Below are 115037 nucleotides of genomic sequence, written 5' to 3'. Positions count from 1 at the left end.
AAACCCGGGGCGGCTGGCAGGACACCACAGCAGTATCGATCACCCATCGCTTCAACCACCGCGACAACGCCAGCCTGCGCGTATCGCGCAGCTCGGGATTCACCAAAGGCACCGGCATCGATGTCTCCTACGGTCGACGCGAGACTCTGTTCGGCAGGCACGATGTGAACTGGCGGGTCTCGGCCTACGACCGTCCCGGCAGCCGCTTCACCCATTATCGCCGGCAGCGCGGCGTCGACCTGACCGTCAGCGTGTCGCTGGGCAGCGAGCGCCGCAGTTACAGCGGCAGCCTGGGCAGCCGTACCGGCGAGGCCGGCCAGCGCGATACCTATGTCAGCGCTGCAGCCTCGCAGCGTGTGAATGGCAAGCTTGTGCAGAGCGTGAACGGAATGATCAGTGCCGAGCGCAGCGGTATCGGTGCCGGCGCGGGCGCCTATCTGCAAAGCCCATTGCTGGAAGGCGATGTGCAGCTGTACCGCGGCGCCGACGCCGGCCGCATCAGCGGCAGCGCCAACCTCGACAGCACCGTGGTGATCGGCGGCGGTCACGCTGCCGTGCTGGGCCAGGGGCGCAGTGGCAGCGTGGACACCGGCATCATCGTCGATGTGCGCAGCGACTATGCCGATGTCGCGCTGCGCGCGGATGACAGCCGTGGTGGCGGCGTGGACCTGAAGCCGGGGCGTAACTTCGTGCCGGTGACCGCCTACCGCGCGGGCCACGTGCAGTTCGACTTCCAGGGCCGGCATGCGCCGGCCGCCGCGCTGCAGCCTTCCACCGTCAGTTATCACCTCAACAAGGGCGGGGTGATGCACGCCACCGTGGATGTGCTGCGTACCTTCACAGTGATGGGCCAGGTGCTTGATGCCGATGGCAATGGCGTGCGCGGCGTGCAGGTGATCAACCATGCCGGGCGCAGCGTCAGCCAGGAGGAAGGGTTCTTCACGTTGGAACTGAGCGCGCGCGCGCCGGTGGTGGAGCTGCGTTACCCGAACCTGGTCAGCTGTTTACTGACGATGGAGGAGGGGCGCTATCCGCGCGAGGGCGATGTGTTGATGGTGGGGGGCGTTGGATGTACCAGCAGCAAGGAAGCAGCTATCCCGCACGCTGCAACGGCAGATGCCCGGCGCAATTCTGTATCAGGAGCATCGAATTGAAAGAGATCATTGAGCCGCGTCAGCGCTGGTCCAGGATGCTCGCGCTACTTGGAGTCTTCGCAGGAACCTGGCAAGTGCAGGCGCTGGATCTGAAGATAACTGGCGAATACAAACCCACGCCGCAGGAACCCGGCAACGGTCAGTTCAAGGACACAACGCCTCGCCACAACTACTGCACCCGACCAGGCTGCAGACCCAGCATCCGTCTGGATGATGTGGCCATTAACTATCCGGAAGGCTTTGAAGCCGGGGCTACAGGCCGGGAATCCCTCTATTTCCGCATGCCTTCCATCCTGCGGACGGTCGTGCTGACACACGAAGAAGATGGGAGCGCGGTGGAGGTGCGGTGGCGGGTCGATAGCTTTACGGGGAGTATTGAAGGGCGACCAAACTCGGTGCAGCCCACTGGGTACTACGCCCCCTCTCCTTGCACCCTGATTCATGGAAGAGGACAGAGTGCGTGGTTCGATTTCCAATGGCGGCTCGATGAACGGGGGCAGGCCTGCTCAAAGAGAACGCTGGCAGACATACCCCCTGGAAGATTCTTGTACTTCGGAATCAGCTATGAACTGCAATTTCCAAACGCGGTGAGTATGAAAAATGGCCGCTATGTCGGGGTTGTGCAGCTGACCATGGGTCCCGGAGGAGACATCGACTTTGGTGACCGTGCGGAGATATCCGATAGCGTACTGAATATCTTAATCGAGCTCGAGGTACAGCATCAATTCAGAGTGCGCTTCCCAGCGGAGATGCCCAGCGTGCAGCTCTTGCCTGAAGGTGGATGGTCGCAATGGCGGGATCATGGCATTCGGCCGAACCGCCTTCGCCAGGAGCTTCCATTTCTGCTGACAAGCTCAATGGATCTCAGCATGAATCTACGCTGCGAGCATGATATTGACGACCGGTGCGGCATTCGCAACCAGCGCGACGAGGTGGTGGTCCCGGTGGACGTTGACGTGACCATTCCCGGAATGAGCAATGTCCGCGATGGGCGTCCGGCGCAGGACGCTGTACTGACGCCGGACGATGCGCAGTCTCCTCGATTCACCCCGGACGGCTATTTGATTCAGCGGCGCTCGACGCTGCGATTTACCGCTGGCCGTGACGCGGTGACGGAGATGTTGAAGTTCCCCGGTTCGCATTGGCAAGGCAACATGACGGTGGTGTTTGATGCCAATCCGTGAAGAGGGGGCAGAGCTCCTGGGTAGAGTCGACTGTTAGTCGACTGCTCCTTGCAGGAAACCGAAATCCCGCGCTGCGCGCGCGAGTCGACTAACAGTCGACTCTACCGGGTAGGCATCAGTACCGGTCGGCGAACGCATCGGTGGCGCGCACCAGCGCATCCACCGTTGCCGGCTCGTTCGCGCTATGCCCCGAGGTCACCATCTCCAGCCTGGCTTCCGGCCAAGCCTTGGCCAGGTCCCAGGCGCTGCGCGGCGGGCAGATGATGTCGTAGCGGCCCTGCACGATCACGCACGGCAGGTGGCGGATGCGATCGACATCGCGCAGCAGCTGGTTCGGCTCCAGGAAGATGCCATTGCGGAAGTAGTGGGCCTCGATGCGGGCCTTGGCCAGGGTATCCAGCGGGTCATCCGTGGAAACCGCATCCACGTCGTGTTGCAGGGTGGCGGCGTTGTCTTCCCAGCCCAGCCAGGCCTGCGCCGCTGCGATGCGGGTGGCCTCATCGGCGCTGTCCATGCGCGTCCAGTAGGCCGCAATCATGTCACCTCGCTCGCCTTCTGGAATGTAGGCCTCGTAGCGATCCCAGCGTTCCGGGAAGATCCAGCGTGCACCGCCGTTGGCCTCGGCGAACCAGCGATTTTCCATCTCGCGGCCAAGGAACACGCCGCGCACGATCAGGCCGGTGGCACGTTCGGGATGCGCCTGTGCGTAGGCCAGCGACAGGGTCGAACCCCAGGATCCGCCGTAGACCAGCCAGCGCTCGATACCCAGATGCTCGCGCACCTTCTCGATGTCGGCCACCAGATCCTGCGTGGTGTTGTCGCGAAGCTCACCGAACGGAGTGGAGCGTCCGCTGCCACGCTGGTCGATCAGCACGATTCGGTAGCGTGCCGGGTCGAAGAAGCGGCGATGGGTGGGCGAGATGCCAGCACCCGGCCCGCCATGCAGGTACACCACCGGGATGCCCTCGGGCGTGCCGCACTCCTCGATATGCAGGGTGTGCAGATCGCTCACCGCCAGGGTGAACTCGCGGTAGGGCTCGATGGGGGGGTAGAGGGTGCGCATGACGGGGGTCTCACCAGCAGGGCCTGCCAGCATACCCCTGCCCACGGCATCGGGCAGCGCCTGCGGACTGCGCGGTGATGGAAATGTGCTTGCCGATGCGCATAAGCTTCGGCGATGCAGCAGACCATGGCAGGGAACCGTCCCTTCAATCCCGTCCTGAGCAGTGGCGCCCGCGAGCTGCTGAAGTGGCTCGCGCTCCTGACCATGACCGGCGATCACGTGGCCAAGGTGCTGTTCGGTGGATACCTGCCGGTAGTGAGCGAACTGGGGCGCATCGCGTTTCCGCTGTTCGCGCTGGTGATGGCCTGCAATCTTGCCCAGCCGGGCGCCGATCTCGGCAAGTCGATCCGCCGGCTGGCCGCATGGGGCCTTGTCGCGCAGCCTCTGCATGCATGGGCCTTCGGCTACTGGCTGCCGCTCAACATCCTGCTCACCTTCGCCTTGGCCGCGGTGGCGGTGCATGCGCTGGCCAACAATCGGCCACTGCTGTTGCTGCTGGCGGCGGGCATGGCGCCGATGCTGGTGGACTACCAATGGGCGGGGGTCGGCTTCGTGCTGCTGGGCTGGATCGCATTCCGGCATCGCGCGTGGTGGCTGCTGCTGGGCGGTCTTGGGGCGGTGTGCTGGGCCAACCACAACGGCTGGGCACTGCTGGCCATCCCGGTGGTGCTGGCAGCGGCGCGCGTGCCATGGCGGCTGCCGCGCTGGCGCTGGGCGTTCTATGGGTACTACGTGGGGCATCTGGCGGTGCTGGCGCTGTACGTGCATCTGCACGTCTGACGATGAGGATGGAACCGGCTGCGCTATCGTCGCTGTCCGATGGAAGGCGCGCCGGACGGTGAGCAGGATGAGCGTGTGACGGCAAGCGCTGTCACCCACTCAAACAATCCATCGGAGCATTCCATGAGCATTGAATCGATCCTGTACTCGGCCCAGGCCACCGCTGTCGGCGGCCGTGAAGGCCGCGCCACCTCGTCCGACAAGATCCTGGACATCGCCCTGTCCACCCCGGCCGAACTGGGCGGCACTGGTGGCACCGGCACCAACCCGGAGCAGCTGTTCGCCGCAGGCTACTCGGCATGCTTCCTCGGTGCCCTGAAGTACGTTGCCGGCCAGGACAACATCGCCATCGGTGACAGTGCAGCCGTGACCGGTCGCGTCGGCATCGGTGCGGTCAGCACCGGCTTCGCCATCGACGTGGCACTGACCATCTCGCTGCCGGGCGTGCCCACCGCGCAGGCCGAAGAGCTGGTGCGCAAGGCGCACATCGTCTGCCCGTACTCGCATGCCACCCGCAACAACATCAACGTGGCACTGGTCATCGCCTGATCGCCCTGGCCGCAGCGGGGTCTGCCCTGCTGCGGTCCTTGTCACCCCTACCGGTCCAGATCGCGCCAGTCGTGCGGGGCTGCCGCCAGGAAGGCATGTGCAGCGGAGTACAGCGCCGCAGCGCCGCCAGCGATGGACTCGGCACCGTACTCGCCCAGCACGTGCAGCGTGCCGGCGGTGCTGCCATCGCAACGATGTCCGAGCAGCAGCACCGGGACCTGCGCCAACCTGGCCAGGCGCAGCGGTGCAGGCTCTGTGGCCTTTCCTGTCTTCCGCCATGGGCAGGGGTCCAGTACGGCCAGTACCGTGGCACCGCGTCGCAGCTTCCGCCAGGCTTGGCCGCAGCGCGACGGTTGTCCGATGTCCAGGCGATGCCCCTGGCGCTGGAGGGCCAGCAATGTGCGGTGCATGGGTGAAGCTTCATGGTGAAGCGAATTGATGAAGTAGTGTGCGGGCGCACCTGGGCGGTCCAACAACGCGGCCATGGCCAGGTTGATATCACCGCTGGGCAACAGGCAGACCACCCGCCGCCGGCCTGCGGCCGAGGCCCATAGCGCTCCCGGGTCATGCCACGCCATCCCGCGCAGCAGGTGCTGCAGGGCTGGGAAGGGCAGCGACTGCAGATGGCGCGCGTGGGCTTTGCGAAGCCAGCGCCCGGCCAGGAAGCGGGCCGTGAGTGTCGTGGCCGATGCGGGCGCGTGGCCCAGCCGTTGCAGCGTGCCATAGGCGCGGCCATGCCGCTCTGTCAGCAGCAGCGGGCCAAGCACGGCAAAGGCACCTTCGGCCAATGTTAGCCGCGCGGGCGCGGGGAGCATCGGCAGCAACGCCGCAGCGATCCGCAGGCTTGCACGGTGGCAGGCATGGCGGGTCATCAGGCGGAGTGCCCACAGGCGCTCGCCGTTCAGTGCTGGCTTCATCGCGAGGTCCTCGTCAGCGGGGAGACGCATAGCGTCCCCAGCAAGGCGCGAGGCAGAAACAGGACAAGTCCGAAATGTGGACAGAACTGTCTGTGCAGTCAAATGCGTCATGCATCGACGCGTTTTTCGATCTTGTCCTACATCGACGACCGCACACGCCACGCATGCTGGCGCTCCATGTTCTTCACAACGAGCGCTTGCCGCCGCCCGATGCCATGCCGTCCGCCGCCCCTTCCATTGCCGATTCGCTGCGCCGCCTGCACTCCGGTGCCGGGCCGATGCCGTCCGGCGCGGGTGAACTGCAGGCGCTGAGGCAGTATCCGCGCAGGTTGATGCTGGCCTGCGGGGCGGTGCTCAGCCTGCTGTCATTGAGCGTGCTGATCACCCTCATCGTGGTCCAGGTCAACGGCTATGAGGCGCGCCGCATTGCCGAGTTCCGCCGCGCCCACACGGCGCTTCAGTTCCAGCTGGCGCGGCAGGATGCCAGCCATGCGCGGCTGGCGAACATGGCCGAATATGCCTGGGATCGTGACGTACAGCTGGGCGATGCCAGCGCCGAGGCCATGCGCCGTGACTACCTGCAGGGTGGCCAGCGCCTGGTGGTGGCAGCGGACGCTAGCAGCCGGCCGCAGATGGCGCTGGGCCTGGAGACCGCGCAGTGGCGCCCGCAGGAACTGCAGCGCTACCTGCAGCTCACTACTGCGGTCTCACTCATCCAGCGCCTGACCCGCACCGCCGATGAGGGGGAGCCGGACACCGCGTCCTACTTCTTCGATCCCAGCGGCCAATACCTGTCGCTGGACAAGGGCCTGACCGAACGCAGCCTGATCAGCGCGCTCGCGGCCAGCTCGCGCAGCGAGGTCTTCGAGCATCTGCGCGCGCCGGCGCAGCTGCTGGCGCCGGCCTCAAGCCACGATCAGGTGCCTCTGCTGGAAAGTGTCGAGCGCAGCGATGGCCCGCGCCGTACCTTCGGCCGCCACCCCATCAGCGGTGAGCCATCGCTGGTATCGGTGTTCCAGGCCAGCCTGGGCGCCACCCCCATCGCCACCTTCGTGGCCTATGAACCGATGGCACGCCTGCAGGCGCTGCTACGCCACAACAGCCAGGGCCATATCGCGCTGCTGGACCGCGATGGCCTGCGCGTGCTCACGTCTGATGGCATTGATACCAGGGCGGCCCTCGCAGGCGCCGATACCGACTGGGTGCTGCTGGGCGACGCCACCCGTGCACGCTTCCACAAGGGCCGATTCACCTTGGCGCTGGCAGTAGCGGGTACGCCCTGGACGCTGGTGGAGACCTACCGCTGGGCCGACATCCTGCGTGGCGTCGCACCGATGCTGCTCAGTGATGTCGCCTGCCTGCTCGTAGCGCTGGCGCTGCTCTGGTTCCTGCTGCTGTGGCTGCACCGGCGCATGTACACGCCTGCGTTCCGCCAGGTGAAAGCCATCTACGCCCGCGACCGCCGGTTGCGCCTGCTGCTGGAGCATGTGCCGGTGGGTGTGGCGCTGCTGGAAGCCAGCACTGGCCATGTGCAGGACTGGAATGGCCCGCTGCAGCGCATGGACCGCGCCGCCGGCGCGCGGCTGATGCCGCAGCTGCGTGAGGCGCTGATGCAGGCCGATACCCGCCATGGTGCGGTGAAGGTGGAGGGTGACATGCCCGCAGGCGATGTCGGCACCCGCATCATGGTCAAGTACATACGCACGGGCGATCTTCCCAGCGGTAGCAGAACGGCCAATGAGGAGAAGATCATGCAAGCGCGGCTGTATGACCGCGCTGGAACACTGTTCGCCGACGAGAATCTCTGGATCGGGTCGAATGTCTTGACGATCCGGAACAGGCCCAGTTGCAGAATGCGGGCACTGGAAGTGTCAATGGGCATCATTCCGATGTCGAGATTCAAGGGCGTGGGAACGCAGGCCGGGGAGCGTAACTACGAACTGGTAGTGGACTGCGATGCGGGCGTCGGCCAGGTGAATTATCAGGCGGTACCCACCACGGCAGTGATCAACAGTGACCACGGCCTGGCTGAGGTCAGCGGCGGCGCGCAGGGTGTGGCGTACCAGTTCCTGCAGAGCGACGGTTCGCCGATGCAGTTCTATGCCACGGATGAGTTTGGTCACGGATCATCCAGCGTAGAGGTGCTGAAGAAGACCTTTGGCGTACGCTATCAGCAGACCTTGCCCACCATTATGCCCGGGCCGGCCAATGGCGGACTGGTGTTCAGCCTTACCTTCCCCTGAGTGGTTTTTGCAGCATGGAGCGAGCCTGGCAATGAGAACATCCCGGTGCTGCCTTTCGTTGGTGCTGTCGCTGCTGTTCAGTGCCTCTGCCGCGGCCGAGGTGTCCGTTCAGGGCACGCGGGTGATCTATCCGGCTGCTCAACCGGAGGTGAGCGTTGCGCTGAAGAATGAAGGCGCGCGCGCTTCGCTTCTGCAAGCCTGGGTCGCCGATGGCGACATCGACCAGAAGCCTGAGGCTTCGCAGGCGCCGTTCATTCTCGACAAGCCGCTGTTCCGGCTCGATGCCGGGCAATCGCACCTGCTGCGGGTGCGCAGCCTGCCAACGCGGGCGCCCAAGGACGATCGCGAGCATCTGTACTGGTTGAACGTGGTGGACGTACCACCACGCGAAGCCGCTGCGGCAGAGAACGCCGTGCAGCTGGCAATCCGCTTCCGTATGAAGTTGCTCTATCGGCCTGAAGGAGTGGGGGTGCCCGTTGCGCCAGCAGCAAGAGTGGGCTTCACCCAGAAGACGGACGCACTGACGCTGCACAACGATTCACCGCATTACTTCAATGTTGCAGAGATGACGCTGGTGTCGGCTGCCGGTGAGCGTGCGCTTGGCAGTTTCTACCTGGCGCCGGGGCAAACGAAGAAGCTGCCCTATCCGGAAGGCTTCGCTGGCCCGCTGACGGCAGTGCGATACAGCTGGGTGGATGATGACGGCATCCTGCATCCGGAACGTCCCACCCTGCCGCCTTTGTAGTGTCGAGCCATGCATCGACTGATGCGGCTCGGCATTGTCCTGTTTGCATGTATTGAGGGTTGTCGGACATCGGCGACGCGCTCCATGCAGGCACGCGCTGCATGCGTTCCAAAGCGATGGCAGCGGGCGGTTTGTCATGACCGTGGCGGCGCGTTGTCGTGGCCGGCACGCCGTGTCGCCAGGATTCAACCAATCCGGGGAGGATGGGGGGGGGCTTCAGCCAGTGTGTTCTAGGACGGTTCGCCCCTGAAAACAAGGCGTATTCGCCGCTTCGGCAGTGTGCGACAATGCCGCCCGCTGCAAGACTCTCTCCGTCAGCACCCCTCGTGGCTTTGCATAAGTCGCACGGTTGTGTACATGATGGATTGCCGCCGAAAAAGGGCGGCCGGGCGTGGAAACCCGTTAGTTGTGTGTTGTTAACGCTTGTCAGCCGGCGTCGCCTTGTGCGGCGCCGGCTGGCAATCCGTTCGCGTTTTATGGCGGGCGGTACGTGGGGTGTGCGCAAGCACACCCGCCGGGTCGTGACACACAACTACCGGTTTCCACACACGTACCGTCCGCCACCATTGTTAAGTGTGGCGGTGCCGTATGTCTTGCACGGAGACCTGCCATGAACGCATCGGATATTCCCCCTCTGCGCGCCCAGTACGCCCCGGCCAATGCCGACGAGGGCGAGGTGGCAAAGCCCGATCCCAACACCCTGATCACCCTGTTGCACCAGATTGGCCGCGGCGCAGCGGCCGACGGCCAGCCCTGGCCGGAACGCCATCAACTGCCGGGCCGCTGCCTGGCGCTGGCCGACGCCGATGGGGCGTTGGCCGGGCTGCGCATCGTGAACGAGATCCTGCTGGCCGCCGAGCGCGCCCGGCAGAATGGCGGCCCGGAACACTACGTGGGCGACCGGGTAATGGAAGGGTTGAAGCTGGCCGCGTTGGCGTTGACCAACCAGGCCATTTATCGCCTGCATCCGGAATGAAGGATGGCGGAGGCCGGTAGATCCACGCCATGCGTGGATGCTTTCGGCGGGTCACCATGGCATCAGCCAGGCATGGCCTGGCTCTACTGATGCATTTCCAGTAGATCCATGCCATGCGTGGATGCCTTTCAGAAATCCATCGTGGCCGACAACAACACCGTCCTCGGTGCACCCAGTGCCAGGCTGGAAAGCAACGGCATGCCCCAGTACGCCTTGTTGGTCACGTTGTTCACGCTGGCGCGCAGGGCAAGCGGTCGCCCCGCCATCGTGGTGCTGTAACGCGCACCCACATCGAACAACGTGCGCCCCGGCACCGACAGGCGATTGTCGGCACTGATGTACTGCTTCGACATCGCCGTGGCATTGCCGGTCAGGGTCAAACCCTCCAGCGCCGGCACATCCCATTCCACGCCCAGCTTGGCCTGGCGTTGCGCAACGGCGGTAGCAATGCGGCCTTCATTCACACCACCCGCCGTACGGGTCAGCTTCGGCTGCACGTAGGCCACGCCGCCCAGCAGGCGCACGCCGTCCAGGGGCGCGCCGAAGAAGCCCCATTCCACGCCACGGTTACGCTGTTCGCCACCGAACGAGAAGATATTCGTGACCGGGTCGGTGTAGCTGCTCGGGCGCTTGATCTCGTACACGCTGAAGGTGTGCGCGAAGCTGCCCAGGTCCAGTTTCAGGCCCAGCTCCTTCTGCTTGGTGCGGAACGGTGCGAACACATCGCCGGCATTGGCGGCGGTCATCGGCGCGGTGGCACCCTGGCTGAGGCCTTCGATGTAGTTGGTGTAGACCGAAAGTGTATCGGTGGCCTTCACCAGCAGGGCGGCCGCCGGGGTGGTGGCGCTCTCGTCGTAGCGCGAGGTGCGCGCACCCGTGGCCACATTGAAGGTCTCGCTGACCACCTGCTGGCGACGCAGGCCAATGGTCAGCTGCACGCGGTCATCGGCGAAGGACAGGGTGTCGGCGAAGCCGAGGCTGTCCAGCCGCAGTTCGGTGTGCGAGATATGCGGCGCGATGAACGGCGCAGCCGGGCCCCACACCGGGTTGTAGAGGTTGGTGGTCCAGTCCCAGCCCGGCACGCTGCGGCGGCCGTAGTCGTTCTGAGTGTGCTGGTAGTGGGTCACGTTGGCGGCCCACTGATGGCTCACGCTGCCGGTACGGAAGCTGCCGCGCAGCCCGGCGTCACCGGACTGCTTCTTGATGTCGAACGCCAGCTGGCCCATCACCGTGGTGAAGTCACCGGCCGGGTTGAGGATCTGCGCACTGATCGAGCCGTTGTAACGGTAGTCGGTCTTGCTGGTGCCATAGGCCAGGTAGGCCATCAGGTGTTCGTTGATGTCCAGCTCGCCGCGCAGCATCGCGCCCTTGTCCTGGCTGTCCACGTAGGCCCAGTCCGGGTTGATCAGGGTGTCGCCACGCGGTGGCCGCGGAATCGCCACGCCCGGTGCCAGGCCGACGCCACGAGCCGGACCATCGACGCGGTCATCGGCGCTGTACAGATCGGCGGAGAGGCGGGCGCGCTCGCCGCGCCAGTCCAGTGCCAATGAACCCAGTTGCACTTTCTTGCTCTGCTTGCCGACAGCACCGTCGCCATCACGGTAGGCGCCGTTGAAACGGATGCCGAACTGCTTGTCGGCACCCAGCCGGCGGCCCACATCCACGTGGGTGCCAAACTGCGCATCGGAGGCGAAGTTGGCGCTGACCCGCAGCAGCGGTTGCTCACCGGCACGCTTGGGCACCAGGTTGACGCTGCCACCAACCGAGCCGCCCGGCGGCATGCCGTTGAGCAGGGCGGACGGGCCCTTCAAGACCTCGATGCGCTCGAACATTTCCGGCGAGGTGCGGTAGTACGGCGCCATGCCGCTGAGGCCGTTGAACGTGGTGTCGCTGGTGCTGGAGGAGAAGCCGCGGATGGCGTAGTTCTCGCTCCACGAACCGGTCACGCCGTTACTGAACACCGTGGGGTCGGTAGCGGCGATGACGTCGGTGAGGTCCTTGGCCTGGCGGTCGCGGATGAAGGCTTCGGTGTAGCTGACCGTGCTGAACGGCGTGTCCATGAAGTCCTTGTCGCCGAGCAGGCCAACCCGGCTACCGGAAGCCACCTGGCCGCCGGCATAGTCGCCGGTCACACGGCGCTGTTCCTGCACCTGCACCGAGGGCAGGGTGGACGGCGCGGATTCGGCCAGCGCGGCAAACGAGGCCAGCAGCCCCATTGCCAGGGCCGACACCCGGTAGCGCCGGGCCATAGGCGGATGCATCTGCACGCGGCTCGCGGCGGCCGCTGCGGGCTGCAGCGGAGAGGAAAGGTGGTACACGGTCATGCCAGGTTCCTGTGAATCGCAGGTGCGAACGCGCCTGGCGCGCTGCCGAGGGCAAGCACGGGGGAGGGCGCGGCGCAGGGTTGTCGGCTGGGTGGGGACCTGGCGGGAAGTGAGCCATGGGCTCGATCGCGGACGGCGGCGGGGTTGCGAACCACACGCATTCCGAATTAGTTGAGTAAATTAAACTAAACCATATGAAGCGGACAAGAGGGTCCCTTTGCTGGCACCCTCGCTACGGTATGAACATGCACCCTGAAACCCCGGCGTCGGCCCGTGGCCGTCCGCCCACCATCACCCCCGATCGCCTGGCCGACATCGGCATCAAGCTGGGCCTGCCGAACCTGACCATGGCCAACGTGGCCGCCGAACTGGCGGTGACCCAGGCCGCGCTCTACAAGCGCGTGGCCAACCTGGAGGCCTTGAAGCGGCTGGTGGCCGATACGGTGTTCCAGCGCTGGCAGATTCCACGTGCTTCGGTCGATGCGCCGGGTGGGCTGCAGGCCTACCTGCTGGCATTCGTGGAATCGCTGTGCGAGGTGGTGAAAGCGCACCCCGGACTACCGCCCTACCTGCTGCGCCGTTCGGTGGCGACCACGCCGATGCTGGACAAGATCGCCTCGCACCAGGCCCATGTGGCCGAGGTGTTCGGCCTGCCGCTGGACAAGGCGCGCTGGCTGCTGGCCACGATCGCGTTCTACTGCATTGCCGGTGCGGACACGGTCTACGGGATTGCCGACGACGAAGAGGGCCAGGTGATCACCGAGTTCAAGCAGGGCATGCGTGCGCTGGTAATCGGTTCGCTGGAGGTGTTGGAACTTCGGTAGATCCACGCCATGCGTGGATGCCGATGCGCGGCTCGCCACGGCCCCATCCACGCATGGCGTGGATCTACAATGCGGCCATGCCTGCCACGCCCACCCTCGATGATCTGCGCCGCCATGCGGTGGCGCGCACGCTGTTCAAGCCCACCACGTTGCTGACCGCGATCCGGCGCCTGGGCTTCGTGCAGGCCGACCCGATCCGCGCACCGGCACGCGCACAGGACCTGACCCTGCGCCATCGGGTGAAGGACTACCGTGCCGGTGATCTGGAGCGGCGTTATGCGCGCCTGCCAGTGGAAGAGGATTGCCTGGTGAACTACGGCTTCCTGCCGCGCGAGCATCTGGCGTTGATGCATCCGCGTGTGTCCAGGCGCGCATGGGATGCCGAGACGCAGCGCCGCGCGGCGGATGTACTGGCCTTCGTGCGCGAGCGTGGCAGCGTGCACCCACGCGAGGTTGACCAGGCGTTTGCGCATGGCCGGGTGACCAACTACTGGGGTGGCACCAGCAATGCCAGCACGCACCTGCTGGAGGGCATGCACTACCGCGGGCTGTTGCGGGTGAAGCGGCGCGACAGCGGCACCCGCATCTATGCCGTGGCTGAGCACGCGGAAGCCGATGCCAGCGCGCAGGCGCAGATCGAACGCGCGGCTGCTTTGATCGACCTGGTGGTACGCAAGTACGCGCCGCTGCCGTCGGCCAGCCTGACTTATCTGGTGCGCCTATTGGGCTACGGCGCACCGCATCTGGCCGAACAGACCCGGCAGGCGTTGATGCTGGCCAAGCAACAGCTGGCCAGCTGCACGCTGGAAGGCACCACCTGGTACTGGCCGGCAGACGAGAACCCGCGCTCGCGCCGGCATGCGCCGGACGAAGAGGTACGCCTGCTGGCGCCGTTCGACCCGGTGGTGTGGGACCGCCGCCGCTTCGAGCTGCTATGGGGCTGGGTCTACAAGTTCGAGGCCTACACGCCTGCGCCGAAGCGCCAGTACGGCTACTACGCACTGCCGGTGCTGTGGCATGACCAGGTGGTGGGCTGGGCCAATCTCAGTGTGCGCGACGGTGAACTGGCGTCCAGCGTGGGCTACGCCGGCAAGTCGCTGGCCCGCGACAAGGTGTTTCGTGGTGCGTTGGAAGACGAACTGCAGCGCATGGCGGAGTTCCTGTAGCGCCCAGCGGCGCATGGGTGCCTATCGCTCCCGGTGCCCACCAAGGTGGGCATCTACCAAAGCAACGCCGCGCAGGCCCGGTAGTCGCCAACCTTGGTTGGCGCTGGCTTCCATCGGTGCCCACCAAGGTGGGCAGCTACCAAAGCAACGCCGCTCAGGCCCGGTAGTCGCCAACCTTGGTTGGCGCCGCGATGCATCGGTGCCCACCAAGGTGGGCAGCTACCAAAGCAACAGCGCTCAGGCCCGGTAGTCGCCAACCTTGGTTGGCGTCGCTTTCATCAATGCCCACCAAGGTGGGCAGCTACCAAAGCAACGCTGCTCAGGCCTGGTAGTCGCCAACCTTGGTTGGCGCCGTGGTGTATGGGTGCCCACCAAGGTGGGCATCTACCGATTCCACCGCCCATGCACCACCATCGCCACCACCACCACACCTGCGGCAACGCTGGTGTGACCGGACAGCGCAGCCAGACCGAAACCCACGCCCAACCCGCGCATGGCAAACACGGTACTGAACACCAGCAGTGCCCAGCCAATCGCGCGCAGCTGCTGGGTTGCCTGCGCGCTCAGCACACGACGCAATACGTCCCGCTGATGGCGCTCCATCGCCAGTGCCAGGCAGGCGAACGCGGCCAGCGACAACACGAACAGAATGACGTGGATCATGCACTGGCCTCCGGTGCCGCAGTGCGTGGCGCGGCAAACGGCCGGGCGCGTTTCACCTTCGGCGCATGCCGCCAGGTGCGCCAGGCCAGCAGCGTGTGCAGGGCGGCCAATGCCAGTAGGGTCAGGTCGGTGCCAGCGAATGCCCAGTCGCCCGCGGCCAGCGTGCGCCACAGCGGATGCAGCGTGGTCACCGCAGTCAGCACCGGCAGCAGCGCCAGCAGCAACGCCGCCAGCAGGAACTGTTCGATCCATGCGCGCTTGGGTGTGCGCATCGTGGCGTGCACGAACATGGCCGCCCAGGCCAGGAAGAACGCATGCACCTCCCACGCCGCGCGCCCGTCCATGGTGACGGGCAGCAGGCGGTTCGCCCACAGGTAGGCCGCCATCGCCACCGACAGGCCGGCGACGGTGGCGATGTTGAGACGCTCGACCAGGCGGAAGCCGAAGTAGGGGCGCTGCGGATCAGGCAGCTGCGCGCGGCGCTTGACCGTCCACAGCACCAGCCCGGTGCCGACCATGGCGCTGCCGGCCAGGCTGACGATGAAGTACAGCCAGCGTAGGGCGGCATCGGCGAAGCGGCCCAGGTGCAGGCCATACAGCACGCCCTGGGTATCGGCGGCAACGCCCGAGTGTTCCTTGATCTGCAGCAGCTGCCCACCGCTGCCGTCGAACAGCAGATAGTTCGGGGTGGTCGAAACACGGCTGGACTGCGCACGCACCACGGCCACGCGTGCGTTCTCGTCGCCGGGATTCTGCACCTGCACGCTGCCCACCGCGCCGGCTCCCCAGCGCTGCTCGGCCTGCTGCACCAGTGCACCGACGTTGGTGAGCGGAGCAGGGTGGCCGGCGGCCTTCTGCGGTGGCAGGAACAGGCGCATCTCGCTGACGACCTCGGCCTGCTGGCGCTTGTCCGGCAGCTTGGCCAGGCCCCACGGCATGTACAGTACCGCCAGCATCACCAGGCCGCTCCAGGTGATCATGAAGTGGAACGGCAGGCCGAGTACCGACAGCGCCGCGTGTCCATCCAGCCAAGAGCGCTGGCCCTTGCCCCAGCGGAAAGTGAAGAAGTCGGCGAAGATCTTCTTGTGGGTGATTACGCCGCTGACGATGGCGACCAGCATGAACATCGCGCACAGGCCGACGATCCAGCGGCCCCACATCGCCGGCATGTAGTGCAGGTTGAAGTGGAAGGCATAGAAGAAGTCGCCGCCGCCGGTGTCACGTGCCTGCAGCGGTGCACCGGTGCTGGCGTCGAACAGGCCCGAGTCGAAGCCATGCCGGCCACGCCCGCCCGGGCTGGCCCACATCGCCGACACCCACGGCATGCGCGTGCTCGGCAGGCTGAGGTTGATCTGGCTGGCCGCAGGCGTGTCGGCCATGATTGCCGTGACGGTACGCTGCGCAACCACAGCGGCGTCCGGCAACACGGACGGTGTGGCGATTTCCGGGCGGGTGTAGCGCGAGAGCTCGTCGCGGAAGTAGCTGGCGGTGCCGGTGAGGAACATCGCGTACAGGATCCATCCGGCCAGCAGCCCCACCCAGATATGCAGGTCGGACATGGTCTGGCGGATGCCGCGTGGCTTCGGAGTGCGATCGACCTTGCTCATGCAGCGCCTCCGTTGCCGACCGTCTGTGCGATCAACCACAAGGGCAACGCGACGAGGAGCAGGCCCAGCCACGCGCGCCACGCCGAGCGCACCGCGAACACCCAGACCACGGCGCCGGCGTACAGCAGGAAGCTGGCCAGCATGCCAGTGAACACGGCCTGGCGACCATCAATGGGCAGCGCCAGTGCCGCGATGCTGCACAGTGCGGCCAGCACATAGCCGCCGAACAACGCGGCGATGATGCGTGAGACCAGGGGCAGCCAGGCCAGCACGGAGGCGGTACGGGAAACGGTCAAAGCACTTCTCCAGGGCACCACGCGCAATGGCGTGGCGCCCTTGAAACGAGGATCAGAAATCGATGGTGGCCGACAGCAGGGCGGTGCGTGGCGTGCCCAGCCCGGAGCCGAGGCTGCCTGCCCAGTACGCCTTGTTGGTCAGGTTCTGCACAGTGGCGCGCAGTACCAGCGGATGGCCGGCCGCTTGCGTGGCATAGCGGGCACCGAGATCGAACACGGTGCGGCCCGCCACCCACTGGCTGTTGTCAGCGGTGATGTAGCCCTTGGACAGGCTGACCGCGTTGCCGGTGAGGGTGAGGCCGGCCACGGCCGGCACGTCCCATTCCACGCCCAGCTTGCCCTGCCATTGCGGTGAGGCCGTCGCCAACCGACCTTCGTTGACGCCGCCCTGGGTACGGGTCAGCTTCGGCTGCAGCCAGCCGATGCCACCGAGCACGCGCAGCTGTTCGGTGGCCTGGCCGAACACGGTCCATTCCACGCCCCGGTTGCGTTGCTGGCCTCCGAACGAGAACACGTTGGTCGCCGGGTCGGTGTAGGAGCTGGGCTTTTCGATCTCGTACACGCTCAATGCGCTGGCCAAGCGGCCGAAGTCGAACTTGGCACCGACCTCGCGCTGGCGGGTCTTGAACGGCGGGAACACGTCGCCCGCGTTGGCGGCGGTGGCCGGGGCGGTGCTGCCCTGGCTCAGGCCTTCGATGTAGTTGGCATACAGTGACAGGCGGTCGCTGGCCTTGAACAGCAGTGCACCGGCCGGGGTGTTGGCGCTGGCGTCGTAGCGTGCGGTGCGCTTGCCTGTGCCGCCATCGAAGGTATCGCTGAGCACGGTCTGGTGACGGATGCCCAGGGTCAGCTGCACACGATCATCGATGAAGGACAGCGTATCGGCGATGCCGAAGCTGGTGGTGCGCACTTCCGCGGTCTTCGGCAGCGACGCATCACTGAAGCTGCGGTCGATGGCAGGGCCCCACTGCGGGTTGTAGATATTGGTTACCCAATCGCGGGCCAGCAGGTTGCGCTTGAAGCCGAACTTCTGGTCGTGCTGGTACCAGGCTGCACTGATGGCCAGCGCGTGATCGACCGCGCCGGTGCGGAAACGCGCCGACAATCCGGCTTCGGCGGTGTCCTTGCTGTAGATGAAGCGTTGGTGGGCGAAGTTGTTGCGGAAGTCGCCGGCGGTGTTGGTGATCAGCGTGGTGGCACTGGCGATGGAGTCGAAATCGGTATGGCCGTGGCCGTAGCTGGCATGCGCCTGCAGGTAGTCATTGATGTCGAACGACCAGCGCAGTGCGGCGGCCTGGTCCTTGACGGTGCTGAAGGTCCAGTCCGGTGCAAACAGGGTGCTGGCTTTCGGCGGGCGGGGCACGGCCAGGCCGGGCGCCAGCGAGACGCCACGGTTGAGGCCATCCACATGGTCGCGGCTGCTGAACAGGTCCAGCGACACCTGCGAGCGCTCACCACGCCAGTCCAGGCCGAGCGATGCGAGCTGCGTCTTGTGCTGCTGGTGGTCGGTGGCGGTGTCGCCGTCGCGATGCACGGCATTGAGGCGTACGCCGAACTGCTTGTCCGCGCCGAAGCGGCGGCCGACATCCAGGTGACCGCCCCACTGCGCGTCGCTGCCGTAGCTGGCGGTGAAGCGGGTCAGCGGCGTGTCGCCTGCACGCTTGGGTACCACGTTCACCGCACCGCCCACCGAGCCACCGGGCGGCATGCCGTTGAGCAGCGCGGACGGGCCCTTCAGCACTTCGATGCTCTCGGCCAGTTCGGGAGTGACGCGGTAGTAGGGGATCAGCCCGTACAGGCCACCAAAGCCGATATCCGACGAGGCGACACCGAAACCGCGGATGTTGAAGTAGTCGGTGATGCCACCACTGGAGCCACTGTTGTAGACGCTGGGGTCGGTCAGTGCGATGACCCGCACCAGGTCCGGCGCCTGGATGTTGTCGATGAATTCGGCGGTGTAGCGGGTGGTGTTGAACGGCGTGTCCATGAAGTCGAGCTCGCCGAGCAGGCCGACGCCGCTGCCGCGCGTGACCTGGCCGCCGGCGTAGGTATCGGTGGGTGCGGTCTTGTCGGCGCGCACGTTCACGGTGGGCAACTGGCGGGCGCCATCGGGTGCATCGTTGGCGTGTGCGGCGGTGGCGATCAGCAGGGTGGGCAGCAACGCCGCACGTGCGGCCAGGGACAGCGCCGAGCGGCGTGGGAGGGGCAGGGTTCGCAGGGGGAGGGACATGGCGGTTCTCGTGTGGTGGGTCGTGCGATCGGCCAGCACGGCGCCGTCTGTGACCTGCAGGGGCAGGACGACGCGGGCTGTGGAATGGCTGGCAGAGGGCACGGCACTGCCGGTGTGGCAGTGCTGCACGCGAGGTGCGTGGGCGATCTGTGGCTGGGTGGAACGAAGCGCGGGGCGCGGATACTGCTGGGTGGATCAGATATCGTCGGCGAGGTCGTCGAGGTCCTGCAGGCCACCGCCGCGTGCCAGCACGCGCTCGTAGTTGCGGCGGCGACGCTGGTCGGTCTCGGTGGTGGTCTCGCCACGTTTCCAGTAGCCGGCCGCGGCAACGTCGCTGCGTGGCAGGCCGACCGTTTCGATGAAGTGGCGGCGCAGGGCACGCATTTCCTCGCGCTCGCCAGCCGCCCAGACCGTGCTGCCGGGTTCCGGCCGCAGTTGGCGCGCCTGCTGCAGCAACGGCGCGTCACCGGTGGCGAGGCGGTGCACGCGGATACCTTCAATGGCGGGCAGTTCGTCTACCGGGAATGCATCATCCGAGGCGATCCAGGCCTCTGCGCGCAGGTCGGCCGGCCACTGCTGCAGCAATGCAAACAGGGCAGGGATGGCGCTTGGGTCGGCGAACAGGAGGGCGCAGGTGCCCTCGCGCTGCGGTACCTGCAGATGGGGGCGCGGTCCGGTCAGATCGAAGGCATCACCGGGGCGCAGCGCACGTACCCAGGCCAGCATCGGCCCCGGCGCCTCGTGCAGCACTACGTCCAGGGTGAACTGGCGGGTGTTGGGATCGAGGCTGCGCACGGTGTAGATCCGTGACACATCGCCGAACGTGGCGCCGAGCTGGATGCGCACGGCGGTGTTGGCACGCTGCCAGGGCGCGAGTTCTGCATGTTCCGGCAGCTGGACCACGAGGCGCAGCAGGCTGGCGCACGGCTGTGCAACCGCGACCACCTGGACCTGCAGCGCCTGCAGGCCGCGATCATGGTCGGCGCCGCGCAGCGGCCCGGCCGGGGTGATTGAAGTGGGGGACGCGGACATCGACAACGATCCTGGACACTGCAAATGCGAATTAGTTACATCATAGTAAACTAAATTGATCGTGCCGCAACCGGGGGCTGTCCACGGACCGCAGCGACGCGTTGACCGCGGCGTCGCTGCGGACCACCATGACAGCCCTTGCCCGCGCACCGCGCAGGAACCGTTACCGCATGGCTGCACCGAAAAAGACCGCTGCCCGTGGGCGGCCGCCCAGCATCACCCGCGAGCGCATCGCCGACGCCGGCATTGTCATGACGCTGCCGGGGCTGAGCTTCGTGGGCGTGGCGGCGGCGCTGGGGGTCAGCCACATCGCGCTGTACAAGCATGTGGCGAATCTGGCGGCACTGCGCGAGCTGGTGGCCGAGGCGATCTTCGAGCGTTGGCAGGCACCGGCACTGGATGCCGCTGGCCGGCGCAGCATCGAGGAGGATCTGCGTGCGTTCCAACGTTCACTGCGGACGCTGGTGGACGGGAATCCGGGCCTGGCGCCGTTCCTGGTCAGCCACGGCGCGAAGACACCGGAGATGCTGGCGCGCATCCAGCGCCACCATGCCGAATTCAGCCGCGTGCATGATCTGCCGCTCGAGCAGGCGGCGTGGCTGCTGTCGACCGTGGCTTATCACGCCGTGGCGTTGGCCGACACCGTGTATTCGCGGCATGCGGTGGTAGATACCACGCGACGCCCGTTGGATCGGAGGGCGCAGGAGGCCGAGTTCGACCGCAGCATGGAAGCGTTGATCATCGGTGCATTGGCGATGTGCGGGCGCACGGCAACGTAGTCGCCAACCTTGGTTGGCGCCGCGATACATCGTTGCCCACCAAGGTGGGCGTCTACCGGTCAAGCGGCGTCCTTGCGCTCAGCATCCTCCATGCCGGGGCTGACGCGGCGGCCGATGTCCTTCAGCGAGGTAATTGCCAATCCTGGTTGGCACCGTTGCCCCGGTAGTCGCCAACCTTGGTTGGCGCCGCGATGTATCGGTGCCCACCAAGGTGGGCATCTACCGGTCAAGCGGCATCCTTGTGCTCCGCATCTTCCATGCCCGGGCTGACGCGGCGGCCGATGTCCTTCCGCGAGGTAACCGCCAATCCTTGTTGGCACTGTTGCCTTGGTAGTCGCCAACCTTGGTTGGCGCCGCGATACATCGTTGCCCACCAAGGTGGGCATCTACCGGTCACGCGGCATCCTTGTGCTCCGCATCCTCCATGCCGGGGCTGACGCGGCGGCCGATGTCCTTCAGCGAGGTAATTGCCAATCCTGGTTGGCACCGTTGCCCGGTAGTCGCCAACCTTGGTTGGCGCCGCGATACGTCGTTGCCCACCAAGGTGGGCGTCTACCGGTCAAGCGGCGTCCTTGCGCTCCGCATCTTCCATGCCCGGGCTGACTCGCCGGCCGATGTCCTTCAACCGCGCCAGCTGATCCACCATCGACGGTGCATCGTCCAGGCTGCCGACGAACGTCCACAGATAGGTCATCACCGCGTACACATGACCCGGCGTCACACCGTCGGTGGTGGCGAGACGGCCGATCGTCAGCGCGAACAGCACCGCTGCCGCCGCGCCAACTACCACAAAGGCACCCGCTTCGCGATCGGAGAGCAGGATGCGCAGCCGCGACAGCGTGGTGTAGTGACGACGCAGCACCGAGGGACTGACCCGGTCGACCAGGCGGATTTCATGTTCCAGCCGGTTGTTCAGGCGCCCATGCAGCTGCTCGTTGCGGCGTGCGAACGACGGCATCAACAACACTGCGCCGAGCAAGGCGATCAGGCTCGCGGCACCCACCAGCGGTTCGATCACCAGCAGCATCACCGCCGCACCAAACATTGATACCAGCGCGGTGGCGATGATCGGTACGTGCTTTTCGAAGAAGTCGACGAACTCACGGGCCAGCACAACGCGTGCGGCCGAGGTGGAGGTGGCGTGGCCCAGCCTGCGCTGCGCCTGCACCACGTTCACCGCCAGGTCGGCATAGATGCGGGTGAAGGTACGGGTATCGACCGCACGGCGGGCAGCACCGACCAGCCAGAACAGCAGTACCACGCCGGCGTAGGAGATGGCGTGGCCGATGTTGCCGCGGATGATCGCATCCACCGCGAAGCCGGCAAACAGCGGATACGCCAGCAGCAGCGCATTTTCCAGCGCCACCAGCGAAAAGGTGCCGGTGAGCTGCCACGGATAGGTTCGCAGGATGGCCTTGAGAGTGGCGGCCGCGTTCTGCTGGCCGATGCTGCCGGCGGCGGCCGCCGGATCGTGTGGGGGTTTCATGGGGATGCCTGGGTGGGAAGGGGGTAGAGTCGACTGTTAGTCGACTGCTCTTTGCGAACTGTTGGAAGAACCCGCGCTTGCGCGCGCAAGTCGACTAACAGTCGACTCTACCCAGGCAGTTCCGGCATTTCGGGCTTTCCAGGGCAGCGATGGCCCTCAACGACGCGCATGCACCGGCCAGCGGATTTCGAAGGCACTGCCACCACGTTCGGTGGCCCGGCATAGCGCTGTTCCGTGATGGGCCACGGCAATCGCACGCACCACGGCCAGGCCAAGCCCGGAGCCACCACTCTGCCGCGAGCGGGAAACATCCGTGCGCTGGAAGGCTTCGAAGATGCTGTCGCGAAGGTCGTCCGGCACGCCGGGGCCGCCATCTTCCACCGTGACGGTGCAATGGCCTTCGGCCAGCGTCACGTACACCCGCAGCGGGCAGGGAATGGCATGGCGACGCGCGTTCTCCAGCAGTGCCAGTACTGCCTGGCGGATGCGTGCAGGATCGCAGTCGGCCAGCGAAGGTCGTGCGTCCAATGTCACCGAGAAACCACTCTCGGTCAGTGCCTCGGACATCGCTTCAACCACCGCGGCCACCTGCACACTGACATCGCTGCGCTGCAGGCGCAGATCCAGGTGGCCACTCTCGGCCAGGCTGACCACGCGCAGGTCCTCGATGATGCGGGTCAGGCCTTCCAGCTGGGTGAGCATGCTGTTGAACTGCTCAGGCCCCGGCTCGAACACGCCTTCGGCGATGCCCTGCAGGCGGCCGCGCAGGATGGTCATCGGCGTGCGCAGTTCATGCGCGATCGCCGCGTTCCAGAACACCCGGTTCTCGGACATCCGGCTCAGCCGTTCTGCCATGGAGTTGAAATCGCTGACCAGCGTGGCCGCTTCGGCCATCGTGGTATCACCACCGCGTGCACGTGCTTCCAGATCGCCACTGGCGACCCGGCGCAGGCTTTCGGCCACCGAGTTCAACGGCGTGATGATGCGCCGGGTCAGGCGCGAGGCGACCAGCGTGGCGAAGATGACGACCACGGTGGCGGTCAATCCGATCCACAGCCATTCCAGCCCGGACGGCATGATCGTTTCCGGCTCGTCGTACCAGCGCGGATAGAACACCTCCATGAGGTAATAGAACAGGTAGAAGCCGCTGATCGACAGCACCGTCGAGCACAGCGAGGCCACCGTGATGGACAGCGTGATCTGGCGGCCGATGCTCTTGCCTTTGGGGTTCATCATTCAGTCCAGGAAGCGGTAGCCGACGCCGCGGATGGTGGCGGGAATGCCGATCACACCGACATCCTCCAGCTTGCGCCGCAGTTTGCTGACATGGCTGTCGACGGTGCGTTCCTGCGCGTCGCCCTCGGGCAGGCAGGCATGCAGGAGATCGGCGCGCGCATGCACCTGCCGTGGCGCACGCGCCATGTGCACCAGCAGCCGGAACTCGGTGAGGGTGAAGTTCAGTTCGTGCACCTGCTCGCCATGGCGCACGGTCACCTCGTGGCTGCGCAGGTCGATCTCGAAGGGCCCTTGGCGGATCAGTCCGTTGGGCGCTTCGACCAGGGGCCGGGAACTCCGGCGCAGCACGGCCTGGATGCGGGCGACGATCTCGGCCGGATTGAACGGCTTGGCCACGTAGTCGTCGGCGCCCACGCGCAGGCCGGTCAGCTTGTCCACGTCCTGGTCGAGGGCAGTGAGCATGATGACCGGGGTGTTGCCGATCCGTCGCAGTTCGCTCAGCACCTGCCAGCCATCCAGTTTTGGCATCTGCACATCCAGCAGCACCAGGTCCGGACGCAGTTGGCGGTGGCTGGCGAGTGCCGCCTCACCGTCGGCGGCGCGGGCGCTGCGCAGGCCGGAACGGGCCAGGTAGGCACTGAGGATGTCGGCGATTTCGCCCTCATCTTCGGCAATCAGCACCAAGGGTGCCTGTCGGGTACGGAGATCGTGTTTCATTGCGTGCTGCGGGTTCGGGGCAAGGGTGGGCAAGGGCGGGATCTGGGGCAGGGTCATCGTCGGCACTGCATGTCCTGCGCCTCTTCGTTGGCAGCCCAGGCCAGGGTGGCCAGCACCAGCGTGCGCCGCAGACTCGGTTCCACTGCACCTGCGCCGCGCAGCTGCTGCAGCATCAGGGTGGACACCGCCGCCGGCAGCTTGCTCCAGCGCGATGCCATGGGAGTGGTATCTACTCGGGCCTGCAGCCGCAAGGCCATGCCCAGGATGGCGCGCAGGCGCAGTGCCAGCAGGGCGACGACCACGAGAGTGGCTAGGGCGAGCAGCAGATGCAGGGTGGCGTCGGCGACCGGGTGCGTTGCCGCCCAGACCGCCAGACCAATCAGCGCCAGCGACGCGAGTGCGCCGGAACGGCCAGTGCCACCGGGCCCATCGCTGCGGAACCCCACCAGGGCGGCCGCCCCGAAGCCCGCCAGCAGCGGGGGTAACGGATCCGGCGCGGCCAGCATCCAGCTGGTGGTCGATGCCAACACGACGGCGATCAACCACGGCGAAGGCGCACACCACGCCAGGTAGGCACGGCGCACATCGATGGGTGGCAGGTCTGGATGGGAAAGGGACACGGCAGGCGGGCAGTCGGCGAGGCCGACGAGGCTAGCGACCGTTGATGGAGACTCGGTCGAGATTGTGTCGAGATTGCGTGGACGCAGGCCGCAGCATTCAGGCGCGGGGCTGGTGCCTGAACGGCTGCCGCGCCTCCATGCAATCTCCACAGTGGCTCCAAACAACGTCCATCCGCGGCTTCCAGACTGCGGTTTCGGCGGTCGCACTGGGCGACTGCACGCAGCCGGGCGTTTCGATGAGCAACCGCAGGACCTGGATCATTGCCGCTACGGTGGCCACATTGGCCGCCGGCGCTGGATGGTGGGCGTTTGCCGGCGGCGATGATGCCGCGCTGATCACCGCACCGGCAAGGGTGGCGGATCTGGAGAAGACCGTACAGGCGGTCGGCCGGGTCCATCCCAAGGAGCTGGTGGCGGTGGGTGCGCAGGTGTCCGGCCAGGTCAAGCGCCTGCATGTGGTGCTGGGCCAGCGCGTACAGGCCGGTGACCTGATCGCCGAGGTCGATTCGCAGCCGCAGCGTATCGCGCTGCGCAGTGCCGAGGCGGCCACCAACACGCTGCGCGCCCAGCATGCCGCCAGCCAGGCCCGCTATGCGCAGGCCAGCCGTGCTTACCAGCGGCAGTCGCAGCTGGTGGCGTCGCGCCTGGTGTCACAGGAAGGTTTCGAAGCCGCACGCGTGGCGCGCGATGCGGCACGCTCAGAGGTGGCCGCGCTGCAGGCGCAGATCGAGCAGGCCGTGACCCAGGTCGAAACCGCACGGATCAACCTGGGCTATACCCGCATTGTTTCGCCCAGCGACGGTTACATCGTGGCCATCGTCACCAAGGCCGGGCAGACGTTGAACTCGATGCAGACCACGCCGACCATCGTGATGCTGGCGCAGATGGATACGATGACCGTGCGCGCCGAGATCGCCGAGGCCGACGTCGAGCTGGTGGCACCGGGGCAACCGTTGTGGTTCTCGACACTGGGGCCAAGCGGCCGCCGCTATGAATCCCACCTGCAGCAGCTGGAACCGGCGCCGTCCTCGATTGCCGACGTCGCCACCGGCAATGCGGGTGGCTCTGCGCAGACGCCGAAGGCGGTGTACTACGCCGGCCTGTTCGACGTGGCCAATCCCGGCCTGAAGCTGAAGCCCTCGATGACGGTGAAGGTGACCCTGCAGCTGGCGCGGGTTGCCAACGCGCTGCAGGTGCCATTGACGGCGCTGACCGATTCGGATGGCAAGGACGGCAGCCGTGGAACCGTGCGCGTGCTCGACACCAAGGGCCGCGCCCAGGAACGTGCGGTGACGACCGGCCTGCGCACCGCCACCGCCGTGCAGATCCTGTCCGGCCTGCGCGAGGGTGAGAACGTGGTGGTCGGCCAGGCGCCCAGCGGCGGCGAATCCGAACCGACCAGCCTGTTGGGGATGTGAGCATGGCCGACGCACTGCTGGAACTGCATGGCGTATCGCGCGCCTATCGCTCCGCCGCCGGCGAGGTGGTGGTGCTGAAGGACGTTTCGCTGCGCATCGATGCCGGCGAGTTCATCGCCATCATCGGCCCCTCGGGCTCGGGCAAGTCCACGCTGATGAACATCCTTGGCTGCCTGGACCGGCCGACCGACGGCAGCTATCGGGTGAACGGCGAGGCCACCGAGCAGATGGCGCCGGACATGCTGGCACGCCTGCGCCGCGAGCATTTCGGCTTCATCTTCCAGCGCTACAACCTGATGGAGAATCTGAGTGCCACCGAGAACGTGGCGCTGCCGGCAGTCTATGCCGGCGTGGAGGCGGACGTGCGCACTGCCCGTGCACGCACGCTGCTGGAAACGCTGGGGCTGGGCGAACGCATGGCGAACCGGCCGAGCCAGCTGTCCGGCGGCCAGCAGCAGCGCGTGTCCATTGCCCGTTCGCTGATGAACGGCGGCGCGATCGTGCTGGCCGATGAACCCACCGGCGCGCTCGATCACGCCAGTGGCCAGCAGGTGATGGCCGAGCTGAAGCGCCTGCATGCACAGGGCCACACGGTGATCCTGGTGACACACGATGCGGCGATTGCCGCCAACGCGGCGCGGGTGATCGAGATCGCCGACGGCCGGGTGGTGACCGACCGCGGCGAGCGGGGATCGCGTGCTGTGGCTGAAACACCCGGGACAGAACGCGGCGTGTCGCCGGTCACCGAGCGCCGCGCACGCATGGATGCGGTTCGCGAAGCCGCGCGGATGGCCGTGCGCTCGATGCTGGCCCATCGCCTGCGCACGCTGCTGACCATGCTTGGGATCATCATCGGCGTAGCGGCCGTGGTGACCGTGGTTGCGCTGGGCAAGGGTGCACAGGCGCAGGTTGAATCACAGATCAACGAACTGGGCGCCAGTACGCTGGAGATCTTCCCGGGCTCGGATTTCGGTGACCCGCGCTCGGCGGAGATCGAGACGCTGGTGGTGGGCGATGCGGACCATCTTGCGGCGTTGAGTTACGTGGACAGCGTAAGCCCGAACCTGAGCGGATCGGTGGCAGCGCTGCAGGGCAACTGGCGTGCCAACACCCAGGTGCTGGGCGTAGGCGCCGACATGCCGCGCGTGCGTGGGCTGCGGCTGAAGGCCGGCCGCTTCTTCACCGACGCCGAAGTGGATGCGCATCGCGCAGTGGGTGTGGTCGACCAGAAGGCCGCCAAAGCGCTGTTCAGCGGCAACCCGATTGGCAGCACGGTGCTGCTGGGCGGCATGCCGGTGGAGGTGATCGGTGTGGTCGGGGCCAATGCGTTCGCTGGCGGTGCAACCCCGACGGTCTACGTGCCGTATACCTCGGCGGCCTCGCGGCTGCTGGGCAGCGAGCGCCTGGAGAGCATCACGGTGCGTGTGCGCGACGACGTGCCCACCAACGCCGCCGAGGCCTCGCTGGGGGCCGAGCTGGAGCGGTTGCATGGCCGTCGTGACTTCTTCATCTACAACGCCGACCAGATCCGCAAGGCGGTGATGAAGTCCAGCCAGACCATGGCAGCGTTGGTTTCGGCCATCGCAGCAGTGGCGCTGGTGGTCGGCGGGGTGGGGGTGATGAACATCATGCTGGTCTCGGTGAAGGAGCGCGTGCGCGAGATCGGCGTGCGGCTGGCGGTGGGCGCGCGGCAGGGCGACATCCTGCGCCAGTTCCTGATCGAGGCCGTGCTGATCTGCCTGTTCGGTGGCGTGCTGGGGGTGCTGTTCGCGTTCGGCGTGGGTGCGCTGTCCAGCCTGCTGTCGCTGGGTGTGCCGTTCCTGTTCACGGCGGGCCCGGTGCTTGCCGCGCTGGCATGCTCGTCTGCGATCGGGCTTGGCTTCGGCTACTTCCCGGCGCGCAGCGCGGCACAACTGGATCCGATCCAGGCGCTGGCAGCGGAGTAGGCGCAGGCCCGGTGCGGGCATTTGTGGAGCCGAAGGCAACGGCAGGAGCCGTTGCCTTTGGCTCCACAGGAGCAGCCTCAGGATGAGGGGCGCGGATGCGTGCGCACGCGTGCACGCTCGCGATACAGACGGCTGTCGGCGCGCTGCAGGGTGTCGGCCACCGTCTCGCCGGGTGCATGATGGGTCGCGCCCAGCGAGAAGGGCGTGGGTGACTGCCCGGCATGCTGCGCATACCACTGCTCCAGCGCGGCCAGCCGTCCCGGTTCCGGTGCAGTCAGCACCACCATGAACTCGTCGCCACCCATACGCACTACGCTTTCCATTGACCCCAGTGGAGCGCGCAGGAAGGCGGCGAACTCGACCAGCACCGTGTCACCCCGTGCATGGCCCTGGGTGTCGTTGATCTGCTTGAAATGATCCAGATCGAACATCAGGCAGGCCCAAGGCTGGTCGATCAGTTCGTCCAGGCGGGGCAGGAAGCGGCGGTTGTAGCTCTGGGTGAGGGGATCCTTGAAGGACATCTCGCGCAACTGCTGTTCCTGCATCCGCAGTGCGGTGACGTCCTGCGCATGGCCGAGCACGTAGGGTGGGGTGGCCTCGTTGTCGAGCACGTTGTGATACGCCCAGAAATGCCGGGTACCATCGGCGGCGATCAGCTCGATGACGCCGGCATCGGTGTGGTTGACTGCGATGCGTTCCAGATACGCCTTGAACGCGGCCCGCTTCTCCGGCGGCATCAGGTCGCACAAGCTGCGCCCGATCATGTAGCTCTCATCGAAGCCCAGTGACTGCACGGCCGCTGGGTTCACCGAGGTCAGCACGCCCTCCAGCGTGTGGGTGCAGATCAGGCCAAGGCTGTAGTGGAACAGCCGCCGGTAGCGGGTTTCGCTGGCTTCCAGTGCATCCAGCGCGGCGCGCTCCTCGGTGATGTCCTGTATGGCCCCGACCAGCCGCGGCCGGCCATCGACCTGCTGCCGGCCTCCAACCACGCGGGTCCAGATGGCTCGTCCGTCGGCGGTGGTCATCGGCAGCTGCACCTCCCACGACGTGCCTTCATCGATGCAACGCTGCACCGCCGTGCGGATGATTTTTCGGCTGTCCTCGCGATAGAACGAGAGCGCAGTTTCGAGCGTCGGTTCGAAGTTGCTGCGCACGCCGTGGATCTGCTTGGTTTCGCGGGTCCAGCGGACCTCGTTGCTGACCAGGTCCATTTCCCAGCCACCCACCCGGGCCGCGCGGTTCGTGCGCTCCAGGAAGTCCTCGCTGCGCTTCAGCTCACGATGCAGGGCCTTGGCCTGGCCGACCTGGGCCATCAGCGTGCTGCGCTGCTCCAGCACCTGGGTGGTGACCCGGGCCAGATGCACCATCAATTCGCGCTGCGAGGGAGACAGAACGCCCGGCATCGGGTCGAGCAGGCACAGCGTTCCTATGCGCGCGCCATGCGCCGAGCCCAGCGAGATGCCCGCGTAGTGACGGATGCGCGGGCCGCCGGTCACCAGGGGATTGGTGGAGAAGCGAGGGTCCTGGCGCGCGTCCGGAATCTCGAACAGCGTGTCCTGCTGTATGGCATGGGTGCAGAATGAAATCTCGCGCGCGGTTTCGCTGACACCTTCCAGCCCGATGTTGGCCTTGAACCACTGGCGCTCGTCGGCAACAACTGAAATCAGAGCCATGGTCATGCCGGTTGCGGCACGCGCGGCGGCGACGATCGCATCGAAAACAGGCTCTGGTGGCGTGTCGAGCAGGTGCAGGCGGTCGAGTTCAAGCAGTCGTTCGGCTTCGTCCATGGTGCTTTTCAGGGCAGGGTGGCGAGGGCGGCTTCGGCGGCTGTCGGGCACTACGCTAGTGCGTACCACGTTATGTATCGCCAGCGTCGGGTGATGCCGGTGTGACGCGTTGGCATCAGCGTTTCGGTGGGCCGCACGTGGGTCGAGCCAAAACGTGACGGCGGTCGCGGACATACAGCGCGTGTCGAACGACGGGGTAACGACGGGGTAGTGCCGGCCGCTGGCCGGCAACCTCATGACATCCGGATCATTGCAGATGCCGGCCAGCGGCCGGCATTACCGGTCGATTGGCCGGCAGGCGACGCAACGCGCAACGCACGCATCACGGGGCGTTCCGCCAGCAGCCGCAATGGCGGGCCGCATAGGCTGGGTAGTGCCGGCCGCTGGCCGGCAACTTCGTGACGCCGGGGTACTGCAGATGCCGGCCAGCGGCCGGCACTACCCCATCACACGACCAATGGCATCGGCCAGCAGGGCGCGGACCCGTTCTGGCGGCAGGTCGGGGTCGCGCACGGCACGCATGGCCAGGCCTTCCACCAGCAAACGCAGCAGCAGGGTGCGTCCGGCGATGCCTTCCTCGTCGACGCGCCGGCCTAGATTGAGGTCACGCTGGCGCAGCCAGGCATGGATCGCGGCGCTGGTCTGCTTGTCGTGGGTGCGCAGCACCTCGGCCAGCACAGGGTCGCGGTGAGCCTCGGCGTTGATTTCCGCATACAGCGCCACGCTGGCAATGGCATTGCCGTGGATCGGCAGCACCTCGCCGCGTGCCCATTGCTGGTAGCACGCGAGCAGGCCATCGACCAGATCCGAGGCCGCCGGCATCTCGCTGATCGAGGCCTGGTCGTGACGCAGCTGGCGTTCGATCAGGGCCAGGATCAGGGCGCGCTTGTTGGCGAAATAGCGGTACATCAGCCCCTGGCTGATCTCGGCCTCGGCGGCGATATCGCCGATGGAGCCGGCATGGAAACCGCGGGTGATGAAGCACTTCTGGGCGGCGTCGAGGATGCGACGGCGCTGGGCTTCGGCATGGGCGGCGGCAGGGGCGGCGGCAGGGGCGTCAGCGGGTACGGCTACGGCGGTTTTCGGCGTCATTGCGTGAAGTCGGGGCGTCCAGAGGCGGGATAGTACGTCACAAAAGGTGTGAATGAACGGTCATTCATTTGTAATTCCCGCCTCCCAGACTGCGCCGGCCTTCTCCTTCCGCGAATGAGTCCGATGCGCCACGCCCTGCTGCACCGCCCGCTGCTCACCCTCGCCATTGCCGCCGCGCTGCCGGCACTGGCCCATGCCGAAGACAGTCCCAGTGCCGACGCCGAGGCATCAGCCGAGGCCGCGCGCACTGTCGTTGCCCTCGACCAGGTGATGGTGACCGCGCAGAAACGCGCCACCAACCTGCAGGAGACCCCGATCTCGGTATCGGTGGTCGATGCCGAAGCGCTGAAGGACCGCAGCGCGATTTCGCTGGGCAGTCTGTCCGATGGCTCCATCCCGTCGCTGCGGGTCACGCCGTTCGCTACCCGCAGTTCGGCGCTGAACATCGGCATCCGTGGCATCGGCGCCTCCGGCGACGCCAACCAGCCGGCCCGCGACGCCGGCGTCGGTATCTACGTCGACGGGGTGTTCATGGGCCGCGCACAGGGCCTGGGCAACATGCTCTACGACGTGGAGCGTATTGAAGTACTGAAGGGCCCGCAGGGCACGCTGTTCGGCCGCAATACCGAAGGCGGCGCAGTGAGCATCGTGACCAAGGCGCCCACCGGCGAATTCGGCGGCAGCGTCAGCGCCGGCGTGTCCAACTTCAGCGGCTACAACAGTGCGCTGCACCTGGACCTGCCCAAGGTGGGCGATGTCAGCTTCAAGATCGACGCCGTGCAGGCCAAGCGTGGCGGCACCACCGACAACCCGATGCGCGGCGAGCGCGACTTCAACAGCTACGACAAGCGCGGCGCACGCCTGAGTGCGCTGTGGCAGCCGAGCGACGACTTCTCGCTGCTGTACGCGTTCGATCGCTCCTACGACGCCACCACGCCGTACCACACCCAGGTGCTGGTGCCGGGCGCGTACCTCAGCCCGTTGCAGAAGGCCGGTGCCAGCCTGGATCGCCGCGACAGCGCGATTCTCGGTGGACCGCAGGAAGACAACATCGGGCGTACCAGCGGCCATCTGTTGAACCTGTCGTGGACGCTGAATGACAACCTGGAGCTGAAGTCGATCAGCTCATACCGTGAACTCACCCAGGGCCAGTTCGACATGGGCCTGGTCGATGCGATTTCCGCTTACGGTGGTGCAGGGACGCCGTTCGGTCGTTACAGCCTGGCGCAGGTCTACCAGCACCAGTACAGCCAGGAATTCCAGCTGATCGGCAATACCTCGCAGGTGCAGTTCCTCGGCGGAGCGTTCTACTACCACGAGACTGCCGGTGACAATGCGCAGACCCCGAACATGCTGGTCTGGGGGCCGGGTGGCAACAGCTACACCGTGAATCCGGCGACCAACCCGCTGGATCTCTCGCGGGTACGCATCGACCGCGCCAGCAAAGCGTGGACGGACAGCCTGGGCGTGTTCGGCCAGGCCACGTGGACGCCGGAAGCACTGCTGCGCCTGCACCTGACTGCCGGCGGTCGCTACACCCGTGACGACAAGAAGGGCAGTCTGTACACCGTCAACGGCGCGGCGACGAATCTCGCTTTCAAGGACCGCTGGAGCCGTTTCGACCCGATGGTCAACATCGCCTACGACCTCGGCGAGCACGCGATGGTCTACGCCAAGTACAGCACGGGCTTCAAGGCCGGTGGTGCCAATTCGCGCTCGACCAACTACACCGCGTTCGGTCCGGAAGAAGTGACCGCCTACGAGCTCGGCTTCAAGTCGCAGTTCTGGGACAACCGCGCCCGCCTGAACCTGGCGCTGTTCGATTCGACCATCGCGCACAAACAAATGGACTTCTCGCTGCCGTTCGACCCGAACAGCGGCGAAACCCGCACCACCATGGTCACCACCAATGCACTGAGCGATGGCAAGTCCCGGGGTGCGGAGCTGGAGTTCAACGTGATGCCGGTCGACAACCTCACGCTCGGCCTCAACTACGCCTACACGAAGATCGATGCGCAGACAGCAACCGACCCGTTCGGTGCGGGCGTGCAGGTGACCGTGCAGCCGCTGCTGGCGCCGAAGAACGCCGGCAGCCTGTCGGTCGACTATCTGGTCCCGTTCGCCAACTTCTCGGCGCTGAAATTCCATGTGGACGGCAACTGGTCCGATGGCTACTACACCAGCGAGTACGACCAGATGCTGACCGACAGCTCGTTCGTGGTGAATGCACGGGTGGCGCTGGTGGACGTTCCGGTCAGCAGCACCGGCACCACGATGTCGTTCTCGCTGTGGGCGCGCAATCTGCTGGATGAGCAGCACCTGTTCTACAAGCTCAACAGCCCGGCGCTGGGCCAGACCGGCATCTTCAATGACCCGCGCACCTTCGGTCTGGACGTGGCCGTCAACTTCTGATTCGAACGGAGAACTCCATGAAGCACCGCTCTACCGAACTTGTCCTGGCCCTGATGCTCAGCCTGCCGCTGGCCGTGACCGCCGTTGCTGCCGATGCACCGCAGGCCACCGCCGCAAAGCCGACGGTCGCTGCCAACGTGAAGCCGGTCGCTGCCGACGCGCAGCGGGTGATCCCGCTGCAGGGAGCCTGGAACGTGCGCACCTTCGCCGGCCTGCAGGGCCGCCATGGCCCGATTCCGGCCGATGCGTTCGTGCGCACCGCCGATCTCGGCCGCCTCACCGATGCCGACCGCGACGCCCTGGCCGCGGCCGGCGTGAAGCTGGACATCGACCTGCGCACCGCCGATGAGGAAGCGCAGTCACCGGACCTGCTGGCCAGGGATGATCGCTTCGATTACCAGCGCATCTCGCTGATGGGCACGGAGAAGATGGACCTGCAGAAGATGATGACCAGCTTCCCCGATTCGCTGGGCGAAGCCTATGTGCAGTGGCTGGGCCACAGCCAGCTGCAGTTCAAGCAGGTGTTCCAGCGCATCGCCGCGCAGCAGGATGGCGCCGTGCTGTTCCATTGCACGGCCGGCAAGGACCGTACCGGCATCATCGCTGGCCTGCTGCTGGACCTGGCGGGCGTGCCGAAGGCCGAGATCGTGCACAACTACGCGATCTCCGCGCACTATCTGGAAGGGCAGCCGAAGGACAGTGCGATGAACGCGCAGATCATGGCGCTGGTCAAGCAGAATCCCGAGATCGCCCGCAAGATGGCCGGTATGGCCGGTACCGCACCGGACAACATGGAGCAGTTCCTGGCGGCGTTGCACAGCCAGTACGGTGGTGCGGAAGGGTACCTGAAGTCGATCGGAGTGAGCGAGCAGGAGATCCAGCAGTTGAAGGTACGGCTGGGGCAGGCTGGCTGAAGACTGCCAGGCTGAAGGCAGGTGCCGGACAGCCCGGCACCTGCCGTGCGTCATCACGGCTGCGGCGGCGCTACCAGGATGGCGGCATCCAGTACCGGGAATGTCCGCGGTGCCTGGCCGGACGATGCAACCAGGCGGATCTCCAGCGTGGTCGTTCCCCCATCGGCGGCATTCAGCGCCTGCAGGGCCCCCAGTTTCTGCGGCAGCGGCACCGCGAACGTTGTTGGGTGGCTGTGATCCATCCCGGCCATGGTCGGCCCGAAGAACGATACGGTGCCGGCGTAGTACGGACTGTCGGCCGCCACGGAGGCGGTGCCCGCCGGTGCGTTGATCAGCACGTCGAACTCGCGCGTATTGTTCAAACCGCGTGGTCGCTCCAGGGTCACTTCGGCAATCAACTGGCGCGGGCCCGATGTGGTCAGGTGCGCGCGCACCGCCTCATTGGGGACAGCCACGCGGACGGCGCCATCGGAGCGTGTGCCGCGCACCAGCCGCACCGCGCCGGCAGCTGCTGGCAGCGTGACCGCCTCCAGCATGTCGTTGCGGCGCGCATAGACGTAGTCGTAGTCGAAGGCCGTGGTGGAGAAGAACGCGCTGGCCGGACGCTCGCCAACGGGCTTGCCCTGTGCATCGACGAAGAACCGGAACGGTTCGTTCATGAACTGGCGCCGCTGGTCGACATTGACGGGCATGATCGGCTTGCCGCGGGATTGCTGCAGCTGGTTCCACACATCCCACAGGCGGTCCATGTTGGCGTGGTGCAGGTAGAAGATCGGATCGAGTGGTGACAGGAAGTTGGTCATGTTGCCGTAGGGGCCGGGATCGACCGCGCCGACGCCACCGATGCAGTTGTGCACCTTGTTGTGCGGGAATCCTTCCAGTACCGAGAATTTCGTGGCGCCGTCAGGCTGCACCACGTGCGAGGCCGTACGCGAGCTGGTGAAGCTGCGGCTGACATCGTCGTTGTAGAACTCGACCGGCGACAGCCCCGCGTGGATGGTGTCGGGAGACACGGCCGAAGCGGTCTTTGCATCGAAGCCGGGATTCTCGCGCCAGAGGTAGCGGGCGCCGCAGGTGATCGCATAGGCCGCATTGCCCGAGATGCCGGTCTTTTCCGCGACGCTGTAGCCGGTTACATCGTTCCAGACATCGTCTGCAGTGAGGTAGCCGCGGAACTTGAGCTGGCCGCGTTGGCCTGCATCCAGCGTGTCCCAGTAGCGCTGCAACGCCGGGCGCATGAACCGGGTGAAGACCGCCAGGTTGCGGGTATACGGCGCATAGGCGCTGTCAGTGGGCGTCAATACGCCGTCGAACATCGCCGGGGGAATCCGTGGCAGCTCGGTCCAGTCCCAGTAGGGCATGGCGAACTGCGGATCACCGCTGAGCGTACGGATGGTCTGTTCGAAGTAGCCGACATAGCCCCGGTGCCAGACATAGAACCACCAGTTGCCGTGCGGGCAGTCCATCAGATGCACGAAGGCGTTGCGGAACCAGTTGCGTGGATCGTCTGCCGGCAGTGCCAACATGGCCTTGATGCCACGCGCGTAGCTGGCCAGCATGCGCTGGCCTTCGGGGCTGGTGACGTTGTAGCGGTGGTAGCGCGCCTGCGCGGCCTTTCCGGCCGGTGCGGCGCCGCTGGCCCAGGCCCCGGGCGCCACCAGTGACGCCAATGAAGCGCTGGCGGTGGTGGCAAGAAAATCACGACGTGTGTAGCGCATAGCCTTCCCCCTGGTGATTGGTTGAACCGCGTTGGGTTACAAATCACTGGCAGGGCCGGCGGCAGCGTGGCGGCCGACCCGACGGGGACATCCAGCCCCGCCGCTTCCACCGGCAGGTGCAACGATGGCCGGGGTGGAAGCGGCGGTAGTATAGGCATGGCAAACAAAGCTGATCTGCGAAGCAGGCCACAGTCGCAGGCGCGTACACATCTGCCCGGCTGAAGCTGTTCACCGTCGTCGTTGCGACGTTGTCGATCAGCCAGGCATGGCCTGGCTCTACTGGTCGGGTTTCACCCTTGCCACCCGTTTCCGGTACTCGTACACGTTGTCACCGCGTATGCGCTTTTCCTCGGTGCCGGTGACCCGGCCCACCTGCTGGTCTGAACCGGTCACGGGCTGCGCCTCGATTTCGGTCTCGTGCTCGAAGGAATGTGATTTGTCGGTGTTGCGGTAATAGCGGTACAACGCCCAGTACAGCGCGGTTGCGCCGGCCGGACCTGCCGCCAACAGCCAGAGGCCACTGTCGTCGCTCATGTCGATGCCACCAGGAAGGCAATTGCGAGGGCTTCAATGACGGTGCCGGTGGCAAGGGCCGCCAGCAGCATCTTCCATTGCTGCACGGGCACGCTGCCCATGGTTTCGCCGGTACGGCCGTTCACCGCGATGTAGTGCAGCATGCCGCCGTTCTTGCCAGGCTGATGGTACGAGTACAGCCAGACCGGCAGGTACATCGACACCCAGCGGGTGCCATGCACCTCCAGCTGTTCCTGCTCCCAGCGCACGCCGCGGTTGTAGCGCTTCACCGAGCCTTCCACCTGTGCGCGGGCAATCGACAGCAGCTGGTCTTCCAGCCGCGGCCGCAGCTTTTCCACATCCAGGTTGCGCTTCTCCGAAGTGAAGCCGGCCAGGTAGGAGGCGTTCCATTTCACCGCGTTCTTGGTATCGAACGGCAGGATGGTGTTGATGATGTTGTTGGTGTTGGCGCGGGTATCCAGGTTGCCGCGCTCGGCCGAGGATTCCAGCGGAAGATCGTCGACGGTGAAATCGACCTGGCGTTCGACCTGGTAGACATCGGCGTCGTAGAGGGTGCGCTTGTTCTTCTCGCTGCCGACCGTGTACTCACGGGTCTTGATCTCGCCTTTGCCGGCCACCGCAGCGCTGACATTGCTGTCGACGATCATGTAGGGCAGGAACACGCCCACCACGTTTTCAGGGGTGAACTGGTCCTTGAACGCCTTCAGCGCGAACATCCGGCGCTTGTCGACGAACTGGCGGATGCGCGCGACCGCATCGTCCTTCTTGATGTGGAAGGGCAGCACCGCATCGGGTACCGCGCCATTGGCAATCTGCTCGTTGACGCCGAAGACGTGGCGGCACCAGTGGCAGCGCGCCGTCATCGTGCTTTCGGTGTTGACCGTGACTTCTGCGCCACAGCCCGTGCACTTGAACGTCATCAACGCCGAGGTGTCGGCATCGATGTCGCGTGCGCCGGAGGCGATGACGGTGCCGCGCAGCTGGTCGATGGCCTCGCCCAGCCCAAACTCCTCCTCGACGCGTGCGCCATGCCATTCGTGACGGCAGTACAGGCAGACCAGGATATCGGTACCGGCCTTGGGCCGGATGTCGGTGGCGCCGCATTTGGGGCAGCGGTTGAGGCCGTCCTTCAGCTCGCTGGCCGAAGTATCGATGGCCACAGGATCGGGCGCTTCCACTTCATCGCGGATCGCCTGCGGCAGCTTCGAGGTGTCCAGCGGGAAGCTGCCGGGCAGGGGAGGGACGTCCTGCGGCGAACCGGGCCCATCCAACGACGCCGCCGGCAAGGGCGGCGGCGTCGCGGGCGCGGATCCGGGCAGCGGCGGTGGGCCGTTTCGGGGATCGGACATGTTCGTTGTGCGTCCTGCTGTTACAGGCCCAGTGCCTTGGCTTTCAGGGCGTCATAGTCGCTCTGGGTGATCAGGCCCAGGTCCAGCATTTCCTTGGCCTTCTTCAGCTTGGCGACCGGGTCATCCGCGGCCGGAGTGACCGGCTGCTGCATGCCACCGACACCGAACATGCCCGACGCCATGCCGACGCCGACCAGACCGGCCGCGCCGCCGTTCTCACCAGCCGACTGGATGCCCTGGGCGACACTGGCCTGCAGGTTGGAATTGCCGCGCGAGCCCGACAGGGCATCGGCGCGCTGCACGGTCTTCAGCAGTTCGCGGGTATTGGCGTCGTATTCAATCGAGACGATAGCGGTCTTGACGATGGCCAGGCCACGGTCGGACTTCCACTGGTAACCCTGTTCGACCGCAGCCGACAGGCTCTGCGCGAAGCCCAGCGAGTCCTGCTGCAGCTTGGTGATGCGGTTGCCCTTGCTGGGATCGTTCGTATACAGGCTGAAGGCCGGGGCCAGCGAACCGACCACTTCATTGAACAGCTGGCTGGCGGCGGCGTTGTCCAGGTCGGTGAAGTCGAACACCTGGCCCGGCTGCAGGTAGCTGGCCGGCACGAAGTTCTTCACGAACAGGATCGGGTCGACGATCTTCAGCGTGTACGAACCACGCGTGACCGCGCCGACCTGGGTATTGAGGAAGCCGTCGTCCCAGTAGATTTCCGATTGGGTGCCGAAGCGGTTATCCGGCAGTTCCTTCAGCGAGACAAAGTAGGCCGCCTGCTGCGAGCCCGGCTGGCCGCCGAACTTGAAGCGCTCCCAGCTCTGCTTGATGAAGGTGCTGACCAGGCCGTCACCGGCGAAGATCGACTGCGAGTTCAGATCGTCAGAGCGCCACTCGTAGCCGCCCGGTTCGGCGACGAACGCGGTGATCGCGCCGTCCTGGAACAGCAGCAGGCCATAGCCCTCCGGCACGATGATCTTCGAGCCGTTGGTGATGATGTTGGACGAGCCGCTGGTGTTGGAGCCGCGGCCGGCATTGGTGCCCTGCGGCACGGCCGCGAACAGCGCCGCCGTGGACGGCAGGCCCGCCGGCACGGTGTAGAAGTCCTTCCACTGGTCGGCCAGCACACCGCCAACCGCACCCTTCACCGCCTGTACCAGACCCATGACCAACTCCCTGTGATTCGAGGGCAGGCACCATGCCTGCCGAGCTGGACTGAATATAGCAGTGGCCGGGGGCGGCTGTGGTGCCGGTGGGTGAATCAGGGACTGTGTTGGCGCGGTCATCCCGCCAACGGGGCGTCAAGCACCGGCAAGCACTCGTCTGGCGGAATCCGCTACAGTCCGGCGGGAATCTTAGCTAATCTTCAAGGATGGAATGACATGAGTTCCGGTGCAGCCTTCACGGCCAAGAACATCGACGATCTTGTCTCCCGGGTACACAAGAAGCGAGGCAGAAGGGGGGAACTTCAACAGCTTGCGGCGTTGTTCTCGCCCGGATTCTGGAAACCGTTCGAGGCGCTGATCCGCAGCGATAGTAGTTTCTCCAGCAGCAATGGCATGAAAAGGACGGTCGAAGTCAGCCTCGGTTACATTGACAAAATCCCCATGGCCGGATTCACCAATGTTGTGAAGGACCATAGGGGCCAGGAGATAACCGAGCGGGTTGAGATTGGCGATGCGGCGGTCTTCTTCATCGACCGGCTTCAGATCCACTCTGGCACCTGCTTCGTGAGGGCTGCACGTGGCTTGATCCTGCAGGCCAAGGTGGTAGGAAACGCAAAAGGAAAAAAGCTGGTGACACCTGTCGTGTCGCTTCCTAGCAAGAAGAACGACTCGACATTGAAAGAGCTTGCTCTGCTTTCAGAGTGGCCCGCATTCGACCTCTACTTCGCTGCAGGGTCGAATGCGGCGCTACAGAACGGCTACCAAATTGGTGCCGGCAGTTACGTTCAATCCAAGCAAGCACCGCCGCACGCGTGGTACATCGGTGCTTCTTCTGATCCGAAGCGTCCTTTCAGTCCTCACTGGGTAGCAAGCGCTGCCAAACGGGGTGAGCCGTGCGACCAATCGCTTGGGACGTTGCTCGAAGCTCTGGTACGCACGGGCTCTCTGGCTTGCGGAAGAGAGGTGGGTGCGGATTTCACGTTTGACGCATCCCGGATCGCAGGCAGGAATGATTTCAAACTTGCATTCACCGCCTTACCGCCAGATTGGAGTGATCTTTGTCATCAGCTGATCCTGGCTTGCAACAAGTACGCTATGCCAAGCCATCTGCTGAACAAGGGAGAAGATGCCGGGCGCTTCAACACGGCCCATGCATGTTCAACGCCCTACCACCTGGTCTGGAATTGGCTGGTTGCGCGCTTTTCCCGAAAAAGAAGATTCCCTGTGGTTGTCATTTCGGTCAGTAGCCACGAAGGACGTTGATGAGGTCGCATGGCAGATGCAGCTACAACATGTACGGAATCTTGAACGCCAACGTGAAGTCCGGCGCATCCGGGGTCAACCCGATGCCCAGCAGCGTCACCAGCGTGGTGTGCTGGTTCAGCGCATAGGTCACGCCCAGGTTAAGTGATGCCGCATTGGCATCACTGCCGATTACCTTCATCCACTTGCCGCCCTGGAAGCGGGTGGAAGCGCGGGCGCTGATGCGGTCACTGAAGGACAGGCTCAGGCTGGTCCGCTCGTTGAATGCGAAGGCCACGCCTGCGCCGAAGTACACCGAGCCGCCCAGCTTCACATCGCCCGGGTTCACCGTGTCCGGATTACTGTCGATGTCGTCGAACCCGCGCGGGATGGAGTGCACGTAGCCGATGTTGGCAAACAGGATGGCCGGGTCGGCGGTCTTCACCATCGACAGGCCCAGGTTGGCCTGCCATACGCCATTGCCAGTGGGTTGCTCGCGCGGCACGGCGAAGCGGATGTAGTCGTCGTCATCGCGCTCGATCACCTTCCAGTCCAGGCCGTAGGGTGCGCGCCCGGTGGGGGCGGTGACGCCGGCGGTAAGCACGGTCTCAGGGCGCCAGCCGCGTTCGCCGAACAACCGGTAGTTCGCACTGAGCCCGATATCACCCAGGCCGTTGCCGTTGGTCTCTTCCTGTGCAATGGCGGCCGCTGCTCCGCCGGCGCCGCCCTTCTGGTATACGGTGCGCCGGGCCAGGTAAGGCACGTCCAGGTTGAGCGTCAGGTTCGGGCTGACACCCCAGCGGGCCGCCACGTTGTAGGTCAGCGAGTCGGACTCCACGTTCTCGATGGCGATATTGCCGAGGAAAATGGCGTCCAGCGCGAGGAAGCCGTTGAGGGTGAGCTGCTTGCGGTCGTAGCGGGCGTAGGTGAGGCTGTTCTCGATGGTGAAGCGGCGGGAGAACAGGGCCGATTGCTGTTGCTTCACGTCGTCCACGCTGCGCCGCGACTCCTGCTTGGCCTGTTGCGCCTCGGCGGCGGTACTGGCGTAGCCCTCGCTGCTCGGTGGGACCGCGGCGGCGGCCGCCTGCGCCAATGGCGCGGCCGGTGGGGCTGTGACCGGGCCAACCCGCCCGCTCAAGCGCGCCTGCATGGCCTGGACCTGCATGTCCAGTTCGCGTAACCGCCGCACTTCCTGTGCGTAGTTGGCCTTCAGCTGTTCCAGCTGGTTGGCCAGGGCCTGCACGTCAGCGCCATCGTCGGACGTCGGCGGTGCGGCAAGGGCGGTGCCCGTCAGCGCCGCCAGCGCCAACGGGGTGATCCTTATCAGGGTGTGCATGTTGGTGTCCTGCGTTGTGGAGCGTTTCCCCCAATGCCAGGCCCTGTTACTGGCCTGGCCCCATGCCGCGGTTCAACGCAATCGCCTGGGCCACGTTCTGGCTCAACGGCAGGTTGCTGCCCACGGCGTTGCGCACCAGCTCCAGCCGCAGCTGGTTACTGGCGATCTGGCCGTCACCGGCGAGGGCGATACCCTGGCCGACGCTGCCATTGCGGATCCACTGCTGCACCAGCCCCTGGCCATCCACCTGCAGCAGCAGGCGTGCCTGGTTGCCTTCCAGCATGGCGGTCGCGCTGGCGCCGGCCTGCTGCGCGGTGACGTTGCCTGCGCCATCAGAGAGAACGGCTGGCACGCCACCCTCGCGGACGGTCAGCGTGGTGACGTTGCGCGCGACATTGCCATCGCCGGCCACCTGCACGCTCTGCACCAGGCCGCTGGCGTTGGCCAGACCGCTGCTGTCGATGCTGCGTCCGTGGGTATCGGGCAGCGGCGCATCGGCTGCCGTGACATGCACGCTGGGCTGGAAACTCAGCTTCGGCACGCCACCACCACGGAAGTCCATGCCCAGGGTGAGGCTGCCCTGCAGCGTCGCGCCGTTGCTGGCCTGCCACTGCGACACCATGGTGACCCCGAACCAGGCAACGTTGTTGCCACCCACCGTGTAGCGCCCCCGCATCAGGCTCAGTTCCGGGTCCGGAATTTCCTTCAGGCCGCGACCGGGAGCGCCCTCTGCCGCCTGCAGGGGCAGGGCAGGGAAGGCCAGCAGCAGAGCCATCATCATCGGTTGGCGGAACATGGTCGAACCTCCTTCAGAACAGGTCGGCGTGGCTGAAGCCGAAGTCGACCAGTTCGGCATCGGTGATCGGCCCTTGCCGCGCGTAGAGCGCGCGGGCGCTTGGCCGTTCGCTGGGTTGCAGAAGAGCGGTGTTGCGATCGAAGTCGCTGCCGATCACCACGAAGACCGCGCGCGATGGCCAGGCGGCCAGGAACTCCGGAAGGGCCAGGCTGCGGTTGCCCAGGATCGGGTCGGCCACTTCCACGATGCCGTTGCGCACCTGCTTGAGCACCACGAAATGGCGGAAACCGCGCACGTCCATCAACACCAGCCCTGGCACGCGAAGGGTGCGCAGTCGTGTTTCATCGATGCGGTAGCCCCGACCGCGCATGCCCAGCGATTCCACGTAGCGCTTGATGTCGAGCAGCGAGAAGCCGCGCTCGGCTACCAGAGCGGGATCGGAGACCCCCATCATTCCCTCGATCACCGTCGCCTCGTCGGTATCAAGGTGGTAGGCGTGGCGCAGGATGGTGGCCAGCGCGGCGGCCCCGCAGCTGTAATCGGTGTGCTGCCGCACCACGTTGCGGTAGCGCCGCTCCTGCATGCTCTCCACCTTCTGCTGCAGCAACGCGCCATTGGGCAATACGCCGCTGAAGCGCACCTCGCCCGCCCACGCGGAGGCGGTACCCAGCAGCAACAGCATCGCCAGCAGGCGCAACGAGAGGCGGCAACGGATCATCACGTTCTCCGGCAGCAGGGGGGAGCCCCTGTCCCAAGGGGGAGGAGGAACAGGGGCTCCCGGGAACCCGGCCATTGGCGGACGGCCGGGGTGTTGCGCTTACTCGCCGCTGCCGCCACCGCCGCCGGTGCTGGGCTGGGCGACGGCCAGGGCCAGGCTGTTGGCCTGCAGGTTGCCGGTGCCCGCAGCAACGTTCACGCCGATGTTGCCGGAGGCGCCGGAGAAGGCACTGCCGGACAACGCCGAGGTGTTGGTGGCGTTGACGTTCACCCAGCGCGTGGTGCTGACCGTGCCGCTGAGGCTGGCGTACAGATCGGCCACGCCCAGTTCGACGAACTGGCTGGTGCCACTCTCACGCGTATCGAAGCCCAGGCCGCCCACTCCCGGCCGGTTGGGGTTCATCGTGGCGTTCTGGATCTCGTTGTCCAGGTCGATGTGGCCGGTGCTGTTGCCACCCGGATGTGGAAGCTCGCCATTCCATGTATCCAGATAGTAGTTGGCCATCTGGTAGGCGTTGCCGGTGCCGCGGTAGGTGCCCGCGCCATAGGCCAGGGTCAGGCCGCTGACGCCGCCACGCATGCCGACCTGCACGGTATCCGTGTAGGACTGCACGAAGCCGGCATTGCTGACCGTGTTGCCGGTGGAGACCTGGTTGGAGCTGATGCTCGACTGCGCCACCGCGGTGGTCGCTACCGAGGCCGCGAGCGCGTTCTTCTGCTCGTTGTTGTTGCCCGAGGCGATGTTCACGCCGATGTTGCCCGAAGCACCACCGAAGGCGTTGCCGCCGAGACCTGCGGCGTTGGTGACGCCGGAGTTCATGGTGGCGTTGCCGAAGCCGGCCTGGTTGACGAACACCTCGGCGTCGGCCATGCCGAAGCTGAAGGACGCGTCGGCAGCGGACAGCGACGCGGCATTGTCCTGCGCGTTGTTGTCGCCGGACACCACGTTGAAGCCGAGATTGCCCGAGGCGCCGGCACCCACGCTGTCACCGATGGAAGCACTGTTGGTGACCAGGCTGTTGCTGGTGGCGTTGTTGCTGATCGACTGGCGGTTGTCGATCACGGCAATGGCCGCCGAGTCGAGGTCGATGTCGCCGGTGATGTTCGGGTCACCGGAGAAATTGATGTCGGTGCTCAGCCGCAGGTCCTTCTCCAGGTTCACGTCGACGCCGTGGTTGTTCTTTTCCTTGCGTTCGTCGGCCTGGATGTTGCTGTGTTTCTGCACATTGACGTTGACGGTGCGGTTGCGTACGTCGTTGTCGGTGTGGTTGTGGGTGTCGTTGCGGGTCTCGCTGACGGTGTGGTTGTGATTGATGTTCGCGTTGGCGTTCTGGTTGTCCCAGCCATTGGCCGCAGCGGCGGTCGAGGCAGTGGCAATCGCCATGGCGAGCATGGTCTGTTTGACGGTCGCTTTCATGGTGCCCTCTCTCTCATCAGGTGGTGCATCGGTTGGGTGGTTGTCACGGGCGGTCCTGCACGACCAGGCCCAATACGTTGGCCGTGTCGTTGCCGTTGCCCGCGATCTGATTGAGTTGCAGGACCCCGTCGAATCCCCGCAGTGCGGTGCTGGCTACACCTGCGCTGCGGGTGCCCGTCGCGACGCCGTGACCGGTGTCGTCCCGCCCCCCTGCCAACGCGGAACCCTCGGCGGCCAAGGCCGTATCGTCGGTTTCGCGTATGCCCTGTCGGGCCAGCGTCGCGCTGACGACGTTGAGCGTCGTGTTGGCGATGCCGCTGGCCTGGTTGATGGATGCGATGCCACTGGCACCGGCCAGTGCGTCACCGCCAATGAATGCAGTGGCCTGCAGCGGCCCGGACAGCACGCGGTTGCCCTGCTGCAGCTGCCGCGCATTGATCGCGACGTCGGCGCGATCACCCTTGGCGATACCCCGTAGGTTGGCCTGCACGTTGAGGTCGCCGGCGGCCTGGTTCACGGCGATGGCGCCATTCGTTCCGGCAAGTGCGTGGCCGTCGATGCGGGCCACGTCGAGATAGGCGAGCATGCCGCTGTAGTCATCGGCCCGGGTCGCCCAGGGCGCGGCAGCGAGCAGCAGAAGCAACCCGTGCAGCGCCTTCATTTTCCACCTGCCGGGGCCGTGCCCTGCAGCGGGAACTGGGCCAGTGCGCCGCGCACGGTATCGGCGATACCGCGGGTGCTGCTGCCCACAGCACCGAGCGGTCCACTCATGGCACCCCCCAGATTGCTGCCGACCATGCCGTCGCCACTGCGGCCCAGCGTGCCGCCCAGGGCCTGCTGGGTGACCCGTTCAACAGTGGTGCCACCCGGCGCCGTGATGGACGCGGCCTGGCCGGCGCCCATGCCGGCATAGTCCTCATCGCTCAACTCGTCCATGCCGGTTGTTGTGCCGCCGGCACCCAATGCGGTGGCGATCTCGCGCTGCGGCTTCGGGTCGGCAATCAGCGCCATGCCCGGCGGTGCCATGCGGTATGCCGGGCGCGCGGATACATCCCGCAGCAGGACGATCTCGCCCGGTTGTGCCTTCACGCCTTGGCGGGCGCCGGATGCGGATGCGCCCGCGCCAACCGACAGCAGGGCCACTGCCAGTGCTGCGGCCAGGCCGCGAATCAGGGTGGAGCCGTCCATGCCGATCTCCCGCGATGGGTGCGGCGGAACCACGCATCAACCGTGCCAACTCCGAAGTGCCCACCGGCCAATGTCGGCACCGTGCCGCACCTGACCGGGCTGCTGCCACGCTGTTACAGGCACGTCGTGGAATTGTTGGGATTTCGAAGCCCCAGGCACCGCAGGGCAAGGGCGGCGGGCGACTGTCGCATCCGTGTTACAGGTGGCGTCGCGGTCTGCAACGGTGCCGCTTCAGCCAGGAATTTCTTGACGCACTGCTCATTGCGCCGCCGTTTAGGGAAGCGCTAGGATCCGCCCAACAAAGGCCGCCCCGGTGGCCGTAGAGGTCCCGGCGGGGGGCGGCACGCCGGTGATTGCCTGACAGTCCGCCGACGGTGTCCGGATGCTGGGGGAAGCATGGCAGCGGTCCCGGAGGCTTCAACGTCACGTTGCGTGCTCTGGTTTGGCGAGCCGTTGGCGAACGAGCGCAGTGCGCTGGCGGCAGCAGGCTGGTATGTGCGCAGCATCCGTCCCGATCCCGCCATGGCGATTGGCCTGCGCGGGCGCGATCGCTTGCTCGCCGTGCTCGATCTGCGCCACCTCGATGCGGTCGCGCTGCAGCTGCTGGTACCGTGGATCGAGCAGCACCAGCATCTACCCTGGCTGGCGGTACTGCCACCGGGTGCCGGACCTGCTTCAGCGGCCTGGCTGCCGTTGCTGCAGCGATGCCGTGCCCGCTTCACGCTGCCGTTCGGCCTGCAGGATCTGGTCTGCGCAATGCGCCAGCAGTTCGACGCAGATGATCCGCCTGTCGACGCAACCTGCAGCGGGCAGGGACCGCACGCATTGATTGGTGAAAGCGCTGCGCTGCATGCGGTGCGCACGGTGCTGCACAAGTTCGCGCCGGTGGAGCTGCCGGTGCTGGTCACCGGCGAAACCGGTACAGGCAAGGAACTGGCCGCACATGCGCTGCATGCGTTGTCGGGGCGTGCTGGCAGGCCTTTCATTGCGGTGAACTGTGGTGCGATTCCGGCCAACCTGGTGCAGTCGGAGCTGTTCGGCCACGAACGTGGCTCGTTCACCGGTGCCGACAAGCGGCAGATCGGCGTGTTCGAATCCGCGCACGGCGGCACGGTGTTTCTGGACGAAGTCGGTGACCTGCCGTCGGAGGCACAGACCAGCCTGTTGCGTGTACTGCAGGAAGGCACCTTCGAGCGCGTCGGCAGCAGCCAGCCGTTGCGGGCGGATGTGAGAGTGCTGGCTGCCACCCACGTGGAACTGGAACACGCGGTGGCGCAGGGCCGGTTCCGCAGCGATCTCTACTACCGTCTGAACGTGCTGCGCCTGCTCATGCCACCATTGCGTGAGCGCGGTGCCGATGTGCAGCTGCTGGCCGAACACTTCCTGCGCTGTTTCCGGCAGCGCCACAGCGTGCGTGCACGCGGCTTTGCGCCGGCCGCACTGCAGGCCATGCGGCGTTTCGAATGGCCCGGCAACGTACGCGAACTGCTCAATCGCGTGCAGCGTGCGGCGATCATGGCCGAGGGCGAGCTGATCAGCGAGCGTGACCTGGAGCTGGGCGCATCGGTGGCGGTCCTGCCTGGGGCGATGCTGCACGATGCGCGGGGCCAGGCCGAGCGCGATGTGCTGCTGCAGACCCTGCGCCAGACCGGCTACAACGTTTCCGAGTGCGCGCGGCAGATGCAGATCTCGCGGGTGACGGTGTATCGCCTATGCCGCAAGCACCGGTTGGAGCTGCCTGCGCAGCGCTGATCAGCCGGCCGCCAGGTGCTTGAACAGGCGCAACGGCTTGCCCGTGACGCGCTCGATCACGCCCTTGGCTTCCAGGTCCAGCTGCACGGCCTTCAACCACCAGCCGGCGGTGGCGCCTGCCGGGAACAGGGCGGCGGGCAGGTGCGGCAGCAGCGCCTGCTTGGCCTGCGCAACGGTCAGGCCTGGAGGTTGCGCAGGCAGGGCCTGCAGCAAGGCATGGCGCATGGCGAGATACTTGGCACGATCCACGCGCTGGATGTGCCCGGGCGTGGTGATGCTCTCGATCTCGATCCGCTCGGGCTCAGACATGGCTATCTCCCGCGACTTCGATGCGTGGGCTGCGGAAGCCCATGGCGATCCACGCCTTCATCAACCGTGCATGGAACCGCAGCGACCGGGTCTGCAGGTTCGGCACATCGTCCGGAAGGACAGACGCATCAGGAAGATCACTGACCATCGTCCGCATCTCCACGGCGGGTCTTGCCGATGCGGGCCACAGCAGGCCATACAGGCTCAGCCAATGGCCGCCACTGAACTCCAGGAACAGCGGCGTATTGCAGCAGCCCGCCAGGACGCGGCGGCTGCCGCCCCTGCTGGACAAGCGCAACGCACGCAGCATGGAATGTCCGGCATCGATGCTGACGCGATCCTTGCGGTGCATTACGAAAAGCGTCTGGCCATGCGGGCCCAGTACTTCGGGTGCTCGGGGCAGCGACTGCAGCATGGCGCCGGCCTTGCGGCAGCTGTCGCAGCAGCATTCGACGGTGGCAATGGGTTGGCCCGTGGCGGTCAGGCGGACCTGGCCGCAGGCGCAGGCAAGGGACTGATGGGAGGGCATCTGCATTTTCTCCTGGGGTATTCATCCTCTCGACGAACCGGGGTGCCGGGAATCGACAACATCCGCCTTCAAGGGCGCTTCATCCGGTAGCGGATGCGGTACAGGTCCAACCCTGCACCGTCCGCACGCCGGGCCGAATAGGTCAACGTGCCGGGTTGCGAGCCATCCAGCATCGCGCCGTAGCTGTCGCCGGAGGTTTCGTTCAAGGGCGAGGGCAATGCATGGCCCGCGTCATAACGGCCTCCACGTTCGTAGGCAATGAACTGGCGCACCGGTGCGCTGCCGAAGTCGAGAGCGCGGGCAAAGACCACAGTACGGCCATCCCCGAGGAAGGTGGCATCGAACTCCTGCGCCGAGGTATTGAGGTCTCCGGGCAGTGGCCGCGCGGGCTGCGCCTCACCACGGACCATCGCTGCGACGTAGAGGTCATGGCCACCCGCACCGCCTGCGCGATCGCTGGAGAACAGCAGCGTGGCTGCGTCTGGCGAGAGCATTGGCGCGAACTCATCGGCCGCGCTGTTCACTGCGGGGCCAAGATTGACCGGCTCCCCGAATCGACCGTCGCTCCCCACGCTGACCCGATACAGATCGTCGCCGCCTTGGCCGCCTGCTCGATCCGAGCAGAAATACACCGCGCGGCCATCGGCGGAAAAGGCGGGATCGAAGTCACGTCCCGGCGTGTTGAACGGCACCGGCTTCGCCGGCCGCCAGCGCTGCCCATCGTTACGGGAGACCCAGATGTCATACCCGCCCGGACCGCCGGGCCGGTTGCGGCTGAACCACAGTGCGGTCTTTCCGTCCGGGCTCAAGGTCAGTCGAATCTCGTCGTACTGCGTGGATGCAATACCCGGAGCAAAGCGCTCGGCCGGGCCGACGATCTGCAGCACCCTGGATGGAGACGCGCAAGGCGACGCAGACACCAGCAGCATCACGGCCAGCAGCGCCTTCATGCCTGCCGCTCGAAGTCGCTGACCCAGTTGGTTTCCCAGCTGCGTCCACCATCGGTCGAGGCCGCCTGTTCCCAGCGCGCCGAACGCGGGGTAATGCGTGACCAGATCACCCGCGTCCGGATCGCTCGTCCGTCGTGCTGGTCTTCGCCGAAGAAGCGACCGACACCGGCCTCGAAACGGCCGAGCAGTGGCGCGCCGATCCGGGTCGGTTCCCGGCCATCCAGCCACCAACTCAGCCAGTGCCGCTCAGCCGCATTCCAGGCGCGGATGCCCATGCCGCGCAGCGGGGCTCCTGGCACGTCCATCAGATTGTCACCTGCGTTGCCGAATCCTCCCAGTACCGGCCAGTTGTGCAGGGTGCCGTTGAACGCGTCCCACGCATCGCTGCCTGCCAGTCGGGCGCGCAGGCGACGATGGCGCACGTTCCAATGGCCCACCAGGAAATCAAAATCGCCCGGTGCATCCGGCAGCTTCGGAAGCGGCGAGGGGGCCGCAGCCGTGCGGCGGAACCAGTTGCGCCAGTTCACCTCCCAGTGCGCACCGGCGTCGTCGGAGAATGCCTGTTCCCACCACGGCTCCTCGCCATGGATGGCGTGCCACCGGAACCACACGTCGATGGGGCGTCCGTCGATCCGGTCGGTGCCGCGGAAGCTGCCGGCATCGCCCTTGAAACCGCCGCGTACGGGGGCTTCGATATGGGCAGGATTGCGGCCATCGATCCACCAGATCGACCACGTGGAAGACACCGGATCAAAGGCACGCACGCCCAGGCCCCTGTAGGGACCCGAAGGCAGTGCCATGACGTTGTCATCGATGGTGCCGAGCCCGCCCAGGGTGAGCCAGACCGCGCTGGCGCCGGTGAAGGCTTCCCAGCGGGTATCGCCCACCAGCCGCTCCTTCAGGCGTTGGTGCCGGACCTGCCAGGTGCCCTGCAACCATTTCCAGTCATCGCTGTGACTGGCCAGGGCCCACCCGGCGGGCAGGGCGGTGGACGCGGCCGTGGCGGCCAGGGTGACCAGGAACTGCCGTCGATCCATATGCGTGATCCCCTACCGAAGGTGCCCCCATCGTTGCGGGTACGAAGGGGATTGACCACGCAGATATCGGGGCTCAGGCTAAGCCACACTTATGGTCACCCAACGCCAGCTGCCATCGCTTGCCGCCATCCGCGCCTTCGAGGCGGCGGCGCGGCTGGGCAGCTTCGCGCGTGCCGCAGAGGAGCTCGACACCACTGCGGCATCGGTGAGCTATCACGTGCGGCGGCTGGAGGCCCAGACCGGTACCTGCCTGTTCCTGCGCCACGCACAGCACGTGGAACTGACGGTGGTGGGTGCCAGCGTCGCGCAGGAAGCCACCCGGGCATTCGACGCACTACGCGCCAGCTTCATGCGCGCCGCTGGCATGGATGCGGCGCGACTGCGCCTGTCCGTACTGCCAACGCTGGGCACCAGTTGGTTGACGCCGCGGCTGGGTACGTTCCGCGCCCGCCATCGGCAGCTCCTGCTGGAACTGGATCTGTCGGCAGAGCCGCAGGATCTTGCCGCCGGCCACTTCGATGCCGCCATCCGCAACGGGCATGGCGAGTGGCCTGGGCTGCAGGCCACACCCTTGTTCCCCAGCGTTTTCATGCCGTTGTGTGCGCCGGCGCTGCTGCCGTCGGCCCGTGGGCTGGGCAGCACCACGCTGGAGATTCCCCTGCTCGGTCGGCCGGACTGGTGGGCCCTGTGGTTCGCCGCGCACGGGCACCTTCCACCGCCGGCACCAGGGAGTCTGGTCACGCCCTTCGCCGTCGAGCATCTGGATGTCGGTGCCGCGATCGCAGGGCAGGGCATCGCCATCGGTTCGCCGATCCTGTTCCAGGCCGAGCTGGAGAGCGGGCGCCTGGTGCAGGCGCATCCGGGTGTCGCCAGCGACGGTCGCAGCTTCTGGTTCGTGGCGCCCTCGGCGCGGAGTGGGAGCGCCAAGGTCATCGCATTCCGTGACTGGTTGGTCGAACAGGCCGCCGAGGCACGGCACGCAGCACGCCATCATCTGGCCCAAGCGGTGACGCTGTGAACCAGAGCCCCGAACTGCTGCGACGCCTGCTGCGTGCCAAGGACCGGATGGACCGGGCCAGCCATGAGGAATGGCCAGTCACACGCCTGGCCGAGGTCAGTGCGGTGTCGCCGGCGCACTTCGCCCGCTCGTTCAAGCAGGCATTCGGGTTGCCGCCGCACCGGTATCTTCTCAGCCGCCGCATCGAACGGGCCGTGGCGATGTTGCGTGACACCGACATGCCGGTCACCGAAATCGCCGTGCAGACCGGGTGGAGCAGCCTGGGCACCTTTGGCCGCATCTTCCGTGACATCACCGGTGACAGCCCGGGCAATGTGCGTGAGCGTGAGCGTGCAGGCCAGGCGGCGTCGGCCAGCGTGCCGGAATGCCACGCACGTGCCGCACAGCGACCGGACCTTAAGATCGCAGTTTTGGAGAAGCGTCGCCGCGAGGCGGTTGCTAATGTGGACCCCACCTGAGGGAGGTCCCATGACGAACACTGTGAACACGGTCGGCCTGTATGTGCGCGACCAGGATGAGGCGCTCGCGTTCTATGTCGGCAAGCTCGGCTTCGAGGTGCATACCGATGTACGCAACGGCAGCTACCGCTGGCTGACGGTACGCAGCCCGGGCCAGGACGGTTTCCAGCTGGGCCTGTTCGTGCCTGGCCCGCCCACCCACGATGCGGCCACCGCGCTTTCGCTGCAGCAGCTGGTGGCCAAGGGCGCAATGCCGCCGCTGGTGCTGGCCGTGGATGACTGCCAGGCGCGCTACACGCAATGGCTGGCGCTGGGCGTGGAATTCACCCAGGAGCCGATCGAGCGCTATGGCGCCGTGGACGCCGGATTCCGCGATCCATCAGGCAATGGCTGGAAGATGATCGAAGCCCGCTCCGAGACGAGGCGCCGGCAATGAGCCGCGGTGGCTGGGCACGGCCCGTGCACCGTTGGACCTCGATCGTGTTCACCCTGGCGGTGATCGCCAACTTCGTAGTGCGCGCGATGGGACAGGGCGAGCCTGTGGCGTGGCTCACCTACTCACCGTTGCCACCCCTGTTCCTGCAACTGTTCACCGGCCTTTACCTGTTCGTGCTGCACTACGCCGGAAGGCGCCGCAGCGCCGCACTCGGCGCTGCGGGCTGAGGCAAGGTCAGGCGACCGCGTCGACCGCATGGGCGGCAAGCAGGGCGGGCAGGTCTTCCATGCGCTGGAAGATCACCTGTGCACCCGCCGCACGCAGGGCCTCCGGCGTACTGTGGTGCGGACCGCCTTCACTGAAGCCGAACACGGTTGCGCCAGCGGCCACACCGGCCGTTGCACCGGTAACAGTGTCCTCGATCACCGCGCAACGCTTCGGGTCCACGCCCAGCGCAGCGGCGGCGGCCAGATAGACATCCGGATGCGGCTTGGTGTGCGGCATGTCCTGGCCGCTGAACACGTGGGCCCCGAAGGCATCAAGGATGCCGACCTTGCCCAGCTGCAGCTTCACCTTGTGCAGATCGGCGCCGGACGCGCATGCAATCCGGCCGTCGGTGAGCACCGCGATCGCACGCACCGCCTCGGGCGCACCCTGGATCGCAACCAGGTCACGTTCCAACGCGCGGTTGCGCTGCTGGCGGAACTCTTCCAGCCATTCCTCGGTGAACGGCTTGCCGGTGCGTTCTTCGATCAGGCCGGCCAGATGGGCCACGGACTGGCCCAGGAACACCTCACCGGCCTGCGCCGGGGTCAGCGGCCAGCCGCGCTCGGTCAGCATTTCCGAAAGCACGCGGGCGACCAGCGGCTCGGAATCAACGAGTACGCCATCGCAGTCGAACAGCACGGCATCGAAGGGGAAACGGGACATCTACAGCTCCTTGAAACAACAGCCATGGGGGCGATCAGCGGGTATTTTCCCACGGTGGAGACGGAACGAACGCCTCGACCAGCGCATCCACTGCGGCACGCACCTTGGGAGCAAGGTCGCGGGTGGTAGGCCAGAGCGCATGCAGGGGCGCGCCCGCGCTACCCGTGGCAGGGAATACGGCCACCAGTGCGCCGCTGCGCAGCGCGTCCCCCACCAGCCAGGTGGTCGCTTCTGCAATGCCCAGCCCGGCCAGCAATGCGCTACGCAGCGCATCGCCGTCACTGATGCGGTGGCGCCCTTCAATGCGGTGCTGGACAAGCCCGCCGGAGCCGTCCGGCACCGTCCAGGGCAGCGCGTGCCCCTGCCGGCCGAAGGTGATGCAGTCGTGTCCGGCAAGATCCTCGGCGCGCACCGGGACGCCACGTGCCGCCAGGTATCCGGGTGCAGCGCATATCACGGCATGCTGGCGGCCGAGCGCCCGGGCAGAGAGCGAGCTGCTGTCGTCAAGCGGCCCCAGGCGGACGGCCAGATCGACGTTTTCCTCGAGCAGATCAACCCTGCGGTCGGTGAAGCTGACATCGAGCTGCAGCCGCGAATGGCGTTGCGCCAGTCCGATCAGTACCGGCATCACCCAGCGCTGGCCGAACGCTACCGGCAGGCTGACCCGCAACAGGCCGGAAACCTCCTGCCGCCGCGACGCTGCGTTGGATTCGGCTTCGTCCAGTTCGGCCAGGATGCGCCGGCAGACCTGGTAGAACTCGGCGCCCTCGACAGTGAGCGCCAGCCTGCGCGTGGTGCGATCCAGCAACCGGGTGCCCAGTCGCCGCTCCAGCGTGGCCACACTCTTGCCAACGGCCGATTTGCTCAGCCCCATGCGCAGACCGGCTGCGGTGAAGCTGCCGGCGTCCACGGCCTGGACGAACACACTGATGCCCTGCAGGCGCGCCGCACTGTAGCTGGTCATATGCGTCAATTGGGGAGTTAATGGATTCAGTGTATCGACAATATCCCGTCACTGAACACCTCCATGCGTCAATAGACTTTCCTGGCGCACTTCCGCGCGCCAATGAGTGATTTCCCATGTCTGTTTCGACCATGAAGGTCTGGGAGCTCGATGCCCCGGGCCCTGCTCACCTGCGCTGCGTACGGCGCCCCATTCCCAGGCCAGGCCCTGGTGAGGTACTGGTCAAGGTCGGTGCCGTGTCGCTCAACTACCGCGATCGCCTGGTGATCGACGGCGGACTGTTGTCCGGTCCGCTGCCACACCCGTTTGTTCCCGCTTCGGACATGGCCGGCGTCATTGTCGAAACCGGAAGCCCAGCGCGACGCTTCAGCGTTGGCCAGCGGGTGATGGGCAATTTCTGGACGCAGTGGCTCGATGGCGCGCCTCCGCCCGAGATGCTGCAGCACGGACTGTCCCTGGGCGGTCCGCTGCCGGGCGTGCTGGCGGAGTATGTGGTGCTGCCGGAGGACGTGGCAGTCGCTACGCCCCCCTCGTTGTCTGACCTGCAGGCCAGCACGTTGCCGGTGGCGGCGCTGACGGCCTGGTTTGCACTGGTCGAGGCCGGCCAACTCGCTCCTGGTCAGACCGTGCTTGTGCAGGGTACCGGTGGTGTTTCCTTGTTCGGGCTGCAGTTCGCCCAGCGGCTGGGAGCACGGGTAATCGTGACTTCACGCAGTGACAGCAAGCTTGCCCTTGCAGAACGGCTGGGTGCATGGGCGTCGATCAACACGCGGCAGCATCCTGCATGGGGCGCGCGAGCGATGGAGCTGAGCGGAGGGCAGGGCGTCGATCATGTGCTTGAGCTGCTCGGAGGCGGCAACCTCGCCCAGAGCGTGGAGGCGCTCGCAGTGGGCGGGCACATCCTGCAGATCGGCTTCCTCGAGGATCCCGACCTGCACATGCCGGCGGTTCCTCTCATGCTGCGCCGCGCGACCCTGAAGGGGGTTTCGGTTGGCCATCGCCGGGCCTTCGAGGGGATGAACGGCTTCATCGAACGCGAGCGCCTGCAGCCTGTCATCGACAGCGTGCATTCGTTCGCCGGCCTGCCTGCGGCACTGGCAGCACTGCAGCAGGGGCCGTTCGGCAAAGTGGTGGTGCAGGTGGCAGAGCACTGAATCCAACTGCGCCGTGCCTGTCCAGGCGAAGTGCGCCTGTGCGGCCGGAATCGCGACCGCACGGGCGTCCTGGCAGCTCAGCTCAGATCACAGCCCGCCGGCTGCGGCCAGGTGGTGGCCGGCAGCATGTTCTTCAGCGAAGCGGGCGCGTTGATCGCCACATAGCTGGCGCCCAGCAGCTCCTCGAGGTCGGCGATGGTCACCAGGTAGCTGTCCAGGGTGCCCAGGTTCGCTTCGTTCGGGATGATCCAGCTGATCGCCTTGGCGGTGCCGGTGTTCGGGTCGCGGGTGATGATCGTCTTCCAGAAGAACTCCGGCGTGGGAATGCCGTGGCTGGCAAGGAAGTAATCGTTGGACGCGTCGCCATAGACAACGCCGCCGTAGACATCCACCGGCGCGATGTCGCGGTAGCACTCGGCCACGTTTTCGGCCTTCACCCAGACGCCCTGATTGAAGCTGGAAACCTGCGGAACGATGTTGGTCATGTAGTTGGCGCGACGGATGTAGGTCGCGTTGTAGTCCATGTGGTTGGAGGTCACCAGATGGCCGCGGTCATAGCCGCTGCGGATGCTGGCATACGACGCGGTGCTGTTCTGGCCGAGGCAGCCGGCCGGCAGGTCCGGGTCTTTGTAGAAGCTGGACGGGCGCGCGGCGGAGCCGGTGTCGGCGGTGAGCGTGTATTCGTAGCGGGTGGCGCTGTGGATGCTGCAGTCGTAGGTGAGCACGAAGCCGCCCTTGTTGAGGGTGACGACCTGGGCCTGGGCGGCACCGGCGAAGGTACTGAGGACGAACGCGAAGAAGAAACCTGCAAGGCGCATTGCGATTCTCCAGCAGAGGATTCAGGACGCAGCCGCCCGCCACGACCGGGCCGGAGCGAGGTCATGTGAGGACACTGCGGAGTCGGGTAGTGCGGAATGCGTGGGACGTGACCGCGATGACAGGGCCGCGGAGGCCGTGCGGTGTCGTAAGCGTCACAAGCTGTCGTCTTTCGGTCAATGGCGAAACGACGAAGCTGTGACAGCGCGCAAGCACTGGAGATGTGTCAGATCATGCGGCGCGTGGATGAAACGCAGGCGTGCTAGGACATCGCGCTGCCTGTAGCGATGGTCAGGGGTTCGTCTTCAACACGTAGTCGCCCTTGCGTGTTCCCGGCAGCAGCGACCATCCCGGCTTCAGGCTCAGCGACCACCCCGGCCCCTCCAGTGGCGGTTCAGCACTTGCCGGGGCCTGCACGAATACGACCTTCCAGTCGCTCTGCAGCAACGCACCGTCGGTGACATCCAGGCTGCCCCAGATGTCGGACAGCCGCATTGCTGGATACACCATGCCTTGGCCTGGCAACGGCTGCATGGTGTTGGGATCGAACTGGATGCGCATGTTGCGCAGATCCAGGCGCACGACCGGGCCTGTCACGAAGCGCGCACGGTTGTGTTCCAGCTGCGCAAGGCGCTGCTGCTCGCGCAGCGTTTCGGCTTCGTGCAGCTCCGGCCCGTCATAGCGCGCGGCAGCCGCTCCCAGCGTGGTCGCGTCCAGCTGCAATGGGGCCTGCGTCACTTCGGCCAGACGCGTGCCGAGATCGCGAGCCTGGTGGGCGAGGTCGCCGCGCCAGCCAGGTGCCGCCTGGTCCAGCAGCAGGCCATAGGCCGGGCCGGTGGCATAGGCGAAAGAGCGGACGAAGCTGCGATCACCCACGTGTGCGCGAAGGTCATGCAGTGCCGCCTGGATACGTGTCGACGGCGTCGGATTGCCGACGAACACGCCGGTGTACTCGGCCAGGCCCTCGTTCAATTCCAGCGCCGCTTCTTCCTGCGCGGCCGCAGGGAACCGGCGGTAGCGCTCGGCGCGGAATGCGAGTGCGTCCGTCATCGCAGTGTGCTGCGCTACTGCATCGGTGGATTCGAGTGCGTCCGCAAGCGCGCGCCATTCCAGTTGCAGCCAGTAGCGTCCTTCAAGCGAATCGAGGTGTTCGTTTCCACCTGCCGCCGGTGCGATGATGGGCAGCGCCGGCTGCAGGCGATGGAACATTTCGTGAGCCAGCAGCGTGCTGCGTCGGGACGCGTCCTGCGGCAATGGCCAGAGCAGCTGCGTCCAGCGTGTGCCGGACCAGTCCACGGCGGTGTTGGCGACGATCGCATCAGACGGAAGCTGGCCTGTGAACACATCGCCGCGCTCCTTCAGCGCACCATGTGCGTCTGCCTGCGAGGCGATGACCTGCCGGCTCTTTGGATCCACCAGCATCATCGGCCCGCACAGGGATTGACCCCACAATCGACCCCGGTCTCCGTTGCAGAGCTGTTCGGCGCGCCGGAAGACCTCGCGGGCCGCCGCATCGGAGAACGCCTGCTCGTTGGCCATCACGGTTCGTTGCGCACATAGCGCCAGTACAGCGAAGAGCAGGAAGCGTGACCTCATGACGTCCATTCATCCTTGGGGCCCAGCTCTCATAGCATCGATCCCATAGGCCGGCAATGCAGCAAACGTCATGTTGCGTCGCAAGGTGCCACCCACCATTCGCACTGGTACGGTCCAACCCGTTGCACCACCACCGACGGGGACAGACGACGATGCGCAAGGTATTGCTGCTGTTGATCCTGCTGACCGGACTGGCGCCCACCGCCTGGGCCGCTACGGTCAAGACCACCCACCGGACCATTCCCAGCTGGGATGGAACGCCTCTCGGGGCCTTCGTCATCGAACCGCAGGACGCGGGCAGCGGGCGCTATCCACTGCTGGTGATGCCCAGCAGCTGGGCGGTACCCAGCGTGGAGTATGTGGGGGTGGCGCAGTCGCTGGCGCGGCGCGGCTATGTGGTGATCAGCTACAGCTCGCGGGGTTTCTGGGAGTCCGGCGGCAGCATCGACATCGCAGGGCCAGCCACGGTCGAAGATGTCAGCGCCCTGATTGATTGGGCGCTGGACAACACCCGCGCCGATCCGGCCCGGATCGGCGTTTCGGGCATCTCCTACGGCGCAGGCACCAGCCTGCTGGCGGCGGCGCGCGATCCACGCATCAAGGCCGTGGCGGCGCTGAGTGGCTGGGCCGATCTGCAGGCCTCGCTGTACAGCAACGACACCCCCAGCGCGCAGGGCATCGCCTTGCTGGTGGCAGCCGGCCTGGCCACCGGCCGCCCGGGACCGGAACTGACGACCATCAATCGCAATGTACTGGTCGGCAACTACCAGGGCGCGGTGGATTCGCTGTTGCCGGTGGCGGCGCAGCGCAGCCCCGGGTCCAGCATCGATGAGATCAACGCCAACCAGCCAGCGGTGTTCCTCGCCAACGCCTTCAACGACAGCCTGTTCCCGCCGGGCCAGCTGGTCGATTTCTTCACCCGGTTGAAAGGCCCCAAGCAGTTGCAGTTGCGCCACGGCGATCATGCGCTCAACGAAGCCTTTGGCGCTCTGGGTGTTCCCAACGAGGTCTACGATTCGGTGGGCGACTGGTTCGACCATTACCTCAAGGGTGAAGCCAATGGCATCGACCGCCAGCCTGCAGTACAGCTGAAATCGCAGAAGGGCAGCTGGAGTACCTATCCGAACTGGGAGGCGACCAATGCCGGCGCTGTCAGCTATGCGCTGAGCGCACCCAAAGGACTTCTGCTGCCCACGGGCGGCCTCGTCGCGAGCGGCAGCAGCACCGGCTGGAGTTACCGGATCGGCAGCGGGCTGCTGACCGCCGCCAATTCCGGCGTGGCGATGGCCTCCGGTGCATTGCAGATGATCAACCTGCCGCCCGGTGCCTATGTGCCCTTCGTGGGCCGCAACGCCGCAGGTGTCTGGCAGGGGCCGATCCAGTGGAGTGCGCAGCGCCTGGATGGAACGCCGGAGGTACGCTTGACCGTCACGCCCAGCCGCGCCAACACCACGCTGTACGCCTACCTGTACGCCGAGGATGTGCTGGGCAACGGCCAGCTGATCAGCCACAAGCCCTATACGCTGCGTGGTGCCACGCCGGGGCACGCGAAGACCATCGACCTGCGGTTGGAAGCCAGCAGCTGGAACCTTCCGGCCGGCAGCCGCCTGACCCTGGTGGTGGACACCGTGGACCTGCGGTATGCGGGCATCAGCCAGCTGGGTGGCACGGTGACTTTCAGTTCGCCGGCCAATGCGCCTTCGGTGTTGAAGGTGCCGCTGCATTGATGGAAGGCCGCGCCCGTTGCGGCGGGCGCGGTACGCCAGGCAGTAGAACTGCGAGACTGGCGTTTGTTCCGGGGACGGGAAGAATCCATGGTCATTGCTTGGCTGTTGCTCGGTGCAGCGCTTGCGGCACCTAACGCGCAAGGCGCGCCGATCGACTGGTCGGATACGCTGTTGAAGGATCTGGACGCTGCCGACGCCGCCATGCGCGGCAGCCATCCGGGCGCCGTGGACCTGCGCAATCCTGGTTTCGGCGCACAGCTGGACGATGCCCTGGCGCTTGCACGCTCGCGCGCCGAACGGGTCGCCAGCTACCCGGGCTACTGGTGGGCGATGAAGGGCTATGCGGCCTCCTTCAACGATGGGCATGTCAGCCTCAACGCGCTTGCCGATGCTCCCGATCTTCCAACGCAGTGGCCGGGCTTCCTGACCGGCTTCGACGGCGATGCGCAGGTGGTCATGACCGTGGATGGTGGTCCGGGCCATCCGCCGCTAGGCGCGCAATTGCTGTCGTGTGACGGCATTGATGCGCAGACGCTGGCTGTACGCCGGGTGGGTGACTTCAGCGGTCGCTGGAACCTGCAGGCCAGCCGTATCCAGGGTGGTGGTGAAGTGCTGCTAGAACAGGGCAATCCATACGTGCCTGCATTGCGTACCTGCGTTTTCCAGGTGGGCGGACGCGAGACATCCTATGCACTGCGGTGGCAGCCGCTGCAGGCAGCACAGCGCAAGGAGCGCTTGGTTGATACCCGGCGCAGCTTCCGTCCCCCCAACGGCTGGCACGCGATGCCCGATGGCAGTTACTGGATCACCACCAGCAGCTTCAATGCCGACCCTGCGGAGCAGAACTTCAAGGAACTGACCGCGCTGCTTGAGCAGCTTGAACCGCAAGCCGAAGGGCTGCAGCAGGCACCGACGGTGGTGCTGGACGTGCGTGGCAACACTGGCGGTGCTTCGCAATGGAGCATCGAACTGGCGCGATTGATCTGGGGCCGGGCCGCTGTCGATGCGCTGCCCGACCGCAGCTGGGTAGAGTGGCGGACCTCGGAGGGCAACATCGCCCAGCTTCACGGCTTCCTGCAGAAGCTGGAACAGGCGCCCGACGCGTCGCCCGAGCTGCGTCGCATGCTGGAATCGGTGACGGCAGGCATGGCGCAGGCTCGCGGCCGGGGTGAGGCTTTGTGGCGCGAGCCATCCGAGGCCAGCGCAGATCCAGCATCCGCCGCAAGCCAGGCCGGACCTGTGCGCAAGGGCAGGGTCCTGGTTGTGGCCGATGCTTCCTGTGGCTCGGCCTGCCTGGATGCATTGGACCTGTGGAAGCGGCTGGGCGCGGTTCAGGTGGGCGTCGAGACCTCGGCCGACAGTCTGTACATGGACGTGCGGCCGGAGCGGTTGCCCAGCGGGCTGGCCAGGATCTCGGTGCCGATGAAGGTGTTCCGTGGGCGGGTACGTGGTTCGAATGAACCGCACGTGCCCGATCATCGCTATACGGGCGACATGCGCGACACCCGGGCGCTTGAAGCGTGGCTGCTGACGCTGTAGGTGCGCGCAGGACCTCGTGCAGGGCTGAATTCCGCAGGAGAGGATCGCATGAACATCCCGCCACCCAGCGCTGCCAGGCCGCCATCGCGGGCAGGAGCCTTCCGTCGTTGAATGCTGACGCCCGGTGCATTGCTCGGCATGGCGCTGCTGAAGTACATGGTCGGCGTACGTGTGCCGCTGGCCAGGCCGAGCGGCATGTACGGCGGAGCGAGATCAGCGCCGGACGTCGAACTGGTCACTCTCCAGCAGCGCCCAGACATCGGCCTCGCGCACGGGACTGAAGTCTCCGGGAATGGAGTGCTTCAGCGCACCTGCCGCCAGACCGAAGCGCACGGTGCTCTCTGCATCGAACCCGGACGCCAGCCCGTGCAGGATGCCTGCCGCGAACGCATCGCCGCCGCCGATGCGATCAACGATACCGGGCAATGGCCGCGAGGGGGCCTGCGCACGGGTACCGTCGCGTCCCAACAGCAGCGCGCCCAGGATGTGATGGTCTGCACTCACCACGTCGCGCTGGGTGCAGGCCAGCCACTGCAGGTGCGGGAGCGCCGCGAACGCGGCCGCTGCAGCCGCCTCGGTCCGCGCGATGGGGCTGTCCTCGGCGAAGCGCAGTCCCAGCACCAGTTCGATATCGCGATGGTCGGCAAAGACGATATCCGCCTCTGCGAACAGTTCCCGCAGGATGGCGGCGGCGTTGCCGCCCCAACGCTGCCAGAGCGAAGGTCGGTAGTTGCCGTCGAAGGACACACGCACGCCTGACCTGCGTGCGGCCCGTGCAGCGCTCAAGACGGATTCGGCCACATTGGCGCCCAGCGCCGGACTGACGCCGGAAAGGTGCAGCCACTGCGCATCACGCAACAGCGTTGGCCAGTCATGGTCGGCAAGTGCAGTGTTGGCGAATGCCGAACCTGCCCGGTCATACACCACTTCACTGGCGCGCTGCAGCGCGCCGGTGGCCAGGAAATACAGGCCCATGCGGTCGCGGTCGACTTCACGCACACCTGCCACGCCCACACCATGCCGCCGCAGCTCGGCCACGGCATGCCGGCCCAGCGCGTTGCCGGGCACCGTACTGACCATCTGCACATCGTGGCCGAAACAGGCCAGTGAGACCGCCACATTGGCCTCGGCGCCCCCCACGTGGACCTGCAGCTGCGGTGTCTGCAGCAGCAGTTCACGACCGGGTGCGCCCAGGCGCAGCAGCAGTTCACCGAAACAAACGACGCGGCTCATCGGTTCTCTCTCATTCGGTGGGGGTGCAGCCCAGCATGCGCAGATCGATGGCATCGGCCATGCGCCGATAGCCTTCGTCATTGGGGTGCAGGTGGTCGCGGGTGATGTCGTTGGGCAACGATTCCACGGCCTTCGGGTCACGCAGCGCGGCATCGAAATCGATGATGCCATCGAACCCGGTCTTCCCACCGCGTGCCCACTGGTTGATCGAGGTGCGGGTCGCTGCGGACACGGGCTCGTAGCGCTCGGAACCACCGAATGGGGTCAACGTACCCAGCCAGGCGCGGATGCCGTGCGCATGCAGTCGCGCTGCAACCTGCTGATAGCCCAGCAGCATGTCCGCCGCACTGCGTCCAGGCAGCGGCTGCGTGCCACCACCGTGGCGGATGTCATTGATGCCCTCGAACAGGATGACCTGATCGGCATCGGCCACCGCGATCACATCGCGATCCAATCGTGACAGGGCGCTGTGGCTGCGGCCATGGTCAAGCAGCTTGTTGCCGCTGATGCCCTGATTGAGTACCACGAACCGGTTCGGGCAGGCTTGCTGCAGGCGCTGCGCCAATCGCTCCGGCCACTGGTTGAAGGTTCCGCGACGGGCGGTGGCACCTTCCGTGATGGAATCGCCGAGTGCCACGATCACCTGGGGACGATCAGCGCGCTGCACCATCACGGCCGAGAACACGTTCTGCTGGTAGCTCAGCCGCACGCTGTCGGCAACCGATGTCTGCCTGCCGTCCGCTACCCGCACTTCGGTGCGGCGCACCGCCGGGCGGGTCGGCTGCGGAAAATAGGCCGTCACGCTGATCTCCTGCAGCGGCGTCACCGGCATCGGTACCGGGTCGCTCAGCAGCGCGGCACCCACCGGCACCTCGATGACCGCGCGGCCATCCACCGTTACCGGCAGAGGGGCGGACGTGCCGTTTTTCACTCCTGCGCGCAGGTCCTCGACCCGTAACGGCGCCGTGCCGAGTTCGTTGCTGATGCGCAGCCGCAACGCATCGCCACGGCTGCCGATGCGCATGTCCTGGCGCACGGTCTGCGCGGCGAACTGTACGGGGGCCTCGGCGATGCCATCCTTGCGGTCCGGTGCCGGCGAGGCGGTCCACGCGGTGACCCAGACCGGTGCGGCCAACGCGCCAGGCGCGGCCGCGGCGGAACAGATCGTCAATGAAAGCAGGAGCGTCCAGCGCTGCATGGTCAGGATTCCAGTCAGGAGAAGTAGGTGCCGCCGTTGACGTCCAGATTCGCACCGGTGATGAACGCCGCCGCATCCGAGGCCAGGAATACCGCAGCGTCGGCGGCTTCGTCCGGTGTCCCTTGGCGGCGCAGCGGGGTAGCGCCGGCAACGGCCGTGCGCACTTCCGGCTTGGTGAACTCATCATGGAAGCGAGTGGCGATCATGCCGCAGCACAGTGCATTCACGCGGATGCCCTTCGGCCCCAGCTCCTTGGCCATGGCACGGGTGAAGGTCATCACTGCCGCCTTGGCGGTGGCGTAGATCGATGCCCCCGGGCCGCCGCCATCACGACCTGCCTGCGAGGCGAAGTTGACGATGGCCGCGCCGTCACGCATGTGCGGCACCACCGCGTGCGTGGTCAGGTAGGTCGAGGTCAGATTCAGGTCCATCACGGTGTGGAAGAACGCCGGGTCGATGTCAGCCAGCGGCCGACGCTGCACCATGCCACCGGCCACGTTCACCAGCAGGTCGATACGCTCGCCGAACGCGGCCTGTACCGCAGCGACCAGGCCGGCCACGGCGGCGGCATCGGTGACGTCGGCGCGATGCACGATGGCCTGGCCACCGGCCGCCTGGATCTGTGCCAGCGTTTCCTGGGCACTGGCTTCATCATGGGCGTAGTTGATGCAGACGCGTGCACCGGCGGCAGCCAGTTTGATCGAAACGGCGCGGCCGATATCGCGGCCACCACCGGTGACAATGGCCACCTTGTCCTGGAACGACATGCGGAAAACTCCTTGGTTTGCGGGGGAATGGAAGTACTTGGAAAAGAAGGAGACCCAGGCTCAGCCGCCGCGACGGTCGAGCTTCTGGATAGGTCCGGTCCACCACCACAGCGCAGCCAGCGACAGCGGCACCAGCGCGGCAACGAGGATGAAGATCGGGGCGTAGGAATGGCGGGTCAGTACCGGCACCAGCCAAGTGGTGATCAAGGTGCCGGCGACCGCCGCCAGGCCGCCCAGGCCTGCCAGCGTGCCCACCGAACGGCCGTCGAACAGGTCGCCGGGCAGGGTCTGGATGTTGCCGATGGCTACCTGGAAGCCGAACAGCACCGCAGCGATTGCCAGCACTGCCAGCAGCGGCTGGTTGGCCAGCACAGCACCCAGCAGGGCTGGGGCCATGATCACGCACCCCAGGGTGATGGCCAGCTTGCGGGCGCGGTCCACGCTGTGTCCGGCGCGGATCATGCGACCCGACAGCCAGCCGCCACTGAGGCTGCCCAGCATCGCGCCGACGAAGGGTACCCAGGCGAACAGGCCGATCTGCTTGATGTCGAAGCCGAAGGTTTCAGCGAGATAGATCGGCAGCCAGGACACGAACAGCCACCAGATAGGATCCAGCAGGAAGCGGCAGGCGAGCATGCCCCAGCTCTGGCGATGGGCCAGCAGCTCGCGCACGCTGGCTTTGGGCGCCGCCTCTGTCTGTTGCCCGGCCTGGTCTTGCTGGATCAGCCGGCGCTCGGCATCGCTCACCCACGGATGCTTGTCCGGCCCGGCGCGGTAGACAAACAGCCACGGCAGCAGCCACAGGAAGCCGATCGCACCGACCAGCACGAAGGTGCCGCGCCAGCCCAGCCACAGATAGAGGCCGGCGATGGCGGGTGCGGAGACGATCGCGCCGATCGACGCACCCGCGTTGAACACGCCCTGCGCCAACGCGCGTTCGCGCGCAGGGAACCACTCGGCATTGGCCTTGACCGCGCCGGGCCACGCACCCGCTTCGCTGATGCCGAGCATCGCCCTTACCAGGCTGAAGGAGAGCATCGAATGGGTGATCGAGTGCAGCGCGATCGAGATCGACCACACGCTGATCGACAGGGCGAACCCCAGGCGCGTGCCGATCATGTCGAACAGGCGGCCGAACAGGAACTGGCCGACGGCGTAGAACAGCATGAACACCGTTACCAGCAGGGCATAGTCGTCCTTGGTCGCGCCTACTTCCCTGGCGATTTCCGGCCACATCACCGCCAGTGCATTGCGGTCGATGTAGTTGATGACCGTAGCGACGGCGATCAGGCCCACGATCAACCAGCGCACTGCTGAACGCACCGGCACCTTGCGCAGGTTGGCCACCACGGCAGGGCCGTTCATTTTCCGTCACCCTTGCTGCGGTCCATGCGTGCATGGCTGCCGCTCCAGCGGTAGGCATGGTCGTCCACGGTCACGCTGTGCTCGCCCTTGGCGCTGCTGTCGTCGGCCACGCCGAGGGCGATGCGTGCACCGCTGGCCAGGCGCAGTTCGATCACCTCTGCATCGCTGCCCCGGCTGCGCATGATGTCCTTGATGCGGCTGTCCGCGCCGTGCACGTACTCGGCGGTGCCGTTGTACTCGCCATGCGGCTCCAGCACGCTGAAGAAGGTCACGTCCTTCTGGCCTTCCACGCGCTGCAGCAGGGCCGGTTCACGGCGCAGGTTGAACTCGGGATCGTTGGCACCACTTTCCACCAGCAGCGCCTGTGCCGGCGCACTGCTGCCGAAGCGGTAGGTGTAGAAGCGCCCATCCAGCAGCCACGCCAGGGAACGCGATTCGCTGCCGGGCGTGCTGCGTGCATCCAGCCACAGGTGCTGGTAGCCGTTGTCCTTGCCCAGCACCGGGCGCTGGGTGGGAAAGTGTTCTGCCTCGAAGCCGGTGGTGACGATGTGGCCGTTGAAGTGCAGCGGCAGGTCGTAGCGCGCGGCCTTGTCGCCGTGCACCTGCAGCAGGTCCAGCACCACCGGCAGGCCCAGGTCGGGGTGGCGCAGCAGCGCCTGGGTGCGGGTGAACACCACGCCGGGGTAGGCATCGCGCATGGTCGCCGAGGCAACCTGGGTATCGGCATCGGCCTGGAAGAAGCGCACCTGCGGGGCATGCTCCTCGCCGCGCTTCCAGTCGCCCTTGAAGTGGCTCTGTTCGTCCACCACCAGGGTGTTGTGGGCCACGGTCTGTTTGGCCCAGCTGCGGTTCTCGGCCAGGTAGATGCCACCCCGCTTGGCTTCCACGTTGAGGAAGCGGGCGGCGCCGTAGTCGGTCACCACCGGATTGCCGTTGTCGTAGAACAGCCAGTTGAGTTTGTCGAAGTGGCCATGGCCCATGCCCTGCATCGTGTCCTTCTGCACCAGCGCCTGGCCGCGTTCGCCGTTCATGCGCAGGATCGCCAGGCCACCGCGGTCGCCGTCCGGGCCATCGCGCAGCAGCATTGGACGGTAATCGAAGGGCTTGGCCTTGTTGGCGGCCAGTGCTTGCGCCACCTGTAGTCCCTCGGGGGACAACAGCAGGCGTTTCTGCTGCTGGGCCACCGACAACAGGCGGTCGTCACCGGTGCGCGCATAGGCGATGCCGATACCGGCCACCAGTTCCTCGGTATCGATGCCCTTGTCCAGGATGGCATCGTTGATCGGGAAGAACAGGCCGTCATAGCTGGACTGCACCAGCACATCCACCGCCTTCAGCAGCACGCCGTCGCGGCGCGCGAAGATCCTGCGCTGCGGCTCGTTGCGTTCGATGGCGTTGGCGAACAGCAGGAACGGTGCCAGTGCGTAGCGCTGGTAGTACGGGCCTTCCTCGTAATAGCCATCGGGCGAGAACAGCAGGTCGATCTGGCGAAGGAAGCCGAACTGATCGTTCTTCTGGCTGCCGCGCAACGATTTCTCCACCAGCTCAGGGTCGCGCAGCACGTAGCCGGTCATGCCAGTGGCGGCCACCGCCCAGGTGGCATGGTTGTGGATCTGGTCGTAGTTCTTCGGCTCGCTGACGAGGAACTCAGCCATCGGCCGGAACACCTTCGATTCGATGGTGTCGCGGTCCTCGGCGGACAGCGCGTCGCGGATCGCGTCGTAGCCCTGGATGGCGTTGACCAGCCACACCGAATCGTTGAGCACCTGCCAGAACACGCGGCCTGGAATCTGTCCGCGGCCTTCGGGGTGCGGGCCCAGGGTGGGGTAGAGCCTGGCGTACTGCAGCAGCATGTCGCGCGCGTAGTCGACATAGACCTTGTCGCCGGTCAGCCGGTACAGGGTGCCGGCCGCCATCAGGGCCTGGTAGTTGCGCTTGTGCTGTTCATGGGTGCGGCCGCCGCCCTTGTCCTTCGGTACCGGCACGTCGATGCCGGCCTTCATCATCTTCTTCAGCGATTTTTCCGTGCGCGCCTGTTCCTTGGCGAACCACGGGTAGCGGCCGCCTTCGCTGGCCATCCGCTGCCACTGCGCTGCGGTCACCAGCACCGGCGCGGTGTCGGCCTGCCTCGATGCGGCAGCGGGGGCTGCGAACAGCGGCGCGGCCGGCAGCAGGGCAAAGGGGGTGGCCAGGGCCAGGGAGACGAACAGCGGCTGCAACCTCATCGATCAACTCCATTGCGGGTGCGTGACAGGGCAACTTCGCCCACCTTGGGATACCAGTCGACGCCGGTCGCCTCGCGCGCGGTCATCGCCAGGGCAGGATCGGCGCCCACGGCGGGCAGGGCGGGCGCGGCCACCCACAATCCGCTGTCAGCCTGCTGCAGGCTGATGCCACGCCCCTCTACGCCGCCCGGGAATACGGTGCTGGCTGCCGGTGACTGCACGTTGCCACTGAAGTCGAGGCCGGCCAGCGAACTGGCGGCATTCGGCGGGTTCCTGCTGGTGCGGTTGACGATCAGGTTGGCGCTGAAGCGGCTGTTGCTGGCGGCGACCACGATGCCCTTGGCTTCATCATGGCCGACGCCGAAACTGATCTTCGCCACGTCCACGAAAGTATTGCGGCTGATCGTGGCATTCACCACCGGCGCATAGCCGGACAGCGGCGGATCGGCCTGCGCGTCCATCACCGCCAGCGCGGAACGGTTGCTGGAGCCGGCCAGTCGTTCGAAGTAATTGTTGCTGACGGTCTGGTCGGCATTGATGATGCGCACGCCGCCGGTGCCGGCCTTGTCGTCGCCCAGGAACACGTTGTCGATCACCCGGTTGCCGTTGCCATGGCGTAGCGTGAGCGCGCCGGCCGAACGGTAGAACACGTTGCCGCGGTAGGTATTGCCGCCGGACTTGTTGCTGATGATCTCGGTCTCGCCGTCGCAGCCTTCGAACCAGTTGTTCTCCACCGTACTGTTGGAATCGCTCAACGAAGTGTCGCTGGTGCCGACGCGGAGGGTTTCGCCGCCGTTGACGCCCAGCGCCGGGCGCGGTCCGAACCAGTTGTGGTCGATGCGGTGCTGGTTGTCCAGGCCCTGGGTGGCATCGCGCACCACCACTACCGTGGGCCCGGCGTTGGTCTTACCGCGCAGCTGGCTGTGATCCAACCGGTTGTTGCTGCCATACAGCGATACCCAGTAGTCCTGGTCGCTGGCATCGGGGTTGGTGTAGTCATCGATCACCAGGCCGGTCACCCGGCTGTGGCGGGCCACCGCCTTGCTGGATTCGCGGAACGCCACCACCGCATCACCCGGCGTATAGCCGTTGCGGAACACCAGGTTGGACACCTGCAGGTAGCTGCCCGCCAGGCGCAGGTCCGAACGTCCGCTGAGGACGACCTTGCCGGCGGTCTGCGCGCGCAACACGATCGGCGCGGCTGCCGTGCCCTGGCCTTTCAGCAGCAACCGCGCGTCGGTCCAGGTGCCGTCAGCCAACACGATCTCATCGCCGGGCTGCAGCGCCGAGGCGGCGGTAGTGAACTCAGCGACATCGTGGACGAGCCAGCTGGCTGCACTTGCCGCTGAAGTGGTCAGGCACATTGCCAGACCAGTGGTCAGGCAAAACAGTGAAGGATTGTTGAGCGGATGTCGAGCAAGCGGACGAATGCGCATGAAATCCTTCCAGAGACGGCCGGGCCGTCGTTTCAGGGTGGGTCTGCATACCACTTCCGGGTCCGTTGTAAGCCAGCTTTCGCGCAAAGTCATGCTGCATGAGCACATTAAATTGCATTCAACTGGTATGGATGAAAGGCATTTGAACATTCGCATACCAATTGGTTGACATTTTCATGTCGCCGTGCCGAAGCTGCGTCCCACGCCTGGCATGCAGGCGATCCTTTGGGAGGAGGAAACCATGCGGCGACCCGCCGGAGCAGTGCACAGCATCTCGTTGTCCCCCACACCCCTGATCGTGGCGCTGCTTGCCGTGCTGGCGGGCATGCCCGCGGCCCAGGCGCAGTCCAGCAAGGACGCGTCAGGGCAGGATCCCACCACGCTGGACCAGGTGCAGGTCACCGGCATCCGCGAATCAATGCAGAGTTCGATCAACAAGAAGCGCGACGACACGGTCATCGCCGACGTGCTCTCGGCCGATGACATCGGCGACCTGCCGGCACCGTCGCTGGCCGATGCGATCGAGACCTTGACCGGCGCCGCTTCGACCCGCGACAAGACCGGCGCCTCGGAGATCTCCATCCGGGGCCTGGGCGCCTTCCTCAGCAGCACCAACTTCAATGGCCGCGAGATCACCAACGGCAGCGGCGACCGCTCGGTGAACTTCAACATGTTCCCGGCCGAGCTGATCAACACGGTGGCCATCTACAAGACCCAGCGCGCCGACATCATCGAAGGCGGCGTGGCCGGCACCATCGGCCTGGAAACAGTGCGCCCACTGGAGTACGGCAAGCGTGCAGTGCAGCTGGACCTGCGCGGCAGCTGGGCGGAGTACGACAGCAAGTACCGTGACAAGGACGGCATCGGCTATCGCGGCACCGCCAGCTACATCGATCAGTTCGAGTTCGGCAACGGGCAGAAGCTGGGCATCTCGCTGGGCTTCCAGCGCCTGGACGGCACCGATCCGGAAGAGAGCATTACCAGCGGTTCCACCTGGTATGCCTGCGATGGCACGCAGAACGTGGGCAATGCCAACTGCAACGAAGTGTCCGCGCAGGCCATCGCCAACGGCGCGCCGTACTACCTGGTGCCGAGCAGCCGCATCTACCGGCTCAAGCAGGAGCGCAACGACCGGCAGAGCGAGTTCGCCGCGCTGCAGTGGCGGCCCAATGACGTGGTCGAGCTGAATGTCGACTTCGAGCACACCGAGCGCAACTGGTATGAGAACCGCAGCGATCTGAGCCTGTCCAACGCACGACGCGGCATCACCCAGCGCGAGGTTGACGAAGACGGTATCGTGCGCCACCTGCACGGCAGCACCTCGATTGATTCCACCTCCAACCGCTACTGGCGTGGCGAGGAATACACCGGGGGTGGCCTGAACCTGATCCTGCGCCCGACCCCGGCCTGGGAGCTGTCTACCGATCTTTCCTACTCGCACACCAATCGCCTCGACAGCGAGCGCATGACCCGCCTGCGCGCCAACCAGCGCGACGTCAACAATGCCGTCGTGCCCGGTATCAGCAGTGGTGCCACCGGCTACGTGGACTATGACTGGGACTGGCACGGCGAAGTGCCCAGTGTTGCCCTGGCGCCGAACTTCGACCCCAACAACTGGGACGCCTATACGGGGGCGGCGCGGGTGACCTCCAGCGCCACCGAGAATGACCACAGGATCAAGGCCGGCCGCTTCGATGCCAGCTTCATGCCGGAGTCCGGTTTCTTCACCCGCATCAAGGGCGGCGTGCGCGCCAGCCAGGCCGACTACCGCCTGCGCGACAACACCCTGGTAACCGACTACGACCAGCGCGTGGCGGCCGACAAAGCGAAGATCATCGCCGCCAACCAGGCCTGCCGTGCACCCTTCCCGCAGGATGACTTCATGGATGCCGCCAGCGGCAACACGATCTCCTCGTGGGCGTACTTCGATCCGAACTGCCTGTACCAGTCGTTCCGCGGCAGCCTCGACAGCGGGCTGGATCCGGGTTTCCAGGATCCGAACAATGTCGATATCACCGAGAAGACACGCGCGCTCTATCTGATGGGTGAGTTCAGCAGCACCCTGTTCGGCTTGCCGGTGACCGGCAACCTCGGCCTGCGCTGGGTCAAGACCGATGTTCGTTCTGAAGGCGTGCGTACCGGGCTGCGCATCGAGGACAACGGTGACGGGACGATCCGCCTGCAACCCACCGGCGAGTACAGCACGCAGGTGTTCAAGGCGGGCAACGACAAGCTGCTGCCCAGCCTCAACGCGGCCTTCGAGCTGCGCCCGGACGTGTTGCTGCGGGTCGGTGCATATCGCGCGATGTCACGGCCGGACATTGCCGCGCTGGGTGCCGGGCGCACCATCAACGTGAGCAGTGATGCCACCTACGGCAACCTGGCCGACGCGCTGGATGACATCAGCGCCAGCGGCAACCCCGCCGCGCAGCCGCTGATGTCCTGGAACGGCGACCTTTCCCTGGAGTGGTACCCGAACCCGGACACGATGCTGGCCGGCGCGGTGTACTGGAAGCAGTTCAACGGCGGCACCGCCACTGCGCTGGTGCCGGAGACCTACACCATCGACGGCCAGAGCGTGACCGTACCGGTGCGGCAACAGGTAACCACCGACGAGAACAGCACGCTGACCGGCTTCGAGCTGACCGCCACCCATCGACTGTCGTACCTGCCCAAGCCGTTCGACGGGCTGGGTTTCAAGCTGAGCTACAACTACGCCGATGCCGACTATCAGACCCAGGACTCGCGACTGGGCGAGCAGCTGGCCAGCGATGGCACGATCATTCCGGCCATCGTGCCACCGGCTGGCCTGAGTGGTTTCTCGCGGCACGTGCTGTCCGGCTCGATCTACTGGGACGTCGGGCGCTTCAACATCCAGGCCATCGGCAAGTTCCGCTCGCACTACTACCAGGACTTCACCGGCAACACCGCGCAGCAGAACCGCTACTACGATGACAACACCAGCGTGGACCTGCGCCTGCGCTACCGGGTGAACAAGCAGTTGTCGCTGTCGCTGGAGCTGATGAACCTGACCAACGAGCCGCGCGTGGCCTACCAGCCGCTTTATGGGAACTTCCGCGAAGTGGTGACCTACGGGCGGCGTGCGTATTTCGGTGTACGATACAAGTTCTGAACAGGGCGGCGCGGCCAGTGGTCGCGCCGTCGCTCCAACCGGACCCTTGCCGGCCGCGGTGGCAGGGCAGGGACCCGGAAGGAATCGCCAAGGGTCAGCCGCATGTCCGCCAACCGCCTTTACCAGACCATCGCTGCCAAGCTCCGCAAGCTGATCGAGGACGGCGAATTTCCGCCGGGCTCGCGGCTGCCGGGCGAGCGTGAGCTGGCCGAACGGTTCGGTGTCAGCCGGGTCACCATCCGCGAAGCCGAGATCGCACTGGAAGCGCAGGGCTGGATCGCCATCCGCATCGGCTCGGGCGTGCATGTGAAACCGCGCCCGACGCAGGCGTCCGGCGGGCTGCCGGATGTCAGCGCCTTCGACCTCACCGCCGCCCGCGCGGTATTCGAGGCCGAGGCCGCCGCTCTGGCTGCCAGCAATCTGGATGATGCCGGCATTGCCGAGCTGCAGGCGTTGGCCGAAGCGCTGTGCCGTCGCGACCTGAGTGACGCGGAAGCCGGCGAGTACGACCGCCGTTTCCACCTGGCCATCGCACGGCTTTCCGGCAACCCGGTGGTGGAATTCTTCGTGCAGCAGATCTGGCGCATGCGCAGCGAACTGCCGCGGGTGACCGAGGTCTATGCCCGGGTCTGCCATGATGATGGCGCCAGCCGTGCGGACGAGCACATGGCGATCTTCGAAGCCCTGCGCGCGCGTGATCCGGTGGCCGCGCGCAATGCGATGCGCCTTCACTTCCAGCGCCTGTTCGAAGCCATGCTGCAGGCGACCGAAAGCCAGGCGCTGGAGGAGATCCGCCGCCGTACGCAGCAGGACCGCGAACGTTTCATGGCAACGACGCGGATCTGAGCGCCGCGTTCAACACAATCGGCGCTGCGACCTTCAGCAAGGCAGCTCGCGCTCGAAGCCTGATGGATATGAGAAATGGGCATGACTGCGCCGATGCCCAGCCTGTCCGCAATGCCTACACTGCCCGCGGGTCATAGACGGCCCGTTGAGAAAGCTGCATACACACAAGGAGCAGGGTATGAAGTTCTCGCTGTTGGGCGCGGCGCTGCCATTGGTGCTGGCACTGAGTGGAGTCCCCGGTGGAAGCGTCAATGCAGGACCGATCGCGGGCACCGCGACCGCCACTGTAGTTGCGAAGGCCACGTACGCGTCGGATTCGCTGGAAGCCGGCTACATCGTCGATTGGATCAAACGGAATTCGCCCGCCTACGCGCCGGCGTTGCAGACGGGCGAACTGGCCATCTCGCACAGCTATCAGTCTGCTGGCAGCCTGAAGCCGGCCGGTGCGGCGGGCCCGCCTGTTCCATTGCCTGCACGCGGTGTGGAGGGCGAGGTCATCTCGATCTCCAATACCTTGCCGAGCGGTGCTTCCGAGTCGTGGACATACCGATGGTCGAGTGGGTCGTGGAAGCTGATCAAGTACAGCTTTGATGCATGCCAGGGCCCGGCCAGCATCGGTGCGAAGGGATCCGGCTCGGAGATCGCTGCGAAGGGACCCTGCATCGACTGAGGGTGACCGGTCCTGGCAGAACTGAACCAGGTCTGCTGCAGTACAGTGGTACCTCGGGAGATCATGGTTCCGGGGTGCCGCTCCATACCTCGCCGTGCGAACACTGACCTCGGCGATCAAGCGGAGATCACCCACGGCCCGAGCCAGTCGCTGGGTCATGCAACCCACGCAGCTTCTTCTTGTTGATCTTGCCCACGCTGGTCCGCTCGATCGATTCCACGAAACTGACCCGTTCCGGAATCGCATACCGTGAGATGTCCCCCGAGCGGCTTCGCGCAGCGACCAGTTCGATGATCTCCGCTTCGGTCACCTCACTGCCATGCTGCCTGACCACCAGCGGCAACGGCCGCTCGCCCCATTTCGTGTCGGCGATGCCGATCACCGCGACTTCGCTGACCGCCGGATGCAGGGCGATGATGTCCTCCAGGGCGAGCGAGGAGATCCACTCACCGCCGGTCTTGATCACATCCTTGATCCGGTCGGTCACCCTCAGGTAGCCGCTTTCATCGATGTTGCCGATATCCCCGGTATGCAGATAACCTCCTGCCCACAGTGCTGCAGATGCATCCGGATCGTGCAGGTAGCCCTGGGTGAGCCAGGGTGCGCGCACGACGACCTCTCCGGTGGCGATGCCGTCGTGGGCGACATCCTTCATGTCCGGATCGACGATGCGCAGGTCCACCAGCGGTACCGGTATGCCGGCCTTGGTGCGCAGCGACAGCACCTCATCGGCATCGGTCACGCTGTCCACGTCGATCTGGGCGATGGTGAGCAGAGGGCAGGTCTCGGACATGCCATAGCCGCCGAAGATGTCGATGCCCCGCGTCAGTGCACGCTGCGCCAGCGCACGCGGCAGGGCGGCACCGCCGATGATCACCTTCCAGCCCTCCAGGTCGGTCTGCGCCGCGTCCGGATGCTCCAGCAGCATGTGCAGGATGGTTGGCACGCAGTGCGAGAAGGTCACCTTCTCACGCGCGATCAATGCCAGCAGCGTCGCAGGCAGGTAGCGCCCCGGATAGACCTGCCTGATGCCCATCGCCGTTGCCACGTAGGGCAGGCCCCACGCGTGCACATGGAACATCGGGGTCATGGGCATGTAGACATCGTCACGATGCAGGCGGCCTTGACGGGGTGCACCGCCAAGCGCGGCCATCGCCGCCAGCGAATGCAATACCAGCTGCCGGTGGCTGAAATACACGCCCTTGGGCAACCCGGTGGTTCCGGTGGTGTAGAACACCGTGGCACGGGCGTTCTCGTCGAAGTCCGGGAAGCGGACGATCGGCGTGGCATCGCGCAACCCCGCTTCGTACTCGGTGGCGAAGCCTGGCGGCAGCGGACCGCCTGCATCGTCCAGCAGGATGCGCGTGCGCAGGTCCGGCAGCTGCTCGTCGATGGCGTCCAGCAGCGGCAGGAACTCGCGGTTGGCCAGGATCACCCGCGCCCCGCTGTGGTTCAGCGTGTAGGCGATCTGCTCTGGGGCCAGGCGCACGTTCACCATCATCAGCACCGCACCGATCATCGGCACGGCGAAGTAGGCCTCCAGGTAGCGGTTGCTGTCCCAGTCCATCACCGCCACCGTGTCGCCGTGGCCGACTCCCAGCGAGGTCAACAGGCCGGCCAGCTGGCCGATGCGCGCCTGCAGGGTGCGGTAGTCGAATCGGACCTGGTCGCCGTAGACGATCTCCTGTTCAGGGCTCACCGCCAGCGGCATCAGCAGCAGCTGCTTGATCAGCAGTGGATAGGCATTGGCATCGGGAGTGGGGGCAGATGACATGGCATTTCCTCGTGGGCGGCGTTGCGGTCGCCGGCCTTCTCCGCACCACACTAGCAAGCCCTTCCTGCTGCACCAGCGTACCTAGGTACCTGTTCGCGCGCGCACCCGATTTGATAATCTCGCCAGGACATGCCCACCCTGCTCATCGCCGACGATCACCCCTTGTTCCGCGCGGCACTGCATCGCGCGGCGGAAGAGGCGGTCGCCGATCTGCAGATCAGCGAAGCTGATTCGCTGGACAGCGTGCTGGAGGTGATCGAGAACCAGTCGATCGATCTGATGCTGCTGGACCTGCACATGCCGGGCAACCACGGACTGGCCGGGCTGGCCACGATCCGTGCGTTGCAGCCGGGCCTGGCGATCATCATCGTCTCCGCCAACGAGGAGCCGCAGGTCATCCGGCGTGCCATCGACCTTGGCGCCGCGGGCTATCTGCCCAAGAGCTCGGGTTTGAACGAGCTGCAGTCCGCGCTGCAGTCCGTGCTGGAGGGCGAGCGCTGGATCCCGGCGCTGCTGCGCGAACCGGTGGCACGGGTGGCGACGTTCAGCAGGGATGCCGACCTGGCCGCACGCCTGGCCAGCCTGTCGGCACATCAGTACAAGGTGCTGGGCCTGGTGGCCGAGGGCCTGCTCAACAAGCAGATTGCCGACCGGCTGGGCGTACAGCTGCGCACGGTCAAGGCGCACATGACACGCATCATGGAGCGGCTGGGCGTGCGCAACCGCGCGCAGGCCATCCGCGTGCTGCACGAAATGGGATTGGCCGATCCGTCCCGGCAGATCGAAGAACTGCCTGAGCCCTGACCGGTCAGGGCGTGGTACTGGCCGCCAGCAGGTGGTTGATCGCCCAGCGCAGCGCCAACGGTTTGAACGGCTTGTTGAGCAGGGACAGCCCAACGCCGCGCACCGCCTCGCGCGTATCGCTGCCGGCATCCGCACTGAGGATCACCGTCGGACGCGGCCCATGCATGCCTACCAGCCGCTTCCACAGCGCAACACCGGTATCGCCATCATCCAGGTGATAGTCGAACAACCACAGCGCCGCCTCGTGCGCTGACGGTCCGATGTCATCGGCTTGGCCTGCCGCGATGACATCGCAACCCCAGGAAAGCAGCAGCTGCCGCATCGCCTCCAATGCGTCCGGGTCGTTGTCGACCACCAGCACGCGGACTCCCTTGAGCGCGCTGCTGCCGGCTGCCGGCGGCGAGCTGCGCGGGGTCGCAGGGGGTGCTGCGCGTTGCACGCTGATCGAGAAGGCCGAGCCGTGCTCGGGCACGCTGCGCAGGTGCAGGGGTGCGTGCAGCAGGTCGGCGATGCGGTGTGCGATGGTCAAGCCCAGGCCCAGTCCTTGGCCGTTGCTGCGATCGACCCGGTGGAATTCCTCAAACACCACCGCCTGCTGCTCCGGAGCAATGCCGGGGCCGGTGTCATGCACACCGATCAGCAGTGCCTGTCCCTGGCGGCGCACACCGAGCAACACACCGCCATGGCGGGTGTAACGAATGGCATTGGCCAGGAAGTTCTGCAGCACCCGGCGCAGCAGCAGGGGGTCGCTATGGACCCAGGCCTGGCTCCGCACATGGCGGAACTGCAGGCCGCGCGCCGCCGCCAGTACCGCGAACTCCTGCGCGAGCGGATCCAGGACGGTCGACAGCGCGAAGGGGCGCGGATCGGCGACCAGCCCGCCCGCCTCAAGACGGGAGATATCCAGCAGCCCGGACAGCAGGTCGTCGGTGGAGTCCAGCGCACCACGGATCTGGCGCAGGAAACTGTCGAGGAACTCCGATTCGATGTGCTGCGACATCGCATCGGTCAGCAGCTGCGCCGCATGCAGTGGCTGGATCAGGTCGTGGCCGACCGCCGTCAGGAAGCGTGTCTTGGCAACGTTCGCGCGCTCGGCTTCGTGCACTGCCTGTTCCAGCCGTGCGGTGCGGTCCTGCACGCGGCGCTCGAGGGTTTCGTTGCTGCGCTTGAGCGCTTCCTCGGCACGCCGGAAGGCGGTGACGTCGGTGAAGGTGGCTACGTAGCCACCGCCGGGCATTGGATTGCCACGGATCTCGACGATGGTGTTGTCGGGGAAGATCCGTTCGGACAGATGCGGCGTGCCACGCCGCATGTGTGCGGCGCGACGCTGCAGGGCCTTGTCGCGAGAGTCACCAGGGCCGTCGCCGATCTTCAGTTCGGCCAGCGCCCACGCTGTCAGATTGACCACCGGCTGCCCGACCTGCAGCAACTCGGGCGGAAACTTGAACAACGCGGCGTAGCGGCTGTTCCAGGCTACCAGCTGCAGCTGCGCGTCGACCACGCTGATGCCCTGGCTCATGTTTTCCAGCGCCGCTTCCAGCAGGCGCTGGTTGAAGCGCAGCGCCTGGGTGGCTTCGCCTACAGCACGGGTTACCGCATCCAAGGGCGCGGCACCGCCATCGCGAGCGGCCTCCACCAGCAGGCGCGCCATGCCCGCGCCGACCACGGCGCTCAGTTCGCGTTCGATGGTGATGACCCGGTCGTCGTCCAGCAGCTGCCCGGCATGCCCATCCATCAGTTGCCGGGCCCGCTCCTGGCCGAGGAAGCGTCCGGCCGTCCTGCGCAGCGAGGCTGCTGCCACCGCATCCCGTCGTCGCGGCAACGAGGGACGCACCGCGCGCGACACCAGCGCAACCGTCAGCAGGTTGACCGCCAGACTGGCGCCCATGCTGATGGCGATATGGCCCGACTGCAGGCGCAGCGAGACCACGGACAGCCAGTGCAGGTCATCGGGGCCCGAGGCTGGGGGCGTGGCAGGGATCACCATCGGCAGCAGCACCAGCCACAGCCAGGCCAACGACCCCAGCACGATGCCGGCGATGATGGCCGGAGAAGGCGTGCGCGGGCGATACACCGCCAGCAGGACCGCCGGCGCCAGCTGCGAGAGGGCGGTGAAGGACATCAGGCCGAAATCGCTGAGTGCCTCGGTGTCGCTCATCGCCCGGCTGTACAGCCACGACATCAGGAACACGGCGAGGATGCCGGCACGGCGGAAGGCCAGCACGCGTGGACGCAGGTCGGCCGCCGCGGCACCGCCGGCAATACCGTCCAGCAACCGTGAGCCGAAGCCATGGTTGCCGAGCATGATCGACAGGGTCAGCCCCGAAAGGATCATCATGCCGGTGGCGGCGCTCAGGCTGCCCAGATAGGCCAGCAAGGCCAGCAGGTGGTGGCCGCCGGCCTGCGGCAGCGCCAGCACGTACAGGTCAGGCGACACCGATGCGGGCAGCTGCGCGGCACCGGCCAGCGCCATCGGCACCGACGGCAGCCCGATCAGCAGCAGGTAGACCGGGAACAACCAGCGTGCCGTCCTCAGGTCCGAGGTCTGGCGCAGCTCGACCACGCCGACATGGAACTGGTGCGGCAGGGTGAACGCGGAGATCGCGCCCAGCGCGACCATGGTCAGATAGTCCGGCATGATGGCCGGTGGCGGCAGCTGCGCCATCTTTTCCAGCAGCGGCGTGCCCGCCTGGCGCACCGACAGCGCCGCATAGAGGCCAATGGCGAGCAGCGCCACCAGCTTCAATACCGACTCCAGCCCCAGTGCGACCACGATGCCACGATTGGGCTCGGTAGCCGATGCTTTGCGTGCACCGAACAGCAGGGTGAACGCGGCCATCGTCAGGGCGAACCAGAACGACATGTCCAGCTGCGCGGCAGCAGGCGCGAAACGATCGCCCAGCAAGGCGCCCAGGCCCTGACTGACGGCTTTCAGCTGCAGGGCGATGTAAGGAATGATGCCGAACAGTGCCACCAGGGTGATGGTGAAGCCGAGACCGCGATCGGCACGCAGTCGTGCGACGACCAGATCAGCGATGGTGGCACTGTTGTGCTGCTTGGCCAGCCGCCCCAGGCGGAGCAGGAACGGCAGGCCGAAGGCAAAGATCAACGCCATGCCGGCCAGGGTGGGTGGAATGGGGAAGCCCCATTGCAGTCCCTGCGAGGCCGCGCCGTAGTAGGTCCACGCGGTGCAGTGCACGGCCAGCGACAGCGCATAGATGAGCGGCCATGCCTTCGAAAGCCGGTGCCCCCGGCGCTCACCCCACAGCGCCACGCCAAACAGCAGTGCGGTCCATGCAATGCAGGCGAAGAGGACGATGGAGGGCGTCAACATCGCTCCAGTGTAGGGAGAGAACCGGGCAGGGGGGTGCTAGGGGACGACCACGATCAGTGACAGCTGCTCAGCGACCAGTGCCAGCTCGCCATCGACAACCCGCTCGACGGCCTTGCGCTGGGTCAGCAGCCACTGGCCGGGCTGGCGCGCCTCCAGTGACACCAGCTGCGAGCGTACCCGCACCCCGGACCCGCTGGGTACCGGCGCCAGGAAGCGGATCTTGTTGAGGCCGTAGTTGAGCACATGGGCGATGCCGGGGAAGCCGGTGAGGGCGGCCACATCGTCCTGCACGGTGAGCGAGAGCAGCAGGAAACCGTGCGCGATGGTCTGCCCGCCCGGCAGCTGCGTCTGCGCGCGGCCTGAATCGACGTGGATCCAGTTGTGGTCGCCGGTGGCGTCGGCAAAGGCATCGATGCGCGCCTGGTCCACGTGGGTCACGCCACTCACCCGCTCGCTGGCCGCCCACTGCTGCAACCCCTGCAGCGCGGGAGGCAGGTTGCTGTCTGCACTCACGCCACACGCTCCAGCAAGGTCAGGATCGCGTCACGTGCCTCTGGCTCGGACAGCATCGGAGCGTGTCCCACATCCGGCACTTCCACCAGGCGGGCACTTTCCGAGGTGGCCGCCATCTGCCGCGCGACATCGACCGGCAGGATGTCGGACAGCGCACCGCGCACCACCAGTACCGGCACCCGTGCGGTCAGCCCACGAACCGCACGCCACAGCACCGGCCGCAGCAACCACAGCAGCCAGGGACGTGTCGTTCGGATCACGGCCGGATCGTAATCCAGCTCCAGCAGCCCATCGCTGCGCGGGCGGAAGGTGCGCACCGCCATCTGCCGCCAGTCGTCGGTACTGAAGCGAGGGAACGCGGCCTTGCCGATGGATTCCACGTAAGCGGTGGCCTGCACCAGGTCCATCGGCGGCACCGGCTTGCCGGCGTACTTGCCGATCCGTGCCAGCGCCTCACGCGGCACCTTGGGGCCGGCATCGTTGAGCACCGCGCCCGCGATCCGCTCGGGCGCGCGCGAGGCGAGGGTGATGGTCACCAGCACGCCCAGCGAGGTGCCGACGAATACCGCCTTGGCGATGTTCTGCGAGCGCAGCAGCGCAACCATGTCATCCGCATAGGCACGCGGGTTGTAGCTGGACGGGTCATATGCGCGTTCCGACCCTGCGCGACCGCGCAGGTCGACCGCGATCACGCGCCAGCCCTCGGCGGTAAGCACATCGGCAAGCGCATCGAAATCAGCGCCATTGCGGGTCAGCCCGGGAATGCAGACCACCGTGCCACGCGCTGCCTGCCCCGCATCGGGTGCATGGTCGCGCGCGTGCAGGCGCAACCCATCATTGCTGTTCCAGTACAGGTCGTCGTAAGACTGCGTCATGCAGAAGCTTCCTGGAGATCGTAACGGATGCGCTAGAAATCGTAACGGACGCTGAGGCTATATTGGCGTGGCGGACCATAGAAGCCAATCAGCGTGCCGACCGCCGGGATGTTGTAGCCGGTGGTGCGGTATTCCTTGTCGGCCAGGTTGGTGCCCTGCAGCGAGAAGGTCCACGCATCATCCAGGCGCCAGATGACGCCGGCATTGACCAGCCCGTAGCCCTGCTGGCGGATCACCGGGCTCAGGTCGGTGGTCGGCCACACCTCGCTCTGGTAGCTGTAACTCACCCGTGCCGACAGGTTGCTGCCGTTGGCCAGCTCGGTGCGGTACTCCACGTTGAACGCGCCCGAGAACTCCGGCGCGTTGGTGAACTTCATCTGCCTGGCCACATTGACGCCACGATCCATGTACTCGTCGTACTTGGTGTCCAGCCAGGCCAGGTTGCCGGAGATCAGCCAGTGCTGGCTGGGCAGGTACTGGTACTCGACCTCCAGGCCCTTGACGGTACCCGCGCCGGCATTGGTGAAATCGCCGAAGAAGGAATCGTCGATGCCATCACCATTGGTATCCAGGCCGGTGAAGACCGATAGCTGGATGTCCTTGTACTTGTTGTAGAAGGCCGACAGATTGAGGAACAGGCGCTGGTCGAGGAAGGCCATCTTGCTGCCGACCTCGTAGCTGTCCACGGTCTCGTCATCGAACGGTTCGGCCGAGCGCGGCACGGCCACAGCGTTGGCGCGGATGTTGTAGCCACCGGACTTGAAGCCACGCGTGGCCAGGCCGTAGACCATGATGTCCGGAGTGATCTGGTAGTCCAGCGAGACCTTGGGCGAGACGTTCTTGAAGTTGGTCTTCTTGTCGAAGTCCGCGGTCACCGCTACCGGGCGGCTGAAGGCCGGGTCGGCGTACAGGCGGTTCAGCACGATCGCGCGCTTGTCCTCGTCGGTGTAACGGGCGCCTACATCCAGCTTGAGTTTGCTGGTCAGGTCGAAGGTCCAGTCCGCGTACAGCGCGATGCTGTCGGTCAACACCTTGCCCTGGTTGTCGGCGAACTGCGCACTGAAGTAGTTGTTCTGGATCTGGCCGCCCGCCTCGCCACTGAACTGGTACAGGCCGACCACACCGCGCACCCGGCCGCCGGCATCGTAGTTCAATTGCACTTCGTTGCTGACCTGGTCGTCGTGATAGGTGCCACCCACGTCGGCCAGCTTGACCGGCGCGGTATCGAAGTCGATGTTGGCCTCGCTGTCCGATTCACGCTTGGCGACCACGTACTTCAGTGCAATGTCGTCGTTCGGCCGCCAGTTCACCGTGGCCGAGGCACCCTTGCTCTCCACGTTGTTGAGGTTGCGCATGCCCGAGCGGATGTCATAGCGGCTGTCCATCGGCGGGTATGCGCGCAGGAACGGATTGGGCGCCAGCATCTTCGAACCGCGCATGCCGGACTGGTCATCGATCCAGTCCAGTGCGAACTGCACGTCGAAGTCATCGCCCGCGTACGCGCCGACGTTCAGTCGTGCGGCATTGATCTGCTTGTCGCTGACCGGCTGGCCGTTGAAGGTGTTCTCGCCAAACCCGTCGTGGTTCATGCTGGCCACCGCCACGCGGGCGCGCAGGCCACTGTCGGCGCCACCAATCGGGCCGCCGATGGCCGCCTTCGCATCCAGCTGGCTGTAGTTGCCCACGGTGATCTGGGCGAAGCCCTCGGTCTGGGTGGGCAGGCCGCGCGAGATGTACTTGATCGCGCCGCCGATGGTGTTCTTGCCGTAGAGCGTGCCCTGCGGGCCGCGCAGCACCTCGATGCGCGAGACATCGAACACATCCAGCAGCGCACCCTGCGGGCGCGCGATGTAGACGTCATCCAGGTAGATGCCTACGCCCGGATCGGCGCCCCAGGTGGGATCGGACTGGCCGATGCCGCGGATGTAGGCGGTGACCGTGCTGCTGGCGCCGCGCGCCGCGTAGATGGTCAGGTTGGGCACCTGCGCGTCCAGGTCGCTGATGTCCTGGACATTCATCTTGTCCAGCGCCTCGGAGGTAAAGGCGGTGACTGCGACCGGCACCTCCTGCAGGGTTTCCTCACGCTTGCGCGCGGTGACCTTGATGCTGTCCAGGTTGGTCGGCGAAGCGGATCTGCCTGCCGTCGGTGATTCCTGTGCCAGTACCGGCCCCGTGGCCAGCAGCGCGCCGATCATGAGACTCAAACAATTCCGTTTCATTCGGTCCTCCCCCAGGCATGAGCGTGCGGATGGCCCATTGCCACCCCTGCAGCCAAGGCTAGCGGTGTCATCGGCCAGCAGCGAGTGGACCTAGGTCCAGTCGGCAGCGGCCGGTGGATGCGGATACTGGGCGCGTCCCCAGCCGGAAGCGGTCCCCGGTACTCCTTCATCCACGACTCACGCACGAGGATCTGGCCAAGAAATCCGGAATCGATTCGATCAAGGCGGTACTGCTGGTGTTGTGCAGCTGGCTGGCGATGGCGGGCAGCGCGCTTGCCGCTGGCCCGGCCGGGCATTGGGATATCGGCCTGTACGGCAATCTGTTCGGCGCCCGCGAGTACCAGGTCTGGGTGCCGGCCGGCTATGACGACAGCCGGCCGCTGCCGCTGCTGCTGGTGCTGCATGGCTGTGTGACCGGGCCGAACCTGATGGGCGAGGCGTCAGGCTTCAATGATGTGGCCGACACTGAGGGGTTCATCGTGGTCTACCCCCGGCAGAACGTCACCTCCAACCCGGCCCGCTGCTGGAACTGGCAGCTGCCGATCAACCAGGCGCGCGACAGCGGCGAGGCCTCGATCCTGGCTGGCATCGTGGACAAGGTGAAGTCCGGTTACAGCGTCGATCCACATCGGGTCTACGTCACTGGCATTTCCGCGGGCGGTGCGATGACTTCGATCATGCTGGCCTGCTACTCGGATGTGTTCGCCGCCGGCGCCATCCATTCCGGCGGCATGTTCAAGGGTGCGACCACGATTTCCGGTAGCGCCTATGCGTTGCTGGCCGGCAGCATCTATTCGCCGGACAGCAATGGCCGGCTGGCCTGGCAGTGTTCGGGCTCGCCGTCACCGCGTCCGATCCCGGTGCTGGTGTTCCATGGCAGCGCCGATCTCACCGTCAATCCGGTGAACGGGCAGCAGGCCGTGCGCCAGTTCCTGCAGACCAATGACCTGGCCGACGATGGCCTGGACAACGATTCGGTGAAGTACCTGCCGACCAGCACCTACCAGGGGCAGGTGCCGGGTGGGCGCGCTTACACCGTGGACACCTATGCCTATGGTGGCAGGACGCTGGTGCAGCACTACGTGGTGCAGGGCATGGGGCATGCCTGGAGCGGCAGCCAGTCCGGCCTGCCGTTCACCGACCCGAAGGGACCGGATGCCACGCTGATCACGTGGTTGTTCCTGAAGGACTACCAGCGCTGAGGGGAAGGGCAATCCTTGCCGGTGCGGGAGCCACGCGCTCCCACATCGGTCAACGTGGCTCCTGCGGCCGCTGATCGTCGGCGTCCGATACTGGCTGCCGAGTGCCTCGTTCCGCGAGGAAGCGCTTGGGTGGTGCACCCACGGTCTTGCGGAACATGGTCACGAACGCTCCGGCACTGTCATAGCCCAGGTGGTCCGCAACGGCCTGTACTGTCCTGCCTTTGGCCAGCAGCGGCAGCGCGACCACCACATGCAGCTGCCTGCGCCAGCGCCTTACGCTTAAACCGGTTTCTCCAGAGAACAGGCGCGACATGTTGCGCTCGCTCATTCCAATCCGGCTCGCCCAGACTTCAAGCGTTGCCCGTTCGGCTGGCGTGTCCAGCATTGCGTTGGCCAGCCGGCGCAACCTTGCATCGGATGGCATGGGCAGATGGAGCCACTCCGGTGGCGCGGCGATCAGCTCATCCAGGAACACGGCCATCAGGCGGTCCTGCGCACTGCCGGGCTCGTAGTGCCCGGGAAGGGCGGACGCCCGCTCCAGCAGGGCCTGCATGAACGGGGTGATCGCCATTGCAGCGCAGTGCGTCGGCAGCCCCGGCACGACACCGGGTTCCACGAACACCACGAACCCATGCGGCCGCCCACTGCTGCTGGCCCGATGGGACAGGCCACCGGGAATCCAGATCGCGCCCTGCGGGGGAACCACCCACAGGCCGGCTGCGGTCTCCAGCATGATCAAGCCGCGCGTGGCAACCAGCAGCTGTGCCTTCCGGTGCGCATGGAAGGGCATCTGCCAGGCATCTGGAATGGGGTCCAGCCCAAGCACCATCACCGGAAGATCGACACGGTCCGGGTAGTCGGGCCCAATCTCGCTCAGCCCTGCAATCGAAATCTCCACGGCGGCGCCTAGGTCCGAGAGGGACGCCGCACAGCACGGTGGCGCTCACTGGTCATCGTGTGCCGACCCCGGTTGGCGCCGGTGCCAGACACAGATCAGTCCCATCAGGACATGGACGATCGGCGTGTCCTTTCCTGCGGGCTCGGTGGTCCGTGGCTGTTCAATCACGCTGACATCCTCTCTTGTTGAGGATGGGAAGCGTATGCGGCAAGCCCGCAGGCGTCATTCGACAGTTCCGCCAGGTGATTCACCAATCCGGCCATCTCTGTCGACGTGGCCCCAGGGAAGGGAGGGCTCGGCCCAGGATTACATCGCCGGAACCGTGATCCTCTGCAGGTCGAGCTTGGCCCTCAGAGCGTAGTGCTTGCGGGTGACCGGTACCACGCAGGTCAGGCGCGGGTCGACATAATCCTTGAACAGCGGCGGCCGCGGCGAAGACAGGTAGAACCCGCGATCCTGCTTGACCGCCGCCGGCAGCAGAACCTCGCTGAGGTCGCTGTCGGAGGCATCGGTGACGAGGCAGGGCGCATGGCGGAACCCGAGCCGGCGCAGCAGGTACAGGCGATGGGAGCCATTGGTCAGCACCATGCGCCTGCCGAACCGGGTGGCGCTGATCAGGTTGTCACTGAAACCCAGATAGATGACGACGGCGTGGCTGGCTGCGCCGAACGGCTCGTAGTCGGCGATGGCAGCCGGATCGAGGGTCGCCACATCGAGGAAGCGCAGGTCGCTCGAGGTGGACGCGAAGGTGTAGCTGCCATCGGACTGGGTGAAGCGCACTTCCGGATGTGCATGGCTGCCGCTGCGCGCGACAAGCTGCATGACCTCCTGCGCGCTGGGCGAGGCGGTCAGGGATGCCGCCAACTGGTCGATGTGACGCAGGTTGATGCACTCCTGGAAGATCACCAGTCGATCGATCTCGACCATCTGCCAACTGCGTGGCAGAACACTCGTCATCCGGTGCATCGAGGGTTGCCGCAGCGCCTGCTCAGCCAGCGGCAGCATCTCATCCGGTAACGCATGGACATTGATGGCGTCGGCCTCACCGGCTTCCTCCTGCTGCAGCCTCAGCACCTCGGCACGTGCCGTCCGCCATTCCTCCACCAGCGCAGCCTCGTCGAAGCGTCCCGGTGGGCAACGCTCCCGTACGAAACGGATGAACTTCGGCAAGGGAAACATCCCTTTCAGCAGAAGCGTGGGATCCAGGCCGTCGTCTCTGATCTCGCTGCTCATCCCTCTCGCCTCTCGTAGGTCATATCGACAACGGGCCACTGGCGTCATTCGTCACGCCAAAATAATATGTTATATCGTAACATTCAGGTGCCTTGGCGGCAATCGCCCTGCAATGTCGCGGCGATGGTGGCTTGGCTGCTCCGTATCCAATGCAACGCGATCCAACGCAATGCGCGGGTACATCCACTGACGATAGGAGATGTTCATGAACGAGCTGATTGAGCTGGGTGTAGTGGCAGGACAGCAGAACCCTGAGGATCAGGGCATGGGTGGCGAACTGATCGAGCTGGGCTCGGTGGTTTCGGAAACGAAGGCGCACAACCACGGCACGTTGTGGGATGGCGTGTTCCCGACCACGTCGCCCTGATCTACCGCGCAATGCCGCATCTGCGGTGCATGCCCTGCATGCACCGCTTCTCCGGTTCCGGCGCAGGAGCGCATGATGGAGCAGGCTGCCGCCCCGTATTTCCTGTCAAAGCACGCCCACGTCTGTGTCACCGGCGATGCGATGGTGATTCTGGACCAGGCCACGGGAAAGTATCTTTCCCTTGAAAAACGCGGCGCCGCAGGCCTTGGCAAGCTCGTTCTCGATTGGCCCCTGCAGTCCGATGACGCAAGCACGCCAAGGCTTCTGCAGGCCTTGATCGACCGCCGCCTGATCACCGCGGATCCGCAGCAGGGGAAATCCGCTGCCAGCCCTGCCATTGCGCTGCCTCGGTACTGGGCGCGCGAAGGCGCGCCGCGAGGCCGTCCGCCCATCATGGCGCGCGACCTGCGTCGATTCATCGCCTCGTGCGCGTATGCCGCCTGCAGCAGAACGTTCCTTCCTTTCAGTTCCACGGTGTCGGCCGTGCGCCGTCGGGCGGATCGCGGCCACAGCCGGCCGGTAAGCGCTGAAGAACTGGCCCTGCGGGTGCGGGTGTTCGACTGGCTTCGGCCCCTGGCCTTCAGGAAAACCGATGAGTGCTTTCTCTACTGCCTGGCGATGCGCGGATTCCTGTCGAACTACGGCATCGTTCCGGCCTGGGTGTTCGCCGTCAGAACCCAGCCGTTCGCCGCGCATTGCTGGCTGCAGCACGGCGATCAGGTGTTGACCGACATTCCCTTCAACCTGCGCCGGATGGTTCCCATCCTGGTGCTGTAACGAAACCTGCCATGTACCGATACATCGCCGTGCTCTGGAACACCCACTCGGAATCCGCGACGGCGCAGGCGGAACGCATCGTGGAAAGGATCGGCGCCAGGCTGCCCGGCATCGCCTGCGTGTTGAACGACAATGGCGCGGCGATCCATGTGCAGAGCGACAACCACGGCTATTTCGAATGCAATCGCTCGAACTCGCTGGTGGTACTGGGCAAGCTGTTTCACAAAACGTTCGGCGAAGGCAAAGTGCCTTGCTGCGTGAACCTGGATCCCGCCACAGCGGACGCCGCCTGCAGCAGCCAGGGCCGCAGCATCGTAGAACACTACTGGGGCCGCTACGTGGCGTTCGGCTTCCAGCAGGAAACGTCGAGCTGGTTCGTCCTGCGCGATCCCACTGCGGAGATCCCGTGCTATATGACCACGGTGGGCCAGTTGACGCTGGTCTTCTCCAACATGGAAGACTGCCTGATGCTGGGTCTGCGCGAATTCAGTGTTGACTGGTCCTTCCTGTCGTACTCGCTGCTGTACCCGTTTCGTGATGGCCTGCAGACCGGCTTCCAGGAGGTCACTGCGGTCGAAGCGGGTGAAGCGGTTTCAATCCGCGATGGAGAGCCGGTGGGCCGGCACTGCCAGTGGGACGTGGTGCGGCTGGCCCGCGACGCGCCGATCGAAGATCTTCAGCAAGCCGTGTCGCTGGCGCGTTCCACGCTGCTGGGCTGCATCGGTGCACTGGCCAGCCCGCACCGGCGCATCCAGCTGCAGCTGTCAGGCGGGCTGGATTCCTCGATCATCCTGGCCGGCCTGTTGCAGGCGCCGTCGGCACCGGAGGTGACGTGTGTCCACCACTACGATGAGGGCATCGGTGCCGACGAACGGCTGTTCGCGCGGATGGCAGTGCAAGGGGCCAGTGATTCCTCGGGCAGGCGTTGCGAATACATCGAGTATCGAAGGCAACCTCACTGCGCGCTGGAAGAGATCATGACCTTCCCGCGTACAGCCCGGCCGGCGCATTGTTCCGGCTATCTTCTCCATCGCCGTGACGTGGCCTTCGACGGTGACACCGTGCAGTTCACCGGTGTTGGCGGTGATGCGGTGTTCCTGCGTTTCAAGGGCAATGCCGCTGCGATCGACTACGCCTGGCGGCGCGGCATCGACCGGGATTTCTTCCGCGTCGCATTCGAAACCGCGCAGTCCGGCGATTCACTGTACGGGGTGCTGAAGGATGCGATGGTCCATGGTCTGCTCAAGCGGCCAGGCCGCATCAATGGCCGTTGGGGCAAACCCTGCCCATGGGTGCGGGTGGACCGCGCCGAACAGGATGGCATGCAGCCGGCCTGGTTGCGGCACGCGCAGGCGCAGGGGCATCGCGTATCACCCTACAAGCTGGCCCATATTGGCCGCATGGTGTTTCCGACCAGCGTCCTTGATCCCTTCGAAGGTGCAGGCCACTGGCATGGCGTATCGCCGATCAGTGCGCAGCCGCTTGTCGAACTGTTCGCGCGCATTCCGCTGCACCTGCTCATCGCGGACGCGGAAGACCGCACCATCGCGCGGCGTGCAATGAAAGGCCTGTTGCCGGAGGTGCTGCTGTCGCGGAAGGTGAAATCCTATCTGGATGATCACTCCGTGGCGGTCACCCAGGGGCACCAGCAGTTCATCAGGAATCTGCTGGTTGACGGTATGCTGGCCAGGCGCGGCTATCTCGACAGCGCGCTGGCCGATGCCGGCATCCAGCAGGTCGGCCCGGACCACTCTTCGCAGGTGCTCGGCATCTTCGGCCCGCAGATCAACATCGAAGCGTGGCTGCGGCGCTGGTCCGGCCAGCGTGGCGCGCAGGCGGCCGCCGTGGCCTAGGCGCTGCGGCTCATTTCTTCCAGGTACAGGCTCTCAAGATCGTTCGCGGTGATCGTGCTGGCATCAAGCGTCCTGCGCAGGCGGCCGGCCCGCATCAGGCCGATCGTGGTCGCCACTTCCCGGGCGCGGAACAGATCGTGGGTGGCCATCAGGATCGCCGTGCCGCGATCGCGTTCCCGCACGATCAACTCATGGAATTCGGCTGACGCCGTTGGGTCCAGGCCCGAGGTGGGTTCATCCAGCAACAGGGCGCTGGCTTCCTTGACGATGGCCAGTGCGATGCCGACCTTCTGCCGCATGCCCTTGGAATAGAGACCCACGCGTCGCCCGAATGCGTCGCTCGCCAGGCCGGCGGACCTGAGTGCGTCCTTCAACCGCGCTGGCGAGCGTTCCTCGACACCGGCCAGGCGGGCGAAGTAGTCCAGATTCTCGTAGCCGGTCAGCTCGTCGTACAGCGCGACGGTCTCGGGGATGTACAGCAGCCGCCGGCGTACCTCCTGCGGCTGCTGGTGCGCACTGAGACCGTCCACTTCGGCCGCACCGGAGGTGGGTTTCAGAAAGCCAAGGAACAGCTTGATGGTGGTCGACTTGCCGGCGCCGTTGGCGCCCAGCAGGCAGAAGATCTCGCCGGGCTTCACCTCGAAGCTGACGTCATCCAGCGCCCGATGTGCACCGTGTTCCATGACCAGGCTTTTTGCAGACAGCATGTGGACGTCTCCTCAGGGCGTTGCCAGCCGGCTGCGCAATGCACCGGCTGCAAGCAGGACAAGCAGGGTGGCAATGATCAGTGCGGCGAGATCGGCGAGGACACCACGTTGGGCGACGCCGGCTGTTTCGTGGAACTGGAAGCGGGGCAGGGTGTCGTACTCTTCGAAGGTCTGCGGCGCGTCACGATCCAGATAGGCCTTGTGCAACAGCCGCCGCGCCTGCCAGAAGGAGTGGACCTGCCCCTGGAAGTCGAGCGCGCGGTCGGCATCCGAGCCTGCGATGCGGTCGAGCGTGTCCTGTGTCGCGACGGCCGGCAGCAGCAGCCGCACCTTGTCCAGAACCTGGCGATGTGCGGCCTCGGCCTGCGCATGCGAGGCGATCAGGCGTTCCAGTTCCCGGTCAGCTGCAACCCGATCGGCGTAGGCCTGGCGCACAGTGTCGGAGATGACGGGGGACGGCGAATTCACTGGCGCCGACGTCGCATGCTCGCGCCGCTGGCGCGTGGCGATGTCGGACTGCATCGCCTTTACTTCGGTGGCGAACTGCATCTGTGACGGCGGCGGCGCGATCAGATTCACCGTGGCCAGCGCCAGCGACGGCGCCATGACCACGATCAGCAGCCACAGCGCGCCGGCGGCGATGGCCGCCTCGGTGGTGCGCCGGGTAAGGCAGCCGATCAGCAGTGCAAGGGCCAGCCAGAACGCGCCGTACAGGAGGACGGTCAGGGCCAGCATGGCCAGGCCCGCAGGACTGCGCGCGCCGGCCCCGATCGTCACCGCCAGGAGGATGGCCAGTGCGGGCAGCAGCACCATCAGGCCACGGGCCAGCACCTTGACCATCAGCAGGCGCGTTGCCGACACCGGCTGTGACAGCACCAGCGCCGCGATGCCGCGCTCGCGCTCACGGGACCACAGATCGTGGGTGGCCACGAGAATGACCAACGGCAGCAGGAAGACGATGACGAAGGCGAGGTCGGACCGTCCCGCAGCCCGTGCCGCTGGATTGCCGATGTCGGCCCAAACGTGCTTGAGCAGCTGGGTCGGATCGCCCAGCGCGACCACATCGGCGGTGTAGGGGTAGGCGTCTGCCTGGCCGATCGACAGCGGTGCCATGGCGGCAGGCGCAAGCACCGGCTGGGCGCGGGGCAGCACCGAGGGCGCCTTGCCGACGAATGCCCGGCTGCGTTCCTTCGTCTGTTGTTCTTCCTGCTTGATCAGGGCGATGGCCGCCTCCCGCTGGTCCACCCATGCGCGGCCGTTCCACGCGGCGTAGGCACCCAGCCCGAGCAGCAGGACAAGCAGCACCGGCAGCGCTCGATCGCGCAGCAATCGGCGGATCTCATAGCGGGCAATCGATACAACGTTCATGGCGATCTCCCCAGCTTCCGAGCGGAGATGAGCACCACCACGCAACCCAGCATCAGCCAGACCAGCAGAATGACGAGATTTCCGCGCTGCGCGGTAGCGGTACCGGCCAGGGTCTGTTGCGGTGGCCGGTAGTGCACTGAACGGGTGATGCCGGCGATGTCGGCCACGTGCTTCCCGCCTTGTGGTGCCTTGTGCAGTTTCACTTCCTGGTTGAGTGCCTGGATCAACCGATAGCGGTAGTCCTCCACGCCGCGCAGGAACGCCAGATGCGCCGGGAAATCCGTGCCGGCGAAGGCGCGCGACCAGGACTGCAGCGCCAGCGTTGGCGAGGCAAGACCAAACAGGCGCTGGGTGGCGTCCTGCTGCTGGTAGGTGGCATGCAGGCGATCGAAATGGCGGTTGTAGACGCGCGTCGAGTTGGCCTCGGCAAACTCCAGCGCCACACCGCGGAAGTTCAGCGGCAGGTCGTCAACGCTGTCGACCCGGTAGCGCGCCATCAACGCCGTGCGCAGGGCATCAAGGCGTTTGTCGGCCGGGTCATGGCCATCCGCGCCGTTCTCCGCTTCTTCGGTCACGCCGGTCCTGAACGCCGGTGCCGAAGGGGTCGGGTACAGGGATTCGGCAACCGCAGGCGCCACCCTCGGCAGCAGCAGTGTGGACACCACCCAGAAGCCGAGCAGCGCGACCAGTGACGTCCGTGCCGAGCCGGCAAGTGCCGACACCCCCACGGTAAGTGCACAGAACACCAGCAGATAGAGCAGGTAGGCGGCCGCCAGTGCGAGCAGGGCGGCAAGATCCGTGGCGTCGCCGTACTGGATGGACAGCCCCGGAAGACTGATCAGCAGCATGGCCATCACCAGCAGCAGCGAGGCGGCCGCCAGGGCAATCAAGCGTCCACAGATCAGCACGCCGGCCGAGGCGCCGGTGCCGAGTTCCTGGCGCAGCGTCTCGCGGGCCACATCGCCGGACAGTGTGGCGAACCCGGCCAGGATGATCAGCAGCGGCGCCACCACCTGCAGCGCCCACGCCGCAGAGAAACCCTCGAAACGGCTGAGTGCGGTGCCACCATCCACGGCACGGTGCCGGGCCGGGTTCTGCGCGTGGCCCTCGATGAACACCGAGGTTCCGAGGTAGTCCGTCAGCCCCGGGTCCAGTGCAGCCAGTGGCCGCACAGGGGCAGCAATGGCACGCCCCACATGTGCGGCGCTATGCGGGTCGATTGTGCCCTGGCTGTCCCAGAGCCGCGCCTCTTCCTCGCTCATTGCCTGGCGCTCCTGCGCCTGCAGGGTCAGGCGTGCAGCACCACTGAGCACCGATGCTCCCGCAATCAGCAACAGGGCAAGGGCGAGCCACAGCACGCGCCGCTCGCGCCACATCAACGTGAGCTGGGTTGCCGCAACAGCAAACGCCTGCTGGATGGCCATGACGGACCGGGACAAGGCAGGGGCTTCGGCGCGCATGGCGGCTTACCAGCGGTGGGTCAGCGACATGGACAGGAAGCGGCCCAGCGCTGTCGCATTGGTGGGGTCGTAGCCGGTGTTGATGCTGTTGACGATGAACGGCGGATCCCGGTCGAACAGGTTCTGCACGTTGAACGCAAGCGATGTGCCACGCTGCGGGTCCGCCGATGCACCGAAGTGGTAGGCGAGGTTCAGATCTACGGTCGTCCAGGAGCTGACGTGGGGCCGGGCGACATTGGCGGGGTCGCGATAACTGTCCACGTAGTTCACGAAGATCCCCGCCGCGGCCTGCTGCCGGCTGAGCGTGATGCCGCCGCGCATCTTGAGGTCCACCGGGTAGTACACCGAATTCACCGCATCCACCTCGGGCGACGTACTGGTCACGCGCCGCTTCGACTCGATGATGTACTGCCCGGCCAGGTTCAGCCCGATGTGGGTCTGGCCGGCATCGAAGCCATAGGATCCGCTGAAGTCGACACCACGCTGCCGGGTGAAGGCGTTGTTGCGGAAGCGGTTGTCGAGGATCACCTGGCTGTTGGTTTCGTCCATGCCTGGCGGCAACGCATACGGCCCCACGCGCGAGACGAACAGGCCCAGCCCCGATACGCCCAGCTGGCGTGCCTGCTGGATCTGCTGCTGCGTGGGATTGGTGGTCAGGATGTCTGCGTAAGGTGCGGTGGACTGCAGGAACAGCGACGGGAAGCTGCCGCCGAAGCCGCTGCCGATACGGTCGGCGTATTCGATGTGGTAGTAGTTCGCATCGATCTTGAGCCCCGGCAGCGACGGCGGCGCGAACGAGAAACCGCCGGTCCAGGTCTTGGCCCGTTCGGGGCCCAGATCGGGATTGCCATTGGAGAGCATCATCAGGATGGTGTTGCCATTGGCTGCACTCGGGTTGGGCACGTTCGCCACCACCACGGTGTTGTTCAACTGCATGTCCTGGTACACCGGCGCCCGGTAGGAGCGGCCGTAGCTGGTGCGGAACGAAAGCCCCTGGGTCGCCTCCCACAGCAGGCCGAACTTGGGGTTCAGCGTGGAACCGAAATCGCTGTAATCGTCATAGCGCGCTGCCGCAGTGAAGGACAGGCTGCGCACGCCCGGCATGTCCTTCAGCAGCGGGATGTTGAGCTCGCCGAAGACGGACCTGATCGTTCGATGCAGATCGAGTGGCTTTTCCAGGCCGCGGTGATCGATCAGTTCATAGCCATCGCGGCGGTAGCCCGCGCCGAATGCCGCGCGAACCCCACCGGCGGGCAGGCTGAACAGCTCACCGTCGGCGACCAGGTCCAGGTAACGCGATTCGGAGTTGGTATTGGTGGGCGGCGCGGTACTGGCCGAGCTGCCGGTGATGGTGGTGCGCTGATAGGACACATCGCTCCTGCCGAACCCCGAATCCAGGCGCGCCTGCCACTGACGCGGAAGGTCCAGTGTCAGGCCGGCGAACAGGTCGAACTGGCGCGTGTGCGGGAACAACCGGGTTTCGTCGGCCGTGCCGGAAATGGTGGTGTCCATCTCGCGCTTGGCGAACGAGCCGGTCACGTTCAGGGTCAGCACATCGCTGAGCTGCTGCACGCCGTCCACGTACAGGCTGTGGCGCTTCGAACCGGGGTAGAGGTCGTACGGCTTGACCCGCACGTTCTTCGAGAAATCCTTGTCCACCGCCGGCAGGTTGCTCTGCTTCAGGAACTCGTAGCTGGCCAGCACATGGCCACCATCCCACGACCAGCCTGCCGACTGCGAGGCCTGGTATTCCTCCATGCCGCCGGTGGTCACTGCGCCGTAACGCACAGCGGTCTCATACCCGGTGAAGTCGCGGCGCAGGATGATGTTGACTACACCGCCGACCGCATCGGTGCCATAGATGGCCGAGGCACCATCGGTGAGGATCTCCACGCGTTCCACCGCACTCAGCGGTATCAGCGAGACATCCACGTACTGGTAGCGGTTCGACGAGGTCACGCGGTGGCCGTTGATCAGGGTCAACGTGGTGCCGGTTCCCAGGCCGCGCAGGTTGATGGCGGTGCCCTGGCCGAAGTTGTTGCCGGTATCGCGGTCGACGCCAAGGTTGGCGACGTTGGCACCATTGGCGCCACCGCCGAAGTTCTGCGGCAGTTTCTCGAACAGCTGCTGCACGGTGGCCACGCCGGTGCGGTCGATGGCCTCCTTGTCGATCACGATCACCGGCGAGGCGCCTCCGCCAATGGCATCGCGGATGTTGCTGCCGACCACCAGCACCTTGTCCAGGGTGGCGGTCGGCGCCTCGGGCGCTGCGCCTGCGGCCCGCGAGCGCCGGGCATCGCCGGGGTTCTGGGCGATCGCAGGCACGCTGGCCAACAGTGCAGCGGCAATGCTGAGGGCCATGAGCGCGCGTGGCATGGCAGCGGATACGTTCGTCATTCCCCGGTCCATCGATCCCATCCGAAAGTGGCCTGCGACGTGGCTACGTCGCTCCTGAATAGATATGTTATAGCATATCATTCTGGGGTTGAGTCCACGCCGGAACCAGGCCGATGAAGAAGACTGCTGTTCCGCCGCCCGTCGCTGAAATCCTGGGCACGTACTGGAAGGCTGACCGCAGGCTGCTGCTGCTCATCGCCGGCAGTGTCGTGCTGTCCAGCCTGGCCAATGTTGCGGCGCCCTATCTTTTCTCACGCCTGATCGACCGTCTGCCCATCGACGGGGTCGGCGCTCTCGCGAGCGGCTTCCTGCTGTATGCGGTCATGCTTGGCGCTGGCAGCGCCCTGCAGAACACCGTGCAGTACCTGTCGTTCCTCAGCGGCGAGAATCTTGGCTTCATCACCAGTACCCGCTACTTCGCCCGTCTGCTGAAGAAGACCAACAGCTTCTTCCTGGAGTACAACGCCGCCGAGCTGCAGGTTGCAGGGGAGAAAGGCCGTGGCGCGCTGAAGATCGTGGTGCAGCTGGGGCTGGTGGCCTTCATTCCCAGCGCGCTGCAGATCCTGCTGACGCTGATAACGCTGGGTGCGTTGATCAACCTGCAGGTGGTGGCCATCGTGCTGGCCTACGGCACGGTAGCCGTCACGCTTTCCGCCATCGCTACCCGGCGCGCACGCATCCATCGCGAAGCTGCGGTCGAGGCCGGCCAGCAGAACGCGCGCTTCGTCGGCAATGCCATGAATGCCATGGAGACGCTGCGCCAGTTCGGCGGCAGCGCCTGGATGGTGCAGCGCTTCGAGCAGAAGGCCCAGGAGGTGCGCGACAGCTGGCGCGCCTACGTACTACAGCGGATCGGCTTCATTGCGCTGCTGGGCATCGGCCTGGCGGTCGAGTTCATCGTTACCTTCCATCTGTTGCTGCCGCGCTACCAGAGCGGCGGTCTGAGCGTCGGCGACATCGTCCTGTTCAATCTGCTGCTGCTCCAGCTCAACATGCCGTTCGAGATGATCGCCCGTTCGATCGATGACGTCGCGCGCTCGTGGAGCATGCTGGCTCCGCTTTCCACCTTGTGGGCGGCGCCCGAGGAGCAGCAGGTGGCCGATGCCCAGCGCTTTGCGGGTGAAAACGGCCGGCTGGCGTTCGAGCGGGTCAGCCACCGCTATGGCAACGGTCGCGGGGTAAGCGATGTGTCCTTCGAGGCCGAACGTGGCGGCATCAATTTCCTGATCGGGCCGACCGGGGCAGGGAAGTCGACGCTGTTCAAGCTCGCCCTGAAATCGATCGATCCCCAGCGTGGCCGGATCCTGGTCGATGGCCTTGACCTGTCCCTGATCGACCGTGCGGCCTGGCATGCCGCTGTCGCGGTGGTTCCGCAGGATGTCATCCTGCTCAACGAAAGCCTGGCCGACAACATCCTGTTGGGGCGCGCACGCGATGATGATCGGCTGCAGCGTGCCGCACGCAAGTCTGCGATCCTGCCGTTGATCGAGGCGCTGCCCGAGGGCCTTGAAACCACCGTGGGCGAGCGGGGCCTGAAGTTGTCCGGCGGGGAGCGCCAACGCATCGCGATTGCCCGTGCACTGTATGGCGAGCCGGCGATTCTGTTCCTGGACGAGGCCAGCTCCGCGCTGGATGAGGCCACTGAACGCGAGATCATGGACCATATCCGCGCACTGGCGAACGATGTAACCGTAGTGGCCATCACCCATCGGCGCGGTATCGTGAGCCCGACTGACCGGGTGATTGATCTCAGGGGCGATGCTTAGGGCCAGGAGGCGCTCCGCAGCCAGCGTGTTCGCCTCCACAATCGGCTATCGTGAGCGCTCTTTCCTGATCGCCCTTCAAGCGCCAACGCATGGAAGCCACTTCGATGACCGTTCGAAACAGACGTTGGTTTCATGCCTTCGTCGTGTCCGTCGTACTCCTTGGTGCCGGATGCACGGGCGGGAAGGCGCCATCGAAGGAACCGGGGGCAGAGATCGACGAGGTTGCGCAGACCCTGATCGAGCAGCCCTTGCTGCACTCGGCCTCCATTGGCGTGGTGTATCGGGGCAGGACCTTCATCCGCCATCGCGGCGATATGGTGGCCGGTACAGCCGGCGCGCCGACCGATGCCACGCTTTATGAGATCGGCTCACTGAGCAAGACGCTGGCCGGCACCTTGATGGCCAATGCGGTGCTGGAAGGCAGGGTGGGCCTGGAGGATGACGTTCGCACGTACCTGCAGGGCGACTATCCCAACCTGCAGTACCAGGGCCAACCCATCCGCGTCCGCCACCTGCTGTCGCACACCAGTGGCCTGCCGAACATGCTGCCGGAGCGCGCGAACACGGTACTGGAGGACTTTACCGATCACCGCACGCCGGGCGAGCTCAATGCGCTCTACGCGCGCTACGGCAAGCCGGATTTCCTCCGGGACCTGCACGCTGTGCAGATCCCGCGGATGCCAGGCAAGGAGTACGCCTACTCCAGCGCAGGGACCGAGCTGGCGGCGCATGTTCTGGAGGTGGCCTACAAGACCGACTACGCGTCACTGCTGCGTGGCTTCTTCAGCGACTCCGCGGCGATGACCGGCCTCCGGATCAGGCTGGATGATGCCGAAGCGCCGCGGTTGGCGGCCGGCTATCACAGCGACAATCCCGTACCGACCACGCCGATGCCGCAGTTGCCATGGGGCGCTTCCGGAAACGTCAAAGCAACCGTCCCGGACATGGTGAAGTACCTTCGGTTCCAACTGGCCAATGGGCCGGTGGTAAAGGAATCGCATCGCGCCCTGGCCAGATTCGACGACGAGTTCAGCATCGGCTACTTCTGGAACATCGTCGCCGGCGATCGCCAGAAGGGCGTCTACTATGCCCATCACGGTGGCGTACCGCGCTCACAGTGCTACATCTACATCATGCCCGAGCACGATCTGGGCATCTTCGTGATCACCAACCAGAGTGGCGACCAGACCGCGCATGCCATGGAAGCGGCGATCGATGCCCTGGTCGGGAAGATTGCTGCAGGCAAGACCCCATAGTCCGGGTGGCGCCCGGCAGCCCCCGGCTAGAGCAGCAACAGTGCCCCGATCAGCGCAGGCGGCATCACCAGCGCGCCGACGCGCAGGAAGTCGAGCGCGCTGACATGCTCGCCCTCGCGGCGCAGCGCCACCAGCCACAGCATCGTGGCCAACGAGCCGGTCACCGACAGGTTGGGGCCCAGGTCCACGCCGACCAGCAATGCGGCGCGCGTCTGCGCCGGCAGGTCGGCCATCTGGCCCAGCGAGCCTGCGGCGAGGCCGACCGGCAGATTGTTGGCCACGTTGCTCAGCAGCGCGGCCGCGGCACCGGCCAGCCAGCTGGCCCGGTGTGGCGATGCCTGCGCCACGGCCTGCAGCGCGCTGGCCGCCGCCTGGATGACACCGGTCTGTGCCACCGCTTCCACCAGCACGAACAGGCCGGCCACCAGCGGCAGTACGCCCCATGACACATGGCGCAGCAGCGGCAACGGGCTGCGTCGTTGGCGCATCGCCACCAGTGCCACACTCAGCGTGCCTGCGCAGAACGTGGCCAGGCCGAGTGGGCCGTTCAGTGCGGAGGTCACCAGCAGCACGGTGCCGGTGAACAACACGCCCAGCGCGCTCAGCCGCCCGCCTTCGGTCAGCGGGCGATGCGCCGGCGCCGCCACCAGCGGCTGCGCGATCTCGCGCCGATGCACCCAGCGCAGCACCAGATAGGTGGCGCCGATCGCGGCCAGCGACGGCAGCGCGAACTGTGCCAGCCACTGCATCAAGGGCGGCATGTGCTGGCCGTACACCACCAGGTTGGCCGGGTTGGAAATGGGCAGCACGAAGCTGGCCGCATTGGCGATGAACGCACAGACGAACAGATAGGGCAGGGGGTTGGCACGGGCCGCCTTGCAGGCGGCGTAGACCGCCGGGGTCAGCACCACCGCCGTGGCATCGTTGGAAAGGAACACGGTCACCAGCGTGCCGACCAGGAACACCAGGTCGAACAGGCGTCGTCCCGAGCCACCCGCATGGCGGACCGCGTACAACGCCAGCCAGTCGAACAGGCCTTCGCGCCGGGCCAGCTCGGCCAGCACCATCATGCCGACCAGGAACAGATAGACATCGCGGCCCTCGGCCACCGCGTGCAAGGTCGTGCCGAGCGACACCGCTCCCAGCAGTGGAAGCAGAAGGGCAGCCCCCAGTGCCCACACATATTCCGGAATGCGGAACGGCCGGAACAGCAGGCCGACGGTGGCAACGACCACGGCCGCCCAGATGAGGAAAGAGGAGTAGGAAACGAGCATCGGGCGGGGGGTCTCAGCGGCGCCGACGCGTACCTCGCAGGAGCGCGCCCGCTGCAATCACGGTGGTTCGGGGAAGGCGGCATCATACCCTGCGAGCCGCACCTGGGCTGTAGCGCCGAGCCCAGGCTCGGCTGTTTGCCGCGTGCCGCTGGCACGCACGCTCCGCGAACGTTTTCTTCGGGCGTTCTTCACCACCACCCCGCATAAGGTGGGAGCCATTCAAGGCGTTGCGGTGGACTCAACGATGTTCGAATACCAGGACTGGACCTTCAACGCCAATGGCCGAACCCTGGTGGCCCGGGTGGAACTGGATGGCGACGGCGGCGGCACCATCAACCGTTACCGGCTGTCCCCCGGGCCTGCCCAGTCCGGGCTGTGCATCAAGGTGGCCTCGCAGGAGGAAGCCGCCAAGAGGCTCGAAACCGAGGTGGAGAAACTGCTCGGCCCAGAGTGGTAAAGAGGGCTTCGCTGCGGCAGAAGCGTTGTGAGGTTGCCAGCGCCACTCCGCAATCTCAGTCCATGCGACGGCCGACCGTATTCTTCCGGCCATGCATTCGCCCTCCAGCCCTCCCGATTTCATGACGGCCCGCCGGCCCTCCGGCTGGGTGCAGAGCGGTGACCGCTGGGACCTGTGGTGGAACGGCCGCTGCGTGGCCAACATCGTGCCGCATGCCGTGCTCGGTGTCCGCCTGTTCCTCGACGCGCGGAAAATGTCACAGACCAAGGTGGTGGCTGCCCCAAATGCGCGGCAGGCCAAGCGCTACGCCGAACGCTGGTGCGCCGCCCGGCTCTGCCCGCAGTTGCGGTTGCGCGATGCGGTGGCGCGGCTGTTGGATGCCGGTACTCCACCACCTTCCGCGCTCACGCGGGAGCAGCGGCAGCAGGCCCGCCGCCTGGCCGAGGCCGGGTCGCGCGAGATGGGCCGGATCAAGGAGGCGCTGGCGCTGAGACGGACCCCTGCGATGTCGCGAGCGCAGGAGCAGGCACGCCCGCTACCCAGATAGAACCTCGGCCACGTGGTCCTGCGCGCACCTATAATGCCGCCCCCGGCCCCGATCACTTGCTGATCAAGGCACCTGCCGGGTCTACCTGCGGCATCCATCTGGAGTTGATCAAGAATGCAGACGTTCACGGAAGAATGGATTGGCGCCCTGCGGCGCGTCGCACTCTGTGCGGGACTGGCTGCCCTGGCCTGCAGCACGCCTGCGCTTGGCAATGACAACGCAGCCGAGCGGGATCGCGTGATGGCTGCGGCGAAGACCGGCAACGCGGAAGCCCAGAATGAACTTGGGGACAGGTATCTGCGCGGCGCAGGCGTCGACAGGGACGCAGCGAAGGCAGCGGACTGGTACCGCAAGGCGGCCGATCAGGGCTATGCGCCGGCACAGTCCATGCTGGGTGTGCTGTATCTGCGAGGCAATGGCGTGCCGAAGGATTCCGCTCAGGCCCTGCACTGGGTACGCAAGGCTGCCGATCAGGGCAATGCGGACGCACAGTCCGATCTCGGGATCATGTACCTGCAGGGCCTGGGCCCGCAGCAGGATGATGCCCAGGCTGTCCTGTGGCTCCGCCGAGCCGCTGAACTCGGCTCGCCGGCCGGGCAGTACAGCCTTGCCAATCTCTATCAGAAGGGACGCGCCGGCCTCACGAAAGACGAGGCCCAGGCCATGCAGTGGTATGCCAGGGCAGCCGTGCAGGAGCTCGGCCTAGCGGGAGTCAAGGAGGCCCGTCTGGAGCTGTGCCTGAATCGCAAGGAGAACGAGGTGTGGTGTGCCGAGATGGACACGCCCGGCGCGTTTGGCCCGGTTGAAGCATTCACAGCGGCTGCCGATGGCGGTGATGTGGAGGCGCAGACCAGGCTCGCCCTGATGTATGCCAAGGGTATCAGCGTACAGAAGGATGAAGCCCGATCCGCCGACCTGTATCGCAAGGCGGCAATGGCGGGCTACGCGCCTGCACAGGCCGAGCTGGGATACCTGTACTCCATCGGGCATGGGGTGCCCAAGGACCAGGATGAGGACATCTACTGGACTTGTGAGGCTGCAGCGCAGGGAAATCGCAGGGCGATCCGCAATCTGGCCATCAAGCAGACCTACGATCTGTTCGATCCGAAGGAGTGCCCCGAGCGACGCGCGCGCAAGCGCTGAGTGCCGATGCGTCCGGACCCCGCATAGAGGTCCGGACGCTGATCTCTTTCAGCGACTACGCCGAGAGCTCCTCACGCACCATCCTGGCCCCTTCGCTGAGCGCACGCAGCTTGCCCCGTGCCACGTCACGGGCCAGCGGCGCCATGCCGCAGTTGGTGCTCGGGTAGAGCTTGTCGGCGTCCACGAACTGCAGCGCCTTGCGCAGAGTGTTGGCCACTTCCTCGGCCGTCTCCACCGTGCTGGAGGCCACGTCGATGGCGCCCACCATCACCTTCTTGCCGCGCACCAGCTCGATCAGATCGATCGGCACGTGCGAGTTGTGGCATTCCAGCGAGATGATGTCGAGGTTGGAGGTCTGCAGCTTCGGGAACGACTCTTCATACTGGCGCCACTCCGAGCCCAGCGTCTGCTTCCAGTCGGTGTTGGCCTTGATGCCGTAGCCGTAGCAGATGTGCACGGCGGTCTCGCACTTCAGTCCTTCGATCGCACGCTCCAGTGCGGCCACGCCCCAGTCGTTCACTTCGTCGAAGAACACGTTGAAGGCGGGCTCGTCGAACTGGATGATGTCGACGCCAGCGGCTTCGAGCTCCCTCGCTTCCTCGTTGAGGATCTTCGCGAATTCCCAGGCCAGCTTCTCTCGGCTCTTGTAGTGCGCGTCGTACAGGGTGTCGATCATGGTCATCGGCCCGGGTAGTGCCCACTTGATCGGCTGCGTGGTCTGCCGGCGCAGGAACTTCGCATCCTCCACGAACACCGGCTTGGGGCGGCTCACGGCGCCGACCACGGTCGGCACGCTGGCGTCGTAGCGGTTGCGGATGCGCACGGTTTCGCGCTTCTCGAAATCGACGCCGTTGAGGTGCTCGATGAACGTGGTAACGAAGTGCTGCCGGGTCTGCTCACCGTCGCTGACGATATCGATGCCGGCGTGCTGCTGTTCCTGCAGGGACAGGCGCAGGGCATCCTGCTTGCCTTCGGTCAGTCCTTCATCCTGCAGCTTCCAGGGCGACCAGAGCTTTTCGGGCTCTGCCAGCCAGGAGGGCTTGGGCAGGCTGCCGGCGGTGGAGGTAGGGAGCAGTTTCTTCGTCGACATTGCGTTCTGTGTCCTGGGGCGAATGGAGAATCGGTAAATCAGCGGGCAGTCCACTGCTCAAGCACGGCGCGATACGGCTTGATGAAGTGCTCTTCGGTGAATTTGCCCTGCTTGACCGCCAGCTGACTGCGCTCTTCGCGGTCGTAGACGATGCGGGTGGAGGAGTAGTCCTGGTGCTTCAGGCTGGGCTGGTAGACCTTGCCGGCCACGGAATTGGCGTTGTAGATCTCCGGCCGGTAGATCTTCTGGAATGCCTCCATCGTGCTGATGGTGCCGATCAGTTCCAGGTTCGAGTAGTCGCCCAGCAGGTCGCCCTGGAAGTAGAACGCCAGCGGCGCGACGCTGCCCGGCGGCATGAAATAGCGCACCTGCAGGCCCATCTTGTCGAAGTACTGGTCGGTGGGGGAGAACTCGCCCTGGCGATACTCCACGCCCAGGATGGGATGGTGGTTCTCGGTACGATGGTAGGTCTTGCTGCTGGAGACGCTGATGCAGATCACCGGCGCCTTGCTGAAATTGGCGCGGTAGGCCTCCGATTCCAGGAAGTGCTGGAACAGCTTGCCGTGAAGATCACCGAAGCCTTCCGGAATGCCGAAGGTGGCCTTTCCCTCGTTGCTGGCCGGCAGTACCACGCTGAAGTCGTAGTCGCGCACATAGGACGAGAAGTTGTTGCCGACGATGCCCTCGGTGCGCGCGCCGGTGTGCGTGTCGACAATGGTCGGGCGCAGCACTTCGATCAGCGGGAACGGATCGCTGCCATCGGCTCCATCGATGTGCATCTCCACCGAGATGATGTCCAGCTCAACGGCGTAGCGGTCCGCACTCGGGTTGTCCCAGTGCGCCAGGTCGTTGAAGCGGTTGTTGATCATGCTGATCGTGTTGCGCAGGTTCTCCCGGCGGGACTCGCCGCGAGCGAGGTTGGCGAAGTTGGTGGTGATGCGCGTGCCGTCAGCGGGCTGGTAGTCCTCGTTGAAAGGGATGCGCGTGATGCTGAAGGTGAAGTTCTCGGTCGTCATGGGCGGCGTTCCGGGTTGCGGAGGTGACATCCGAATGCGGGTCGCTGGCATTCGGCATTCAAAGGACTGCAGCGGCCTCGGCAGTGGCAGGCGCTGCGCGATGGGACAGGGCAAGCAGGGGCATCGCCCGCTGCACCGCCAGCCGTGCGCGCTGGATCAGAGCGTCGTTGTGCACGCGGCCCTCGGCGAAATCGCGGTCGGTGGCGTAGACGCCGAGGGGTAGGGTGCGCGCCTGGAAGAAGCTGAAGAGCGGCCGCAGCTGATGATCGATCACCAGTGCGTGGCGCTCGCTGCCGCCGGTGGCGGCCAGCAGGATGGGGGTGTCGACCAGCGCATCCTGGTGGATGAAATCGAAGAAGTGCTTGAACAGGCCGGTGTACGAGCCGCGGTAGACCGGCGTGGCCACCACCAGTACGTCTGCCTGTTCAACGGCCACCAGCTGCCGCTCCACAGCCTCGGGCAGCTGCGAGCGCCACAGCGCACCGGCCAGCTGCGGCGCCAGTTCGCCCAGCTCGATCAGGTGCGGCTCGCAGGCAACGTCCTCGCCGATCAGGTCCAGCAGGTACTCGGCCAGGGTTGCAGCCCTGGAGGGGCGCTGCAGTCCGCCTGAAACGGCGACGATACGGAGGGGGCGGGTCATCTGTTCGCTTTCAGCAGGGGAGGGGCTCCTTCGGGCAATCTGCGGGGGCGCAGTCCTGCAGGCCGGCGAGGTGACCGGGCTGGCAGGCAACCGAAGGCATGACCCGATCCTAGCCATGCCCTTCCATGACGTAAAATGGTATTACTTCACCAATCCATGAGCGGGATTCATCGTCATGCTGGAACGGATCCACCTCAGCATCGTGCAGCAGGTCGAGCAGCAGGGCTCGCTGACCGCTGCCGCCGGCGTACTCAACCTGACCCAGTCAGCCCTGAGCCACAGCATGAAGAAACTGGAACAGCAGCTCGGCACCGATGTCTGGCTGCGCGAAGGCCGCAGCCTGCGCCTGACCCAGGCCGGGCAGTACCTGCTGGCGGTGGCCAACCGCGTGCTGCCGCAGCTGGACCTGGCCGAAGAGCGGCTGGGCCAGTTCGCACAGGGCGAGCGCGGCGCACTGCGCATCGGCATGGAATGCCATCCCTGCTACCAGTGGCTGCTGAAGATCGTCTCGCCCTACCTGGCCGCCTGGCCGGACGTGGATGTGGACGTCAAGCAGAAGTTCCAGTTCGGTGGCATCGGCGCGCTGTTCGGCTACGAGATCGACCTGCTGGTCACGCCCGATCCGCTGCTGAAGCCGGGCCTGAAGTTCGTGCCCGTCTTTGACTACGAGCAGGTGCTGGTGGTGGCCAAGGGCCATGCACTGGCCAAGGTGGACCACGTAAAGCCGCGCCAGCTCGGCCAGGAAGTGCTGATCAGCTACCCGGTACCGTTCGAGCGCCTGGATATCTACAACCAGTTCCTGCTGCCGGCCGGCATTACGCCGCGGCGCCACAAGACCATCGAAACCACCGACATCATGATGCAGATGGTGGCCAGCGGCCGTGGTGTGGCCGCGATGCCGCGCTGGCTGGTGGAGGAGTATGCCGCGCGCATGGACGTGGTGCCGGTGCGCCTGGGGGCGAAGGGCATTCCCAAGCAGATCTACCTGGGCGCGCGCGAGGCGGATACGGGTATCGACTATCTGCAGGCCTTCGTCGAGCTGGCGCGGAACAGCACGCCGATCGCCGGCAATGCAGGCGGAGCCCGTTGATGCCCGCACCTGGATCGCAGCGGGCGGACGCCTTCATCGACGCGTTTTCTCTGGAAGTGAGCGCGAAGGCCATGCCGGCACTGCGCGCGGAAGCGGAGCGCATCGCTCCGGGAACGACGATCTCGATCCCTTACCTGGCGAGCGAGGACGACGACGCCCGGCTGGCGGCCGCGCGCACGGTGCGCGAACTCGGCTTCGAGCCGATGCCGCATCTCTCTGCCCGCCGCATCGGGTCGCGTGCGGCACTTGAGCGGTTCCTGGAACGCGCCGCCAGCGAAGCGGGGGTAGAGACGTGCCTGCTTATCGCGGGTGATCTTTCCACGCCCGCAGGTCCGTATGCCGACAGTACTTCGATCATCGAGACTGGCCTTCTTGAACGTTGCGGCATCAAGGTTGTTGCCATGGGCGGGCATCCGGAAGGGCATCCGGTGATGACCGCCGAGGATCGATGGCGCGTGTTGGAACGCAAATGCCAGGCCATCGAAGTGCAGGGCATGGCGCCGTTGATCATCACCCAGTTCGCCTTCGATGCCGATATCGTGCTGGCCTGGCTGGATGCGCTGCGCGCCCGTGGCATCACGGTGCCAGTGCTGGTGGGCGTGCCGGGGCCGGCCAGCATTGCGCGGCTGGCGCGCTACGCCGCGATGTGCGGCGTGGGTGCCAGTGCATCGATGCTGGCGCGGTACGGCATCTCGATCGGCCGGCTGCTGGGAACGGCAGGGCCGGAGGTGTTCATGGATCGCCTGCTGAGTGGGCTGACGGACGCCCATGGCCCGGTCAGCCCGCACTTCTTCCCGTTCGGTGGCATTGCGCCATCACTGGGCTGGATAGAGCGGTACCGGCGGCGCACGTCGGCCGCCAGCGTTTGATGCTCTATCGATGATCGCGTGGCTGGGCCCTTCAGCCCGGCAGTTCGCACTTCATCTTGCCGTCCACGTAGTACGGCTTGGGTACGTTTGGGTTCTCGCTGGTCTTCTCGAAGACCACCTCGAAGGAAGCCGCATCGGGCGAGCCCTTGCGGTCGGTGCACGCGTCCTGCAGCTTCTTCTTGACCGCCGCGATGCCCGCATCGCGATTGGCGCCGTCGGCGCTGTTGGTCAGGTTCACGCTCTCGGCGGAGGCCAGGGGGCTCAGTGCCAACAGGCAGCCGGTCAACATCAGGGTGCGCAGCTTGGTCATGGTCATACCTCGTGGGTCTGCAATGAGGTCCCAGCATAGAGGCAGGCTGTTAAAGGCCCGTGGCCGCCCCGGTTTCGTAGCCGGTTCTGCGGCATTCGTCGTCGAACACGTGAGGTTGGTCGGACGTTTTCCCTTCGCGGGAGGTGTTCGGCTAGGCTGCAGCGACTGACCGCAAGGATGAAGGCCCCCATGATCCGCTGGCTGTTCCTCGCGCTTGCCGCGCTGCCGCTCGCTGCCGGGGCCGTGGTCATCCGCCACGACGTGGACGATGCCCGCTACCGGATCGAGGGATCAGAATTTCCCGCCCTGGCCGACATGCCGGGTGAAGGGCAGGGCGTTCTGATCGCCCCACAGTGGGTGCTGACGGCAGCGCATGCCGCACCGATGGAAGGGATGGGGCTGACCATCGCCATCAACGGCAGGGACTACGGCGTGGAGCGCGTGTTCGTGCACCCCGGCTACAGCAGAATGCCTGACGCATTGGGCAAGGAGGCTATGGCAACGGGAAGCCCGGCGAAGATCCACGCGTTCCTGGCCGGATCGGATGACATTGCGCTGATCAGGCTCACAGCCCCAGTGAGCGACGTGCAGCCCGTGGCGCTGTATCGCGGCAGCGCCGAGGTCACGCAGATCGCCGCCTTGATCGGGAAGGGCGCCACTGGCAATGGTGCGATGGGACTGGTGCCGGGCGGACCGCATCGCACTACGCTGCGGCGGGCATACAACGCGATTACCGGCGGCAATGATCGCTATCTCTGGTATCGGTTCGATGCCCCGCCACAGGGCCTGCCGCTTGAAGGTGTGCTCGGTAACGGGGACAGCGGCGGCCCATTGCTGATCAAGGATCACGGCGTCTGGCAGCTGGTGGGGCTGGGCTCCTGGATCACCGCGGTTCCCGAGCATGCCCTTGAGGCCGGCTTCTACGGGCAGGTGGTGCACAACGTTCGGGTATCGCGCTATGTGGGTTGGATCGAGAGCGTCCTGAGTGCGCCCGATTACCGCCCAGTAACACCCGAAGACTGACAGCTGTCACTGGCTGCAACCCGGGCGGAAGCGAATAGTGGGCGCCAAGGCGAGGGCACCTCGCCACCAACCACCAAGGCGACCGCTCATGAACATGCTCCAGCAACTCACCACGCAGACGCCGATCTGGGTCTGGCTGCTCCTGGCGTTCCTGGTCACGCGTGGCATCGCCGCCATGAAACCGGGTGAGACTTCGTTACAGAAGCTGGCGATCGTGCCCGTCCTGTTCGCCGTGTGGGGCGCGTGGTCGATCAGTCATCGCTTCGGCGCCTCGCTGACCGCCTGGGGCGAGTGGTTGGTCGGCATCGGCACCGGGGCAGCACTGGGATGGCTGCTGCTGGGCCACGTGAAGCTGACCCTGGATGGCGCTACCGGAAAGCTCTGGCGCAACGCGGACTTCAGCCTGCTGCCGCTGCTGCTGATCACCTTCCTGGTGAAGTACGGCTTCGAAGTCGCATTTGCGGTGTCGCCGTCGCTGACCGCCAACGCCGGCTTCAGCGCCGCCTACCTGCTGCTGGCAGGCGGATTCACCGGCCTCTTCATCGGCAAGTACTGCCGCTATCTGGCCTCGTTGCGACTGGACGCAGCGGGGAAGGGGCTGGAGGTCGCAGGCTGAATCCCACTCCGCCGTGATGCATCACATTAATAGCCCGGGAGGGTAGTGCCGACTGCTGGCCGGCACCCCATGTCCCTACAGGCTCCAATCAACCCGCATGCCGGCGATCAACGCATTCGGCAGGTCCCGCTGGCGGGCAGGTTCGTTGAACTGGTCCGGATGCACGATGTAGTGCAGGTTCGGTGCGATCCGGAGCTGCGGGGTGAGCTGGATGCCATAGCTCAGTTCCATCATGACCTGGCTCCCGTGCGGCGTGCCGCTACCGCCTGCCGCGGCGCGGGCAAGGCGCAGGTTCTCCAAGGCGATGCCGCTGTACTTCTGCTGGGTCACAACGAAAGCGATGCTGTCCTGCGGCCGGCCGGCGAACGTGCCTTTCTGCACCACGCCCGCCTGCAGGAAATGATCCTCGATCAACTGGCCGGAGGTGCCCTTGAGCGCCGCACCGAACAGGGTCAGGCCGCGCCCGGCACCATCCCCGGTGAGTTGCTGCTCGAAGCGGGCGAACACCCCGGAACGGCCACGGCGGTTCGCATAGTCCTGGCCGCTGAGCAGCGCCGGGGCGCCGTTGGCATCGCGCAGCGGATCCAGATAGGTCGAGTTGTCCTGCCAGCCACCGAGTTCGTAGCGGGCTTTCAGTCGTGCCGAAGCAGGGCTGCGCCAACCGAGCGTATAGGGCACGATCCAGCCGGTGGCCTGACTGGTACTCCATTTCAGGCCGTGCTGGCCGTCCTCGGCCTGGCTGGGGTCGACCTGGTAGGCACCGACGCGCACATAGACATCGGGCGTCACCCAGGCCGTGGCATCGGCCATCCAGCTCGATACCGGCCACCAGGTGAAATTGCTGGTGCGGAACACGTAGGTCGGGTTGCCGCAGGCCGAATTACCCTGGAAGTACTGGCACAGCTCCGAACCGAGGTGATGGATGTTGGCCACGCTGCGCCCGGCTTCCAGCACCAATCGGTCGTTCAGCAGTTTCTGTTCAAGCGTCAGGTTGGCCAGGCGCGTGCCCTGGCCGCCGTAGATTTCCTGCACCGAGGTGCTGTTGCCAGTGCTGCTGTTGGCCAGGTTGGTGCCATGGCGGTTGATACCGTAGGCCTTGATCGTCGCGCCCCGCCATCCAAACGCAGCATCCAGGTTCACGTCGGCGCCGAACATCAGCTGGCCGGCATACGCCGTGCCGCTGCGCTTGCCGCCGTCGAGCGTGGCAGCTGCTTCACCGGTGTACGCCAGCTTGGGGGTGAAAACGTCGCTCGTGCCGGCGGCTGCGGCCACGGACGGCAGGGCCAGCAGGATCGCTACCGGCAACAGGCGGCGGGAAGAGCAGATCATGGGCGAGGTTCCTTTTACAGGGTGGGAGCCGTGACCGGCTTCTTGAGGACGCGCAGCGCGACCGCGGTGACGGCCACGCCGGCCACCAGCGCTATCAGGTAGATGCCAAGGTGGGTGACCGCATTCGGGATCGGCAGCACGAACACCCCGCCGTGCGGCACCTTCAGCTCGACGCCTGCGGCCATCGAGATCGCACCGGCCACGGCAGAGCCAAGGATCAGCGCTGGAATGGTGCGCAGCGGATCGCGTGCGGCGTAGGGGATCGCACCCTCGGTCACGAAGCTGAGGCCGAGCACGCCCGCGGCACCGGCCGTGCCACGCTCCTCGGCAGTGAAGCGGTTGCTGAACAGCCACGTTGCCAGTGCGATGCCCAGCGGCGGCGTCATGCCGCCGATCATCGTCGCGGCCATCGGCGTATAGACCTGGCTGGAGATCAGTGCGGTGGAGAATGCATAGGAGGCCTTGTTGACCGGCCCGCCCATGTCCACCGCCATCATTCCGCCCAGCAGCAGGCCGAGCAGGATCGCGCTGCTGCCCTGCATGCCGCGCAACCAGTCGGTCAGCCAGGCCAGCAGTCCGGCGACCGGGGTGCCGATCACATACATCATCAGCAAGCCGACCAGCAGCGTGCCCAGCACCGGCAGGATCAACACCGGCTTGAGGCCTTCCAGGCTGCGCGGCAGGCGCAGCGCACGATTGATCCAGTGCACACCGTAGCCGGCGATGAAGCCGGCCAGGATGCCGCCGATGAAGCCCGCATCCATGTTGACTGCCACCAGTCCGCCGATCATGCCCGGCGCGATACCCGGGCGATCGGCGATGGAGTAGGCGATGTAACCGGCCAGCGCCGGCACCATCAACATGAAGCCGGACTTGGCGCCGATCTGGAACAGCGACCAAGCCAGCGTGCCCTTGTGTGCATCGTCGAAGGCATAGATGCCGCCGAGCGCGAACGCCAGTGCGATCAGCAGGCCACCGGCAGTGACGAACGGCAGCATGAACGACACGCCGGTCATCAGGTGCTTGTAGGGACCGGTGACCTTGGCCTTTTCGGTGGTGCGGCCTGAAGCCGCCGTACCCGCCTGCACGCTGGCCTCGGCCAGCGCCTTGCGGATCAGGCTCTGGCCGTCATTGATCGCCGGCTTGGTGCCGCTCTTGAACAGGCGTTTGCCAGCAAAGCGTGACAGATCGACTTCGCGGTCGGCGGCGATCAGCACCAGGTCGGCGGCAGCGACTTCTTCGTCGCTCAATGCGTCCTGCGCGCCGACCGAGCCCTGGGTTTCCACCCGGATCGCGTGGCCCAATGCCTTGGCGGCTTGCTGCAGGCCTTCGGCCGCCATGAACGTGTGGGCGATGCCGGTCGGGCAGGAGGTAACGGCGACGATGTGCTTGCTGGCGTCCGGGGCGGGCGCGGTTCCGGACGTCGCGGCAAGCTGCGCCAGCACGGCAAGCGGGTCGTCCAGCACCTCACCGAGGCTGGCGCGTACGATCTGGGCGCTGCCGAAGCGCGCGGCATCCGCCTCGCCGTCACCCACCAGCAGCAGCTGCGTTGCGGCGGCGGCCTGCGTGGCGGGCAGTGCCCCGGTCACGCCCTGGTCGCTGCGAATTTCGATCGCCAGTTCAGCGCCTTGCTGGCGGGCGGCGCGGCGCAGCGCTTCGGCGGCAAGAACCGCCTCGATGCTGCGTTCGCCGGCGGCGATGACTACGGTGGAAGCTTGCATGGGCGCTCCTGGAATTCTTCGGGTTCGTCCTTGCAGGAGGGGGCGGGCCAGCCGCAGCTCCCTCTGCAGGGGTTTCAATCCAACCGCTCGATCAGTACATCGCCGGTCCACGCGCGCACCTGCGCCGGGTCCAGTCGTCGCGCGTCGCCGCTCTCCAGCCGGCTCATCGAGAACGCCGTCGCCAATCGGGCGCAACCCGTCAGATCCAGGGAGGGCTCCAGCAAGGCGGCGGCAATGCCGGCGACCATGGCATCGCCAGCACCGACCGTGCTGCCGCGTGCCAGTCGCGGCGGTCGCGCGATCAGGGCGCCGCTGCGATCAATGAACAACGCGCCGTCGGCGCCCATCGAGATCGCCACAAGCGCAACTCCGCGTTCAACCAAGGCGTGGCCTGCGGCCCGCAGGGCGCTGCGATCCGGCAGCGGCGTACCGGTCCAAGCCTCCAGTTCGTGGCGGTTGGGCTTGATCGCGTAGGGCAGTGCGCCCTGTGCGCCGCTCAATGCGGCGGCCAGCGCGTCGCCACTGGTATCGAGCAGTACGCGCGCACCGGCGGCGCTCGCCTGCGCCTGCAGTCTCGCCCATGCATCGGCTGGCAGCCCGGACGGCAGGCTGCCGGACAGCACCACCGGCAGGTCCGGCTGGAGCAGGGCGTCGAGTCGGCGCGATACCGCGTCCAGATCGGCATCACGCAGTGACAGGCCGGGCAGGTTGATGTCGGTGGTCTCGCCGTTGGCCTCTTCGACCAGCTTGATGTTGGTGCGGGTGCGGCCCGCAATGCGCAGGCAAGCGTCTGCGATGCCGCGCTCGGCGAACAACGCGCTGAACACGCCGCCGTTGCCATTGCCGAGCACGCCCATCGCGGTGGTCGGCACGCCCCAATCGGCCAGGCAGGCGGCCACGTTGATGCCCTTGCCACCGGCGTCGTCGCGGGAACTGCGGGCGCGATGCACGTGACCCGGTTGCAGGTGCGCCAGCCGCACGGTCTGGTCGATCGCCGGGTTCAGGGTAATGGTGACGGCACGGGCGCTCACGCGCGCGCTCCATCAAGGGCGCGCACCTGCTCTGCGGTTTCGCAGTCCAGCGCGGTAGTGGCCAGCGCTTGCAGATCGGCCATCGCGTTGCCACGCAGGCGTGCCTTCACCGCTGGGATGTCGTTCGGGGTCATCGACAGTTCGTCCACGCCCAGGCCGGCCAGCAGCATTGCGCCAAAGGGATCCCCCGCCAGGCCGCCGCAGACCCCAACCCAGCGCCCATGCAGGCGTGCGCCTTCCACCGTGGCGCGGATCGCGCGCAGCACGGCCGGGTGCAGGCTGTCGGCCTCGGCGGCGAGTTCCGGGTTCTGGCGGTCGATCGCCAGCACGTACTGGGTCAGGTCGTTGGTGCCGATCGAGAAGAAGTCGGCATGGCGCGCCAGTACATCGCTCTGGGCTGCTGCGGCAGGGACTTCAATCATGATCCCGATCGGCACGTCGGGTGCCTCAAGCGCGGCGCGCAACCGTTCGCAGATGGCGCGCAGTGCGATCAGCTCGGGCACCGAGGTGATCATCGGAAACATGATGGACAGGCGTGCGCCGTCCTTCGCCGCGCGATACAGCGCACGCAGCTGTGGTTCCAGCAGGTCGGGGCGGCGCAGCAGCAGGCGCGCGCCACGCACGCCGAGGAACGGATTTTCCTCGCGTGGCAGCTCCAGGTGAGCGACCTGCTTGTCGCCACCGATATCGAGCGCGCGCACGATCAGCGGGCGGCCGTCGAGTGCCTTGGCCATCGCCACGTACGTGGCGTACTGCTCATCCTCGCTGGGCGTGCTCCCGCGCTCGAGGAACAGGAATTCGGTGCGCATCAGGCCGACGCCTTCCGCGCCCTGCTCCAGTGCCAGCGGCACCTGCTCGGGCAGGTTGACGTTGGCGCCGATGTCGATGCGGTGGCCGTCAGGGGTCTGTGCCGGCTGCGCGCGTTGCGCCGCTTCACGCTCGCGAATCTGCTGCTGTTCGGCGATCCACGCACGGGCCGAGGCGAGATCGGCCTCGGACGGAGACAGATAGAGGCGCCCGCTGCTGCCATCGATGATCGCCTCGCGGCCCGGGCTGATCGCCAGCAGCTCCGCGCCCGCGGCGACCAGCGCCGGCAGGCCCAGCGTGCGCGAGAGGATCGCGGTGTGCGAGGTCGGCCCGCCCAGCGCGGTGGCGAGGCCAAGCACGCGACCGGTATCGAGGTTGGCCGTGTCGGAGGGCGACAGATCAGCAGCGAGCAGGATGCAAGGATGTGCAGGCAGGTCGGCAAGGCCGCCACCCGCCGCGGACGGATCAAGCTGTGCCAGTACGCGCCGGCCCACGTCACGCAGGTCGGCGGCGCGCGCGGCCAACACCGGGTTGCCCAGGGCAGCCAGCCCGGAGGCGATCTGCTCGATGGCCTTGTGCCAGGACCATGCAACGCCATGGCCTTCGACCATCAGCTGGCAGGTACGGGTAATCAGATCGGTGTCGTCGAGCAGCGCGGCCTGCGCCTTGAAGATTGCCGCATCCGAGGCGCCGAGCCGACGCTGGGTGTCGTCCTGCAGTGCAGCCAGCTGCTGGCGGGTGCGGCTGAGCGCCTCCTGCAGGCGTGCGCCGCCTTCGCCGAGCGGGGTGGGGCGGTCAGCAACGTCGGCATGCGTGCTGGCCAGCACATGCACCGGGCCGATCGCCAGGCCTGGGCTGGCGCCGATGCCGACGATCGCCGCCTGTGCGTCGGGCGGATTCCAGCCCGCAACCGGCGCGGCCTTGCGCTGCGCCGCGCGCTCGGCATCGGCCCTTTCCTGTGCCACCAGCCCGTCCATGACCTTGCGCAGCGCGGCCAGCAAGGCAGGGGCATCGGCGCCCTCAGCAGACACGCTGACCGCGTCGCCATGGCGCAACCCGAGCTGCAGCAGCGCCACCAGGCTCTTGGCATCGGCAGCCTGATCGCCCGCTCGGACCTGTGCGCGGGCCGCGAAGCCGCGCGCTGTTTCGGCCCAGCGCGTGGCCGGGCGTGCGTGCAGCCCGTTGGGATAGGCGATGGTCCAGTCGAAACGGTCGGCCAGGTCAGTCACCGGCACATTGGGGGCCGTGGTCGCAACATCGCCGGCCAACGCGCTGATGATCTCGCTCGCATCTGCAGTGGTGAACAGGCGCTGCAGCGTTGCGTCATCCTGGATCAGTCGGGTCAGCCGGCGCAGCAGGGTGATGTGGGTATCGGACTGGGCGGCAATGCCGACCACCAGGCGGGTGACCTGGCCCGGATTCCACTCCACGCCTTCCGGAAACTGCAACACGGCAATGCCATCGCGGCGCACCAGGTGGCGGTCCTCGCCCAGCCCGTGCGGAATGGCCACGCCGTGGCCGAGGAAGGTGTTCGCCAACGCCTCGCGACGCCCCATGCTGGCCTCG

General features: G+C 66.0%; 98 protein-coding genes and 1 pseudogene (1 of these 99 running past the window's edge). 41 read left to right on the top strand and 58 right to left on the bottom strand.

Features of this window, described 5'->3' with window-relative positions; all coding sequences use genetic code 11:
- Both V3B48_RS12610 and V3B48_RS12605 read left to right on the top strand, forming a co-directional pair.
- Positions 1-1154, top strand: partial view of a TcfC E-set like domain-containing protein gene (locus V3B48_RS12610; protein WP_329892885.1) — the end only. It extends 1408 nt beyond the left edge of the window; the window shows 1154 of its 2562 coding nt (coding positions 1409-2562); its start codon lies off the left edge, out of view; its stop codon occupies positions 1152-1154.
- Entirely contained in the window at positions 1151-2338 is a 1188-nt protein-coding gene (locus tag V3B48_RS12605; RefSeq protein WP_329892886.1) for a hypothetical protein, read from the top strand. Before V3B48_RS12610 ends, V3B48_RS12605 begins: the two co-directional genes overlap by 4 nt.
- Positions 2339-2453: 115 nt before the next feature.
- On the opposite strand, the gene pip is transcribed toward V3B48_RS12605, so the two are convergent.
- Entirely contained in the window at positions 2454-3401 is a 948-nt protein-coding gene (gene pip / locus V3B48_RS12600; protein WP_329892887.1) for a prolyl aminopeptidase, read from the bottom strand.
- A 126-nt stretch (positions 3402-3527) separates the two neighbouring features.
- Between pip and V3B48_RS12595 the strand changes: the two genes are divergently transcribed.
- Both V3B48_RS12595 and V3B48_RS12590 read left to right on the top strand, forming a co-directional pair.
- Entirely contained in the window at positions 3528-4181 is a 654-nt protein-coding gene (locus tag V3B48_RS12595; protein WP_329892888.1) for a TraX family protein, read from the top strand.
- A gap of 123 nt (positions 4182-4304) precedes the next feature.
- Positions 4305-4730, top strand: coding sequence for an organic hydroperoxide resistance protein (locus V3B48_RS12590; protein WP_121503386.1), 426 nt, complete (start codon positions 4305-4307; stop codon positions 4728-4730).
- A gap of 47 nt (positions 4731-4777) precedes the next feature.
- On the opposite strand, the gene V3B48_RS12585 is transcribed toward V3B48_RS12590, so the two are convergent.
- Entirely contained in the window at positions 4778-5647 is an 870-nt protein-coding gene (locus tag V3B48_RS12585) for a hypothetical protein (protein ID WP_285301709.1), read from the bottom strand.
- Between the two features lie 215 nt (positions 5648-5862).
- Here V3B48_RS12585 and V3B48_RS12580 point away from each other — a divergent pair, with 215 nt between their 5' ends.
- From V3B48_RS12580 to V3B48_RS12570, 3 genes are all read left to right on the top strand, one after another.
- Complete coding sequence (locus V3B48_RS12580) at positions 5863-7890, top strand: hypothetical protein (protein WP_329892889.1); 2028 nt, start codon at positions 5863-5865, stop codon at positions 7888-7890.
- 61 nt (positions 7891-7951) lie between these two features.
- Entirely contained in the window at positions 7952-8635 is a 684-nt protein-coding gene (locus V3B48_RS12575) for a molecular chaperone (protein ID WP_329892890.1), read from the top strand.
- Between the two features lie 610 nt (positions 8636-9245).
- Complete coding sequence (locus V3B48_RS12570; RefSeq protein ID WP_121503371.1) at positions 9246-9611, top strand: hypothetical protein; 366 nt, start codon at positions 9246-9248, stop codon at positions 9609-9611.
- Between the two features lie 128 nt (positions 9612-9739).
- On the opposite strand, the gene V3B48_RS12565 is transcribed toward V3B48_RS12570, so the two are convergent.
- Positions 9740-11935 carry a TonB-dependent siderophore receptor gene (locus tag V3B48_RS12565; RefSeq protein ID WP_329892891.1) on the bottom strand — a complete coding sequence of 732 codons (2196 nt, stop codon included), beginning with the start codon at positions 11933-11935 and terminating at the stop codon, positions 9740-9742.
- A 239-nt stretch (positions 11936-12174) separates the two neighbouring features.
- On the opposite strand from V3B48_RS12565, the gene V3B48_RS12560 reads away from it, so the two are divergent.
- Positions 12175-12759, top strand: a complete 585-nt coding sequence (locus V3B48_RS12560) for a TetR/AcrR family transcriptional regulator (RefSeq protein WP_329892892.1) — start codon at positions 12175-12177, stop codon at positions 12757-12759.
- A 53-nt stretch (positions 12760-12812) separates the two neighbouring features.
- Positions 12813-13925, top strand: a complete 1113-nt coding sequence (locus V3B48_RS12555) for a crosslink repair DNA glycosylase YcaQ family protein (protein ID WP_329892893.1) — start codon at positions 12813-12815, stop codon at positions 13923-13925.
- 384 nt (positions 13926-14309) lie between these two features.
- Here V3B48_RS12555 and V3B48_RS12550 read toward each other — a convergent pair whose 3' ends face one another.
- The 5 genes from V3B48_RS12550 to V3B48_RS12530 form a co-directional block, all read right to left on the bottom strand.
- Positions 14310-14588 (bottom strand): DUF3325 domain-containing protein, encoded by a 279-nt coding sequence (locus tag V3B48_RS12550; protein WP_329892894.1) that lies wholly within the window; start codon positions 14586-14588, stop codon positions 14310-14312.
- Positions 14585-16195: a PepSY-associated TM helix domain-containing protein gene (locus tag V3B48_RS12545; RefSeq protein WP_329892895.1), complete on the bottom strand. Its 1611-nt coding sequence runs from the start codon at positions 16193-16195 to the stop codon at positions 14585-14587. The genes V3B48_RS12550 and V3B48_RS12545 overlap by 4 nt, the downstream gene beginning before the upstream one ends.
- Positions 16192-16491, bottom strand: a complete 300-nt coding sequence (locus tag V3B48_RS12540) for a DUF3649 domain-containing protein (RefSeq protein WP_285303706.1) — start codon at positions 16489-16491, stop codon at positions 16192-16194. Before V3B48_RS12540 ends, V3B48_RS12545 begins: the two co-directional genes overlap by 4 nt.
- A 52-nt stretch (positions 16492-16543) precedes the next feature.
- The gene (locus V3B48_RS12535) at positions 16544-18721 is read right to left on the bottom strand and encodes a TonB-dependent siderophore receptor (RefSeq protein WP_329892896.1); all 2178 of its coding nucleotides are present in this window, start codon (positions 18719-18721) and stop codon (positions 16544-16546) included.
- A 195-nt stretch (positions 18722-18916) separates the two neighbouring features.
- A complete protein-coding gene (locus V3B48_RS12530; protein WP_329892897.1) occupies positions 18917-19753 on the bottom strand; it encodes a siderophore-interacting protein in 837 nt (278 codons plus the stop codon).
- A 170-nt stretch (positions 19754-19923) separates the two neighbouring features.
- Between V3B48_RS12530 and V3B48_RS12525 the strand changes: the two genes are divergently transcribed.
- Positions 19924-20532, top strand: a complete 609-nt coding sequence (locus V3B48_RS12525) for a TetR/AcrR family transcriptional regulator (protein WP_329892898.1) — start codon at positions 19924-19926, stop codon at positions 20530-20532.
- 559 nt (positions 20533-21091) lie between these two features.
- Here V3B48_RS12525 and V3B48_RS12520 read toward each other — a convergent pair.
- From V3B48_RS12520 to V3B48_RS12505, 4 genes are all read right to left on the bottom strand, one after another.
- Positions 21092-22018, bottom strand: a complete 927-nt coding sequence (locus tag V3B48_RS12520) for an ABC transporter six-transmembrane domain-containing protein (RefSeq protein ID WP_285303698.1) — start codon at positions 22016-22018, stop codon at positions 21092-21094.
- A gap of 156 nt (positions 22019-22174) precedes the next feature.
- Positions 22175-23251, bottom strand: a complete 1077-nt coding sequence (locus V3B48_RS12515; protein ID WP_121503630.1) for an ATP-binding protein — start codon at positions 23249-23251, stop codon at positions 22175-22177.
- 3 nt (positions 23252-23254) lie between these two features.
- On the bottom strand, positions 23255-23971 hold the full coding sequence (locus tag V3B48_RS12510) for a response regulator (RefSeq protein ID WP_164162198.1): 717 nt from the start codon (positions 23969-23971) through the stop codon (positions 23255-23257).
- A gap of 53 nt (positions 23972-24024) precedes the next feature.
- Complete coding sequence (locus tag V3B48_RS12505) at positions 24025-24591, bottom strand: hypothetical protein (protein WP_240792067.1); 567 nt, start codon at positions 24589-24591, stop codon at positions 24025-24027.
- 236 nt (positions 24592-24827) lie between these two features.
- Here V3B48_RS12505 and V3B48_RS12500 point away from each other — a divergent pair, with 236 nt between their 5' ends.
- Together V3B48_RS12500 and V3B48_RS12495 are read left to right on the top strand one after the other, a co-directional pair.
- Positions 24828-26009 (top strand): efflux RND transporter periplasmic adaptor subunit, encoded by a 1182-nt coding sequence (locus V3B48_RS12500; RefSeq protein ID WP_329892899.1) that lies wholly within the window; start codon positions 24828-24830, stop codon positions 26007-26009.
- A gap of 2 nt (positions 26010-26011) precedes the next feature.
- A complete protein-coding gene (locus V3B48_RS12495; protein WP_329892900.1) occupies positions 26012-27955 on the top strand; it encodes a MacB family efflux pump subunit in 1944 nt (647 codons plus the stop codon).
- Positions 27956-28032: 77 nt separating this feature from the next.
- On the opposite strand, the gene V3B48_RS12490 is transcribed toward V3B48_RS12495, so the two are convergent.
- The gene (locus V3B48_RS12490; RefSeq protein ID WP_329892901.1) at positions 28033-29742 is read right to left on the bottom strand and encodes a PAS domain S-box protein; all 1710 of its coding nucleotides are present in this window, start codon (positions 29740-29742) and stop codon (positions 28033-28035) included.
- A 438-nt stretch (positions 29743-30180) separates the two neighbouring features.
- A complete protein-coding gene (locus tag V3B48_RS12485) occupies positions 30181-30834 on the bottom strand; it encodes a helix-turn-helix domain-containing protein (RefSeq protein ID WP_329892902.1) in 654 nt (217 codons plus the stop codon).
- 123 nt (positions 30835-30957) lie between these two features.
- On the opposite strand from V3B48_RS12485, the gene V3B48_RS12480 reads away from it, so the two are divergent.
- Both V3B48_RS12480 and V3B48_RS12475 read left to right on the top strand, forming a co-directional pair.
- Entirely contained in the window at positions 30958-33246 is a 2289-nt protein-coding gene (locus tag V3B48_RS12480) for a TonB-dependent receptor (RefSeq protein WP_329892903.1), read from the top strand.
- A 17-nt stretch (positions 33247-33263) separates the two neighbouring features.
- Positions 33264-34160, top strand: a complete 897-nt coding sequence (locus tag V3B48_RS12475; protein ID WP_329892904.1) for a tyrosine-protein phosphatase — start codon at positions 33264-33266, stop codon at positions 34158-34160.
- Positions 34161-34213: 53 nt separating this feature from the next.
- Here the strand turns inward: V3B48_RS12475 and V3B48_RS12470 are convergent, their stop codons facing one another.
- The 4 genes from V3B48_RS12470 to V3B48_RS12455 form a co-directional block, all read right to left on the bottom strand.
- On the bottom strand, positions 34214-35878 hold the full coding sequence (locus V3B48_RS12470) for a tyrosinase family protein (RefSeq protein ID WP_329892905.1): 1665 nt from the start codon (positions 35876-35878) through the stop codon (positions 34214-34216).
- 276 nt (positions 35879-36154) lie between these two features.
- Complete coding sequence (locus V3B48_RS12465; protein WP_032127215.1) at positions 36155-36412, bottom strand: hypothetical protein; 258 nt, start codon at positions 36410-36412, stop codon at positions 36155-36157.
- Positions 36409-37761, bottom strand: a complete 1353-nt coding sequence (locus V3B48_RS12460; RefSeq protein WP_049461047.1) for a membrane protein — start codon at positions 37759-37761, stop codon at positions 36409-36411. Before V3B48_RS12460 ends, V3B48_RS12465 begins: the two co-directional genes overlap by 4 nt.
- Positions 37762-37781: 20 nt before the next feature.
- On the bottom strand, positions 37782-38921 hold the full coding sequence (locus V3B48_RS12455; RefSeq protein WP_049401484.1) for an SPFH domain-containing protein: 1140 nt from the start codon (positions 38919-38921) through the stop codon (positions 37782-37784).
- A 216-nt stretch (positions 38922-39137) separates the two neighbouring features.
- Here V3B48_RS12455 and V3B48_RS12450 point away from each other — a divergent pair, with 216 nt between their 5' ends.
- Entirely contained in the window at positions 39138-40184 is a 1047-nt protein-coding gene (locus V3B48_RS12450) for a hypothetical protein (protein WP_285302045.1), read from the top strand.
- 22 nt (positions 40185-40206) lie between these two features.
- Here the strand turns inward: V3B48_RS12450 and V3B48_RS12445 are convergent, their stop codons facing one another.
- The 6 genes from V3B48_RS12445 to V3B48_RS12420 form a co-directional block, all read right to left on the bottom strand.
- Entirely contained in the window at positions 40207-41499 is a 1293-nt protein-coding gene (locus tag V3B48_RS12445; RefSeq protein WP_285302046.1) for a transporter, read from the bottom strand.
- A gap of 46 nt (positions 41500-41545) precedes the next feature.
- Positions 41546-42295, bottom strand: a complete 750-nt coding sequence (locus tag V3B48_RS12440; protein WP_329892906.1) for a hypothetical protein — start codon at positions 42293-42295, stop codon at positions 41546-41548.
- Positions 42296-42308: 13 nt separating this feature from the next.
- Complete coding sequence (locus V3B48_RS12435; RefSeq protein WP_180837209.1) at positions 42309-43013, bottom strand: C39 family peptidase; 705 nt, start codon at positions 43011-43013, stop codon at positions 42309-42311.
- Between the two features lie 99 nt (positions 43014-43112).
- Entirely contained in the window at positions 43113-44429 is a 1317-nt protein-coding gene (locus V3B48_RS12430; protein WP_012511147.1) for a hypothetical protein, read from the bottom strand.
- 43 nt (positions 44430-44472) lie between these two features.
- Positions 44473-45090, bottom strand: a complete 618-nt coding sequence (locus tag V3B48_RS12425; RefSeq protein WP_121503352.1) for a hypothetical protein — start codon at positions 45088-45090, stop codon at positions 44473-44475.
- The gene (locus V3B48_RS12420; protein ID WP_049422221.1) at positions 45087-45617 is read right to left on the bottom strand and encodes a hypothetical protein; all 531 of its coding nucleotides are present in this window, start codon (positions 45615-45617) and stop codon (positions 45087-45089) included. The genes V3B48_RS12425 and V3B48_RS12420 overlap by 4 nt, the downstream gene beginning before the upstream one ends.
- 396 nt (positions 45618-46013) lie before the next feature.
- Between V3B48_RS12420 and V3B48_RS12415 the strand changes: the two genes are divergently transcribed.
- Entirely contained in the window at positions 46014-47369 is a 1356-nt protein-coding gene (locus tag V3B48_RS12415) for a sigma-54 dependent transcriptional regulator (protein ID WP_279911845.1), read from the top strand.
- Here V3B48_RS12415 and V3B48_RS12410 read toward each other — a convergent pair whose 3' ends face one another.
- Entirely contained in the window at positions 47370-47678 is a 309-nt protein-coding gene (locus tag V3B48_RS12410) for a hypothetical protein (protein WP_106468122.1), read from the bottom strand.
- On the bottom strand, positions 47671-47988 hold the full coding sequence (locus tag V3B48_RS12405) for a hypothetical protein (protein ID WP_285302049.1): 318 nt from the start codon (positions 47986-47988) through the stop codon (positions 47671-47673). The genes V3B48_RS12410 and V3B48_RS12405 overlap by 8 nt, the downstream gene beginning before the upstream one ends.
- Positions 47989-47991: 3 nt before the next feature.
- Here V3B48_RS12405 and V3B48_RS12400 point away from each other — a divergent pair, with 3 nt between their 5' ends.
- Positions 47992-48297, top strand: a complete 306-nt coding sequence (locus V3B48_RS12400) for a hypothetical protein (protein WP_285302050.1) — start codon at positions 47992-47994, stop codon at positions 48295-48297.
- Here the strand turns inward: V3B48_RS12400 and V3B48_RS12395 are convergent.
- Together V3B48_RS12395 and V3B48_RS12390 are read right to left on the bottom strand one after the other, a co-directional pair.
- Positions 48276-49157 carry a hypothetical protein gene (locus V3B48_RS12395; protein ID WP_285302051.1) on the bottom strand — a complete coding sequence of 294 codons (882 nt, stop codon included), beginning with the start codon at positions 49155-49157 and terminating at the stop codon, positions 48276-48278. The two genes, V3B48_RS12400 and V3B48_RS12395, sit on opposite strands and share 22 nt — an antisense overlap.
- Entirely contained in the window at positions 49154-50194 is a 1041-nt protein-coding gene (locus V3B48_RS12390; protein WP_285302052.1) for a hypothetical protein, read from the bottom strand. The genes V3B48_RS12395 and V3B48_RS12390 overlap by 4 nt, the downstream gene beginning before the upstream one ends.
- A gap of 91 nt (positions 50195-50285) precedes the next feature.
- Between V3B48_RS12390 and V3B48_RS12385 the strand changes: the two genes are divergently transcribed.
- From V3B48_RS12385 to V3B48_RS12370, 4 genes are read left to right on the top strand one after another with little or no spacing between them, the layout of a single operon-like run.
- Positions 50286-51212: a LysR substrate-binding domain-containing protein gene (locus V3B48_RS12385; protein WP_285302053.1), complete on the top strand. Its 927-nt coding sequence runs from the start codon at positions 50286-50288 to the stop codon at positions 51210-51212.
- Positions 51209-51670: a helix-turn-helix transcriptional regulator gene (locus V3B48_RS12380; RefSeq protein WP_285302054.1), complete on the top strand. Its 462-nt coding sequence runs from the start codon at positions 51209-51211 to the stop codon at positions 51668-51670. The genes V3B48_RS12385 and V3B48_RS12380 overlap by 4 nt, the downstream gene beginning before the upstream one ends.
- Positions 51671-51680: 10 nt before the next feature.
- On the top strand, positions 51681-52106 hold the full coding sequence (locus tag V3B48_RS12375; protein WP_071228312.1) for a VOC family protein: 426 nt from the start codon (positions 51681-51683) through the stop codon (positions 52104-52106).
- A complete protein-coding gene (locus tag V3B48_RS12370) occupies positions 52103-52333 on the top strand; it encodes a hypothetical protein (protein ID WP_285302055.1) in 231 nt (76 codons plus the stop codon). Before V3B48_RS12375 ends, V3B48_RS12370 begins: the two co-directional genes overlap by 4 nt.
- 7 nt (positions 52334-52340) lie before the next feature.
- Here the strand turns inward: V3B48_RS12370 and V3B48_RS12365 are convergent, their stop codons facing one another.
- Both V3B48_RS12365 and V3B48_RS12360 read right to left on the bottom strand, forming a co-directional pair.
- The gene (locus tag V3B48_RS12365) at positions 52341-53036 is read right to left on the bottom strand and encodes an HAD family phosphatase (protein ID WP_329892907.1); all 696 of its coding nucleotides are present in this window, start codon (positions 53034-53036) and stop codon (positions 52341-52343) included.
- A 34-nt stretch (positions 53037-53070) separates the two neighbouring features.
- Complete coding sequence (locus V3B48_RS12360) at positions 53071-54000, bottom strand: LysR substrate-binding domain-containing protein (RefSeq protein ID WP_032127235.1); 930 nt, start codon at positions 53998-54000, stop codon at positions 53071-53073.
- A gap of 116 nt (positions 54001-54116) precedes the next feature.
- On the opposite strand from V3B48_RS12360, the gene V3B48_RS12355 reads away from it, so the two are divergent.
- On the top strand, positions 54117-55154 hold the full coding sequence (locus V3B48_RS12355; RefSeq protein ID WP_329892908.1) for an NAD(P)-dependent alcohol dehydrogenase: 1038 nt from the start codon (positions 54117-54119) through the stop codon (positions 55152-55154).
- A gap of 77 nt (positions 55155-55231) precedes the next feature.
- Here the strand turns inward: V3B48_RS12355 and V3B48_RS12350 are convergent, their stop codons facing one another.
- Both V3B48_RS12350 and V3B48_RS12345 read right to left on the bottom strand, forming a co-directional pair.
- Positions 55232-55972, bottom strand: a complete 741-nt coding sequence (locus V3B48_RS12350) for a DNA/RNA non-specific endonuclease (protein ID WP_180837186.1) — start codon at positions 55970-55972, stop codon at positions 55232-55234.
- Positions 55973-56261: 289 nt separating this feature from the next.
- On the bottom strand, positions 56262-57575 hold the full coding sequence (locus V3B48_RS12345; protein ID WP_329892909.1) for a hypothetical protein: 1314 nt from the start codon (positions 57573-57575) through the stop codon (positions 56262-56264).
- 143 nt (positions 57576-57718) lie between these two features.
- Here V3B48_RS12345 and V3B48_RS12340 point away from each other — a divergent pair, with 143 nt between their 5' ends.
- Positions 57719-59293 (top strand): alpha/beta fold hydrolase, encoded by a 1575-nt coding sequence (locus tag V3B48_RS12340; RefSeq protein WP_329892910.1) that lies wholly within the window; start codon positions 57719-57721, stop codon positions 59291-59293.
- A gap of 87 nt (positions 59294-59380) precedes the next feature.
- Positions 59381-60832: a hypothetical protein gene (locus tag V3B48_RS12335; protein ID WP_329892911.1), complete on the top strand. Its 1452-nt coding sequence runs from the start codon at positions 59381-59383 to the stop codon at positions 60830-60832.
- 213 nt (positions 60833-61045) lie between these two features.
- On the opposite strand, the gene V3B48_RS12330 is transcribed toward V3B48_RS12335, so the two are convergent.
- The 6 genes from V3B48_RS12330 to V3B48_RS12305 are packed head-to-tail and all read right to left on the bottom strand — an operon-like array spanning position 61046 to position 69056.
- Complete coding sequence (locus V3B48_RS12330; protein ID WP_329892912.1) at positions 61046-62065, bottom strand: sugar kinase; 1020 nt, start codon at positions 62063-62065, stop codon at positions 61046-61048.
- Positions 62066-62075: 10 nt separating this feature from the next.
- The gene (locus tag V3B48_RS12325; RefSeq protein ID WP_329892913.1) at positions 62076-63263 is read right to left on the bottom strand and encodes a GDSL-type esterase/lipase family protein; all 1188 of its coding nucleotides are present in this window, start codon (positions 63261-63263) and stop codon (positions 62076-62078) included.
- A 14-nt stretch (positions 63264-63277) separates the two neighbouring features.
- A complete protein-coding gene (locus V3B48_RS12320) occupies positions 63278-64030 on the bottom strand; it encodes a glucose 1-dehydrogenase (protein ID WP_329892914.1) in 753 nt (250 codons plus the stop codon).
- A gap of 60 nt (positions 64031-64090) precedes the next feature.
- A complete protein-coding gene (locus V3B48_RS12315) occupies positions 64091-65395 on the bottom strand; it encodes an MFS transporter (protein WP_329892915.1) in 1305 nt (434 codons plus the stop codon).
- Positions 65392-67620, bottom strand: a complete 2229-nt coding sequence (locus tag V3B48_RS12310) for an oligoalginate lyase (protein ID WP_329892916.1) — start codon at positions 67618-67620, stop codon at positions 65392-65394. The genes V3B48_RS12315 and V3B48_RS12310 overlap by 4 nt, the downstream gene beginning before the upstream one ends.
- Entirely contained in the window at positions 67617-69056 is a 1440-nt protein-coding gene (locus V3B48_RS12305; RefSeq protein WP_329892917.1) for a polysaccharide lyase 6 family protein, read from the bottom strand. The genes V3B48_RS12310 and V3B48_RS12305 overlap by 4 nt, the downstream gene beginning before the upstream one ends.
- A 241-nt stretch (positions 69057-69297) precedes the next feature.
- Between V3B48_RS12305 and V3B48_RS12300 the strand changes: the two genes are divergently transcribed.
- From V3B48_RS12300 to V3B48_RS12290, 3 genes are all read left to right on the top strand, one after another.
- Positions 69298-72189, top strand: coding sequence for a TonB-dependent receptor (locus tag V3B48_RS12300; RefSeq protein WP_329892918.1), 2892 nt, complete (start codon positions 69298-69300; stop codon positions 72187-72189).
- Positions 72190-72291: 102 nt separating this feature from the next.
- Complete coding sequence (locus V3B48_RS12295) at positions 72292-73035, top strand: FadR/GntR family transcriptional regulator (protein ID WP_049401514.1); 744 nt, start codon at positions 72292-72294, stop codon at positions 73033-73035.
- A gap of 178 nt (positions 73036-73213) precedes the next feature.
- On the top strand, positions 73214-73705 hold the full coding sequence (locus V3B48_RS12290) for a hypothetical protein (protein WP_329892919.1): 492 nt from the start codon (positions 73214-73216) through the stop codon (positions 73703-73705).
- A 127-nt stretch (positions 73706-73832) separates the two neighbouring features.
- Here V3B48_RS12290 and V3B48_RS12285 read toward each other — a convergent pair whose 3' ends face one another.
- Entirely contained in the window at positions 73833-75479 is a 1647-nt protein-coding gene (locus tag V3B48_RS12285; RefSeq protein ID WP_329892920.1) for a fatty acid--CoA ligase, read from the bottom strand.
- A gap of 129 nt (positions 75480-75608) precedes the next feature.
- On the opposite strand from V3B48_RS12285, the gene V3B48_RS12280 reads away from it, so the two are divergent.
- Positions 75609-76283: a response regulator transcription factor gene (locus V3B48_RS12280; RefSeq protein WP_032127250.1), complete on the top strand. Its 675-nt coding sequence runs from the start codon at positions 75609-75611 to the stop codon at positions 76281-76283.
- A 4-nt stretch (positions 76284-76287) separates the two neighbouring features.
- Here V3B48_RS12280 and V3B48_RS12275 read toward each other — a convergent pair whose 3' ends face one another.
- The 4 genes from V3B48_RS12275 to V3B48_RS12260 are packed head-to-tail and all read right to left on the bottom strand — an operon-like array spanning position 76288 to position 83200.
- Positions 76288-79617 (bottom strand): PAS-domain containing protein, encoded by a 3330-nt coding sequence (locus V3B48_RS12275; RefSeq protein WP_049422245.1) that lies wholly within the window; start codon positions 79615-79617, stop codon positions 76288-76290.
- Between the two features lie 36 nt (positions 79618-79653).
- The gene (locus V3B48_RS12270) at positions 79654-80130 is read right to left on the bottom strand and encodes a MaoC family dehydratase (protein ID WP_329892921.1); all 477 of its coding nucleotides are present in this window, start codon (positions 80128-80130) and stop codon (positions 79654-79656) included.
- Positions 80127-81005 (bottom strand): alpha/beta hydrolase, encoded by an 879-nt coding sequence (locus tag V3B48_RS12265; RefSeq protein WP_329892922.1) that lies wholly within the window; start codon positions 81003-81005, stop codon positions 80127-80129. The genes V3B48_RS12270 and V3B48_RS12265 overlap by 4 nt, the downstream gene beginning before the upstream one ends.
- Before the next feature lie 32 nt (positions 81006-81037).
- Positions 81038-83200: a TonB-dependent receptor gene (locus V3B48_RS12260; RefSeq protein WP_329893035.1), complete on the bottom strand. Its 2163-nt coding sequence runs from the start codon at positions 83198-83200 to the stop codon at positions 81038-81040.
- 281 nt (positions 83201-83481) lie between these two features.
- On the opposite strand from V3B48_RS12260, the gene V3B48_RS12255 reads away from it, so the two are divergent.
- Positions 83482-84426 carry a PHB depolymerase family esterase gene (locus V3B48_RS12255; RefSeq protein WP_329893036.1) on the top strand — a complete coding sequence of 315 codons (945 nt, stop codon included), beginning with the start codon at positions 83482-83484 and terminating at the stop codon, positions 84424-84426.
- 49 nt (positions 84427-84475) lie between these two features.
- On the opposite strand, the gene V3B48_RS12250 is transcribed toward V3B48_RS12255, so the two are convergent.
- Complete coding sequence (locus V3B48_RS12250; protein ID WP_329892923.1) at positions 84476-85324, bottom strand: helix-turn-helix transcriptional regulator; 849 nt, start codon at positions 85322-85324, stop codon at positions 84476-84478.
- Between the two features lie 306 nt (positions 85325-85630).
- Positions 85631-86503, bottom strand: coding sequence for a hypothetical protein (locus V3B48_RS12245; protein ID WP_329893037.1), 873 nt, complete (start codon positions 86501-86503; stop codon positions 85631-85633).
- Between the two features lie 259 nt (positions 86504-86762).
- On the opposite strand from V3B48_RS12245, the gene V3B48_RS12240 reads away from it, so the two are divergent.
- From V3B48_RS12240 to V3B48_RS12230, 3 genes are all read left to right on the top strand, one after another.
- The gene (locus tag V3B48_RS12240; protein WP_162292259.1) at positions 86763-86924 is read left to right on the top strand and encodes a hypothetical protein; all 162 of its coding nucleotides are present in this window, start codon (positions 86763-86765) and stop codon (positions 86922-86924) included.
- 75 nt (positions 86925-86999) lie between these two features.
- Positions 87000-87701 carry a lasso peptide biosynthesis B2 protein gene (locus tag V3B48_RS12235; RefSeq protein WP_329892924.1) on the top strand — a complete coding sequence of 234 codons (702 nt, stop codon included), beginning with the start codon at positions 87000-87002 and terminating at the stop codon, positions 87699-87701.
- A gap of 11 nt (positions 87702-87712) precedes the next feature.
- Positions 87713-89554, top strand: coding sequence for an asparagine synthase-related protein (locus tag V3B48_RS12230; protein WP_329892925.1), 1842 nt, complete (start codon positions 87713-87715; stop codon positions 89552-89554).
- Here V3B48_RS12230 and V3B48_RS12225 read toward each other — a convergent pair.
- The 4 genes from V3B48_RS12225 to V3B48_RS12210 are packed head-to-tail and all read right to left on the bottom strand — an operon-like array spanning position 89551 to position 95486.
- Positions 89551-90261, bottom strand: coding sequence for an ABC transporter ATP-binding protein (locus V3B48_RS12225; protein ID WP_285302082.1), 711 nt, complete (start codon positions 90259-90261; stop codon positions 89551-89553). The two genes, V3B48_RS12230 and V3B48_RS12225, sit on opposite strands and share 4 nt — an antisense overlap.
- A gap of 12 nt (positions 90262-90273) precedes the next feature.
- Positions 90274-91629, bottom strand: a complete 1356-nt coding sequence (locus V3B48_RS12220) for an ABC transporter permease subunit (protein ID WP_329892926.1) — start codon at positions 91627-91629, stop codon at positions 90274-90276.
- The gene (locus V3B48_RS12215) at positions 91626-93068 is read right to left on the bottom strand and encodes a DUF3526 domain-containing protein (RefSeq protein ID WP_329892927.1); all 1443 of its coding nucleotides are present in this window, start codon (positions 93066-93068) and stop codon (positions 91626-91628) included. Before V3B48_RS12215 ends, V3B48_RS12220 begins: the two co-directional genes overlap by 4 nt.
- 27 nt (positions 93069-93095) lie before the next feature.
- Positions 93096-95486: a TonB-dependent receptor gene (locus V3B48_RS12210; protein ID WP_329892928.1), complete on the bottom strand. Its 2391-nt coding sequence runs from the start codon at positions 95484-95486 to the stop codon at positions 93096-93098.
- Positions 95487-95599: 113 nt separating this feature from the next.
- Here V3B48_RS12210 and V3B48_RS12205 point away from each other — a divergent pair, with 113 nt between their 5' ends.
- Positions 95600-97252 (top strand): ABC transporter ATP-binding protein, encoded by a 1653-nt coding sequence (locus V3B48_RS12205; RefSeq protein ID WP_329892929.1) that lies wholly within the window; start codon positions 95600-95602, stop codon positions 97250-97252.
- 89 nt (positions 97253-97341) lie between these two features.
- A complete protein-coding gene (locus V3B48_RS12200; protein ID WP_329892930.1) occupies positions 97342-98508 on the top strand; it encodes a serine hydrolase domain-containing protein in 1167 nt (388 codons plus the stop codon).
- 26 nt (positions 98509-98534) lie between these two features.
- Here V3B48_RS12200 and V3B48_RS12195 read toward each other — a convergent pair whose 3' ends face one another.
- Positions 98535-99782 (bottom strand): arsenic transporter, encoded by a 1248-nt coding sequence (locus V3B48_RS12195; RefSeq protein ID WP_329892931.1) that lies wholly within the window; start codon positions 99780-99782, stop codon positions 98535-98537.
- Between the two features lie 142 nt (positions 99783-99924).
- On the opposite strand from V3B48_RS12195, the gene V3B48_RS12190 reads away from it, so the two are divergent.
- From V3B48_RS12190 to V3B48_RS12180, 3 genes and pseudogenes are all read left to right on the top strand, one after another.
- A complete protein-coding gene (locus V3B48_RS12190; protein WP_239506091.1) occupies positions 99925-100239 on the top strand; it encodes a hypothetical protein in 315 nt (104 codons plus the stop codon).
- Between the two features lie 91 nt (positions 100240-100330).
- A pseudogene (locus V3B48_RS12185) lies at positions 100331-100723 on the top strand (hypothetical protein); the annotation flags it as partial.
- Between the two features lie 177 nt (positions 100724-100900).
- Positions 100901-101929, top strand: coding sequence for a tetratricopeptide repeat protein (locus V3B48_RS12180; protein WP_329892932.1), 1029 nt, complete (start codon positions 100901-100903; stop codon positions 101927-101929).
- A 55-nt stretch (positions 101930-101984) separates the two neighbouring features.
- Here the strand turns inward: V3B48_RS12180 and V3B48_RS12175 are convergent, their stop codons facing one another.
- Genes V3B48_RS12175 through msuE form a run of 3 tightly spaced genes read right to left on the bottom strand, consistent with a single transcriptional unit; the run spans position 101985 to position 104675 of the window.
- Positions 101985-103019 (bottom strand): methionine synthase, encoded by a 1035-nt coding sequence (locus tag V3B48_RS12175; RefSeq protein ID WP_329892933.1) that lies wholly within the window; start codon positions 103017-103019, stop codon positions 101985-101987.
- 38 nt (positions 103020-103057) lie between these two features.
- Positions 103058-104035, bottom strand: coding sequence for a DUF1852 domain-containing protein (locus tag V3B48_RS12170; RefSeq protein ID WP_329892934.1), 978 nt, complete (start codon positions 104033-104035; stop codon positions 103058-103060).
- Between the two features lie 58 nt (positions 104036-104093).
- Positions 104094-104675: an FMN reductase gene (gene msuE / locus V3B48_RS12165; protein WP_125893154.1), complete on the bottom strand. Its 582-nt coding sequence runs from the start codon at positions 104673-104675 to the stop codon at positions 104094-104096.
- Between the two features lie 175 nt (positions 104676-104850).
- Between msuE and V3B48_RS12160 the strand changes: the two genes are divergently transcribed.
- Together V3B48_RS12160 and V3B48_RS12155 are read left to right on the top strand one after the other, a co-directional pair.
- On the top strand, positions 104851-105765 hold the full coding sequence (locus tag V3B48_RS12160; RefSeq protein WP_032127269.1) for a LysR family transcriptional regulator: 915 nt from the start codon (positions 104851-104853) through the stop codon (positions 105763-105765).
- Positions 105765-106634 (top strand): methylenetetrahydrofolate reductase, encoded by an 870-nt coding sequence (locus V3B48_RS12155; protein ID WP_329892935.1) that lies wholly within the window; start codon positions 105765-105767, stop codon positions 106632-106634. Before V3B48_RS12160 ends, V3B48_RS12155 begins: the two co-directional genes overlap by 1 nt.
- Positions 106635-106665: 31 nt before the next feature.
- Here V3B48_RS12155 and V3B48_RS12150 read toward each other — a convergent pair whose 3' ends face one another.
- Positions 106666-106944: a hypothetical protein gene (locus V3B48_RS12150; RefSeq protein WP_329892936.1), complete on the bottom strand. Its 279-nt coding sequence runs from the start codon at positions 106942-106944 to the stop codon at positions 106666-106668.
- A gap of 189 nt (positions 106945-107133) precedes the next feature.
- Here V3B48_RS12150 and V3B48_RS12145 point away from each other — a divergent pair, with 189 nt between their 5' ends.
- Together V3B48_RS12145 and V3B48_RS12140 are read left to right on the top strand one after the other, a co-directional pair.
- Positions 107134-107967, top strand: a complete 834-nt coding sequence (locus V3B48_RS12145) for a trypsin-like serine protease (protein WP_329892937.1) — start codon at positions 107134-107136, stop codon at positions 107965-107967.
- 88 nt (positions 107968-108055) lie between these two features.
- Complete coding sequence (locus V3B48_RS12140; protein WP_329892938.1) at positions 108056-108583, top strand: DUF6622 family protein; 528 nt, start codon at positions 108056-108058, stop codon at positions 108581-108583.
- A gap of 75 nt (positions 108584-108658) precedes the next feature.
- Here the strand turns inward: V3B48_RS12140 and V3B48_RS12135 are convergent, their stop codons facing one another.
- The 4 genes from V3B48_RS12135 to ptsP form a co-directional block, all read right to left on the bottom strand.
- On the bottom strand, positions 108659-109912 hold the full coding sequence (locus V3B48_RS12135; RefSeq protein ID WP_329892939.1) for a carbohydrate porin: 1254 nt from the start codon (positions 109910-109912) through the stop codon (positions 108659-108661).
- A gap of 14 nt (positions 109913-109926) precedes the next feature.
- The gene (locus V3B48_RS12130) at positions 109927-111633 is read right to left on the bottom strand and encodes a fructose-specific PTS transporter subunit EIIC (RefSeq protein WP_329892940.1); all 1707 of its coding nucleotides are present in this window, start codon (positions 111631-111633) and stop codon (positions 109927-109929) included.
- 74 nt (positions 111634-111707) lie between these two features.
- A complete protein-coding gene (pfkB, locus tag V3B48_RS12125) occupies positions 111708-112664 on the bottom strand; it encodes a 1-phosphofructokinase (RefSeq protein ID WP_329892941.1) in 957 nt (318 codons plus the stop codon).
- A partial coding sequence (ptsP, locus tag V3B48_RS12120; RefSeq protein ID WP_329893809.1) for a phosphoenolpyruvate--protein phosphotransferase occupies positions 112661-115037 on the bottom strand: 2377 nt, incomplete at its 5' end. The genes ptsP and pfkB, both read right to left, overlap by 4 nt.

The organism is Stenotrophomonas sp. SMYL20, assembly GCF_036320045.1.
Classification (GTDB): Bacteria; Pseudomonadota; Gammaproteobacteria; order Xanthomonadales; family Xanthomonadaceae; genus Stenotrophomonas; species Stenotrophomonas maltophilia_A.
The sequence above is the reverse complement of the archived record's forward strand: the minus strand, read 5'-3'. Positions and strand labels throughout refer to the sequence as shown.

What these genes read in the sequence shown, in the direction of transcription:
- pip (WP_329892887.1), bottom strand. Translation starts at nt 3,401, where the DNA reads ATGCGCACCCTCTACCCCCCCATCGAGCCCTACCGCGAGTTCACCCTG.
- V3B48_RS12595 (WP_329892888.1), top strand. Translation starts at nt 3,528, where the DNA reads ATGGCAGGGAACCGTCCCTTCAATCCCGTCCTGAGCAGTGGCGCCCGC.
- V3B48_RS12590 (WP_121503386.1), top strand. Translation starts at nt 4,305, where the DNA reads ATGAGCATTGAATCGATCCTGTACTCGGCCCAGGCCACCGCTGTCGGC.
- V3B48_RS12585 (WP_285301709.1), bottom strand. Translation starts at nt 5,647, where the DNA reads ATGAAGCCAGCACTGAACGGCGAGCGCCTGTGGGCACTCCGCCTGATG.
- V3B48_RS12580 (WP_329892889.1), top strand. Translation starts at nt 5,863, where the DNA reads ATGCCGTCCGCCGCCCCTTCCATTGCCGATTCGCTGCGCCGCCTGCAC.
- V3B48_RS12570 (WP_121503371.1), top strand. Translation starts at nt 9,246, where the DNA reads ATGAACGCATCGGATATTCCCCCTCTGCGCGCCCAGTACGCCCCGGCC.
- V3B48_RS12565 (WP_329892891.1), bottom strand. Translation starts at nt 11,935, where the DNA reads ATGACCGTGTACCACCTTTCCTCTCCGCTGCAGCCCGCAGCGGCCGCC.
- V3B48_RS12560 (WP_329892892.1), top strand. Translation starts at nt 12,175, where the DNA reads ATGAACATGCACCCTGAAACCCCGGCGTCGGCCCGTGGCCGTCCGCCC.
- V3B48_RS12555 (WP_329892893.1), top strand. Translation starts at nt 12,813, where the DNA reads ATGGCGTGGATCTACAATGCGGCCATGCCTGCCACGCCCACCCTCGAT.
- V3B48_RS12550 (WP_329892894.1), bottom strand. Translation starts at nt 14,588, where the DNA reads ATGATCCACGTCATTCTGTTCGTGTTGTCGCTGGCCGCGTTCGCCTGC.
- V3B48_RS12545 (WP_329892895.1), bottom strand. Translation starts at nt 16,195, where the DNA reads ATGAGCAAGGTCGATCGCACTCCGAAGCCACGCGGCATCCGCCAGACC.
- V3B48_RS12535 (WP_329892896.1), bottom strand. Translation starts at nt 18,721, where the DNA reads ATGTCCCTCCCCCTGCGAACCCTGCCCCTCCCACGCCGCTCGGCGCTG.
- V3B48_RS12530 (WP_329892897.1), bottom strand. Translation starts at nt 19,753, where the DNA reads ATGTCCGCGTCCCCCACTTCAATCACCCCGGCCGGGCCGCTGCGCGGC.
- V3B48_RS12525 (WP_329892898.1), top strand. Translation starts at nt 19,924, where the DNA reads ATGGCTGCACCGAAAAAGACCGCTGCCCGTGGGCGGCCGCCCAGCATC.
- V3B48_RS12520 (WP_285303698.1), bottom strand. Translation starts at nt 22,018, where the DNA reads ATGAAACCCCCACACGATCCGGCGGCCGCCGCCGGCAGCATCGGCCAG.
- V3B48_RS12515 (WP_121503630.1), bottom strand. Translation starts at nt 23,251, where the DNA reads ATGAACCCCAAAGGCAAGAGCATCGGCCGCCAGATCACGCTGTCCATC.
- V3B48_RS12510 (WP_164162198.1), bottom strand. Translation starts at nt 23,971, where the DNA reads ATGAAACACGATCTCCGTACCCGACAGGCACCCTTGGTGCTGATTGCC.
- V3B48_RS12500 (WP_329892899.1), top strand. Translation starts at nt 24,828, where the DNA reads ATGAGCAACCGCAGGACCTGGATCATTGCCGCTACGGTGGCCACATTG.
- V3B48_RS12495 (WP_329892900.1), top strand. Translation starts at nt 26,012, where the DNA reads ATGGCCGACGCACTGCTGGAACTGCATGGCGTATCGCGCGCCTATCGC.
- V3B48_RS12490 (WP_329892901.1), bottom strand. Translation starts at nt 29,742, where the DNA reads ATGGACGAAGCCGAACGACTGCTTGAACTCGACCGCCTGCACCTGCTC.
- V3B48_RS12485 (WP_329892902.1), bottom strand. Translation starts at nt 30,834, where the DNA reads ATGACGCCGAAAACCGCCGTAGCCGTACCCGCTGACGCCCCTGCCGCC.
- V3B48_RS12480 (WP_329892903.1), top strand. Translation starts at nt 30,958, where the DNA reads ATGCGCCACGCCCTGCTGCACCGCCCGCTGCTCACCCTCGCCATTGCC.
- V3B48_RS12475 (WP_329892904.1), top strand. Translation starts at nt 33,264, where the DNA reads ATGAAGCACCGCTCTACCGAACTTGTCCTGGCCCTGATGCTCAGCCTG.
- V3B48_RS12470 (WP_329892905.1), bottom strand. Translation starts at nt 35,878, where the DNA reads ATGCGCTACACACGTCGTGATTTTCTTGCCACCACCGCCAGCGCTTCA.
- V3B48_RS12465 (WP_032127215.1), bottom strand. Translation starts at nt 36,412, where the DNA reads ATGAGCGACGACAGTGGCCTCTGGCTGTTGGCGGCAGGTCCGGCCGGC.
- V3B48_RS12460 (WP_049461047.1), bottom strand. Translation starts at nt 37,761, where the DNA reads ATGTCCGATCCCCGAAACGGCCCACCGCCGCTGCCCGGATCCGCGCCC.
- V3B48_RS12455 (WP_049401484.1), bottom strand. Translation starts at nt 38,921, where the DNA reads ATGGGTCTGGTACAGGCGGTGAAGGGTGCGGTTGGCGGTGTGCTGGCC.
- V3B48_RS12450 (WP_285302045.1), top strand. Translation starts at nt 39,138, where the DNA reads ATGAGTTCCGGTGCAGCCTTCACGGCCAAGAACATCGACGATCTTGTC.
- V3B48_RS12445 (WP_285302046.1), bottom strand. Translation starts at nt 41,499, where the DNA reads ATGCACACCCTGATAAGGATCACCCCGTTGGCGCTGGCGGCGCTGACG.
- V3B48_RS12440 (WP_329892906.1), bottom strand. Translation starts at nt 42,295, where the DNA reads ATGTTCCGCCAACCGATGATGATGGCTCTGCTGCTGGCCTTCCCTGCC.
- V3B48_RS12435 (WP_180837209.1), bottom strand. Translation starts at nt 43,013, where the DNA reads ATGATCCGTTGCCGCCTCTCGTTGCGCCTGCTGGCGATGCTGTTGCTG.
- V3B48_RS12430 (WP_012511147.1), bottom strand. Translation starts at nt 44,429, where the DNA reads ATGAAAGCGACCGTCAAACAGACCATGCTCGCCATGGCGATTGCCACT.
- V3B48_RS12425 (WP_121503352.1), bottom strand. Translation starts at nt 45,090, where the DNA reads ATGAAGGCGCTGCACGGGTTGCTTCTGCTGCTCGCTGCCGCGCCCTGG.
- V3B48_RS12420 (WP_049422221.1), bottom strand. Translation starts at nt 45,617, where the DNA reads ATGGACGGCTCCACCCTGATTCGCGGCCTGGCCGCAGCACTGGCAGTG.
- V3B48_RS12415 (WP_279911845.1), top strand. Translation starts at nt 46,014, where the DNA reads ATGGCAGCGGTCCCGGAGGCTTCAACGTCACGTTGCGTGCTCTGGTTT.
- V3B48_RS12410 (WP_106468122.1), bottom strand. Translation starts at nt 47,678, where the DNA reads ATGTCTGAGCCCGAGCGGATCGAGATCGAGAGCATCACCACGCCCGGG.
- V3B48_RS12405 (WP_285302049.1), bottom strand. Translation starts at nt 47,988, where the DNA reads ATGCTGCGTGCGTTGCGCTTGTCCAGCAGGGGCGGCAGCCGCCGCGTC.
- V3B48_RS12400 (WP_285302050.1), top strand. Translation starts at nt 47,992, where the DNA reads ATGTCCGGCATCGATGCTGACGCGATCCTTGCGGTGCATTACGAAAAG.
- V3B48_RS12395 (WP_285302051.1), bottom strand. Translation starts at nt 49,157, where the DNA reads ATGAAGGCGCTGCTGGCCGTGATGCTGCTGGTGTCTGCGTCGCCTTGC.
- V3B48_RS12390 (WP_285302052.1), bottom strand. Translation starts at nt 50,194, where the DNA reads ATGGATCGACGGCAGTTCCTGGTCACCCTGGCCGCCACGGCCGCGTCC.
- V3B48_RS12385 (WP_285302053.1), top strand. Translation starts at nt 50,286, where the DNA reads ATGGTCACCCAACGCCAGCTGCCATCGCTTGCCGCCATCCGCGCCTTC.
- V3B48_RS12375 (WP_071228312.1), top strand. Translation starts at nt 51,681, where the DNA reads ATGACGAACACTGTGAACACGGTCGGCCTGTATGTGCGCGACCAGGAT.
- V3B48_RS12370 (WP_285302055.1), top strand. Translation starts at nt 52,103, where the DNA reads ATGAGCCGCGGTGGCTGGGCACGGCCCGTGCACCGTTGGACCTCGATC.
- V3B48_RS12365 (WP_329892907.1), bottom strand. Translation starts at nt 53,036, where the DNA reads ATGTCCCGTTTCCCCTTCGATGCCGTGCTGTTCGACTGCGATGGCGTA.
- V3B48_RS12360 (WP_032127235.1), bottom strand. Translation starts at nt 54,000, where the DNA reads ATGACCAGCTACAGTGCGGCGCGCCTGCAGGGCATCAGTGTGTTCGTC.
- V3B48_RS12355 (WP_329892908.1), top strand. Translation starts at nt 54,117, where the DNA reads ATGTCTGTTTCGACCATGAAGGTCTGGGAGCTCGATGCCCCGGGCCCT.
- V3B48_RS12350 (WP_180837186.1), bottom strand. Translation starts at nt 55,972, where the DNA reads ATGCGCCTTGCAGGTTTCTTCTTCGCGTTCGTCCTCAGTACCTTCGCC.
- V3B48_RS12345 (WP_329892909.1), bottom strand. Translation starts at nt 57,575, where the DNA reads ATGGACGTCATGAGGTCACGCTTCCTGCTCTTCGCTGTACTGGCGCTA.
- V3B48_RS12340 (WP_329892910.1), top strand. Translation starts at nt 57,719, where the DNA reads ATGCGCAAGGTATTGCTGCTGTTGATCCTGCTGACCGGACTGGCGCCC.
- V3B48_RS12335 (WP_329892911.1), top strand. Translation starts at nt 59,381, where the DNA reads ATGGTCATTGCTTGGCTGTTGCTCGGTGCAGCGCTTGCGGCACCTAAC.
- V3B48_RS12330 (WP_329892912.1), bottom strand. Translation starts at nt 62,065, where the DNA reads ATGAGCCGCGTCGTTTGTTTCGGTGAACTGCTGCTGCGCCTGGGCGCA.
- V3B48_RS12325 (WP_329892913.1), bottom strand. Translation starts at nt 63,263, where the DNA reads ATGCAGCGCTGGACGCTCCTGCTTTCATTGACGATCTGTTCCGCCGCG.
- V3B48_RS12320 (WP_329892914.1), bottom strand. Translation starts at nt 64,030, where the DNA reads ATGTCGTTCCAGGACAAGGTGGCCATTGTCACCGGTGGTGGCCGCGAT.
- V3B48_RS12315 (WP_329892915.1), bottom strand. Translation starts at nt 65,395, where the DNA reads ATGAACGGCCCTGCCGTGGTGGCCAACCTGCGCAAGGTGCCGGTGCGT.
- V3B48_RS12310 (WP_329892916.1), bottom strand. Translation starts at nt 67,620, where the DNA reads ATGAGGTTGCAGCCGCTGTTCGTCTCCCTGGCCCTGGCCACCCCCTTT.
- V3B48_RS12305 (WP_329892917.1), bottom strand. Translation starts at nt 69,056, where the DNA reads ATGCGCATTCGTCCGCTTGCTCGACATCCGCTCAACAATCCTTCACTG.
- V3B48_RS12300 (WP_329892918.1), top strand. Translation starts at nt 69,298, where the DNA reads ATGCGGCGACCCGCCGGAGCAGTGCACAGCATCTCGTTGTCCCCCACA.
- V3B48_RS12295 (WP_049401514.1), top strand. Translation starts at nt 72,292, where the DNA reads ATGTCCGCCAACCGCCTTTACCAGACCATCGCTGCCAAGCTCCGCAAG.
- V3B48_RS12290 (WP_329892919.1), top strand. Translation starts at nt 73,214, where the DNA reads ATGAAGTTCTCGCTGTTGGGCGCGGCGCTGCCATTGGTGCTGGCACTG.
- V3B48_RS12285 (WP_329892920.1), bottom strand. Translation starts at nt 75,479, where the DNA reads ATGTCATCTGCCCCCACTCCCGATGCCAATGCCTATCCACTGCTGATC.
- V3B48_RS12280 (WP_032127250.1), top strand. Translation starts at nt 75,609, where the DNA reads ATGCCCACCCTGCTCATCGCCGACGATCACCCCTTGTTCCGCGCGGCA.
- V3B48_RS12275 (WP_049422245.1), bottom strand. Translation starts at nt 79,617, where the DNA reads ATGTTGACGCCCTCCATCGTCCTCTTCGCCTGCATTGCATGGACCGCA.
- V3B48_RS12265 (WP_329892922.1), bottom strand. Translation starts at nt 81,005, where the DNA reads ATGACGCAGTCTTACGACGACCTGTACTGGAACAGCAATGATGGGTTG.
- V3B48_RS12260 (WP_329893035.1), bottom strand. Translation starts at nt 83,200, where the DNA reads ATGATCGGCGCGCTGCTGGCCACGGGGCCGGTACTGGCACAGGAATCA.
- V3B48_RS12255 (WP_329893036.1), top strand. Translation starts at nt 83,482, where the DNA reads ATGGCGGGCAGCGCGCTTGCCGCTGGCCCGGCCGGGCATTGGGATATC.
- V3B48_RS12245 (WP_329893037.1), bottom strand. Translation starts at nt 86,503, where the DNA reads ATGTTTCCCTTGCCGAAGTTCATCCGTTTCGTACGGGAGCGTTGCCCA.
- V3B48_RS12240 (WP_162292259.1), top strand. Translation starts at nt 86,763, where the DNA reads ATGAACGAGCTGATTGAGCTGGGTGTAGTGGCAGGACAGCAGAACCCT.
- V3B48_RS12235 (WP_329892924.1), top strand. Translation starts at nt 87,000, where the DNA reads ATGGAGCAGGCTGCCGCCCCGTATTTCCTGTCAAAGCACGCCCACGTC.
- V3B48_RS12230 (WP_329892925.1), top strand. Translation starts at nt 87,713, where the DNA reads ATGTACCGATACATCGCCGTGCTCTGGAACACCCACTCGGAATCCGCG.
- V3B48_RS12225 (WP_285302082.1), bottom strand. Translation starts at nt 90,261, where the DNA reads ATGCTGTCTGCAAAAAGCCTGGTCATGGAACACGGTGCACATCGGGCG.
- V3B48_RS12220 (WP_329892926.1), bottom strand. Translation starts at nt 91,629, where the DNA reads ATGAACGTTGTATCGATTGCCCGCTATGAGATCCGCCGATTGCTGCGC.
- V3B48_RS12210 (WP_329892928.1), bottom strand. Translation starts at nt 95,486, where the DNA reads ATGACGAACGTATCCGCTGCCATGCCACGCGCGCTCATGGCCCTCAGC.
- V3B48_RS12205 (WP_329892929.1), top strand. Translation starts at nt 95,600, where the DNA reads ATGAAGAAGACTGCTGTTCCGCCGCCCGTCGCTGAAATCCTGGGCACG.
- V3B48_RS12200 (WP_329892930.1), top strand. Translation starts at nt 97,342, where the DNA reads ATGGAAGCCACTTCGATGACCGTTCGAAACAGACGTTGGTTTCATGCC.
- V3B48_RS12195 (WP_329892931.1), bottom strand. Translation starts at nt 99,782, where the DNA reads ATGCTCGTTTCCTACTCCTCTTTCCTCATCTGGGCGGCCGTGGTCGTT.
- V3B48_RS12180 (WP_329892932.1), top strand. Translation starts at nt 100,901, where the DNA reads ATGCAGACGTTCACGGAAGAATGGATTGGCGCCCTGCGGCGCGTCGCA.
- V3B48_RS12175 (WP_329892933.1), bottom strand. Translation starts at nt 103,019, where the DNA reads ATGTCGACGAAGAAACTGCTCCCTACCTCCACCGCCGGCAGCCTGCCC.
- V3B48_RS12170 (WP_329892934.1), bottom strand. Translation starts at nt 104,035, where the DNA reads ATGACGACCGAGAACTTCACCTTCAGCATCACGCGCATCCCTTTCAAC.
- msuE (WP_125893154.1), bottom strand. Translation starts at nt 104,675, where the DNA reads ATGACCCGCCCCCTCCGTATCGTCGCCGTTTCAGGCGGACTGCAGCGC.
- V3B48_RS12160 (WP_032127269.1), top strand. Translation starts at nt 104,851, where the DNA reads ATGCTGGAACGGATCCACCTCAGCATCGTGCAGCAGGTCGAGCAGCAG.
- V3B48_RS12155 (WP_329892935.1), top strand. Translation starts at nt 105,765, where the DNA reads ATGCCCGCACCTGGATCGCAGCGGGCGGACGCCTTCATCGACGCGTTT.
- V3B48_RS12150 (WP_329892936.1), bottom strand. Translation starts at nt 106,944, where the DNA reads ATGACCAAGCTGCGCACCCTGATGTTGACCGGCTGCCTGTTGGCACTG.
- V3B48_RS12145 (WP_329892937.1), top strand. Translation starts at nt 107,134, where the DNA reads ATGATCCGCTGGCTGTTCCTCGCGCTTGCCGCGCTGCCGCTCGCTGCC.
- V3B48_RS12140 (WP_329892938.1), top strand. Translation starts at nt 108,056, where the DNA reads ATGAACATGCTCCAGCAACTCACCACGCAGACGCCGATCTGGGTCTGG.
- V3B48_RS12135 (WP_329892939.1), bottom strand. Translation starts at nt 109,912, where the DNA reads ATGATCTGCTCTTCCCGCCGCCTGTTGCCGGTAGCGATCCTGCTGGCC.
- V3B48_RS12130 (WP_329892940.1), bottom strand. Translation starts at nt 111,633, where the DNA reads ATGCAAGCTTCCACCGTAGTCATCGCCGCCGGCGAACGCAGCATCGAG.